This window comes from Halorhodospira halophila, assembly GCF_016653405.1.
Lineage (GTDB): Bacteria > Pseudomonadota > Gammaproteobacteria > Nitrococcales > Halorhodospiraceae > Halorhodospira > Halorhodospira halophila_A.
Genome location: NZ_NHSN01000016.1, coordinates 55,590 through 167,500 on the forward strand (window position 1 = coordinate 55,590; position 111,911 = coordinate 167,500).

The 111,911-nt window shown below is 68.3% G+C and carries 113 protein-coding genes and 2 tRNA genes (1 of these 115 only partly in view); 49 read left to right on the plus strand and 66 right to left on the minus strand.

Annotation, left to right across the window (positions count from 1 at the left end; genetic code table 11):
- Together CCR79_RS05235 and CCR79_RS05240 are read left to right on the plus strand one after the other, a co-directional pair.
- Window positions 1–582: the 3' portion of an adenosylmethionine--8-amino-7-oxononanoate transaminase gene (locus CCR79_RS05235; protein WP_201169533.1), read on the plus strand. 777 nt of this gene lie to the left of the window's left edge; the window shows 582 of its 1,359 coding nt (coding positions 778–1,359); its start codon lies beyond the left edge, outside the window; the stop codon is at window positions 580–582.
- A gap of 48 nt (window positions 583–630) precedes the next feature.
- A complete protein-coding gene (locus tag CCR79_RS05240; protein ID WP_201169534.1) occupies window positions 631–1,353 on the plus strand; it encodes a 16S rRNA (uracil(1498)-N(3))-methyltransferase in 723 nt (240 codons plus the stop codon).
- On the opposite strand, the gene CCR79_RS05245 is transcribed toward CCR79_RS05240, so the two are convergent.
- On the minus strand, window positions 1,350–3,914 hold the full coding sequence (locus CCR79_RS05245; RefSeq protein WP_201169536.1) for an ATP-binding protein: 2,565 nt from the start codon (window positions 3,912–3,914) through the stop codon (window positions 1,350–1,352). The two genes, CCR79_RS05240 and CCR79_RS05245, sit on opposite strands and share 4 nt — an antisense overlap.
- Window positions 3,915–3,961: 47 nt before the next feature.
- On the opposite strand from CCR79_RS05245, the gene gshB reads away from it, so the two are divergent.
- The 9 genes from gshB to trxA are packed head-to-tail and all read left to right on the plus strand — an operon-like array spanning window position 3,962 to window position 11,522.
- Window positions 3,962–4,906 carry a glutathione synthase gene (gene gshB / locus CCR79_RS05250; protein ID WP_201169538.1) on the plus strand — a complete coding sequence of 315 codons (945 nt, stop codon included), beginning with the start codon at window positions 3,962–3,964 and terminating at the stop codon, window positions 4,904–4,906.
- The gene (locus tag CCR79_RS05255) at window positions 4,903–5,952 is read left to right on the plus strand and encodes an FAD:protein FMN transferase (RefSeq protein WP_201169540.1); all 1,050 of its coding nucleotides are present in this window, start codon (window positions 4,903–4,905) and stop codon (window positions 5,950–5,952) included. The genes gshB and CCR79_RS05255 overlap by 4 nt, the downstream gene beginning before the upstream one ends.
- On the plus strand, window positions 5,949–6,815 hold the full coding sequence (locus CCR79_RS13885; protein ID WP_201169543.1) for a TonB family protein: 867 nt from the start codon (window positions 5,949–5,951) through the stop codon (window positions 6,813–6,815). Before CCR79_RS05255 ends, CCR79_RS13885 begins: the two co-directional genes overlap by 4 nt.
- A gap of 51 nt (window positions 6,816–6,866) precedes the next feature.
- Window positions 6,867–7,445, plus strand: coding sequence for a YqgE/AlgH family protein (locus CCR79_RS05265; RefSeq protein WP_201169546.1), 579 nt, complete (start codon window positions 6,867–6,869; stop codon window positions 7,443–7,445).
- Window positions 7,438–7,866 (plus strand): Holliday junction resolvase RuvX, encoded by a 429-nt coding sequence (gene ruvX / locus CCR79_RS05270; protein ID WP_201169549.1) that lies wholly within the window; start codon window positions 7,438–7,440, stop codon window positions 7,864–7,866. The genes CCR79_RS05265 and ruvX overlap by 8 nt, the downstream gene beginning before the upstream one ends.
- Window positions 7,863–8,375 (plus strand): bifunctional pyr operon transcriptional regulator/uracil phosphoribosyltransferase PyrR, encoded by a 513-nt coding sequence (gene pyrR / locus CCR79_RS05275; protein ID WP_201169552.1) that lies wholly within the window; start codon window positions 7,863–7,865, stop codon window positions 8,373–8,375. Before ruvX ends, pyrR begins: the two co-directional genes overlap by 4 nt.
- Complete coding sequence (locus CCR79_RS05280) at window positions 8,372–9,358, plus strand: aspartate carbamoyltransferase catalytic subunit (RefSeq protein ID WP_201169555.1); 987 nt, start codon at window positions 8,372–8,374, stop codon at window positions 9,356–9,358. The genes pyrR and CCR79_RS05280 overlap by 4 nt, the downstream gene beginning before the upstream one ends.
- Entirely contained in the window at window positions 9,355–10,638 is a 1,284-nt protein-coding gene (locus CCR79_RS05285; RefSeq protein ID WP_201169558.1) for a dihydroorotase, read from the plus strand. The genes CCR79_RS05280 and CCR79_RS05285 overlap by 4 nt, the downstream gene beginning before the upstream one ends.
- A 23-nt stretch (window positions 10,639–10,661) precedes the next feature.
- A complete protein-coding gene (gene trxA, locus CCR79_RS13890; RefSeq protein ID WP_201169561.1) occupies window positions 10,662–11,522 on the plus strand; it encodes a thioredoxin in 861 nt (286 codons plus the stop codon).
- A gap of 36 nt (window positions 11,523–11,558) precedes the next feature.
- Here trxA and CCR79_RS05295 read toward each other — a convergent pair whose 3' ends face one another.
- A complete protein-coding gene (locus CCR79_RS05295; protein ID WP_201169564.1) occupies window positions 11,559–12,332 on the minus strand; it encodes a lytic transglycosylase domain-containing protein in 774 nt (257 codons plus the stop codon).
- A gap of 160 nt (window positions 12,333–12,492) precedes the next feature.
- Between CCR79_RS05295 and CCR79_RS05300 the strand changes: the two genes are divergently transcribed.
- From CCR79_RS05300 to CCR79_RS05355, 12 genes are all read left to right on the plus strand, one after another.
- Window positions 12,493–13,179, plus strand: coding sequence for a YggS family pyridoxal phosphate-dependent enzyme (locus CCR79_RS05300; protein ID WP_201169567.1), 687 nt, complete (start codon window positions 12,493–12,495; stop codon window positions 13,177–13,179).
- A gap of 13 nt (window positions 13,180–13,192) precedes the next feature.
- On the plus strand, window positions 13,193–14,023 hold the full coding sequence (gene proC, locus CCR79_RS05305; protein WP_201169570.1) for a pyrroline-5-carboxylate reductase: 831 nt from the start codon (window positions 13,193–13,195) through the stop codon (window positions 14,021–14,023).
- Complete coding sequence (locus CCR79_RS05310) at window positions 14,023–14,601, plus strand: YggT family protein (RefSeq protein ID WP_201169573.1); 579 nt, start codon at window positions 14,023–14,025, stop codon at window positions 14,599–14,601. Before proC ends, CCR79_RS05310 begins: the two co-directional genes overlap by 1 nt.
- Window positions 14,602–14,689: 88 nt before the next feature.
- Window positions 14,690–14,995 (plus strand): DUF167 domain-containing protein, encoded by a 306-nt coding sequence (locus CCR79_RS05315; protein ID WP_201169575.1) that lies wholly within the window; start codon window positions 14,690–14,692, stop codon window positions 14,993–14,995.
- A 67-nt stretch (window positions 14,996–15,062) separates the two neighbouring features.
- The gene (gene metX / locus CCR79_RS05320) at window positions 15,063–16,211 is read left to right on the plus strand and encodes a homoserine O-succinyltransferase MetX (protein WP_201169577.1); all 1,149 of its coding nucleotides are present in this window, start codon (window positions 15,063–15,065) and stop codon (window positions 16,209–16,211) included.
- The gene (metW, locus tag CCR79_RS05325) at window positions 16,208–16,822 is read left to right on the plus strand and encodes a methionine biosynthesis protein MetW (RefSeq protein WP_425307179.1); all 615 of its coding nucleotides are present in this window, start codon (window positions 16,208–16,210) and stop codon (window positions 16,820–16,822) included. Before metX ends, metW begins: the two co-directional genes overlap by 4 nt.
- Window positions 16,823–16,897: 75 nt before the next feature.
- Complete coding sequence (locus tag CCR79_RS05330) at window positions 16,898–17,584, plus strand: spermidine synthase (protein ID WP_201169579.1); 687 nt, start codon at window positions 16,898–16,900, stop codon at window positions 17,582–17,584.
- Complete coding sequence (locus CCR79_RS05335) at window positions 17,578–18,504, plus strand: histone deacetylase family protein (protein WP_370641497.1); 927 nt, start codon at window positions 17,578–17,580, stop codon at window positions 18,502–18,504. Before CCR79_RS05330 ends, CCR79_RS05335 begins: the two co-directional genes overlap by 7 nt.
- Before the next feature lie 10 nt (window positions 18,505–18,514).
- On the plus strand, window positions 18,515–18,952 hold the full coding sequence (locus CCR79_RS05340; protein ID WP_201169583.1) for a hypothetical protein: 438 nt from the start codon (window positions 18,515–18,517) through the stop codon (window positions 18,950–18,952).
- A gap of 7 nt (window positions 18,953–18,959) precedes the next feature.
- Window positions 18,960–20,042 carry a cell division protein ZapE gene (zapE, locus tag CCR79_RS05345; RefSeq protein WP_201169585.1) on the plus strand — a complete coding sequence of 361 codons (1,083 nt, stop codon included), beginning with the start codon at window positions 18,960–18,962 and terminating at the stop codon, window positions 20,040–20,042.
- Window positions 20,043–20,060: 18 nt separating this feature from the next.
- A complete protein-coding gene (locus CCR79_RS05350) occupies window positions 20,061–20,489 on the plus strand; it encodes a PilZ domain-containing protein (RefSeq protein ID WP_201169587.1) in 429 nt (142 codons plus the stop codon).
- Window positions 20,486–20,656, plus strand: a complete 171-nt coding sequence (locus tag CCR79_RS05355) for a hypothetical protein (RefSeq protein WP_201169588.1) — start codon at window positions 20,486–20,488, stop codon at window positions 20,654–20,656. Before CCR79_RS05350 ends, CCR79_RS05355 begins: the two co-directional genes overlap by 4 nt.
- A gap of 49 nt (window positions 20,657–20,705) precedes the next feature.
- Here the strand turns inward: CCR79_RS05355 and CCR79_RS05360 are convergent, their stop codons facing one another.
- A complete protein-coding gene (locus CCR79_RS05360; protein WP_201169589.1) occupies window positions 20,706–21,335 on the minus strand; it encodes a YbhB/YbcL family Raf kinase inhibitor-like protein in 630 nt (209 codons plus the stop codon).
- A gap of 67 nt (window positions 21,336–21,402) precedes the next feature.
- Here CCR79_RS05360 and CCR79_RS05365 point away from each other — a divergent pair, with 67 nt between their 5' ends.
- On the plus strand, window positions 21,403–21,858 hold the full coding sequence (locus CCR79_RS05365; RefSeq protein ID WP_201241876.1) for a gamma-glutamylcyclotransferase family protein: 456 nt from the start codon (window positions 21,403–21,405) through the stop codon (window positions 21,856–21,858).
- Here CCR79_RS05365 and bioD read toward each other — a convergent pair whose 3' ends face one another.
- Genes bioD through bioB form a run of 5 tightly spaced genes read right to left on the minus strand, consistent with a single transcriptional unit; the run spans window position 21,859 to window position 26,327 of the window.
- Window positions 21,859–22,545: a dethiobiotin synthase gene (bioD, locus tag CCR79_RS05370; RefSeq protein WP_201169591.1), complete on the minus strand. Its 687-nt coding sequence runs from the start codon at window positions 22,543–22,545 to the stop codon at window positions 21,859–21,861.
- Window positions 22,542–23,429 (minus strand): malonyl-ACP O-methyltransferase BioC, encoded by an 888-nt coding sequence (gene bioC, locus CCR79_RS05375; protein WP_201169592.1) that lies wholly within the window; start codon window positions 23,427–23,429, stop codon window positions 22,542–22,544. Before bioC ends, bioD begins: the two co-directional genes overlap by 4 nt.
- The gene (locus tag CCR79_RS05380; protein ID WP_238633337.1) at window positions 23,426–24,145 is read right to left on the minus strand and encodes an alpha/beta fold hydrolase; all 720 of its coding nucleotides are present in this window, start codon (window positions 24,143–24,145) and stop codon (window positions 23,426–23,428) included. Before CCR79_RS05380 ends, bioC begins: the two co-directional genes overlap by 4 nt.
- On the minus strand, window positions 24,142–25,350 hold the full coding sequence (gene bioF / locus CCR79_RS05385) for an 8-amino-7-oxononanoate synthase (RefSeq protein ID WP_201169594.1): 1,209 nt from the start codon (window positions 25,348–25,350) through the stop codon (window positions 24,142–24,144). Before bioF ends, CCR79_RS05380 begins: the two co-directional genes overlap by 4 nt.
- The gene (gene bioB, locus CCR79_RS05390; protein ID WP_201169596.1) at window positions 25,347–26,327 is read right to left on the minus strand and encodes a biotin synthase BioB; all 981 of its coding nucleotides are present in this window, start codon (window positions 26,325–26,327) and stop codon (window positions 25,347–25,349) included. The genes bioF and bioB overlap by 4 nt, the downstream gene beginning before the upstream one ends.
- A gap of 70 nt (window positions 26,328–26,397) precedes the next feature.
- Here bioB and CCR79_RS05395 point away from each other — a divergent pair, with 70 nt between their 5' ends.
- The gene (locus CCR79_RS05395) at window positions 26,398–27,114 is read left to right on the plus strand and encodes a ComF family protein (RefSeq protein ID WP_201169598.1); all 717 of its coding nucleotides are present in this window, start codon (window positions 26,398–26,400) and stop codon (window positions 27,112–27,114) included.
- 21 nt (window positions 27,115–27,135) lie between these two features.
- On the opposite strand, the gene ubiA is transcribed toward CCR79_RS05395, so the two are convergent.
- The 9 genes from ubiA to rph all read right to left on the minus strand — a co-directional run bounded on the left by ubiA (window position 27,136) and on the right by rph (window position 36,296).
- On the minus strand, window positions 27,136–27,990 hold the full coding sequence (gene ubiA / locus CCR79_RS05400; protein ID WP_201169601.1) for a 4-hydroxybenzoate octaprenyltransferase: 855 nt from the start codon (window positions 27,988–27,990) through the stop codon (window positions 27,136–27,138).
- Window positions 27,991–28,015: 25 nt separating this feature from the next.
- The gene (locus tag CCR79_RS05405) at window positions 28,016–28,558 is read right to left on the minus strand and encodes a chorismate lyase (protein ID WP_201169604.1); all 543 of its coding nucleotides are present in this window, start codon (window positions 28,556–28,558) and stop codon (window positions 28,016–28,018) included.
- A 74-nt stretch (window positions 28,559–28,632) separates the two neighbouring features.
- Complete coding sequence (recG, locus tag CCR79_RS05410; protein WP_201169607.1) at window positions 28,633–30,708, minus strand: ATP-dependent DNA helicase RecG; 2,076 nt, start codon at window positions 30,706–30,708, stop codon at window positions 28,633–28,635.
- Window positions 30,709–30,717: 9 nt separating this feature from the next.
- Complete coding sequence (locus tag CCR79_RS05415; RefSeq protein WP_201169608.1) at window positions 30,718–31,110, minus strand: RidA family protein; 393 nt, start codon at window positions 31,108–31,110, stop codon at window positions 30,718–30,720.
- A gap of 15 nt (window positions 31,111–31,125) precedes the next feature.
- Window positions 31,126–33,315 (minus strand): bifunctional GTP diphosphokinase/guanosine-3',5'-bis pyrophosphate 3'-pyrophosphohydrolase, encoded by a 2,190-nt coding sequence (gene spoT / locus CCR79_RS05420; RefSeq protein ID WP_201169609.1) that lies wholly within the window; start codon window positions 33,313–33,315, stop codon window positions 31,126–31,128.
- 20 nt (window positions 33,316–33,335) lie between these two features.
- Complete coding sequence (gene rpoZ / locus CCR79_RS05425) at window positions 33,336–33,707, minus strand: DNA-directed RNA polymerase subunit omega (RefSeq protein WP_201169610.1); 372 nt, start codon at window positions 33,705–33,707, stop codon at window positions 33,336–33,338.
- Window positions 33,708–33,743: 36 nt separating this feature from the next.
- On the minus strand, window positions 33,744–34,970 hold the full coding sequence (hemW, locus tag CCR79_RS05430) for a radical SAM family heme chaperone HemW (protein ID WP_201169611.1): 1,227 nt from the start codon (window positions 34,968–34,970) through the stop codon (window positions 33,744–33,746).
- Between the two features lie 13 nt (window positions 34,971–34,983).
- Window positions 34,984–35,583, minus strand: a complete 600-nt coding sequence (rdgB, locus tag CCR79_RS05435) for an RdgB/HAM1 family non-canonical purine NTP pyrophosphatase (protein ID WP_201169612.1) — start codon at window positions 35,581–35,583, stop codon at window positions 34,984–34,986.
- Window positions 35,580–36,296, minus strand: a complete 717-nt coding sequence (gene rph / locus CCR79_RS05440; RefSeq protein ID WP_201169615.1) for a ribonuclease PH — start codon at window positions 36,294–36,296, stop codon at window positions 35,580–35,582. Before rph ends, rdgB begins: the two co-directional genes overlap by 4 nt.
- A 191-nt stretch (window positions 36,297–36,487) precedes the next feature.
- On the opposite strand from rph, the gene CCR79_RS05445 reads away from it, so the two are divergent.
- The 3 genes from CCR79_RS05445 to gmk all read left to right on the plus strand — a co-directional run bounded on the left by CCR79_RS05445 (window position 36,488) and on the right by gmk (window position 39,672).
- Window positions 36,488–38,086, plus strand: a complete 1,599-nt coding sequence (locus CCR79_RS05445; RefSeq protein WP_201169617.1) for a methyl-accepting chemotaxis protein — start codon at window positions 36,488–36,490, stop codon at window positions 38,084–38,086.
- A 91-nt stretch (window positions 38,087–38,177) separates the two neighbouring features.
- Window positions 38,178–39,047 (plus strand): YicC/YloC family endoribonuclease, encoded by an 870-nt coding sequence (locus CCR79_RS05450; protein ID WP_242510831.1) that lies wholly within the window; start codon window positions 38,178–38,180, stop codon window positions 39,045–39,047.
- The gene (gene gmk / locus CCR79_RS05455; protein WP_201169620.1) at window positions 39,037–39,672 is read left to right on the plus strand and encodes a guanylate kinase; all 636 of its coding nucleotides are present in this window, start codon (window positions 39,037–39,039) and stop codon (window positions 39,670–39,672) included. Before CCR79_RS05450 ends, gmk begins: the two co-directional genes overlap by 11 nt.
- A 47-nt stretch (window positions 39,673–39,719) precedes the next feature.
- Here the strand turns inward: gmk and irrA are convergent, their stop codons facing one another.
- On the minus strand, window positions 39,720–40,163 hold the full coding sequence (irrA, locus tag CCR79_RS05460) for an iron response transcriptional regulator IrrA (protein WP_201169622.1): 444 nt from the start codon (window positions 40,161–40,163) through the stop codon (window positions 39,720–39,722).
- Between the two features lie 126 nt (window positions 40,164–40,289).
- Here irrA and CCR79_RS05465 point away from each other — a divergent pair, with 126 nt between their 5' ends.
- The 4 genes from CCR79_RS05465 to CCR79_RS05480 all read left to right on the plus strand — a co-directional run bounded on the left by CCR79_RS05465 (window position 40,290) and on the right by CCR79_RS05480 (window position 44,389).
- Window positions 40,290–41,708: a phospholipase D-like domain-containing protein gene (locus CCR79_RS05465; protein WP_201169624.1), complete on the plus strand. Its 1,419-nt coding sequence runs from the start codon at window positions 40,290–40,292 to the stop codon at window positions 41,706–41,708.
- Window positions 41,709–41,724: 16 nt separating this feature from the next.
- A complete protein-coding gene (locus tag CCR79_RS05470; protein ID WP_242510832.1) occupies window positions 41,725–43,185 on the plus strand; it encodes an FAD-binding oxidoreductase in 1,461 nt (486 codons plus the stop codon).
- Window positions 43,182–44,045 (plus strand): MlaA family lipoprotein, encoded by an 864-nt coding sequence (locus CCR79_RS05475; protein ID WP_201169627.1) that lies wholly within the window; start codon window positions 43,182–43,184, stop codon window positions 44,043–44,045. Before CCR79_RS05470 ends, CCR79_RS05475 begins: the two co-directional genes overlap by 4 nt.
- A gap of 107 nt (window positions 44,046–44,152) precedes the next feature.
- Complete coding sequence (locus tag CCR79_RS05480; RefSeq protein ID WP_201169629.1) at window positions 44,153–44,389, plus strand: hypothetical protein; 237 nt, start codon at window positions 44,153–44,155, stop codon at window positions 44,387–44,389.
- Here CCR79_RS05480 and CCR79_RS05485 read toward each other — a convergent pair.
- The 4 genes from CCR79_RS05485 to CCR79_RS05500 all read right to left on the minus strand — a co-directional run bounded on the left by CCR79_RS05485 (window position 44,386) and on the right by CCR79_RS05500 (window position 48,641).
- On the minus strand, window positions 44,386–45,489 hold the full coding sequence (locus tag CCR79_RS05485; RefSeq protein ID WP_201169631.1) for an RNA ligase: 1,104 nt from the start codon (window positions 45,487–45,489) through the stop codon (window positions 44,386–44,388). The two genes, CCR79_RS05480 and CCR79_RS05485, sit on opposite strands and share 4 nt — an antisense overlap.
- Window positions 45,490–45,501: 12 nt before the next feature.
- On the minus strand, window positions 45,502–47,370 hold the full coding sequence (gene dxs / locus CCR79_RS05490; RefSeq protein WP_370641495.1) for a 1-deoxy-D-xylulose-5-phosphate synthase: 1,869 nt from the start codon (window positions 47,368–47,370) through the stop codon (window positions 45,502–45,504).
- Window positions 47,371–47,446: 76 nt separating this feature from the next.
- Window positions 47,447–48,352 carry a class I SAM-dependent methyltransferase gene (locus tag CCR79_RS05495; RefSeq protein ID WP_201169633.1) on the minus strand — a complete coding sequence of 302 codons (906 nt, stop codon included), beginning with the start codon at window positions 48,350–48,352 and terminating at the stop codon, window positions 47,447–47,449.
- Between the two features lie 205 nt (window positions 48,353–48,557).
- Window positions 48,558–48,641, minus strand: a tRNA-Ser gene (locus CCR79_RS05500).
- A gap of 146 nt (window positions 48,642–48,787) precedes the next feature.
- Between CCR79_RS05500 and CCR79_RS13810 the strand changes: the two genes are divergently transcribed.
- Window positions 48,788–48,916 (plus strand): hypothetical protein, encoded by a 129-nt coding sequence (locus tag CCR79_RS13810; RefSeq protein ID WP_255772038.1) that lies wholly within the window; start codon window positions 48,788–48,790, stop codon window positions 48,914–48,916.
- Window positions 48,913–49,167, plus strand: a complete 255-nt coding sequence (locus CCR79_RS05505) for a hypothetical protein (RefSeq protein WP_201169634.1) — start codon at window positions 48,913–48,915, stop codon at window positions 49,165–49,167. Before CCR79_RS13810 ends, CCR79_RS05505 begins: the two co-directional genes overlap by 4 nt.
- A 110-nt stretch (window positions 49,168–49,277) precedes the next feature.
- Here the strand turns inward: CCR79_RS05505 and CCR79_RS05510 are convergent, their stop codons facing one another.
- The 42 genes from CCR79_RS05510 to CCR79_RS05715 form a co-directional block, all read right to left on the minus strand.
- The gene (locus tag CCR79_RS05510) at window positions 49,278–50,330 is read right to left on the minus strand and encodes a RelA/SpoT domain-containing protein (protein ID WP_345941481.1); all 1,053 of its coding nucleotides are present in this window, start codon (window positions 50,328–50,330) and stop codon (window positions 49,278–49,280) included.
- A 123-nt stretch (window positions 50,331–50,453) separates the two neighbouring features.
- Entirely contained in the window at window positions 50,454–51,272 is an 819-nt protein-coding gene (locus tag CCR79_RS05515) for a hypothetical protein (RefSeq protein ID WP_201169636.1), read from the minus strand.
- Window positions 51,273–51,353: 81 nt separating this feature from the next.
- Window positions 51,354–52,103 (minus strand): hypothetical protein, encoded by a 750-nt coding sequence (locus tag CCR79_RS05520; RefSeq protein WP_201169638.1) that lies wholly within the window; start codon window positions 52,101–52,103, stop codon window positions 51,354–51,356.
- Between the two features lie 181 nt (window positions 52,104–52,284).
- Entirely contained in the window at window positions 52,285–55,758 is a 3,474-nt protein-coding gene (locus CCR79_RS05525) for a class I SAM-dependent DNA methyltransferase (RefSeq protein ID WP_201169640.1), read from the minus strand.
- A 341-nt stretch (window positions 55,759–56,099) separates the two neighbouring features.
- On the minus strand, window positions 56,100–56,960 hold the full coding sequence (locus CCR79_RS05530) for an HNH endonuclease (protein ID WP_201169644.1): 861 nt from the start codon (window positions 56,958–56,960) through the stop codon (window positions 56,100–56,102).
- A 220-nt stretch (window positions 56,961–57,180) separates the two neighbouring features.
- Window positions 57,181–73,017 carry an LAGLIDADG family homing endonuclease gene (locus tag CCR79_RS05535; RefSeq protein ID WP_201169647.1) on the minus strand — a complete coding sequence of 5,279 codons (15,837 nt, stop codon included), beginning with the start codon at window positions 73,015–73,017 and terminating at the stop codon, window positions 57,181–57,183.
- A 2-nt stretch (window positions 73,018–73,019) separates the two neighbouring features.
- The gene (locus CCR79_RS05540) at window positions 73,020–74,762 is read right to left on the minus strand and encodes a hypothetical protein (protein ID WP_201169651.1); all 1,743 of its coding nucleotides are present in this window, start codon (window positions 74,760–74,762) and stop codon (window positions 73,020–73,022) included.
- 12 nt (window positions 74,763–74,774) lie between these two features.
- On the minus strand, window positions 74,775–75,629 hold the full coding sequence (locus CCR79_RS05545) for a hypothetical protein (RefSeq protein WP_201169654.1): 855 nt from the start codon (window positions 75,627–75,629) through the stop codon (window positions 74,775–74,777).
- Window positions 75,626–76,252 (minus strand): hypothetical protein, encoded by a 627-nt coding sequence (locus CCR79_RS05550; protein WP_201169656.1) that lies wholly within the window; start codon window positions 76,250–76,252, stop codon window positions 75,626–75,628. Before CCR79_RS05550 ends, CCR79_RS05545 begins: the two co-directional genes overlap by 4 nt.
- A 78-nt stretch (window positions 76,253–76,330) precedes the next feature.
- Window positions 76,331–78,439 (minus strand): phage tail tip fiber protein, encoded by a 2,109-nt coding sequence (locus tag CCR79_RS05555; RefSeq protein ID WP_201169658.1) that lies wholly within the window; start codon window positions 78,437–78,439, stop codon window positions 76,331–76,333.
- The gene (locus CCR79_RS05560; RefSeq protein ID WP_201169660.1) at window positions 78,436–80,331 is read right to left on the minus strand and encodes a hypothetical protein; all 1,896 of its coding nucleotides are present in this window, start codon (window positions 80,329–80,331) and stop codon (window positions 78,436–78,438) included. The genes CCR79_RS05555 and CCR79_RS05560 overlap by 4 nt, the downstream gene beginning before the upstream one ends.
- A gap of 11 nt (window positions 80,332–80,342) precedes the next feature.
- Window positions 80,343–80,888 (minus strand): hypothetical protein, encoded by a 546-nt coding sequence (locus CCR79_RS05565; RefSeq protein WP_201169662.1) that lies wholly within the window; start codon window positions 80,886–80,888, stop codon window positions 80,343–80,345.
- Between the two features lie 12 nt (window positions 80,889–80,900).
- Window positions 80,901–83,117 (minus strand): fibronectin type III domain-containing protein, encoded by a 2,217-nt coding sequence (locus tag CCR79_RS05570; protein ID WP_201169664.1) that lies wholly within the window; start codon window positions 83,115–83,117, stop codon window positions 80,901–80,903.
- Window positions 83,114–83,827: a hypothetical protein gene (locus tag CCR79_RS05575; protein WP_201169665.1), complete on the minus strand. Its 714-nt coding sequence runs from the start codon at window positions 83,825–83,827 to the stop codon at window positions 83,114–83,116. Before CCR79_RS05575 ends, CCR79_RS05570 begins: the two co-directional genes overlap by 4 nt.
- Window positions 83,828–83,867: 40 nt before the next feature.
- Entirely contained in the window at window positions 83,868–84,200 is a 333-nt protein-coding gene (locus CCR79_RS05580; RefSeq protein WP_201169666.1) for a phage tail fiber protein, read from the minus strand.
- A 53-nt stretch (window positions 84,201–84,253) separates the two neighbouring features.
- Window positions 84,254–84,913, minus strand: a complete 660-nt coding sequence (locus tag CCR79_RS05585; RefSeq protein ID WP_201169668.1) for a DUF6682 family protein — start codon at window positions 84,911–84,913, stop codon at window positions 84,254–84,256.
- Window positions 84,906–85,583, minus strand: coding sequence for a DUF6682 family protein (locus CCR79_RS05590; RefSeq protein WP_201169670.1), 678 nt, complete (start codon window positions 85,581–85,583; stop codon window positions 84,906–84,908). Before CCR79_RS05590 ends, CCR79_RS05585 begins: the two co-directional genes overlap by 8 nt.
- Before the next feature lie 4 nt (window positions 85,584–85,587).
- Window positions 85,588–85,986, minus strand: a complete 399-nt coding sequence (locus CCR79_RS05595; protein ID WP_201169672.1) for a hypothetical protein — start codon at window positions 85,984–85,986, stop codon at window positions 85,588–85,590.
- Between the two features lie 48 nt (window positions 85,987–86,034).
- Window positions 86,035–86,436, minus strand: coding sequence for a hypothetical protein (locus CCR79_RS05600; RefSeq protein ID WP_201169674.1), 402 nt, complete (start codon window positions 86,434–86,436; stop codon window positions 86,035–86,037).
- A 60-nt stretch (window positions 86,437–86,496) separates the two neighbouring features.
- Window positions 86,497–87,741 carry a N4-gp56 family major capsid protein gene (locus tag CCR79_RS05605; protein ID WP_201169677.1) on the minus strand — a complete coding sequence of 415 codons (1,245 nt, stop codon included), beginning with the start codon at window positions 87,739–87,741 and terminating at the stop codon, window positions 86,497–86,499.
- A gap of 18 nt (window positions 87,742–87,759) precedes the next feature.
- A complete protein-coding gene (locus CCR79_RS05610) occupies window positions 87,760–88,848 on the minus strand; it encodes a hypothetical protein (RefSeq protein ID WP_201169679.1) in 1,089 nt (362 codons plus the stop codon).
- Window positions 88,849–88,920: 72 nt separating this feature from the next.
- Window positions 88,921–91,104 carry a hypothetical protein gene (locus CCR79_RS05615; RefSeq protein WP_201169681.1) on the minus strand — a complete coding sequence of 728 codons (2,184 nt, stop codon included), beginning with the start codon at window positions 91,102–91,104 and terminating at the stop codon, window positions 88,921–88,923.
- A 5-nt stretch (window positions 91,105–91,109) separates the two neighbouring features.
- Window positions 91,110–92,552, minus strand: coding sequence for a terminase large subunit domain-containing protein (locus CCR79_RS05620; RefSeq protein ID WP_201169683.1), 1,443 nt, complete (start codon window positions 92,550–92,552; stop codon window positions 91,110–91,112).
- Window positions 92,524–93,114: a terminase small subunit gene (locus tag CCR79_RS05625; protein WP_201169685.1), complete on the minus strand. Its 591-nt coding sequence runs from the start codon at window positions 93,112–93,114 to the stop codon at window positions 92,524–92,526. Before CCR79_RS05625 ends, CCR79_RS05620 begins: the two co-directional genes overlap by 29 nt.
- A 54-nt stretch (window positions 93,115–93,168) precedes the next feature.
- Entirely contained in the window at window positions 93,169–93,531 is a 363-nt protein-coding gene (locus CCR79_RS05630) for a hypothetical protein (RefSeq protein WP_201169687.1), read from the minus strand.
- Window positions 93,528–94,115, minus strand: coding sequence for a hypothetical protein (locus CCR79_RS05635; RefSeq protein ID WP_201169688.1), 588 nt, complete (start codon window positions 94,113–94,115; stop codon window positions 93,528–93,530). The genes CCR79_RS05630 and CCR79_RS05635 overlap by 4 nt, the downstream gene beginning before the upstream one ends.
- Window positions 94,108–94,359, minus strand: a complete 252-nt coding sequence (locus tag CCR79_RS05640) for a hypothetical protein (RefSeq protein WP_201169689.1) — start codon at window positions 94,357–94,359, stop codon at window positions 94,108–94,110. Before CCR79_RS05640 ends, CCR79_RS05635 begins: the two co-directional genes overlap by 8 nt.
- Window positions 94,356–94,850, minus strand: coding sequence for a lytic transglycosylase domain-containing protein (locus CCR79_RS05645; RefSeq protein WP_201169690.1), 495 nt, complete (start codon window positions 94,848–94,850; stop codon window positions 94,356–94,358). Before CCR79_RS05645 ends, CCR79_RS05640 begins: the two co-directional genes overlap by 4 nt.
- A gap of 101 nt (window positions 94,851–94,951) precedes the next feature.
- The gene (locus CCR79_RS05650; RefSeq protein WP_201169691.1) at window positions 94,952–95,521 is read right to left on the minus strand and encodes a hypothetical protein; all 570 of its coding nucleotides are present in this window, start codon (window positions 95,519–95,521) and stop codon (window positions 94,952–94,954) included.
- The gene (locus tag CCR79_RS05655) at window positions 95,518–95,907 is read right to left on the minus strand and encodes a hypothetical protein (protein WP_201169692.1); all 390 of its coding nucleotides are present in this window, start codon (window positions 95,905–95,907) and stop codon (window positions 95,518–95,520) included. The genes CCR79_RS05650 and CCR79_RS05655 overlap by 4 nt, the downstream gene beginning before the upstream one ends.
- Window positions 95,904–96,119 (minus strand): hypothetical protein, encoded by a 216-nt coding sequence (locus CCR79_RS05660; protein WP_201169693.1) that lies wholly within the window; start codon window positions 96,117–96,119, stop codon window positions 95,904–95,906. Before CCR79_RS05660 ends, CCR79_RS05655 begins: the two co-directional genes overlap by 4 nt.
- Window positions 96,119–96,481, minus strand: coding sequence for a nuclease domain-containing protein (locus CCR79_RS05665; RefSeq protein WP_201169694.1), 363 nt, complete (start codon window positions 96,479–96,481; stop codon window positions 96,119–96,121). Before CCR79_RS05665 ends, CCR79_RS05660 begins: the two co-directional genes overlap by 1 nt.
- Window positions 96,481–96,927 carry a hypothetical protein gene (locus tag CCR79_RS05670; protein ID WP_201169697.1) on the minus strand — a complete coding sequence of 149 codons (447 nt, stop codon included), beginning with the start codon at window positions 96,925–96,927 and terminating at the stop codon, window positions 96,481–96,483. Before CCR79_RS05670 ends, CCR79_RS05665 begins: the two co-directional genes overlap by 1 nt.
- A 193-nt stretch (window positions 96,928–97,120) precedes the next feature.
- Window positions 97,121–97,582, minus strand: coding sequence for a hypothetical protein (locus CCR79_RS05675; RefSeq protein WP_201169700.1), 462 nt, complete (start codon window positions 97,580–97,582; stop codon window positions 97,121–97,123).
- Between the two features lie 105 nt (window positions 97,583–97,687).
- Window positions 97,688–98,188: a hypothetical protein gene (locus CCR79_RS05680; protein WP_201169703.1), complete on the minus strand. Its 501-nt coding sequence runs from the start codon at window positions 98,186–98,188 to the stop codon at window positions 97,688–97,690.
- On the minus strand, window positions 98,185–98,484 hold the full coding sequence (locus CCR79_RS05685) for a hypothetical protein (RefSeq protein WP_201169706.1): 300 nt from the start codon (window positions 98,482–98,484) through the stop codon (window positions 98,185–98,187). The genes CCR79_RS05680 and CCR79_RS05685 overlap by 4 nt, the downstream gene beginning before the upstream one ends.
- The gene (locus CCR79_RS05690) at window positions 98,481–98,861 is read right to left on the minus strand and encodes a hypothetical protein (RefSeq protein ID WP_201169709.1); all 381 of its coding nucleotides are present in this window, start codon (window positions 98,859–98,861) and stop codon (window positions 98,481–98,483) included. The genes CCR79_RS05685 and CCR79_RS05690 overlap by 4 nt, the downstream gene beginning before the upstream one ends.
- The gene (locus CCR79_RS05695) at window positions 98,858–99,172 is read right to left on the minus strand and encodes a hypothetical protein (protein ID WP_201169710.1); all 315 of its coding nucleotides are present in this window, start codon (window positions 99,170–99,172) and stop codon (window positions 98,858–98,860) included. The genes CCR79_RS05690 and CCR79_RS05695 overlap by 4 nt, the downstream gene beginning before the upstream one ends.
- Entirely contained in the window at window positions 99,169–100,074 is a 906-nt protein-coding gene (locus CCR79_RS05700) for a toprim domain-containing protein (protein ID WP_201169711.1), read from the minus strand. Before CCR79_RS05700 ends, CCR79_RS05695 begins: the two co-directional genes overlap by 4 nt.
- The gene (locus tag CCR79_RS05705; protein ID WP_201169712.1) at window positions 100,071–101,606 is read right to left on the minus strand and encodes a DEAD/DEAH box helicase; all 1,536 of its coding nucleotides are present in this window, start codon (window positions 101,604–101,606) and stop codon (window positions 100,071–100,073) included. Before CCR79_RS05705 ends, CCR79_RS05700 begins: the two co-directional genes overlap by 4 nt.
- Entirely contained in the window at window positions 101,600–102,139 is a 540-nt protein-coding gene (locus CCR79_RS05710) for a hypothetical protein (RefSeq protein WP_201169713.1), read from the minus strand. Before CCR79_RS05710 ends, CCR79_RS05705 begins: the two co-directional genes overlap by 7 nt.
- Window positions 102,140–102,324: 185 nt before the next feature.
- Window positions 102,325–102,543, minus strand: coding sequence for a YdaS family helix-turn-helix protein (locus tag CCR79_RS05715; protein WP_238634728.1), 219 nt, complete (start codon window positions 102,541–102,543; stop codon window positions 102,325–102,327).
- A gap of 301 nt (window positions 102,544–102,844) precedes the next feature.
- Between CCR79_RS05715 and CCR79_RS05720 the strand changes: the two genes are divergently transcribed.
- The 15 genes from CCR79_RS05720 (at window position 102,845) to CCR79_RS05790 (ending at window position 110,729) form a co-directional block, all read left to right on the plus strand.
- Window positions 102,845–103,411 carry a LexA family protein gene (locus CCR79_RS05720; RefSeq protein ID WP_201169717.1) on the plus strand — a complete coding sequence of 189 codons (567 nt, stop codon included), beginning with the start codon at window positions 102,845–102,847 and terminating at the stop codon, window positions 103,409–103,411.
- Window positions 103,412–103,612: 201 nt separating this feature from the next.
- Window positions 103,613–103,924 (plus strand): hypothetical protein, encoded by a 312-nt coding sequence (locus CCR79_RS05725; protein ID WP_201169720.1) that lies wholly within the window; start codon window positions 103,613–103,615, stop codon window positions 103,922–103,924.
- 78 nt (window positions 103,925–104,002) lie between these two features.
- The gene (locus tag CCR79_RS05730) at window positions 104,003–104,227 is read left to right on the plus strand and encodes a hypothetical protein (RefSeq protein ID WP_201169723.1); all 225 of its coding nucleotides are present in this window, start codon (window positions 104,003–104,005) and stop codon (window positions 104,225–104,227) included.
- Window positions 104,224–104,361 carry a hypothetical protein gene (locus CCR79_RS05735; RefSeq protein ID WP_201169726.1) on the plus strand — a complete coding sequence of 46 codons (138 nt, stop codon included), beginning with the start codon at window positions 104,224–104,226 and terminating at the stop codon, window positions 104,359–104,361. Before CCR79_RS05730 ends, CCR79_RS05735 begins: the two co-directional genes overlap by 4 nt.
- Window positions 104,358–104,660 (plus strand): hypothetical protein, encoded by a 303-nt coding sequence (locus CCR79_RS05740; protein ID WP_201169728.1) that lies wholly within the window; start codon window positions 104,358–104,360, stop codon window positions 104,658–104,660. The genes CCR79_RS05735 and CCR79_RS05740 overlap by 4 nt, the downstream gene beginning before the upstream one ends.
- Window positions 104,657–105,457: an ERF family protein gene (locus CCR79_RS05745; RefSeq protein ID WP_201169730.1), complete on the plus strand. Its 801-nt coding sequence runs from the start codon at window positions 104,657–104,659 to the stop codon at window positions 105,455–105,457. Before CCR79_RS05740 ends, CCR79_RS05745 begins: the two co-directional genes overlap by 4 nt.
- A complete protein-coding gene (locus CCR79_RS05750) occupies window positions 105,454–106,164 on the plus strand; it encodes a YqaJ viral recombinase family protein (protein WP_201169732.1) in 711 nt (236 codons plus the stop codon). Before CCR79_RS05745 ends, CCR79_RS05750 begins: the two co-directional genes overlap by 4 nt.
- Window positions 106,164–106,886, plus strand: a complete 723-nt coding sequence (locus CCR79_RS05755) for a putative quorum-sensing-regulated virulence factor (protein WP_201169734.1) — start codon at window positions 106,164–106,166, stop codon at window positions 106,884–106,886. The genes CCR79_RS05750 and CCR79_RS05755 overlap by 1 nt, the downstream gene beginning before the upstream one ends.
- Before the next feature lie 13 nt (window positions 106,887–106,899).
- Window positions 106,900–107,958, plus strand: coding sequence for a DUF1351 domain-containing protein (locus CCR79_RS05760; RefSeq protein ID WP_201169736.1), 1,059 nt, complete (start codon window positions 106,900–106,902; stop codon window positions 107,956–107,958).
- Complete coding sequence (locus tag CCR79_RS05765; RefSeq protein ID WP_201169739.1) at window positions 107,955–108,287, plus strand: hypothetical protein; 333 nt, start codon at window positions 107,955–107,957, stop codon at window positions 108,285–108,287. The genes CCR79_RS05760 and CCR79_RS05765 overlap by 4 nt, the downstream gene beginning before the upstream one ends.
- 14 nt (window positions 108,288–108,301) lie before the next feature.
- Window positions 108,302–108,781 (plus strand): single-stranded DNA-binding protein, encoded by a 480-nt coding sequence (gene ssb, locus CCR79_RS05770; RefSeq protein ID WP_201169741.1) that lies wholly within the window; start codon window positions 108,302–108,304, stop codon window positions 108,779–108,781.
- Window positions 108,781–109,260, plus strand: coding sequence for a dUTP diphosphatase (dut, locus tag CCR79_RS05775; protein WP_238641941.1), 480 nt, complete (start codon window positions 108,781–108,783; stop codon window positions 109,258–109,260). Before ssb ends, dut begins: the two co-directional genes overlap by 1 nt.
- Before the next feature lie 238 nt (window positions 109,261–109,498).
- On the plus strand, window positions 109,499–110,317 hold the full coding sequence (thyA, locus tag CCR79_RS05780) for a thymidylate synthase (RefSeq protein WP_201169744.1): 819 nt from the start codon (window positions 109,499–109,501) through the stop codon (window positions 110,315–110,317).
- Window positions 110,314–110,547 carry a hypothetical protein gene (locus CCR79_RS05785; protein WP_201169747.1) on the plus strand — a complete coding sequence of 78 codons (234 nt, stop codon included), beginning with the start codon at window positions 110,314–110,316 and terminating at the stop codon, window positions 110,545–110,547. Before thyA ends, CCR79_RS05785 begins: the two co-directional genes overlap by 4 nt.
- Window positions 110,544–110,729, plus strand: coding sequence for a helix-turn-helix transcriptional regulator (locus tag CCR79_RS05790; RefSeq protein WP_201169749.1), 186 nt, complete (start codon window positions 110,544–110,546; stop codon window positions 110,727–110,729). The genes CCR79_RS05785 and CCR79_RS05790 overlap by 4 nt, the downstream gene beginning before the upstream one ends.
- On the opposite strand, the gene CCR79_RS05795 is transcribed toward CCR79_RS05790, so the two are convergent.
- Both CCR79_RS05795 and CCR79_RS05800 read right to left on the minus strand, forming a co-directional pair.
- Window positions 110,726–111,697, minus strand: a complete 972-nt coding sequence (locus CCR79_RS05795; RefSeq protein WP_201169751.1) for an integrase — start codon at window positions 111,695–111,697, stop codon at window positions 110,726–110,728. The genes CCR79_RS05790 and CCR79_RS05795 overlap by 4 nt on opposite strands.
- A gap of 112 nt (window positions 111,698–111,809) precedes the next feature.
- Window positions 111,810–111,886, minus strand: a tRNA-Met gene (locus CCR79_RS05800).
- Window positions 111,887–111,911: the final 25 nt, after the last annotated feature.

A 111,911-nucleotide genomic window follows, 5' to 3' on the forward strand; every position in this document is an offset into this window, starting at 1 on the left:
GCCACCGGCTTCGGCCGCACCGGGACCCTGTTCGCCTGCGAGCAGGCGGGCATCGCGCCGGATTTCATGTGCGTCTCCAAGGGCATCACCGGGGGTTACCTGCCCCTGGCCGCGGTCCTGCTCACCGAGCCGGTCTACCAGGCGTTCTTCGACGACTTCACCCGGCTCACCGGCTTCCTGCACTCGCACAGCTACACCGGCAACCCGCTGGCCTGCGCCGCGGCCCTGGCCACGCTGGGGATCTTCGACAGCGACGATGTCCTCGCCCGCAACCGCGAGACGGCACAGCGCATGGCCGAGGCCGCCGCGCCCCTGGCCGGGCACCCGCACGTCGGCGAGGTGCGCCAGCAGGGCATGATCCTGGCCATGGAGATGGTCCGGGATCCGGGCCTGAAGACCCCCTTCCCTTGGCAGGAGCGCCGGGGCCTGATCGCCTACCGCCATGCGCTGGAGCGCGGCGTGCTGATGCGCCCGATCGGCAACGTCCTCTACTGGATGCCGCCCTACGTGATCGAGCCCGACGAGATCGCACTGCTTGGCGAAGTGGCCGCCGAGGCCATCGACCGGGCCACCCGCGACTAGCCGCCTGCTGCCCGGTCACCGGGCAGCCCCGAGCACGGAGACCCCGTCATGCCGCGCCTCTACATCGCCCAGCCCTTGGCGGCCGACAGCGTCATCGAGCTGACCGCCGACGCCGCCGCCCACGCCCGGGCGCTACGCTTGCGCCCTGGCGATACCGTGACCCTGTTCAACGGCAACGGCGGGGAGCACGCGAGCGAGGTGGTGGCCGTGGAGCGCCGGCGGGTGACGGTGCACGTCGGCGCCCACCAGCCCACCGAACGCGAGCTGCCGGCACCGGTGCAGCTCCTGCAGGCCGTGGGCAAAGGCGAGCGCATGGACACCGCGGTGGAGAAGGCAACCGAACTGGGCGCGAGCGAGATCGTGCCAGTCATGACCGAGCGCACCGTGGTGCGCCTGAACGATCCGCAGCGGGCGTCCAAGCGCCGGCGGCACTGGGAGGCGGTGGCCCGCGCGGCCTGCGAGCAGTGCGGCCGCAACACCCCACCGCGGGTGACCGAACCGGTCCCGCTGGGCCGGGCCTGGGCGCAGTGCGACGGCTATCCGCTGCGCCTGACCCTGGACCCGCTGGCGGAGCCGCGCCTCAGCGAGTTGACCGGGACGGCGGCGACCTCGCTGCTCATCGGCCCCGAGGGCGGGTTGAGCCCGGCAGAGCTCCAGGCGGCCGAGGCCCACGGGTACCGGCGCGGTCGGGCGGGCCCGCGGGTGCTGCGCACGGAGACCGCTGCGGTGGTCGCCCTCGCCGCGGTAGGCCTGGCCCTCGGCGAGCTCTAGCCGACGCCCGCCGAGGCGGCGCACGCCTGGGCCAGGGCGTCGGCGAGCTGCCCCTCGTCGTAGGGCTTGAGCAGCACTCGGGCGGCACCCAGCCCTGCGGCAGCGAGCCGCTCCTGATCCACGGCCCGCGTGCTCACGGCCACCAGCGTGCCGGCGTCAATGCCGGCCTCGGCCACCAGTCGCTGCAGCACGCCGAGGCCTTCCTCGTGCTGGAGCATCTCCATCTCCAGATCGACGAGCAGCGCCCGAGGCGTACCCGCCGCCACTGCGCGGTGGGCCTCCTCGAGCCCGGCGGCCCCTTCCGGGTCGAAGCCCTGGCGGGCCAGGCGATGCCCGGTGATCCGGCGCATGGTGCGCGAATCGTCGAGAACCAAGACGCGGGGCCGCGCGGAGGCCTCGCCGGCGGGCTGCTCCGGGGCCGACGCACCGGGCATCGGCAGGCGCAGGGTAAAACGGGTGCCGGCGCCCGGTGCGCTCTGCATCTCCAGCGTGCCGCCGAGTTCGTGGACCACGCCGGCCACCTCGTCCATGCCCATGCCGGCGCCCGGCTCACCCTCGGGGTCGAGGGTGGAGACGCCCGGCAGACAGATCAGGCTCAGCGCCTCGTCGTCACTGAGCGCCGCCGTGGGTTCGTTGGGGTCGTAGTCGGAGACCTGGCGCTGCAGCGCCTCGGTATCCAGGCCGGCGCCGTCGTCGCTGACCACCAGCAGCGCCTCGTCCTGGCCGTGGTGCAGGCTCAGGGCGACCCGGCCGACCTCGGGCTTGCCGGCGGCGGCGCGTGCCTCGGGGGGCTCGATGCCGTGGCGCACGGCATTGCGCAGCAGGTGCTCCAGTGCCGGTCCGAGGGCCACCAGGTGACCCTCGGGCAAAGTGCACGACGCCCCCTCGACCATCAGCTCGACGCGGCGCCCGCACTCGCCGGCAGTGGCGTGCACCAGGCGATCGAAGGCGTCGACATGCGGCTCTAGGGTCGCCCTTGCCGGCGCCGGGTCAGGCTCCGGGCTCGAGCCATAGGGCCGGTCGGCGCCCGGGGCCGGATCGTAATCCGGCTGCGGTGCTTGTGGCGCCGCGGGGTCCAACCCCGGCTCGGCCGCTGCCTCGCCGGCAGGACCGGTGGAGGCGTCACCGCCCGCGTCCTTGGCGGGTTCGGCCAACTCAGTGGCCAGCGCATCGCCGAGGACCTCCGCGCCGGTACCGCTCTGCAGGCCCCAGGCGTCGGCGGTACTGGCCTGTGCGCCGCCGTCTTCGCCGGCCCAAAGCTCGCTGTAGTCGTAAGCCTGCGCTCCAGCGCTCGCCTCCGCGCCACCGCCTAGGACCTCGCGGCGCAGCACGCCGACGCTGTCGGCCAGCTGCTCAAGGCCGTGGCGCAGGCGCTGCCCGGTCTCAGCCGTGGCGCCGTCGGCCAGGGCGGTGGCCACCTCGCCCTCCAGCTCGTGGCAGCGGCTGAAGAACTCGGTGAGCCCGGCGAAGCGCGCCCCGCCCTTGAGGGTGTGCAGGATGCGCTGGATGGCCAGCCCGGCCTCCGGGTCGCCGGCGCGCCAGCGCTGCAGGGCGGCGCCGATCTGTGACAGCGCCGGCCCCACCTCGGCGTAAAACAGCGCCTGCAGATCGACGTCGCTGCGCACCAGTGCCCGCGCGGCCGACCCCGCCTCGTCCTCGACGGGCGCCGGCATGGCCAGGGTGGCCCCGGGCAGACGCCGGGCGGCGGCCTGGACCTGCGCGACCCGGCCGCTGCCCGGAGCCTCGGTCAGCGGCTGAAGCAACGCCTCGGCCATGCTCGGCTCTGGCAGCCCACCATCGGCGCCCTGCTCGACCAAACGACGCAGCTCGCGGTCGTAAGCGGCGATAGCCCGCTTCTGCACCGGGTCCAGGGTGTCGCCCTGGTCGAGCAGATCGAGCACGGCCAGCGCGCTCCAGCAGACACTGCCGGCGGCGCTGTCGCCCAGGGTGGCCTCCAGCGGCTCAAGGACACCACGCAGCTGCCCCAGCGCCTGGCGCTCATCACCGCGGATCAGCTCCAGGAGCCCGCGCTGGTAGGCCAGGCGACTGGTGCGGGCGGCCTCCCCGCCGGCCCCGCCCGAGGCCTCGGGTGCGCCCGGATCGAGGCACTGGCGCAACAGCGCCAGGCTGTCGTAGCGCGGCCCGCCGCGGGCGCGGCGCAGGCCGTCGATGAGGCTGGCCAGTTCCGCAACCGGATCTTCGGCGCGGACGGCGATGCGTTCGATGGCCCGCGGCAGCCGCAGGACGGCGTCCATCAGCGCGGCGCGCAGCGGTTGGGCCTCCACCGCGGCCGTCTCCGGCGCCTGGTAGGCCCGCTCAAGATCGCCGGCGGCGGCACGCAGCTCGGCGCTGAGGTGTTCAAGCTCGCGCACGCCGACGAACAAAAATCCGCCATGCAGGCGCTGGAGCTCACCGTGGAGCGCGGTCAGCGCGCCGGGCTCGTCGCCGACTTCCTGCAGACGCACGGCCGCGGCGCTGACGCTGTCGCGCAGCTCGGGCAGCAGCCGGGTCAGCTCGCGCCGGGGGTCGACGCCGAGGGCCTTGGTTCGTCGCTCATCCATGGGTTGGTTACAATGCCACAAACCACTCAGCTGCCGTGAATCTGCCCATGAGCGCTCGACTCGGCGTCGTGATGGACCCCATCGCCGCCATCCACCCCCGCAAGGACTCCACCCTCGCCCTGATGCTCGAGGCCCAGCGCCGCGGCTACGAGCTCTGGTACTTCCTGGCCACGGACCTCTACGCCGACGGCGGAGCCGCCTGCGGGCGCGGCCGGCCGGCAAAGGTCCGCGACGACGAGCGGGACTGGTACACGCTGGGCGAACCGCGGCCGATGCCCCTGGCCGAACTCGACACCATCCTCATGCGCGAGGATCCGCCGGTGGATGCCGGCTATATCAGCGCCACGCAGCTGCTGTCACTGGCCGAGGCGCAGGGGGTGCGGGTGGTGAATCGACCGGCGGCGCTGCGCGATGCCAACGAGAAGCTCTTCGCCCTGCACTGGCCCCACCTGTGCCCGGCCACCCGTGTGGCCGCCGACCCGACGCAGCTGCGTGCGTTCATCGCCGAGCAGGGCAAAGCGGTGCTCAAACCGCTGGATGCCATGGGGGGGGCCTCGATCTTCGTCCTCGAGGCGGGCGATCCGAACACCAGCGTGGTCCTGGAGACCCTCACCGACGGCGGCCGGCGCTACGCCCTGGCCCAGGAGTACCTGCCCCGCATCGAGGAGGGCGATAAACGGGTACTGGTCTTTGGCGGCGAGCCCTTCCCCCATGCCCTGGCGCGGATCCCGGCGCGGGGCGAGACGCGGGGCAACCTGGCCGCCGGCGGCCGCGGCGAGGCAGCACCGGTCACCGAGCGCGAGCGCGCCGTCTGCGCCGAGCTGGCCCCCACCCTGCGCGAACGCGGCCTGGAACTGGTGGGGCTGGACTTCATCGGCGAGCGGCTGACCGAGATCAACGTCACCAGCCCCACCTGCTTTCGCGAGATCGACGCCCTGTGCGGCGTCAACACCGCCGGCGCCTTCTTCGATCACCTGGAGGGCTCGGCATGACACGCCTGGTTTCCGCGGGCCGCGCCCTGGCGCTGGCGGCCCTGGCCGCCGCCATGGGGCTGGCCGGCTGCGCCGATGAGCCGGATTCGACCCGACTGCAGTTCATCTCCCTGGGCACGGAGGTGGAGATCCATATCCTCGATGCCGGCGACAGCGACGCCGAGGCGGCCGCCAAGGCGGCCCGGGCGGAGATCGACGCCATCAGCGAGGCCTGGGAACCGACTCGCGGCTCGGAGCTCGGGCCGCTCAACGAGCGGCTCGCTGCCGGCGAGGGCATGACCGTCAGCAAGGAGCTGATCGCCATCCTCGAGCGCGCCCGCGAGATGGAGGAGCGCACCGGCGGGCGCTTCAGCCCGGCCATCGGCGGACTCACCGAGCTGTGGGGCTTTTCCGCCCAGGACGGCCCGCTGGCCGAGCCGCCACCGGCCGAGGAGATCGAGGCCTGGGTGGAGCAGGCGCCGCGCATCGCCGACCTGAGCTGGGATGCCGATCGCTACGTGACCAGCAGCAACGACGCGGTGCGCATCGACCTCGGCGGTATCGGTAAGGGGTTTGCCGGCGAGCGCGCCATGGCCGCCCTGCGCGAGCAAGGGGTGCGCACGGCGCTGATCAGCCTCGGCGGCGATCTGATCGCCCTGGGGGCGCCGGCGGATCGGCCTTGGCGGATGGGCGTCCGCGACCCCCGGGCCGGCACGGTGCTCGCCGCCGTCGAGGCGCACGCCGATGAGAGCGTGTTCACCTCCGGCGACTACGAGCGCACCTTCACCCACGAGGACCGCCGCTACCACCATATCCTCGACCCGACCACCGGTTACCCGGCCATGGGCAGCCGCTCGATGACGGTGATCCACGAAGACCCGGTCCACGCCGACGCCGCGGCCACGGCGCTGTTCATCGCCGGCCCCGAGGACTGGCGGGCCCTGGCCGAGGCGCTGGAGATCCGCTATGCGCTGCTCATCGACCGCGAGGGCGTGGTCCGGATGAGCGAGGCCATGGCCGAGCGGGTTGAGTTGCGGGGCGAACCGGAGACGGTCCACGTCGAGTGAGCGAGGCACCAGCCGTGAACGACCCCGCGGTGCAACCGGATGACCGTCTGGGCATGGCGCTGTTCCTCGCCGTGGTGGCCCACGCCCTGGTGATCCTGGGCGTGGGGCTGACCTGGGAGGGCGACGAGCGCCCCCAGGATGCCTCGATGATGGAGGTCACACTGGCCTACGACGAGGCCGAGACCCCCCCGGAGGACGCCGACTACCTGGCCGATCTGGACCAGGACGGCGGGGGCGTGGCTGAGCAGGCGCAGATCCCCTCACCGGTGGCCGGCGAACCGATCCCCGCCGTGGAAGCCCCCGAGCCGGGCGAACCGGCGGCCGCCCCTGAGGCGCGGGCCGAGTCCCTGATCGACAGCGAGCAGGCCGAGACGCCAACACCGCCCGCCGATGAGCAACCCCGGGCCGAGGAGCGGCCTTCGCTCCAGGATCTGCTCGACAGCCGGCGCCAGGCGGCCGCCGCCGAGGCGGCGGCGCTGCAGCAGCGGCTGAGCCAGCCCCGGGAGCCGACCAAGCGCTTTCTCAACGCCCGCACGCGCTCCCACGAGGCCGCCGCCTACATGGAGGCTTGGACGCGCAAGGTGGAGGCCGTGGGTAATCTCAACTACCCGAGCGAAGCCCGCGAGCGGGGGCTATCCGGGCAACTGATCCTCGAGGTAACGCTGATGCCGGACGGGTCGCTAGAGGACGTGCGCATCATCCAGCCGTCGCGCCACCGGCTGCTCGACGAGGCGGCGGTGCGCATCGTCCGGCTCGGTGCCCCGTACCCGGATGTACCCGAGGAGGTCCTCGAGGGGCAGGACCGCCTGGTGATCACCCGGACCTGGGCATTCATCGAGGGCCGGCGCGTGCGCGCTCAATAACTGCCTTGCCACCCTTGTCCCGGCTGCGCGCGGTGGCCGATACTGGAGCGCATGAGCGAGCAAACCGGACAAGGCGGGGACCAGCTGGGCAGTCAGTTCCTGATCGCTATGCCGGCCCTGGACGACCCGAACTTCGCACAGACCGTGACGCTGCTCTGCGAGCACAGCGAGGACGGGGCGATGGGCATCGTGGTGAACCGACCCACCGAAGTCACCCTCGGCGATCTGTTCCGCCACCTGGAGCTGGAGATCAGCGACGGCTGCCCGCAGGATCAGGTCGTCTACGCCGGTGGACCCGTGCAGCGCGAGCGCGGCTTCGTGCTCCACCCGGCCGGACAGGAGTGGAACGCCACCGCGCCGGTCTGCGAGGGCGTGGCCCTGACCACGTCGCGGGACATCCTCGCCGCCCTGGCGCGGGGCGAGGGCCCGGAGCGCTTCCTGGTGGCGCTGGGTTACGCCGGCTGGGGCGCCGGCCAACTGGAGGAGGAGCTGGCCCAGAACGCCTGGCTCTCCGGCCCCGCCGATGCCCGGGTCATCTTCGACACCGATACCAGCCAGCGCTGGCGCGCCGCGGCCGCGCACCTGGGTGTGGACATCGCCCTGCTCTCCTCGGAAAGCGGGCATGCCTGAGCCGCCCGGCGGCATGCTGATGGGCTTCGACCCCGGTGAGCGGCACATCGGCGTGGCCGTCGGCGAGGCCCTGTTGGGCACCGCCCGCGGCGTGACCACCCTCAGCGCACGCCACGGACAGCCGGACTGGGCGGCAGTCGCCGGGCTGCTTGAGCACTGGGCGCCGGCGGCGCTGGTGGTGGGGCTGCCCAGCCACGCCGACGGCAGCGATGCCGACAGCACCGCCCTGGCCCGGCGCCTGGCCGGCCGCCTGCACGGGCGCTTCGGGCTACCGGTGCACACCATCGACGAGCGCCTCTCCTCGCGTGCCGCGGAGGAGCGGCTCGACCCGCGGCAGCGCCAGCGCGACCCGCAGGCCGTGCACGCCGAGGCTGCCGCGGTCATCCTCGAGACCTTCTTTGCCCAGCAAGGGGTGGCATGACTGACGCCGAGATCGACGTCCCGCAGTTGCTCGACACCGTCGCCGCGGAGATCAACACCGAGCTGGAGCGCCGCGGCATCCGCTCGCCGATCCTGGTGGGCATCCACACCGGCGGCGTGTGGGTGGCCCGCGGGCTGCACGACCGGCTCCTCGCCCGCCCGCCAGTGGGCACCCTGGAGGTCGCCTTCCACCGCGACGACTACGCGACCTCCGGGCTCAAGGCGGCGGTGCAGACCTCCGAGGTTCCAGTGACCCTGGACGGACGTGCTGTGCTGCTGGTCGATGACGTGATCCACACCGGCCGCACCACGCGGGCGGCGCTCAACGCCCTGTTCGACTACGGCCGCCCACAGCAGGTGCTCCTGGCCGTGCTGGTCGACCGCGGTGGACGGGAGCTGCCGGTCCAGCCGGATGTCACCGGGACCCGGCTCGAACTCCCCGGTGGGCAGCGGCTCAAGCTGCGCGGCCCCGAGCCGCTGCGCTTCATGCTGGAAGGAGAGACGCCGTGAGCGTGCAACTCGACCCGCAGGGGCAGCTGCGCCACTTGGTCACCACCGAGGGGCTGCCCCGCGAGCTGCTCGCCCGCATTCTGGATACCGCCGAGTCGTTCTCCGGGGTTCTCGGCAAGTCGGTCAAGAAGGTTCCGCTGTTGCGCGGGCGGACCATCATCAACCTCTTCTTCGAGCCGAGCACGCGCACCCGCACGACCTTCGAGCTGGCTGCCCAGCGGCTCTCGGCCGATGTGCTCAACATCGACGTGGCCACCTCCTCCACCAGCAAGGGCGAGAGCCTGCTGGATATGCTGCGCAACCTCGAGGCGATGCAGTGCGACGCCTTTGTGGTCCGCCACGCCGACAGCGGCGCCGCCGAGTTCATCGCGCGCCATGTGGCCCCCGGGGTGGCGGTGATCAACGCCGGCGACGGGCGTCACGCCCACCCTACCCAGGCCCTGCTCGACGCTTTCACCATCCGCCGCGAAAAGGGCCCACTGGAGCCGCTGACCATCGCCATCGTTGGCGATATCCTCCACTCGCGGGTGGCCCGCTCGCAGATCCACGCCCTGCTCGGCCTCGGCGCTGGCGAGGTGCGGGTGATCGGGCCGCGCACGCTGCTCCCGCGGGATATCGGGCGGCTGGGGGTGCGGGTCCACGAGGACATGGATGCCGGGCTCGACGGCGCCGACGTGGTGATGATGCTGCGCCTGCAGCGCGAGCGGATGCGTGGCGCCCTGCTGCCGAGCGAGAGCGAGTTCTTCGCCCGCTACGGGCTGACCGAGCGGCGCCTGGAGCGCACCCACCCGGAGGCCATCGTCATGCACCCCGGCCCGGTCAACCGCGGCGTCGAGCTCGACCCCCAGGTGGCCGACGGGCCGCGCTCGGTGATCCTGCGCCAGGTCACAAACGGCATCGCGGTGCGCATGGCGGTCATGTCCATGGTCCTCGGCGGGCAGGGCGAGATCCCCACCGAACCGATCGAGGAGGCGTCGAGTTGAGCCGCATCCACATCCACGGCGGGCACGTCATCGACCCGGCCAGCGGCCTGGACGAGCCGCGCGATGTATTCATCGCCGACGGGCGGATCCTCGCCGTGGGCACGGCGCCGGACGGGTTCGCCGCCGACCGGGCCATCGACGCCACCGGGCAGCTGGTCCTCCCCGGCCTGGTGGACCTGGCCGCGCGGCTGCGCGAGCCCGGCGCCACGCGCAAGGGCGGCATCGTCCCGGAGAGCCGGGCGGCGGCGGCCGGCGGGATCACCACCCTGCTCCTGCCCCCGGACACCCGGCCAGCCATGGACACGCCGTCGGTGGTGGAGCTGGTGCACAGCCGCGCGCAGGTGGCCGATGCCGCCCGCGTGCGGCCGCTCGGGGCGCTGACCCGCGAGCTCGATGGCGAGTACCTGGCCGAGATGGCCGCCCTGCGCGACGCCGGCTGCCCGGCGGTCTGCGACGGCGGCCGCCCCGTCGCCAACACCCTGGTGTTGCGGCGCGCACTGGACTATGCAGCCACCTTCTCGCTGCCGGTCGTCCTCACCCCGGAGGATCCGAGCCTGGCCGACAGCGGCCGCGTCCACGAGGGCGAGACCGCCACCCGGCTGGGGCTGCCCGGGCAGCCGGCGGCGACCGAGACCGCCGCCGTCGGGCGGATCCTGGCCCTCGTCGAGGAGAGCGGCAACCCGGTCCACCTGGGCCGGCTGTCCACGGCGCGCGCCGCCGCCATGGTCGCCGAGGCGCGCCGGGCACAGCTGCCGGTGACCGCCGACGTGGCCATCCACCAGCTGCTGTTCACCGAACAGGACTGCGACGCCTACAACACCGCCGCCCACGTCCGCCCGCCGCTGCGCACCGCGCAGGACCGCGACGGGCTGCGCCGGGCGGTGGCCGAGGGGGCGATCACCGCCATCTGCTCGGACCACCAGCCCCACGACCCTGACGCCAAGATCTGCCCCTTCGCCGACAGCGAACCCGGTGTCAGCGGCGTCGACACCCTGCTCGGGCTGACCCTGCGCCTGGTCGACGAGGGGCTGCTGTCGATCGCCGAGGCGGTCGACCGGGTCACCCTGGGCCCGGCCCGGGCGCTCGGCCTGGAGGCCGGCACCCTGACGCCCGGCGCCGCCGCCGATGTGGCGGTCGTCGATCCGCGACAGACCTGGCGGGTGACCCCCGAGAGCCTGCACAGCCGCGGCCGCAACTCCCTGGTCCTGGGCCAGGAGCTGGCCGGCCGCGCCACCGCCACCCTGGTCGCCGGGCGCATCGTCTATCCCCGCACCCCGTGAACCGAACCGATTCGGAGGCAACCGTGAGCGCTTCGCCCAACGTCGTCGATGTCACCATCGAGAATTTCAAGGAACAGGCCATCGATGCCTCGATGCAGCAGCCTGTGCTGATCTACTTCTGGGCGCAGTGGTGTGAGCCCTGCAAGACCCTCAGCCCGCTGCTGGAAAAGCTGGCCGATGAGTATCAGGGCGGCTTCCGCCTGGCCAAGGTGGACTGCGACCAGCAACAGCAGCTGGCCACGCAGGTGGGGGTGCAGAGCCTACCCACCGCCCTGCTGGTCAAGGAAGGACAACCGGTGGACCAGTTCATGGGCGCCGTCCCCGAGGGGGAGCTGCGCCAGTGGCTGGGCCAGTACGTGGAGGCCCCCGAGACGGACCCCTATGAACAGGCCCGGGAGCTGATGAGCGAAGGCCGCTCCACCGAGGCGGTCCCGTACCTGCGCGCTGCCCGGGAACAGCGTCCCGATGAGGCCGGGGTCACCATCGACCTGGCCCGCGCGCTGCTGCAAAGCGGTGACGCCGACGAGGCCTTCACGCTGGTTGAGGGGCTGTCTGCCAACGATCAGCAGGACCCGCGGGCGCAGGGGATCCTCGCGCGCAAGGAGTTCGCCGAACGGGTGCGCGACCTGCCCGCGCTCGAGGCGCTGGAGCAGCGTGTGGAGGCCGACGCCGGCGACGGCCAGGCCCGCCTGGAACTGGCCTTGCGCCTGGTGGTAGCCGGCGGCGAGCTGGAGGCCCTGGACCACCTGCTCCACCTCGTCCAGCGCGACCCGGAGCGTCGTGACGAGGCCCACCAGGTGGCGCTCCAGGTCCTCGGCATGCTCGGCCCCGAGCACCCGGAGGCGCGCCGCTACCGCCAGCGGCTGTTCCAGCTGCTGCACTGAGCGGGGGCGTGGAGGCGTGCGGCCGGCGGGCCGATGTCAGATGGCCTCGCCGGCCTCCTCGGCCCGCTTGCCGCTGCGCTCGAGCACGCGGTCGATGAACGCCCGGGTCTCGTACGGGGCCCGGCGGTGGAGCAACCAGCGCAGATCCTCGAGGTTCTGCAGGTTCGGGTTGGAGAGCAAGTTGCGGTAGACGTTGCCCGGCCCCCAGTTGTAGGCGGCCAGGGCCAGCCATGTGGCCATCGGCTCGCCGTAGCTGGCGTAGCGCTCGTGGAGGTGGGCCAAGTAATGGCTGCCGAGGAGGATGTTCAGCCGCGGGTCGGCCAGATCCTCGGCCTCGATCTCCAGGCCCTCGCGCTCGCCGAAGCGCTCGAGCCACTCCGTTACGCGCTCGCCAACGTCCACCGCTGCCATCGGGCGGACCTGCATCAGGCCCACCGCCCCGGCACTGCTCACCACCCCCGGGCGGTAGTCGCTCTCGGTGCGCACCACGGCACGGATCAGATCGGCGCTCAGGCCGGTGACCTCAGCCGCCTCGTCGATCAGCTCGTCAAGGTGCTCGCGCGGGATCGCCCGGTTGGAGCCCACCGGCTGGTCGCGCTCGGCCTGCCGGTCCTCGACGATGGTCTCGACCACCGCCCGGGACACCTCGGGCATCCCGGCCGAGGCGCGCAGGCGCTCGAGCTGTTCGGAGCAGTCGGCGCCAGCCGCACCCCGCTCGGCCGCCCACGGCGAGTGGTGCAGGTGATACGCCCCGAGCGAGGCGAACACCAGACCACAGCCGCCGATGAGCCAGTTGGCGTGCATGCGCATGACGCACCCCCTTGCATGAAGCCCTGCCAATTTCCTCACTTTAACACGGGTATCAGGCGGCCGACGGCCTCGCCCCTGGCGCGGTTCGACGCGGCACGCAGCGCCCCGTATCATTCCGGGGTCGGTTCTTCCCAATAGCCTAGACGGGATCCGAGAGATCATGAGCGAAATCGCCAGCCGCCTGGCCGCGGTGCAGGAGCGCGTCCGCGCCGCCGAGGCCAGCCACGGCCGCCCGGCCGGCAGCGTGCAGATCCTGGCGGTCAGCAAACGCCACCCGGGGGCCGCCATCCGTGCCGCCCACGCCGCCGGGCAGCCCGCCTTCGGCGAGAACTACTTGCAGGAGGCCGCCGAGAAGCAGGCGGAACTGGCCGATCTGGACATCCAGTGGCACTTTATCGGCGGGGTACAGTCGAACAAAACCCGCGAGGTGGCCGAGCGCTTTGACTGGATTCACACCGTCGACCGGGCCAAGATCGCCCGCCGGCTCAGTGAGCAGCGCCCGAGCGATCGAGAAGCGCTTAACGTCTGCCTGCAGGTGAACATCAGCGAGGAGCCGCAGAAGGCCGGCTGCCCGCCGGACGACGTCTTCGAGCTCGCCGCCGCCGTGGACGGCCTGCCGAGGCTGCGCCTGCGCGGGCTGATGGCCCTGCCGGCACCGGCCGAGGCGTTCGCCGAGCAGCGCCAGCCGCTGGCCCGGCTGCGCAAGCTGCGCGAGGAGCTCCACGAGCGCGGCCACCGCGAGCTGGACACGCTGTCGATGGGGATGTCGGCGGACCTCGAGGCGGCCATCGCCGAGGGCGCCACCATCATACGGATCGGTACCGCGATCTTCGGGCCGCGGATGTAGAGGAGGAATCACTATGGCCCAGCACGCGCGCATCGCCTTCATCGGAGGCGGCAACATGGCCCGCTCGCTTATCGGCGGGCTGATCGCCGACGGCTACCCGGCCACGCACATCGTCGCCAGCGAGCCCGAGACCGAGCGCCGCGAACGCCTGGCCGGCGAACTGGGCATCGAGACCTGCGCCGACAACGCGGCGGCGGCGGAGGCCGCAGATGCCGTCATCCTGGCCGTCAAACCGCAGGTCATGCGCGGCGTGGCCGAGGCGCTCGGGCCGATCATCGCCCGGCGCGGCGCGGTGGCGATCTCCATCGCCGCCGGCATCCGCCTGGGCGATCTGCAGCGCTGGCTCGGCGCCGGAACGGCCATCGTGCGCACCATGCCCAACACCCCCTCGCTGGTACAGAGCGGTGCTACGGCGCTCTATGCCAACGAGCAGGCCAGTGAAGCGCAGCGCGAGCTGGCCGAGACCCTGCTGCGCGCCGTGGGGCAGACCCGGTGGCTGGAGAACGAGCAGCAGATGGACGCAGTGACCGCCATCTCCGGCAGCGGTCCGGCGTACTTCTTCCTGGTCATGGAGGCGTTGGAGGAGGCTGGCGTGGAGCTCGGCCTGGACCGCGAAACGGCCCGTCTGCTGACCCTGGAGACGGCCACCGGGGCGGCCCGCATGGCCCTGGAATCCGACGATCCGCCGGCGCAGCTGCGCCAGCGGGTGACCTCACCGGGGGGCACCACCGAGCGCGCCCTCGAAGTCCTGGAAGCGTCCGATCTGCGCGGTGCCTTGCAGCGGGCGGCCGAAGCCGCCGCGACCCGCGCCGATGAGCTTGGCAACCTGCTAGGGGAGCAGTAATGGAATCCAACCACTTCGCCGACGCCCTGATCTTCCTGATCGCCACCGCCTTCTCGCTCTACATCCTGGCGGTCCTGCTGCGCTTCTTGCTGCAGACGGTGCGTGCCGACTTCTTCAACCCGATCTCGCAGTTCCTGGTGCGCGCCACCTCACCGGTGCTCAACCCCCTGCGCCGGGTCATCCCCGGGGTCGGCGGCATCGATCTGGCGGCGATCGTACTGATGTTCGTCCTGCAACTGGCGGCGCTCTACATCATCTTCCTGCTCGCCTACGGGCAGCAGCCGCCGCTCGGGCCGCTGGCGATCGAGGCGGTGGGACGCCTGCTGGGCCTGGTACTGAACCTCTATACGGTGCTGATCCTGATCGGCGTGATCATCAGCTGGGTCAACCCCACCGCTAGCCACCCGGGGCTGCACCTGCTCCAGCAGCTGGTCAACCCGATCCTGCGCCCGATCCGCTCCTTCATGCCGGATATGGGCGGACTGGACCTCTCGCCGCTGGTCGCCTTGGTGCTGATCCACGTGGTGCGGATGCTCACCGTCTACCCGCTGCGTGGCCAGGTACCACTGCCCATGTAGCCGCCGCGGCCCCGCGGCGTCGCCGGGGTGTCCGGCGGCGCCGTGATCCGTCCCGCACCCCCCATCGACCGCTACGGTTGCCGACGCCATGCCCTGGATCACCCCGGACCCGGAACACGACGCCTGGCTGGTGCACGTCCGCGTCACCCCACGGGCCAAGCGGGAGGCGCTGGACGTGCAGGGCGAGCGACTGCGCGTGCGCCTGAACACCCCACCGGTTGAGGGCAAGGCCAACGCCGCCCTGTGCAAGCTGCTGGCCCGGCAGTTCGGCGTGGCCAAGTCGGCCGTGACGCTGCTGCGCGGTGAGCGCAGCCGGGACAAGACCCTGCGCATCACGGCTCCCAAGCAGTGGCCGGAGGGGCTGCCGCGCCCGGAAGCCCCCCCGCCAACCTGAGGCGGCTTGTCCCGGCCATAGCCGGCTCGCTAGACTGCACGGCTATTGCTCAGCGAGCGGAAGTGTCATGGTGAGAAGCCCGCCGACCGACTCCGTCGGACTGGTGACCCAGCACAAGGCAACCTTCGAGGAGCCCCTGCCGCTCGTCTGCGGTCGGGAGCTGCCCCGGTACGAGCTGGTCTACGAGACCTACGGCGAGCTCAACCGCGAGGGCACCAACGCCATCCTGGTCTGCCACGCGCTCTCCGGCAATCACCATGCCGCCGGCTACCACTCCGAGCACGACCGCAAGCCGGGCTGGTGGGAGACGTGCATCGGTCCGGGCAAACCGCTGGACACCAACCGCTTCTTCGTTGTCTGCAGCAACAACCTGGGTGGCTGCCACGGCTCCACCGGGCCGGCCAGCATCAACCCGGAGACGGGTAAGCCCTACGGCGACCAGTTCCCCATCGTCACGGTGCGCGACTGGGTACGAAGCCAGGCACGCCTGGCCGATGAGCTGGGCATCCGCCAGTGGGCGGCGGTGGCCGGCGGCAGCTTGGGCGGCATGCAGGCGATGCAGTGGGCCATCGACTACCCCGACCGCCTGCGCCACGCCATTGTCATCGCCGCCGCGCCGCGGCTGTCGGCACAGAACATTGGCTTCAACGAGGTCGCCCGCCAGGCGATCATGAGCGACCCCGAGTTCCACGGCGGGCGTTACTACGATTACGGCGTCTCGCCCCGTCGTGGGCTGGCGGTGGCGCGCATGCTCGGACACATCACCTACCTCTCGGACGACGCCATGCGCGCGAAGTTCGGGCGCGATCTGCGCGGCGACATGAGCTTCGACTTCGAGCAGGTGGACTTCGAGGTCGAGAGCTACCTGCGCTACCAGGGACAGCGCTTCGTGCAGGACTTCGACGCCAACACCTACCTGCTGATGACCAAGGCGCTCGACTACTTCGATCCGGCCGCCGACCACGACGACGACTTCTCCGCGGCGCTCGCGCACATCCAGTGCTCGACCCTGCTGCTCTCCTTCTCCAGCGACTGGCGCTTCGCCCCGGCACGCTCGCGCGAGATCCTCCGCGCGCTGCTGGAACACAACAAGCCGGTCAGCTACATGGAGATCGAGGCCACCCAGGGCCACGACGCCTTCCTGATGCCCATCCAGCGCTACCTGGAGGCCTTCTCCGCCTACATGGGCAACGTCGCCCGGGAGGTGGGGGCGTGAATCCGCTGCGCCGCGAACTGGAGATCGTCGCCGACTGGATCGAGCCGGGCTCCCGGGTTCTGGACCTGGGCTGCGGCGACGGCACACTGCTCCACTATCTGGTCCAGCGTAAGGGCGTAACCGCCTACGGCCTGGAGATCGACCCGCGCAAGGTCACCCGATGCATGGACCGCGGCGTCAATGTGGTCCGTGCCGACCTGGACGAGGGGCTGGACGACTTCCATCGCGACAGCTTCGACCACGTCATCATGAGCCAGACCGTCCAGGCGGTGCGCTACCCGGACAAACTCCTTGAGGACATGCTGCGTGTGGGCCGCCACGGCATCGTCACCTTCCCCAACATCGGCTACTGGCGGCTGCGCATGCAGTTGCTGCTCAAGGGGCGCATGCCACGCAGCCCGGCCCTACCCAACGCTTGGTACAACTCGCCGAACATCCACCTGTGCACGGTGCGCGACTTCGAGCGCCTGTGCGCCACCATGGGCGTGCAGATCCGCGAGCGGCGCCTGCTCGACCGCGCCCACCGCTCGACACCGTTCATCGACCTGGCCCCGAACCTGCTCGGCGAGGTGGCCATCTACCGTTTCGTACGCGGCAGCGACTCCCTGTAGAATCCGGTCAAGGACGGGCGGTCGCCGCTCCGGGGTGCCGCCCGCGATCTCACCTGGCAGGAAACCGGGAAGTCTATGCAGCCCGAGTACGTGCGGTACAACCAGACCATCGTCGAGCGGCGGCGCTCCGCCTACCAGGACATCGTCATCGCCCACGATCCGGCGGTGGGGCACCTGCTCTACCTCGATGACGACCTGCAGATCGCCAACGCCGACGAGCCCTACAACCAGGCAATCACCCGGCCGCTGCGCGAGGCCAACGCACTGGGCGATGTGCTCATCCTCGGCGGCGGCGACGGCGGCGTCCTGCGCGCGCTGCTCGATGCCGGCGCGCGCCGGGCGGTGCTGGTGGATATCGACGGCGACGTCATCGAGCTCTCACGCCAGTACCTGCCGGATCTCTGCGGCGACGCCTTCGACCGGCCCGGCGCCGAGGTGGTGGTCGGCGACGCCTTCGCCTACCTCGACGCCGAGGAGCGCTGGGACGGCATCATCTATGACCTGACCATGGATCCGGTCCGAGAAGACCAGCCGCGAACCGAGTATATCCGCGAGATCCTCGCCAAGGTCTCGGACCGACTGAACCCCGGCGGGGTCATGGCCATGCAGTGCTGCGGCGCCGACGAACCCGGCCTGCGCGAGGAGATCCGCGCCGGACTGGCCCACACCTTCGCTGACTGGGGCGACTGGGAGGCCGAGGTACCGTCCTTTGACGTACCCTGGGTCTTTGCCTGGGCGCGCGCCCCGCGGGAGGCATCGTGACAACCTGGCTGATCACCCACCCCCAGTGCCTGGAGCATGACGCCGGCACCGGCCACCCGGAGAGCGCCGCGCGGCTGCAGGCCATCCTTCAGGCGCTCCAGCACGCCACCTTCGAGTACGTCCTGCGCGAGGAGGCGCCGCTGGCCACCACCGCGCAGCTCGAGCTGGCCCACGACCCGACCTACGTGCGCTCGCTGCTCGACAGCGTCCCCGCGGAGGGGGCCCGGCACATCGATCCGGACACCCGCCTCTGCCCGGCCACCGGCGAGGCCGCGCGGCGGGCCGCCGGAGCCGTCTGCCACGGGGTCGACGGCGTGCTCTCCGGGAAGGCGCAGCGCGTCTTCTGTGCGGTCCGCCCGCCGGGCCACCACGCCGAGTCCGATCGGGCCATGGGATTCTGCTTCTTCAACAACATCGCCGTCGGCGCCGGCCACGCAGTGGCCAACTACGGCCTGCAGCGGGTGGCGATGGTCGATTTCGATGTTCACCACGGCAACGGCACCGAGGAGATCAGCCGCGGCCGGCCGGGGTTCCACTACTTCTCGACCCACCAGCACCCCCTGTTCCCGGGCACCGGCACACCGGGCAGCGACAACCCGGCGAACATCGTCAACGTCACCCTGGCTGACGGCGATGGCTCTGAGGCGTTTCGCGAGGCCTTTACGCAGACCATCCTCCCCGCCCTCGACGCGCTGCAGCCGGAACTGATCCTGATTTCGGCAGGCTTCGACGCCCACCGCTCGGACCCGCTGGCTACCCTGCAGCTGGACGAGACCGACTTCGCCTGGGCCACCCGGGAGTTGGTGGACGTGGCCAAGCGCCACTGCCAGGGGCGCGTGGTTTCGGTGCTCGAGGGTGGCTACAACACCTCCGTGGTCGGCCGCTGCGCCGCGGCCCACCTCGAGGCACTGATGATGTAGGCTAAAGGCCATGCACGTGGAGGCGAACCGGAGCCCTTACCTCAACCCCGCCGAGCGTGTGCGCGGGGCCCAACGCACCCAGCAGCCCCAGGCTGCCGGGCAGACCGACTTTGCCCGCCACGCGGAGGCCGCTCGCCCCGCCTCACCCGTCCGCCCCACACCGCTGGCCGCCGAGGGGTTGGCCAGTGGCGGCGTGGGCCAGCCGCCAACCCCCCGACTCGGCGACGCCGGGGGGTTCCGGCCGCCGGAGCTCATCGCCGCCCGCTACGAGGGCCAGGATCGCAGCCTGACGCCGGAGGGCGGGCTGCGCAGCGGCGGAGCCGGCAGCCACGGCCTCCGGCCGGATACCGAGGATCTGCCCCGGGGGCTGCGGCAACTGGTCGAGGTTCAGGCCATGTCGCAGCCCGATGTCCTCGGCCGCGGCGGCCGCCTGGATCTGACCATCTAAGCCCCCCATGCCGGTTCAGACTCGCTACCAGGACGATCTGGCCCGGGGCGTTATCCACCCCGATCCAGCCCAGCAGCGCGCCGTGCAGGCCCTGCAGACACTCCACGACGACCTGCTCGCGCAGCCGGCCGGCGCCGGGTGGCTGGGCTGGCTGCGCCGGCGCCCGGGCACCGCCGCCCCCGGACTCTACCTCCACGGCCCGGTCGGGCGCGGCAAGACCTATCTGGTGGACGCCTTCTTCGATGCCCTGCCCTTCGCGGCCAAGCAGCGCCTGCACTTCCACCACTTTATGCGGCGTACCCACGACGCGCTGCACCGGCTGCGCGATCACCGCGATCCGCTCGGCCACCTGGCCCGCGACTTCGCCGCCGAGCATCGGGTGCTCTGCTTCGACGAGTTCCACGTCAGCGACATCGCCGACGCCATGATCCTTGGCCGCTTGCTCGAGCAGCTCATCGGCGAGGGGGTTACTCTGGTGGCCACCTCCAACGTGCACCCGGACGATCTCTACCGCGACGGCCTGCAGCGGGCCCGCTTCTTGCCGGCCATCGATGCGCTCAAGCGCCACTGCCGCGTGGTGAACCTGGACGGTGAGCGGGATTACCGGCTCGAGCGCCTGGAGCAGGCGCCGGTCTACCTGATCGGCGCGGCCGGCGAACACGACGCGCGACTGCAGGAGCGGTTCGTGCAGCTCGCCCCGGAGCCCGGGCAGAGCGACGGCACCCTGGACATCGAGGACCGGCCGATCCGCGCGCGCCGCTGGGCCGATGGCGTCGCTTGGTTCGATTTCACCGAGCTGTGCAGCGGGCCGCGCAGCGCCTCCGATTACATCGAGCTGGCAAGACTGTTCCACACTGTGCTGGTCGCCGACGTGCCCCGCTTCGAGGCCAACCGCGAGGACGAGGCACGCCGGTGGATGGCGCTCGTCGACGAACTCTACGAGCGGCGGGTCAACCTGATCTGCTCGGCGACCGCGGCGCCGGAGGCCCTCTACGCCGGCCGGCGGCTGGCCTTTGAGTTCCAGCGCACCGCCAGCCGGCTCCACGAGATGCAGAGCCACGAGTACCTGGCCGAGCCCCATCGCCCCTGAAGCCAAGGAGAGATCGCCATGAACCAGCGCGGCGGCAAGACCGGCTACCGGCCGCAAATTCAGCGTCTGCGGCGAGGCGAAAAGCGCTCGCACCTGCTCTACTATCTACCGGTACACGACGGCAACGACGGGACGCGGCTCGGTGTCCTCGGCGATCTCTCGCCGGACGGGCTGCTGCTCATCGGGGACCGCGCTTTCACCCCCGGGCAGCGCCTGCAGCTGCAGATCCGTGGTGAGCCGGGCAGCGAGATCGCTGGCGATGTACGCATCGACGTCACCGCCGAGGCGCGCTGGTCGGCACCGGACGTGAACCCGGCCTATACGGCCACCGGGTTCCGCCTCGCCAACCCGGACGAGCGGACCCGACACGCCATTGAGACCCTGCTCCACGACCTCGGCCTGCTGGCCGGGGCGGACGACGAGGACGAGACAGGAGGACAGCCATGAGCGCCGACGCCGACAAGCACCCCCAGGACGACGACCCGCGTTCGCTATCCGATCACCGCATCCGCGAGAAGCACTCCCGCGAGGAGGTCCGGCGCTGGCGCGAGCAGGCGGCCGAGCACCATCGGCGCTGGTTCGACGTCATGAACAACCCCTACGGGCAGGACTGACGCTCCCCCCCGGGGGCACGACGGCCACCGGGGGAGAGACGCCCCGCGCTTACGCCGGGACGCGGGGGTTGAGGCTGTAGGTGGTGGTCATGCTGGCCTGATCGAGGATGTGCGGGCGAATGGCCTCGAGCAGGTCGGGCCCGCGGAAACCCGCCGCCACCGGCGCACGCTCCACGTCGAGGGCGTAGAGGGTGAAGATATAGCGGTGCGGGATGGAGTCGTTCCACGGCGGGCACGGCCCGTCGTAGCCGTAGTAGGTACCGCGCATCTCGTCACTGCCGGCGAGGAAGTCGGTGTAGTCGTTGACCCCCTGCCGGGTGCCGTGGGGCCCCTCGGGTGCATCCTTGCCCCCGGGCACCACGCCCTCGGCGAAGGCGCCCTCGGCCACCTCGCCCAGCCCCGGATCAAGGTCGACCAGCAACCAGTGGTAGAAGTCCACCCGCGGCAGGTCCGAGGGGATCTCCCGGTCCTCGCGATTCACGTCGCCGGCGTGGCTCGGGGCGTCCGGGTCGTGGCAGACCAGGACCAGCGAGCGCGTGCCCGCCGGCAGATCCGACCAGGCGAAGTGGGGGCTGAGATTCCGGCCCAGGGCCATGTGGTTTTCGGCATCCGGGATCCCGAAGGCGTACGGCTCCGGGACCGGTCGACCGTCGGTCAGGCTCTGACTCGTCAGGCGCATAGCTTGCCCCTCCTGCTGTTTGGGTTACCCTCGTGGGGATTGTAAAGCCGGCAGGCGCAGCGTGACGATGCAACAGCGACTGTTCGCGTACGGGACCATCCTCGCGGGGGCCGACGATCCGCAAGTGCAGGCAGCCATCCAGCGCTACACCGAACGCATCGACGAAGGCTGGATCCGTGGGCGCCTTTACGACCTGGGCCCCTTCCCGGGCGCGGTCCCCCGCCTGCCACAGGATTCCCGCGAGACCTGGGTGCGCGGGGTACTCCTCACGGTGCTCGATCCTCGCCGGGTCTTCCGCGTCCTCGACCCCTACGAGGACTGCGATCCGCAGCGACCGCGGGCCGGGCTGTACCGCCGGGAACAGGTCGCCGCGCACCCCGCCTCGGCCCCGGAGGCGCCGCTGACCTGCCAGATCTACTGGATCAACCGGGTCCCGCCTTACGCCCGCTTGATCGACAGCGGCGACTGGCACCACCACGTACAGAGCCGGCCGCCCTACGCCCCGCGTGGCGGCGCCTCGTAGCTAACGCGGCAGCACCAGGTGGTCGGCCACCCGCTGCGGGTCGGGCGTGGCCAGCGGGGGGATGCGCCCGAGCCGCGGCGCCGGCAGGCGGGCATCGAGGCTGGCGATCTGCGCCTCGCGGCGCGGGTCGTCGGCCTCCAGCTCGCTGGCCACCCAGCCGGCCAGAGTGAGGCCGTCGGCACGGATCGCCTCGGCGCTGAGCAGGGCGTGGTTCAGACAGCCCAGGCGGACGCCGACGACCAGCACCACGGGCAGGCCGATCTGCCGGGCCAGACCGGCCACGTCCTGCGTCGGCCCCAGGGGCACCCGCCAGCCGCCGGCCCCCTCGACGACGGTGAACCGCTCCTGCGCCAGCGCCCGGGCCGCCGCGACCAACCCCGCAACATCGATGGATCGCCCCTCCTCCGCGGCCACCAGGTGCGGGGCGGCCGCCGCCTCCAGGGCGCACGGATTGACGGTGGCGTAGGGCGGAGCCGGATCGAACAGGGCCTGCAGCTGCTCGGCGTCGTCGTTGCGCAGTCCGGCGGCGGTGCGTCGGCAACCGGCGGCCACTGGCTTCATGGCCGCCACCGGGACCCCGCTGCGCTGCAGGAGACGGATCAGCCCCCCGGCGTAGACCGTCTTGCCGACTCCGGTGTCGGTGCCGGTGATGAACACCCCGGAGAGACCGTCCCGGTGCGCGCTCACCGCCGCCTCCGCCGGATACCGTGGACATCGAGCCGGACCTCGCCGGTCTCGTCGGCGCGCTGCGGGGTTCCGGCCATACCCCAGGCGTGGCCGTAGACCACCTCGTAGGTGGCCGGCACGCGGCCGTCGGGCTGACGCCAGGCGAGGCTATAGGCGGCCTCCACCCGGGCCAGGCGGTGGGGTGAGAGCAGACCGCGGGGGCGACCGGGGGCGGCGTTGGAGGCACCCAGGGCCTTGAGGTCGCGCATAACGGCACGCGGGTGGGCATAGGTGAGATTAAAGGGCTCGCCATCGAGCACCGGGTCGACGAACCCCGCCTCGAGCATCCGGTCGCCGACGTCGTGCTTGTCGGGAAAGCGGTGCACGCGGGCGTGATCGTCCACCTCGGCCCAAGCCCCGCGCAGCTCGTGCAGTGTATCCGGGCCGAAGGTGGCGAACATCACCGCCCCCTCCGGGGCGGTCACCCGCTGCAGCTCGCGCAGGGCCGCCGGCAGGTCCTCCGCCCACTGCAGGGCCAGGCTGGAGAAGACCAGTTCAAAGGTGTCGTCCGGGTACGGCAGGGCGTGAAGATCGGCGCAGACGCAGCGCGGACGTCGCAGCCACGGCGCCCGCCGCCGGGCCCGCTGCAGCATGGCCGGAGCGATGTCCAGGGCGTGGACCTCGGCTTTGCGGTAGCGCCGGATCAGCGCACGTGTCGCGTAGCCGGTCCCGGCACCGAGGTCGAGGACACGGCGCGGGGCCACCCGGACCGGATCGAGCCGCTCAAGCAGGCGGTCGGCGACCTCGCGCTGGAGTACGGCGACCTCGTCGTAGCGCTCCGCCGAGTCGTCGAAACTGCGTCGCACGCGACGGCGATCGATCCGCTGGGCATCGCCTGGGTTCACGATCGGACCTCCTCGAGGAAGCAGTGGATGGCCTGTGCCACTTCGGTGGCGTGGGTGCAGTGGGGCAGATGGCCAGCGTCATCGAGGATCTCCACCCGGCCGCCACAGGCCGCGGCGCCCCGCTGCAGCGCCGCCGTGGGCACCAGAGGATCACGCCCCCCCCCGAGCCATAGCGTCGGCGGCGGCTGCACCGCCCCGGCAAGCGCCCCGCGCAGGTCAGCCTCGGCGAGGGCCGCCAGCCCGGCCGCCAGCCCGTCGTTGGAGGCCTGACTGGGGTCGGCGACGGCAGCGGCATCGTCCGCCGAGACCCGCCCGAGCTGCCGGCGAAAACGCCGCACGGTCGCCGCCGGGCTCCGCCCGAGGCCAGCCTGCATGGCAGTCAGCTCTGCCGCCGGAGTCGCGCACGGCCAGTCGGCCTCCATGGTAAACCGGGGCGTGGCAGCAATCAGGACCACACCGCGCAAGGGCTTGCCTCGGCGCAGGGCCTCCAGGGCAACGGTGCCGCCCAGCGACCAGCCCACCCAAACCGCATCGTCCGGCGCGGCATCGATGACCGGCGCAGCCACCCCGGCGAGTTCCACCGTGCCGGGGTCGGCGCAGCCGCCATGGCCCGGCAGCTCAAGCACGTCAGCCGGCACCTCCAGAGCGGCCCGCAAGGGGGCGAAGACGCGCGCATCGAAGGACCAGCCCGGGACCAGGAGCAGCGGCGCTGTCACGACACCGCCTCCGGGGTGGCGGGGTGGCGACGAGCGGCCGCATCCAGGGCCTCAAGCAGCCGGTCGATGTCCGCCTCGCCGTGGCAGGCGGTCAGGCTGACGCGCAGTCGGGCGGTTCCCGCCGGCACGGTCGGCGGCCGGATCGCCGCGACGCGCAGGCCGCGGCGATCGAGCTCGGCACTCCAGGCGCTGGCAGTGGCGCTTTGGCCGACGAGCACCGGGAGGATCGGCGTCTGCGGCCCCGGCGGTTGCGCCACCGGCAGGCCCAGCTCCCGGGCGCCGGCGCGGAAGCGGCTGATCAGCGCCTGCAGCCGCTCACGCCGCCACTGCTCGGCACGGGCGATGCGCACCGCCTCCAGGGCAGCCGCCGCCTGCGCCGCCGGCGGTGCCGTGGTGTAGATGTACGGGCGGGCCCACTGGCGCAGGGCGTCAATCAGGGTCCGGCTGCCGGCGACAAAGGCACCGAAGGTACCGAACGCCTTGCCCAGGGTACCCACCAGCACCGGGACCCGCTCCGGCGCGCAGCCGGTGGCCGGCACGCTGCCCTGCCCCCCGGGCCCGATCACCCCGAGGCCGTGGGCGTCGTCGACCACCAGCACCGCACCGGCGGCCTCGGCGACGGCGGCCAGCTCAGGCAGCGGGGCAACGTCGCCGTCCATGCTGAAGACACCGTCGGTGACCACCAGCGCAGCGCGCTCGCCCACCTGCTCCGCCAGATGCGCGGGGTCGGCGTGGCGGTAGCGCCGCGGGCGCGCCCCAGCAAGGCGTACGGCATCGATCAGCGAGGCGTGATTCAAACGGTCCTCGGCCACCGCCTGCCCCCGCCGGACCAGAGCGGTGATCACGCCCAGATTGGCCATGTAGCCGGTGGAGAAGAGAAGCGCGGCCTCCCGGCCGGTGAACGCCGCCAGCTCCGCCTCGAGCGCCTCGTGCTCGGGGCGGTGGCCGGTGACCAGGTGCGCAGCCCCGGCGCCGCTGCCCGAGCGCTGCGCGTGCTCGGCGAGAACCCGGGCCGGGCGCGGGTCGGCAGCCAGGCCGAGGTAATCATTGCCGCAGAAGACGGTGCACCGCTGACCATCGCGACGGACGGCGGTGGCCCCGTCGTAGCCGTCGAGGACCTCGGCGTGGCGGTACAGCCCCGCCTCGCGGCGCTCGGCGAGCCGCGGCGCCAGCCGCGCATCGAGCCGGGCCGCCGGATCGCTCACGGCTCCAGCTCGGCGCAACGGTGGGGGTGCGGCTCGAGGGTCATCCCCAGGCTGTGGAGCAGCTGCCGGTCTGCGTCCGTCTCCGGGTTGCCGGTGGTCAGCAGCCGCTCGCCAAGGAAGAGGCTATTGGCCCCGGCGCTCAGGCACAACGCCTGGAGCTCGTCGCTCATCTGCTCGCGCCCGGCGGCCAGACGGACGTAGGAGCCGGGCATGACGATGCGCGCCGCTGCGATGGTGCGCACGACCTCGAACGGGTCCACCGCCTCGGTCTCCTCCAGCGGGGTACCGGGAATGGGGATCAGTCGGTTGACCGGCACGCTCTGCGGCTGCACCGGTAGGTTGGCCAGGGTGGCCAGCATCTCGACGCGGTCGGCGCGCGACTCGCCCAGGCCCACGATGCCACCGCAGCAGACGCGCATCCCGGCGGCGCGGATGCGCTCGAGCGTCTCCAGTCGCTGCTCGTAACTACGGGTGGTAACCACCTGATCGTAGTACGAAGCGGAGGTGTCGAGGTTGTGGTTGAAGTAGTCGAGCCCGGCCTCGGCCAGCCGCTCAGCCTGCCCCTCGGCGAGCAGGCCGGCGGAGAGGCAGCTCTCCAGCCCCTCTTCCTTCACCGCCCGGATCATGGCTTCCAGGGTCCCCAGGTCGCGGTCCCTGGGACCACGCCAGGCTGCGCCCATGCACAGCCGGGTGGCACCGCTGGCGCGGGCCCGGCGGGCTGCCTCGCGGACGGCCTCGACGTCGATCAGCCCCTCGCGCTCCAGGCCGGTGTCGTAGCGGGCGCTCTGCGAGCAGTAGGTGCAATCCTCGGCGCAGGCCCCGGTCTTGATCGAGACCAGGGTGCAGGCCTGGACCTGGCCCGGGTTAAAGTGGCGGCGGTGCACCTCCTGGGCACGGAAGAGCAACTCCGGGAGGGGCAGCTCGAACAGGGTATGGATCTGCGACGGATCCCAGCTCAGGGCGTCGGTCTCGGTCATGATCGGCTCACTGCTGATTGGCCGCGGGCCGTGCCGCGCAGGAAGCGCTCATGGTAGCAAGGAGGCCGCCATGGTCAACTACAGGCTTGCACGATCAGTCAACAAGTGGCTGGATATTATCCCGCCAGCCCTCTACCCACCGCGCTGCCGGTTGTGCGATGACCCGGGCGCCGACGGCCTCGACCTGTGCCGCGGCTGCCGGGCCGACCTGCCGTGGAACACCCCCTGCTGCCCGCACTGCGCCCTGCCGGGGGACGGCGCCCTGCCGTGCCCTTGCCGGCAGAGCCCGCTGCCCTTCCGGGCAGCGGTGGTACCGCTGCGCTACGAGGGACCGGCCGAGCGCCTGATCACCGCCTTCAAGTTCCACGGCCGGCTGGCCGACGGGCAGCTGCTCGGCGCGCTGCTCGCCGACGCCGTCCGCCGGGACGCGGCGCCACTGCCCGCGGCCGTCGTCCCGGTCCCGCTCCACGCTCGGCGGCTGCGCCAGCGTGGCTTCGATCAGACGGCGGAACTGGCCCGGGCGGTGCGCCGCCGGCTCCCTCCCCTGCCCCTGTGCCGGGCACTGCGCCGGCGCGACGCCGATGCCCGCCAGGCCACCCGCAGCGCCCGGGCACGGCGCAGCGCCATCCGCGGCGCGTTCAGTGCCCGCCCCGGGCGGGTGCCGGGACACGTGGCCCTGCTCGACGATGTGGTCACCACCGGGGCGACGGCCGCCGAGGCGGCGCGCACCCTGCGCGCCGCTGGAGTGCAGCGGGTCGATCTGTGGGCGCTGGCGCGGACGCCGTAGGCATCGCGCCCGGTGCAGGGGCTAGAGGTGCAGGTCGGCCACCAGGCCGGCAAAGACTACGCCGCCGAGCCAGGCGTTGTTGAGGAAGGCGCGAAAGCAGTCCTGGCGCTCACGCCGGCGGATCAGGTACTGCTGATAGGCGAACAGCCCGGCCGCCCCGGCCAGCCCCAGGTAATAGGCCACACCGGCCTCCAGGTGCAGGCCGACCTGCAGCAGCGCCAGCAGCATCAGCGCCTGCAGGATGGCAATCATCAGTCGGTCCAGGTCGCCGAAGAGGATGGCCGTGGACTTGACGCCGATCTTCACATCGTCATCCCGGTCGACCATGGCGTACATGGTGTCGTAGACGGTGGCCCAGAGCACGGTGGCGATCAGCAGCAGCCAGGCCACCACGGGCACCGCCCCGGTCTGCGCGGCGAAGACCATGGGCACGGCCCACCCGAAGGCCAGCCCCAGATGGATCTGGGGCAGGTGGGTGTAGCGCTTGGTGAAGGGGTAGGTCGCCGCCAGCACCACCGCTACCAGCGACATCAGGATGGTCAGCGGATTGGTCAGCAGCACCAGCCCGAAGGCGAGCAGGCAGAGCACGACAAACAGGGCCAGCGCCTCGCGCTCGGAGACGCGCCCGGTGGCGAAGGGCCGCTGCCGGGTCCGCTTGACGTGCCCGTCGATGTGGCGATCGGCGAAGTCGTTGATGACGCACCCGGCGGCCCGCATGATCACTACACCGAGGGTGAAGATGACCAGCAGATCGAGATCCGGCACCCCGGCAGCCGCGATCCAAAGCGCCCAGAGCACCGGCCAGAGCAGCAGGAAGTTGCCGATGGGCCGATCGAGCCGCGTCAGCTGCGCATAGGTCCGCAGGCGCGCGTTCACGCCCCCTGGGCCGGATGGCTCCCCGCTATGCACCTCGCCGCTCACCCTCAACACCCTCCGGGAAAAAGACCTCGGTTACCAACAGACGCCGGCCGGCAACGGACAGCGTCGAGCGTCGCGCCCAGCCCCCGGCCGGCGACGGCAGACCGTGAGCGCGCAGCCAGTCGGCCAGCGGCTCGCGTCCACGCAGCCGGGCCACCGCCAGCGGACCGCGCTGCACATCGGCCGCCGAGAAGAGCAGTCGGCCCAGGGGGCGCTCGCCCAAGCGCGGCAGCCTCGCCAGCGGCCCGAGCAAACGATCCGGCACGATACTTCGGGCGTAGATAGTCGGGCCACCCTCGCAATCGAGCACGACCTCGCGCAACCAGGCGTGTCGTCCCACCGGCAACCCGAGGGCGACGCCCTCATCCGGGGCCGGCCGCTGCCAGGCCTGGCGCAGAACGTGAACGTGAACCGGACCGAAGCGCTCGAGCTGCGCCGTCAGGGAGCCGCGCTCGGTGAGCAGCCGGTGCACTGCCGGTTTCGGCCGCCCCGGGACCGCGGCCACCCCCGGCCGCCAGGCTGCCACCCGGGGATGCCAGACAGCGCGTTCCCTCACCCCGTTTGCCACTGCGAATCCACCACCCGTCATTGCGGAGCCGATCACACCTGCCCGTAGCGCTCGGCTTCGCCGACCCAACGGCGGATGAGCTGCTCGGCGGTCCCGGGAGCCCGCTCCAGGAGCTCGGCCCCCACCTGCTGGACGGCCTCGAGCAGATCCGCGTCACGGCGCAGGTCGGCCACGCGCAGCCTCAGCGCACCGGTCTGCCGGGTACCCAGCAACTCTCCGGGGCCGCGGATGTCCAGATCCCGCCGGGCGATGGCGAATCCGTCATCGGTCTCCCGCAACACGGCGAGCCGCTGCCGGGCGCTCTCAGACAGCGGACCATGATACATGAGCACACAAGTCGACGCCGCGCGGCCGCGCCCGACCCGTCCACGCAACTGATGGAGCTGCGCCAGGCCAAGCCGCTCGGCGTTGTCGATGACCATCAGGCTGGCGTTGGGCACGTCGACCCCGACCTCGATCACCGTCGTGGCCACCAGCAGCGCCACCTCGCCCCGGGCGAACGCCCCCATGGTGCGTTCCTTCTCGGTCGGGGTCATGCGGCCGTGGACCAGCGCCACGCGGTGGGCATCGCCCACGGCCCGCTCGAGTTCGGCAGCGGTGTCCTCAGCGGCCTGCGCCTCCAGTTCGTCCGAGGCCTCGATGAGGGTGCAGACCCAATACGCCTGGCGCCCCGCGTCGAGGGCAGCGCGGATGCGCTCGATGACTTCTCCGCGACGCCGCTCGGCGACCACCACCGTCTGCACCGGCGTGCGTCCCGGCGGGCGCTCGTCCAGCGAAGAGACGTCGAGATCGGCGTAGGCGGTCATGGCCAGGGTCCGGGGGATCGGGGTGGCGGTCATGGTCAGCTGGTGGGGCTCGGCGCCACCGCCCTTGTCTTTAAGCGCCAGGCGCTGGTGCACACCGAAGCGGTGCTGCTCGTCCACCACGACCAACCCCAGACGGCGGAACTGCACCTCCTCCTGGAACAGCGCATGGGTCCCCACGGCGATGCCGGCACGGCCCTCGGCCAGGCGCTGGCGCGCCGCACGACGCTCGCTCGCCGACGCGCCGCCGGATAGCCAGGCCACTTCCACACCCAGCGGCTGGAACCAGCCCTGCAGACTGCGGCAGTGCTGCTCGGCGAGCAGCTCGGTGGGCGCCATCAGCGCCGCCTGGTAGCCACTGCCCACGGCCCGGGCGCAAGCCAGGGCGGCGACGACGGTCTTGCCCGAGCCGACATCCCCCTGCAGCAGGCGCAGCATCGGCACCGTATCCGCCATGTCCGCGGCCAGCTCGGCGTCCACCCGCTGCTGCGCGCCGGTCAGCGGGAAAGGCAGGCTCGCCTGCAGCTGCCCGGCCAGCGCCTCGCCCTGGTCCAGCGGCGGGGCGCCGGCCTCCGAGCGCAGCGCCTGGCGCCGGCGACGCAGGGTGAGGTGGTGGGCGAGCAGCTCCTCGCAGGCCACCCGGCGCACCGCCGGATGGGTGCCGGCGAGCAGCGCCTCGGTGTCGGTCTCCGGCGGCGGGCGGTGAATGGTGCGCAGGGCCTCGGCGAGGGTCGGCCACTGCCCGTCCACCCACGCGGCCTCGGGCAAGCACTCCGGGGCAGCCTCGGGGAGCAGCCCCAGAGCGGCGTCGACCAGCTTGCGCAGCTGCCCCTGATGCAGGCCGTCGGTGCTGGCATAGACCGGGGTGAGGGCGTCCTCACCGGGACCGTCGGCATCGCCGGGGGCCACCCGCTGGTGCTCCGGATGGGCCATCTGCAGGCCGCCGTAACCGGCCCGCACCTCACCGAAGCAGCGCAGGAGTACGCCGCGGGTCAGGCGCTCGGCCTGGCGCGGATGGAAATGGAAGAAAACCAGATCGAGCTGCCCGGTGCCGTCACTGAGCCGGCACAGCAGGCGCTTGCGCCGCCCCCGGGCCACCTCGGACCACTCCACCCGCCCCTCGATCAGCACCCGCTCGCCGGGCTGCAGGCCACCGATGGGGCGCAGGCGGGTGCGGTCCTCGTAGCGGATGGGGCGGTGCAGCAGCAGATCGCCCACCGTGTGCAGCCCCAGCCGTGCCAGGCGTTCGGCCAGGCGCGGGCCGACACCCGGCAGGCTGGTCAGCCGCCGCTGTGCCCCTTCCACGGCCGGGCTTCAGCCCTCCCGGGGCAGGTAGAGCACGGCGTCCATCTCCACCGCCGCCCCCTTGGGCAGGGCGGCCACGCCGAGGGCGGCCCGCGACGGGTAGGGCTCGGAGAGGTATTGGGTCATCACCTCGTTGACCAGGGCGAAGTGGCTCAGGTCGGTGAGGTAGATGGCGATGCGCACGGCGTCGGCCAGAGTGCCGCCGGCGGCCTCGGCGACGGCACCGAGGTTCTCGAAGACGCGGGCCACCTGGCTGTGCATGTCGGCGCCGACGAGCTCACCGGTCTGCGGATCCAGCGGGATCTGCCCGGAGATATAGACGAAATCCCCGGCCCGCACCGCCTGGCTGTAGGGGCCGATGGCGGCCGGCGCGGCCTCGGTGTGGATGGTTTCTCGGGACATGGGCGCTCTCTCTCCTTAACCGTCTTTCTTGCGCACGATGCGCTGCACCGGCGGCATGGCCCGCAGATGGCGCACCACGGCCGCCAGGTGGCGGCGGTCACGCACCAGGATCAGGAAGCGGACGGTGGCGATCATACCGTCGCGCTCCTCGATGGTGACGTTCTCGATGCTCGCCCCCTGCTCCGAGATGCCGTGGGCGAGCTGGGCCAGCGCGCCGCGCTCGTTGACCACGTCGATGCCGATCAGGGTGGGGAACTCGGCGTCGACATCAGCCTCCCAGTCCACATCCACCCAGCTCTCCGAACGTTTGCGCTGGCTGGCCACGTTCTTGCAGTCGCGGTGGTGGATGACCACGCCCCGGCCGGTGCTGACGAAGCCGACGATCGGGTCGCCGGGGATCGGCCGGCAGCAGCGCGCGAAGGAGACCACGGTGCCCTCGTTGCCGCGGATGGTCAGGGTGCCGTGGGGCTCGGGCTCATCGGGGCGCTCTTCGAGCTCGACCTCGCCCTGCTCCAGGCCGCTGAGCTGCTGCGCCACCAGCCACGGGACCCGGTTGCCCAGGCCGACATCGCGGAATAGGTCGTCGAGGCTGGCCAAGCCGGTGCCGGCCAGGGCCTCGTCGACACGCCCGGGATCGAGGGCGTCGAGGTCCACCGACAGCGCCGAGAGGGCGCGCTCGACCATGCGCCGGCCGAGTTCGATGGCCTCGTCATCGCGCAGCCGCTTGAGCGCGTGGCGGATGGCGGTGCGCGCTTTGGCGGTGACCACGAAATCGAGCCACACCGGATTGGGGCGCCCCACCGGGGCGGTGATGATCTCGACCATCTGCCCGCTCTGCAGCGGAGTGCGCAGCGGCGTAAGGCGGTGGTCGACCTTGGCGGCGATGCAGGAGTTGCCCACGTCGGAGTGGATCGCGTAGGCCAGGTCCACGGGCGTGGCGTTGCTCGGCAGTTCGAGGATGTCGCCCTTGGGGGTGAAGACGTAGATCTCGTCGGGGACCAGGTCGATCTTGACGCTCTCGATGAACTCCTCGGAGGTCCCGACGCTGCGCTGCATCTCGAGCAGGTCCTTGACCCACTGCCGGGCCCGCACCTGGGCCGTGTTGCCGCTCTCGCCAGCGTCCTTGTAGAACCAGTGCGCGGCGATGCCCGACTCGGCCACGGCGTGCATGTCGCGGGTGCGGATCTGCGCCTCGAGGCGGATGCGGTGCGGGCCGACCAGGGTGGTGTGCAGCGACTGGTAGCCGTTGGCCTTGGGGATAGCGATGTAGTCCTTGATCCGACCCGGCCGAGGTTTGTAGAGCCCGTGGAGGATGCCGAGCACGCGATAACACTCGTCGACGGTGTCGACGACCACCCGGAAGCCGTAGACGTCGAAGACGTCGCGGAAATTGAGCTGCTTGTGGACCATCTTGCAGTAGATAGACCACAGGTGCTTCTCGCGGCCGGCCACGTCGGCGTGGATCCCGGCCTGCTCTAGGCGCGTACGCACTTGATCGCAAACGGTGTCGAGGATCACGCCGCGCCGCCCGCGCTGCCGGGCGAGCTTCTCCTTGAGCGCCCGGTAGCGCAGCGGGTAGTGGGCGGCAAAGCCCAGGTCCTCGAGCTCGGTGCGCAGGCTGTTGATACCCAGGCGCTGGGCGATGGGGGCGTAGATGTCGAGGGTCTCGCGGGCGATGCGGCGGCGCTTCTCCGGACGCATGATCCAGATCGTGCGCATGTTGTGGAGGCGGTCGGCAAGCTTGATCAGGATGACGCGGATGTCCTGGGCCATGGCCAGGATCATCTTGCGAAAGCTCTCCGCCTGCGCCTCCTCCTTGCTCTGGAAGTCGATGGCGCCTAGCTTGGAGACCCCGTCGACGAGCTCGGCCACCTGTTCGCCAAAGCGCTCGGCGATCCCCTCCTTAGCGGTGGGGGTGTCCTCGATGACGTCGTGGAGCAGTGCGGCCACGACCGCCTCGGCATCGAGGCGCATCTCGGCGAGGATGCGGGCGACGGCGATCGGGTGCGTGATGTAGGGCTCGCCGGAGCGGCGCCGCTGCCCCTCGTGGGCGGCGGCGCTGAACCGGTAGGCCTCGCGGACCTGTTCGATCTGGTGGGGCTCGAGGTAGCGCTCGAGCAGGGCACAGACTTCCTGGATGCGCCGCTCCGGGTCGGAAGCCGACGCCGATTCACCGGCGTTGATGACACTCGCGGCGCGCGCCATACATTTCCCGGACCGGTCTCTCAGGTGGTCGGATCGGAATCACCGGACCCCGTCCCGGCGTCCTCCGCCGACTCGTCGAAGGAGCGCTCTTGGCTGGCGCCCGGATCCGGCTGCACGGGGCCGCCGCCGACCTCGGCCTCGACGTCGGCGGCGCTGAAGCCACCCAGGCTCAGGCTCTCCGCCGCGTTATCCTCGGCGCCGGTCAGGATCTCGGAGGTGACGTGGCCGGCGGCGATCTCGCGCAGCGCCACCACTGTCGGCTTGTCGTTCTCCCAGTCGACCAACGGCTCGATGCCCTTGGCCAGCTGCCGGGCCCGCTTGGCGCCGGCGAGCACGAGCTCGAAGCGGTTGTCCACGTTGTCCAGGCAATCCTCTACGGTGACGCGAGCCATCGCGCTCCTCCAGACACAATTCAGCAGATTGACATGTTATTTTAGCGCGTTGCCGCCCTGCGAGGAAGGTCTCTCGCTGGCGCGGTGCGCATCCGGCGGGCCGGGCAGCAGTTCCAAAAGCAGGGTATCGAGCATCTCGTAGCCGGTTTCGCTGGCGCGGATCCGGCCCTCGCTCCACGTCAGCCAGCCGCGGCTGCATAGCGGCGCCAGCCAGGCGCGCAGTGCCGCGCGGGTGCAGCCACTGCGCGCCACGGCCAAACGCTCTGGGAGCCCCTGCCGCAGGCGTAGACCGTTGAGCAGGACCTCGAAGGCCTGTTCCGACGGCGTCAGCTTGATGCACTCGGCATCGGCCCGCTCGCTGCCGGCGGCGGCCATCCAGGCCCGCGGCGAGTGGCGCTGGCGCGTGCGCCGCACGCGGCCGTCAGGGTCGGTGAGCTTGCCGGCCGCCCCGGCCCCCACCCCTAGGTAGTCGCCGAACGTCCAGTAACCGAGGTTGTGGACACTACGCTGACCCGAACGGGCGAAGGCCGAGACCTCGTAGCGCTCCAGCCCCGCCTCCGCCAGCCGCCGGCGGCACGCCACCTCCATCGCCAGCAACGTGTCCTCCCCGGGCAGCCCCGGCGGTGGGCGGCGCCCGAAGGGCGTATCCGGCTCGATGGTCAGCTGGTAATGACTGAGGTGATCCACCCCCAGCTCGATGGCCGCGGCCACGTCGGCCTCGGCCCCGGCGACTTCCTGCCCGGGCAGGCCGTACATGAGATCGACGTTGACGCCGTTAAAACCGGCGCTGCGCGCCTCGGCCACTGCCTCGCGCGCGGCGGCGGCGTCGTGGATCCGCCCCAGACGGGCCAGCAGCGTGTCATCCAGGGTCTGCACCCCGAGCGACAGGCGGGTCACGCCGGCCTGGCGGAAGCCCCGCAGCCGGGCCGTCTCGTTGGCGCCGGGGTTTGCCTCCAGGGTGATCTCGGCCCCCGGCTCGAAGCCGAGGAGCGCATCGAGGTCGCCCAGCAGTTCGCTGATCACCGCCGGCGGGAAGAGGCTCGGCGTGCCCCCGCCGATGAACACACTGGCCACCCGGCGGCCGAGCGCCGCCGGCGCCTGGCGGCGCAGCTCCCGGCCCAGAGCGGCCCGATAGGCGCCGGCCGGGAGTTCACCGCGCAGGGCGTGGGCATTGAAATCGCAGTAGCCGCAGCGCTGCAGGCACCAGGGCAGGTGGATGTAGACCGCCAGCGGCGGCAGCCGCACCCCGGCGCCGGTGGTCATGGCCGTGACCAGTTCACCCGGCCACCTCCGCAGCGATGCCCTGGATCAGCCCGCGCAGCGCCTGGCCGCGGTGGCTACGGGCGTCCTTCTCGGGGGCATCCAGCTCGGCGGCGGTCCGGCCGAGCTCCGGATCCTCGAAGACCGGGTCGTAACCGAAACCGTGCTGACCGCGCGGGGTCTCGACGATCCGCCCCGTCCAGCTGCCGTGAGCGACCAGCGGCGCGGGGTCGGCGGCGTGGCGCAGATAGACCATGACGCAGTGGAAGGTACCACGCCGGCTGCCATCGCCGCGCTCACGCAGCTCGGCGAGCAGCCGCTCGATGTTGGCGGCGTCACCGGCATCGCTGCCGGCGTAGCGCGCCGAATAGATGCCGGGCTCGCCACCGAGGGACGGAACGGCGAGCCCGGAGTCGTCGGCGACCGCGGGCAGGCCGCTGCGCTCGGCGCAGTGGCGCGCCTTGATCAATGCATTCTCGACGAAGGTCAGCCCGGTCTCGGCCGGGGAGTCGATACCCAGGTGCCCCTGGCTGACCACCTCGGCGTCGTAGCCCTGGAGCATGCGGGTCATCTCGGCAATCTTGCCGGCATTGCCGGTGGCCAGCACGATCTTCATGTCGCCAGTGCCTCCTGCTGATGCTGCAACAGCTCGCCGACGCCCTTCTCGGCCAGGGTGAGCATGCGCTCGAGTTCGTCACGCCGGAAGGCGTGCCCCTCGGCGGTGCCCTGCAGCTCGATGAAAGCGCCGGCATCGTTCATCACCACGTTCATGTCCGTCTCGGCCTCACCGTCCTCGGCGTAGTCCAGATCGAGCACCGGCTCGCCGCGATAGACCCCCACCGAGACCGACGCCACCTGCCCGTGGAGCGGAGAAGCCGAAAGGGCGCGCTGGCGAACCAACCCGTCGAGGGCGTCGGTCAGGGCCACGAAGGCGCCCGTGATCGCCGCCGTCCGCGTGCCACCATCGGCCTGCAGCACGTCGCAGTCGACCACCACACTGCGTTCGCCCAGCCCCTGCAGATCAACAGCGGCCCGCAGCGAGCGGCCGATCAAGCGCTGGATCTCGACGGTCCGTCCCTGCTGCTTGCCCCGGGCGGCCTCACGATCCGAGCGGGTGTGGGTCGAGCGCGGCAGCATGCCGTACTCGGCGGTGACCCAGCCGCGCCCCTGCCCGCGCAGCCAGGGCGGCACACGCGCCTCGACGCTGGCCGTGCACAGCACACGTGTGTCCCCGAAACCGATGAGCACCGACCCCTCGGCGTGCTTGGTGAACTGTCGCTGGATGGAGATCGGGCGAAGCTCGTCGGCCCGTCGACCGCTTGGGCGCATAGTGCCTCCTGCTGATGGGGGGCAGCGTGGTCGCAGCCCCAGGTGGAGAGTATGGACGTGGTTGCCCGGGTAATGGATTATACGGGCTGGGGTTTCTACGGCGCTGCGCTCCCGGTGCCAGGGCGGCGCACCGCACCGGCGCAAGAGAGCCGGCGGAGGCGCGCGCCTGCACCTGTTCCCAAGGAGCGTCCATGCGCATCAACGAGCCCGTCACGCAGCGCAGGGTGGCCATCCCCCGAGGCGCCACCATCCTCTCGACCACCGACCCGAAGGGGCGGATCACCTACGTCAACGAGACATTCGAGCAGATCAGCGGCTACCGCCGCGATGAACTGATCGGCCAGCCGCACAACATGATCCGCCACCCGGACATGCCGCGCACGGCATTCTACGAGATGTGGGCGACGCTGCAATCCGGGCGCTCGTGGATGGGGCTGGTCAAGAACCGCTGCAAGAACGGGGATCACTACTGGGTCCACGCCTATGCGACCCCGGTGCTCGATGCCCGGGGGGAGATCGTCGAGATCCAGTCGGTGCGCACCGCCCCACCCTCCGAGGCGGCGGTGGAGCGGGCCACCGCCGTCTATGCGCAGGTTCGCGCCGCCGAACCGGACAAGGGCGAGGTCGCCCCGGTGCCGCGGCCGGCGCATCGTTTCGGACTCCGCGAGCGGCTACTCGCCCTGCTCCTGCCGGCCCCCGCAGCCGCCGTGGCGGCCAGCGCGGCCGGCCTGGGCACCGCCGCCCTGGCCGCGGTCACGCTGACCGCTACGGCCCTGGCCGCCGGCGGCGCCGCCTACCTCTGGCGGCCATTGAACCAGGCGGTCGAGGCAGCCCGGCACCTGGTCGACGATCCGCTGGCCGAGCGACTCTACACCAATCGCCGGGATGAGGTTGGTCGCCTGCGGCTGGCCATGCTCCAGCTGCAGACCGAGATGACCGCCGTGCCCAGGCGCCTGGCCAGCGTGACCGATCACCTGCAGACGGTGCGCAACGAGGCCGGCGAGGCCATCGGCGAGGCACGCAGCCAGGCCCAGCGGCAGACGGCAGAGACCCAGCAGGTGGCCACGGCCATGGAGGAGATGTCGCAGAGCGTCCAAGAGGTGGCCCGTAACGCCTCCATGGGGGCGGAGACCAGCGAGCAGGCGCAGAGCCAGACCCACCACGGCATGCAGACGGTGCAGCAGAGCGCCGATGCGGTCCGCGAGCTGGTCGAGCGGGTGCGCGGCTCCTCGGAGATCACCCATCAACTGGCCCAGGAGACCGATCGTATCGGCACCGCCCTGGACCTGATCCAGCAGATCACCGAGCAGACCAACCTACTGGCGCTCAACGCCGCCATCGAGGCGGCGCGGGCCGGCGAGGTCGGCCGCGGCTTCTCGGTGGTCGCCGAGGAAGTGCGGGTCCTGGCCGACCGCACCTCGTCCTCGACCCAGGAGATCAAGGGCATCATCGACTCCCTGCAGGAGGGCACCGGGCGGGCCGTGGCCGCGATGAACGAGAGCAGCGAGCGCGCCGAGCACACCCTGGCCCTCTCCGACGAAGCCCGCGGAGCGCTGGAGGCGATCAATCAGGCGGTCTCTTCCATGCAGGAGATGAGCATGCAGATCGCCAGTGCCACCGAAGAGCAGAGCGCCACGGCCGAGGAGGTCAACCGCAACATCAGCAACATCGACCAGCTGGCGCAGCAGGTACAGCAGTGCACCGACCGCGCCGGCGAGCGGATGGAGATCCTCACCGGCGAGATCGACCACGCCGCGCGGCTCGTGCACCGTTTCGCGGATCAGCAGTAACACCGCGGCCGTGCCCTGGCATGGACACCACCGAAGCGATTAGCATTTGCGTCCTACCCGCCGGCCGGAGGTCGCACCGTTGATCCACAGCATGACCGCCTTCGAACGACGCGAGGCGCAGGGGGACTGGGGGGGGCGCTCCGGCCGCCTGACCTGGGAGCTGCGCTCGGTCAACCACCGGTATCTGGAGCTCCACCCGCGCCTGCCGGATGAGCTGCGCGCCATCGAGCCGCAGGTGCGTGAGCGTGCACGCCAGCGGCTCGGCCGCGGCAAGCTGGAGTGCACCCTGCGCTTCAGCCTCGAGGCCACCGGCCAGGGCGGGCTGGACGTGGACTGGCAGCGGGTGGACGAGCTATCACGGATCGCCGCGGAGATCGGCCGGCGTTTCGGGAACTCGGCCCAGCCGGCGTCCACCGCGGAGATCCTGCGCTTTCCGGGCGTGCTCGGCGAGCCGGCGGTGGACCTGGAGCCGGTGCGCGAGGCCGCTGTCGCCCTGCTTGACGACGCCCTGGAAGGGCTGCGCGACACCCGGCGACGCGAAGGGGAGCAGCTGGCCGAGCACATTCGCGCCCGCGCTGAGAGCGCTCGCGACATCGTCGCGGAACTGGCCGAGCAGCGCGGCACGATCAACCAGCGCATCCGCGAGCGGCTCACCGCGCGCCTGGACGAACTCCCGGCGCCCGCCGACCCGGGCCGCCTGGAGCAGGAGCTGGCCTACATCGCCCAGCGACAGGATATCGACGAGGAGCTGGAGCGCCTCGGCACGCACCTCCAGGAGGTTCTGCGCCTGCTGGAGGCCGCCGAGCCGGTGGGCCGGCGTCTCGACTTCCTGATGCAGGAGCTCAACCGCGAGGCCAACACCATCGCCTCGAAATCGGGCCATGTGGCCAGCAGCAGCGCCGCCCTGGACCTTAAGGTCCTGATCGAACAGATGCGTGAGCAGGTGCAGAATGTCGAGTAAGCCCACGCCCCCACGCGGCAACCTGTTCATCGTCTCGGCGCCTTCCGGCGCCGGGAAGACCAGCCTGGTCCGGGCCCTGCTCGAGCAGGTTCCCGGTCTGGAGCTATCAGTCTCCAGCACCACGCGCGCACCGCGCCCGGGCGAGCGCGACGGCGTGGACTACCACTTCTTCGACGAGGCGCAGTTCTTGGAGCGGGTCGAGGCGGGCCGGTTCCTAGAGTACGCGCGGGTCTTCGAAAACCTCTACGGCACGTCGCAGGACGCCGTCGAGGCGCGCCTGGACGCCGGCGCGGATGTGATTCTGGAGATCGACTGGCAGGGGGCGCAGCAAGTGCGCGCGGTGCTGCCCGAGGCAGTGTCGGTGTTCATCCTGCCGCCTTCCCGGACGGAGCTGCGCCGCCGGCTGAGCGAACGCGGCCAGGACAGTGCAGAAGTGATCGAGCGCCGCCTGGCCGAAGCGGTGGACGAGATCGCCCACTACGCCGAGTACGACTACCTGGTGATCAACGACACCTTCGGCCAGGCGCTGGGGGAGCTACGCACGCTGGTCGAGGCGCAGCGGCTGACCTGCCGACGCCAGCAGCGCCTCCAGGCCGAGCGCCTGGCGGAACTCTTGGCGCGCTGAGCCCGGCGGCACGGGCCCGGCAGGCCACAACGGCAACGGCGGCCGGGCTAACCGCGGTCCGTACGCAGGCGCACGACGATATCCACGCCAGAGATCTGCTTGCCCTCGGGGACCTGGACCTTACGCCGGACCTCCTGCTCATCCACCTGCAGGTGGACGTCCTCGATCTCGCCGCTGTCCTCGTCGTAGAGGTGATGGTGGGCCTCGGTCTTGGTGTCGAAGTACGACTTGCCAGAGTGAACGATGACCTCGCGCAGGAGGCCGGCGTCCTTGAACTGGTTCAGGGTGTTGTACACGGTGGCCAGCGAGACCTTGACACCCTGGGCCGTGGCCTCTTCGTAGAGGGATTCGGCGGTCACGTGGCGATCCTCGCCGGAGAACAGGAGACCGGCGAGGGCCAACCGCTGCTGGGTCGGGCGCAGCCCCACCGCACGCAGATAGCCGGCACCCTGCTCCTCGCTGAGGATCGAATTGTCTCGGGTTTGGGTCATTTCGGGTCCTTGTCCGCGGGCGGAAGTGCGGAAGAATACAGAATTAGTCTAATCCAAAGCAGACGGCCCACTCAACCGCGCAGCCCGTCTTCCCAACCGCGGCGAAAAGGTCGAGACTAGGCGCCCATGGACGCCGCAGCCTGGATACTCGCCGCCGCCAGCGTAATCGCCGCGGTCGTCGGCCCGGCGGCCGCCGTACACGCCCTGCTGACCAAACGCGAGCCCCAGGTGGCCGCGTCCTGGATGGCGGTGTGCATCATCTTCCCCGTCGGTGGAGCCCTCCTCTACTACGTCTTCGGCATCAACCGCGTCGAGACCCGAGCCCGCAAGCTGGTGGCTGAGGAGCGCATCCCGCCCAGCCCCGGGCCGTCCATGGAGACCCACAGCCCCTCGTTGGGCCCTGAGTACGCCGAGCAGATCCGCATCTCCGATGCCGTCACCGGGCGGCCGCTGGAGTACGGCAACCGGGTCCAGGCCCTGCGCAACGGTGAGCAGGCCTATCCGACCATGCTCGAGGCGATCGACGCGGCGCAGCGGACGATCTTCCTGAGCACCTACATCTTCGAGAGCAACACCAGCGGGCGGCAGTTCATCCGTGCCCTCACCGCTGCGCACCGCCGTGGGGTCGACGTGCGGGTGCTCATCGACGGTGTCGGCGAACTCTATTCCTGGCCCCGCGCCAGCCGGCTGCTCCGTCGCACCGGGGTGCCGGTGGCCCGCTTCCTGCCCCCGCGGCTGCTGCCGCCGCAACTGTCGATCAACCTGCGCAACCACCGCAAGATTCTGGTGGTCGACAGCCAGACCGGCTTTACCGGCGGCATGAACCTGGGCGACCGCCACCTGCTGCAGTCCGACCGCGAGCACCGCGTAGCGGACATCCACTTCTTAGTCGACGGCCCCGTGGTCAGCCAGATGGAGCAGGTCTTTCTGGAGGACTGGGCGTTCACCACCGGCGAGGAGCGAGGGACCACACACCGCGGCAGACCCCACGTGGACGGCGCCCTGAGCCGGATCATCACCGACGGACCCAACGAGGACCTGGACCGGCTAGTCATGACGCTGATCGGCGCCCTGTCGGCGGCCCGCGAGGAGATCTGGGTGGTCACGCCCTACTTCCTGCCCATGCGCTCACTGATGACCGCCCTGGAGGCGGCGGCACTGCGCGGCGTGGAGGTCAACGTCCTGCTGCCCGAGCAGAACAATCTGCCCTTCGTCCACTGGGCCACACGGCACATGCTCGGCGAGTTGATCCACTGGGGGGTGAACATCTACTACCAGCCACCGCCGTTCGCCCACACCAAGCTGTTCATCGTGGACCGGCGCTACGCCCAGGTCGGATCTTCGAACATGGATCCGCGCAGCCTGCGGCTGAACTTCGAGCTCAACGCCGAGTTCTACGACCGCACCATCGCCGGCGAGATGGCCGCCGACTGCCAACGCATCCGAGCCCGCTCGCGCCGCATCAGCGAGGAGGAGCTGCGCCAGCGCCCGCCCCTGGAGCGGGTCCGCGACGCCGCCTGCTGGCTCGCGTCCCCCTATCTCTAGCGGCATAATGCCGGTCATGGTCGAGACCGCAGAACACCCGCTGGCCGAGGCACTGCGCGCACGCCTGGGCCCCGATGCCGTCCTCAGCGAGCCCACGCGCACTGCCCCCTACATGGCCGAGCAGCGCGGCCAGTTTCCAGGCCGCGGGCGACTGGTGGTCCGCCCCTCCGACGCCGAGTCCGCGGCCGCCGCCGTCACCCTGTGCCGAACGCACGGCGCCGCGGTGGTGGCGCAGTCGGGCAACACCGGCACCGTCGGCGGCGGCTCTCCCCGGCACGAGACCGAGGTGGTGGTGAGCCTGGAGCGGCTGCAGCGCATCCGCAGCCTGGACGCCGACGACGGACTGTTGGTCGCCGAGGCCGGCTGCACCCTGGCCCACCTGCAGGAGGCCGCCGCCGACGCGCAGCGCTTCTTCCCGCTGAGCCTCGCCTCCGAGGCGCAGTGCCGGATCGGCGGCAACCTGGCGACCAACGCCGGCGGGCTGAACGTGCTGCGCTACGGCAACGCCCGCAACCTGGCCCTGGGCCTGGAGGTCGTGCTGGCCGACGGCCGCATCTGGAGCGATCTGCGCGGGCTGCGCAAGGATAACAGCGGCTACGACCTGCGCGATCTGTTCATCGGCTCCGAGGGGACGCTGGGCATCATCACCGCCGCGGCCCTGCGCCTGCTCCCGCCGCCGCGCAGCCGCCGCGTGGCGCTGCTCGCCCTGCCGCGGCTGGAGCCGGCCCTGCCCCTGGTGCGGGCCGCCCAGTCCGAGAGCGGCGAGGCGGTGGTCGGCGCCGAGTTGATGAGCGCCGAGGCCCTGGGGATGGGCCAGCTGCTCGACGATACCCCGGAGAACCCACTGCCCGGTTCCCCCTGGTACCTGCTGCTGGAACTCGCCACGGCCGACCCGCGGGCGGACCTGGACGAGGCGCTGGCAGCAGCTCTGGAACCGGCCGAGACCGCCGGCGACCTGGACGACGCCCTGCTCGCCCCCACCGAGGCCGCCGCCGCACGGCTGTGGCGGCTGCGCACGGCCATCCCTGATGGTCAGAAACGCGCCGGGGCGAGCATCAAGCACGACATCTCGGTGCGCCCCGGCACTCTCGCCGCGTTCGTTCCCGAGGCCCTGGCCGCCGTGACCGAGCTGGACCCCGGCGTCCGCCCCTGCATCTTCGGCCACGTGGGCGACGGCAACCTGCACTTCAACCTCAGCCAGCCGCCGGACGCCAAGCCCGAGGCTTTCCGCGCACGCGCCGAAGCCTTCCATCGGGCGGTGCACGATGTGGTCTGCCGCCATGGCGGCTCGGTCGCCGCCGAGCACGGCGTCGGCCAGGCGAAGCGCGACGAGGTCGCCCGCTGCGCCGACCCCCTGGGCCTGGAGTTGATGCAGCGGATCAAGGGCGCCCTGGATCCCGACAACCTGCTCAACCCGGGCAAGGGGGCCGCGGCGGCCCAAGCGCCGGCCCCACCGGATTGCGGAGACCCTTCATGAGACGAGGCTTGCTGCACGGGGCCCTGCTGCTGGCCCTGCTACCGCTGTTGGGCGCCTGCGCCAGCTCCGGGGATTCGGGCAATCCCAACGGAGAGGACGAGTGGGCCACCGAGGATGAGGCCTGGGATGACGACGATTGGGGCGCCTACGACGACTGGGATCAGGGCACCTGGGATCCGCTGGAGGGTTTCAATCGCCGGGTGCACGCCTTCAATGAGGTCGCCGACCGCTACGCCATCCGCCCGGTGGCCGTTGCCTACCGTGACACTGTGCCCAGCGGAGTGCGCCGCCCGATCAGCAATTTCCTCAACAACCTGCGCGAGCCGTTTCACGCCGGCAACCAGCTGCTGCAAGGCCGTGCCAGCGCCGGGACACGCAGCGTCACCCGCTTCGCCATCAATTCAACCATCGGCGTGCTGGGCCTATTCGACGTGGCTGGCGCCACCGGCCTGGAGCGGGAGCGCAGCGACCTTGGGCTGACCCTGGGCCATTGGGGCGCCCCCGAGGGCCCCTACCTGGTCCTGCCGCTGCTCGGCCCGAGCACGGCACGCGACAGCAGCGGCCTGGCGGCCCAGTATTTCAGTCGTGAATACCACAGCCCCACACACTGGGCGGACATCCCCTCTCCGGAGCGTTACACCGTGCCGATCATCGCCGGCATCGATACCCGGGTAGCCCTGCTCTCGCTGGACGAACTCATGGCCGAGACCGGCACCGACTCCTACATCTTCATGCGCGAGTCGTACCTGCAGAACCGTCGCGAGCGCCTCGGCGAAGACGACTGGGGTGACTGGGACGATGACGACTGGGAAAACGGCGACTGGGATGACGAGGACTGGGACGAAGAGGAGGACTGGTAGCGGACGCCGTGACCGCTCGCCACCGGTGTGACTCAAGTCAACAGACGCAGGCGCCGCTACACTGGTTAGGAAGTAACCAGCCCGGCCCCAGGCCGAAGGAGGGTGCCGTGTTCCATGTCCCCCCGATCCGGGATACGCAGCGCTATATCCGCCTCCGACAACTGGAGGGGATCGCTGAGATCCAGCCGGTGGCCCCGTACCCGCGTATCGAGCCGATCGGCCACTCCGGCGACGAGACCGGGCGGCCGGACGCGGTGGATGAGCGGCTGCGCCGCGGCCAGCGTGCCCGCGCGCGACGGTCCAGCAGCGGCGATAGCGACCATCAGGTGGACGAGTACGCCTAGTCGTAGACCTGCCCGCCGCTGAGGAAGTTGCCCAGCAGCCCGCTGATGCGCGGGAAAACCCTGTCGAAGCGCAGCTCCCAGTAGCCGTCGGCGGCCTGCTCCAGGCTGCGCACGGTGGCGTGGATCTGGCTCTGCGGCACCCGGCGCAAGTGCTCGGCGAAGCGCTCGGCGTTGGCGCGGTGGCGAAACCGGCTGCAGAAGTGGTGGGCCACCTTGTGGGTCTCACGGTGTTCGCGGGCGGCATCGAGCAGCGGGTCGACCAGCGCCCCGCCGAGTTCGGTGCGCAGGGTCTCACGGTCGAGTTCCGGGGACTCCTCAAGGATCAGAACCAGGCGCATCAACCGGTTGGTAAAGTACTCGGGGGGCAGGTCGAGCAGCGCATCCCCCATGGCGCTGAGATCCTGCACCACCGAGGCCGGGGTGACGTATTTGGCCCGTTTGCGCCGGTCGCCCTCCTCCTTGAGCACCACGCCCTCGACCCCGCGGGCATCGAGCCCCGCGATCACCTGGCGCAGCTCGCCGGCCTGATCGGCGGTGAAGCGGCCGTGATACGGCACCGCCGGCAACCCATGCGCGCGGAGCAGATCGCGGCGCTCCTCGACCTCCATGAACTCGACGCGGTCCCAGCGCATCAGGTCGAAGACCAGCAGCGCCACGTCCTCGTCGATCTCCGGGGGGTGCCCCTCCAGGTAGGGGTTGCCCGGCCCGGCCACCTCGGCGCAGATGACCAGATCCGGCTCGGCGTCGAAGACGGCGGAGTCGATCAGATCGGGCAGACGGTCGGTGGTGAACGGGCAGACGAAGCCACCCCGGGAGAAGGCCAGCTCCTGGCCCCGGTAACGGATCAGGCGAACGTTGAAGCCATCGATCTTCTCCTCGGCGTGAAACGGGGCCCGGAAGTGCTGCGCCAGTCCCTGCTCGAGGTTCAGCACCCGACCGATGGAGGGGTAGCCGGGTACGGCACGATCGCCGAGGAACACGGTGCCCCGCGGCCAGCCGGAGAAGCCGTCGGTCAGGCGGATGTAGTCCAATCCGGCGTAGTGCTCATGCCGGGCCTTGTTGCGCGTCAGCGCCTGGTCGACCAGCGAAGCCTCGGGCATGGCGCCTCCTTGCTACGATTGCTGGAGTAGCCCCTGCACCGTCCTGCGGACACCGTCGCGATCCAGACCGTGCTCGGCCAGGATGTCACCGCGCGCCCCATGATGCACGGGAGCGTCCGGCAGCCCCAGGTGGGTGACCGGGGTGTGCACGCCGGCACTCGACAGGCACTCGGCCACGCCACTGCCGGCCCCGCCGGCGATGACGTTCTCCTCCAGCGTCACCAGGTGCCGATGTTCGCCGGCGAGCCGGCGCAGCAGCGCCTCGTCCAGCGGCTTGACGAAGCGCATGTTCACCACCGTGACGTCGAGCTCCTCGCCCACCGCCTCGGCCACCGGCAGCAGGGCGCCGAAAGCGAGCAGGGCGACACCGCTGCCCCCCTCGCGGCGCACCTCGGCCCGGCCCACCGGCACTGGTTCCATGTCGTCGGGCAGTGCCACGCCGGGGCCGGTGCCGCGCGGGTAGCGCACCGCCGCGGCCCCGTCGAGGGTCAGCCCGGTGGCCAGCATCCGCCAACACTCGGCCTCATCGGCCGGCGCCATGACGGTGAGATCCGGGATGCAGCGCAGGTAGCTGAGGTCGTAGGTGCCCTGGTGGGTGGCGCCGTCGGCACCGACGATCCCGGCCCGATCCACGGCAAAGAGCACCGGCAGACGCTGCAGGGCGACGTCATGGATGACCTGATCGTAGGCGCGCTGCAGGAAAGTGGAATAGATGGCCACCACCGGCCGCGCGCCCTCGCAAGCCAATCCGGCGGCCAGGGTGACGGCGTGCTGCTCGGCGATGCCAACGTCGAAGTAGCGTTCAGGGAAACGCCGCGCGTACTCGACCAGACCGGAGCCCTCGCGCATCGCCGGGGTGATCGCCACCACGCGCTCGTCGGTGCAGGCGGCGCGACAGACCCAACGGCTGAACACATCGGTGTAATTGAGCTTGCTCGCCGCCCCCTTGGTCAGCCCGCGGGCCGGGTCGAAGCAGCTCACGCCGTGGTAGGAGATGGGGTCCTCTTCGGCCGGGGCGTAGCCCTTGCCCTTGCGGGTGACCACGTGCAGCAGCCGCGGTCCGGGCTGATCGCGCAGGTTGCGCAGCACGCGGACCAGCCCCTCGACGTTGTGCCCGTCCACCGGACCGAAGTAGTGGAAGCCCAGTTCCTCGAAGAGCGTAGCCGGCGCCAGCAGCCCCTTGACGTGACCCTCGGTGCGCCGCGCCAGCTCGTGGATCGGCGGAAGGTAGCGGAGCATGTCCCGCGCACCCCGGCGCAACTGCCCGGCCAGCGGCTCGGAGAGCAGCCGCGTGAGGTAGTTGGACAGGGCGCCGACGTTCTCCGAGATCGACATCTCGTTGTCGTTGAGCACGACCAGCAAATCGGCCTTCACGTCGCCGGCGTGGTTAAGCGCCTCGAGCGCCTCGCCGGCACTGAGGCCACCATCGCCGATGATCGCGGCGCAACGCCGGTGCTCGCCGCCAGCACGCTCGGCCAGCGCCATGCCGAGGGCAGCGCTGATGCTCGTCGAGGAGTGGCCCACCCCGAAGGCGTCGTAGGGGCTCTCGTCGCGGACGGGGAATCCGGCGGGACCGCCGGCCTGGCGGATGCGGGGCAACTGGCTGCGCCGGCCGGTGAGCACCTTGTGGGCGTAGCACTGGTGGCCCACGTCCCAGACCAGTCGGTCGCGGGGGGTGTCCAGGGCGTAGTGAAGCGCGAGGGTCAGCTCCACGGCCCCGAGCCCGGCAGCGAGGTGCCCCCCGCTCTGCGAGACGCTCTCGACCAGATAGTCGCGCATCTCCTGGGCCACGGCCGGCAATCGCTCCAGCGGCAGGCGCCGCAGATCCTCCGGATCATCGATGGCCGACAGCAATACCTTGTCCTCGTCGTGCGTTCCCATGGTCATCGGGGCATGATAGCCGATTCAGGCGTGGCCTGGACCAGGGTCGGCGTCGAAGTGCCTCGCCCCCCACCCACTAGGGCCGGACGGCGCTGGCCAGGATGTAGTCCAACCCGGCGTAAAGCCGGTCCGCATCCATCCGCCGCGCCCAGCGCGCCGGCAGACGGGCCACCGGATGAATCCGCTCGAGAGTCTCCGGGTGCGCCCGCAGCCACGCGTGCAGCGGCGCGTACACCTGCTCGCGAATCGAGCGCACGTGCACGTCCACGAAGCCGGCCGCGGTCAGATACCCGGGATAAGCGAGCCGTGTGTAGCGGTTGGCCTCGGGGATGGCGAAACGGCTCGCCACCAGCCACCAGGACAGGCGCTGACGCAGCCGATCCACGGCACGCTTGGCCGGCGGCAGCGGGATGATGTCGGCGGTCACCAGACGTCCGCCGGGGCGCAGGACCCGATACGCCTCGGCAAAGAAATCCGCCCGGGTCTGGAAGTGGAAGGCCGACTCCAGGGCCACCACACAGTCCACCGACGCATCGGCCAGCGGCATGGCCGTGGCCGAGCCCTCGCAGAGCTCGATGCGTTCCTCTAGGCCGGCCTCGACCACCCGCTGCCGGGCCACGGCCACCTGGGAGGCGGTGATGTTCAGCCCGATGATCCGGGCCGGCTCGTGACTACGCACCCAGAGCAGGTCCTGATCGGCGAACCCGAAACCGACATCGAGGACGGTGTCCTCCGGACCGAAGCCGGCGGTATCGGCCACCAGCCGCGCCAGCGCAGCGCTGGCCGCATCCAGGTCGTCCTCCTCGGCCCAGTAGCCCAGGTTCAGATAGAGTCCCTCGGCGGTGATCGCACCGGTGCCGAGCAGGTCGTAGACGGCCTGGGCATCGCGGCGCTGAAAGGGGTTGAATAGCCAGTCCAGATAGCCGAGCGCGCTCCCGGCGGGACCGCGGCGTTCGTCGGATGGGGCGGGGTGTGGGGACATACCAGGCTCACGGACGCGTGTATACCAGGATCATACTACGGAGCCTGGTAGCCGTTGGCGCCTCACTCCAGACAGGGAGATTCAGCGGTGGAAAGCGCAGATGGCCCTAATCCTCGCACGCCTCACCGCCGTCCCCGCGGTTTTGGCCATTTGCCGCTCGGGCCATTACTTGGGGATAAAACGGGGAGGACTCAGGTAAGGTATCTGGTGGCTATGGGTGGAGTCGAACCACCGACCTTCGCATTATGAGTGCGTTTCGGGCCCTTTTTTAATCAATTTTTTACGCGCCAGGTTCCTGTTTTTCAACGTTTTTGACAAACCCCGACCAGTCCCGACCAGTCGAACTGCTGCACTCTGCTGCAGCACCAGTGCAGCAGTGCAGCGACCCTCGCATCTGCCATACTTCCACGGCCGCCCCCTCGCACGGAGAGCGCCGTGGAGTTCCTCGTCGTACTCGGGTTCATCATCTGGAATATGTGGGCCAACGAGAATCACCCCGGCCGGATGGCCGTCTGCAATATCATCACCCTGGCCTTGGTCTTCGGCCTGATGCTCGGCCTATGACCGGGCTCGACTGCATCCTCGACGACGGCCTGGCCTGGGCGCTGACCGCCGCCACCGTGATCCCCGCCTTTGTCGCGGGGCTCGCCACCTTCATGAGCCTCGATGCCCTGGGCAAGCGACGCCACGCCCTTACCCACCGGCACTATCTCTACCAGCTTGCCGGCATCGGTCTAGGCGTGTTCGTCGTCTTCCCCGTCACTGGCTCGATTATCGGCACCGCGCTGCGCGAGTGGGCTTGCTCGACGCTCTAGCGGCGCGCTAGCCCCTAGCCGCGCACCTTGAGCTACAACTCTCTTGACGGTACCCCGCGGCGTGCTCAGTGGCCACGCCAGCTCCAGGGCTTTGCGCCTTGTTCAGCGAATCACGGTTGCCGCACGGGCTGGCTCGCCAACGCGGGCTTATGCAGCTTTTTGCCTGAGAGCCGTTCGCAACCGTCCTCAACTAGGTTTATGAAGTCCTGAGCGTCTGAGAAGTAGTTCTTAAACGCAAACCGTACTTCCTCAGAGGTATCAGCTTTGACCAAGACGATGTCATGCTCCGGCATTTCCTCCTCTAAAACGAATAACTCCCTGAGCGCATCCGTCGAATCCTTATACGTGCGAACCTGTAATTCTCCAGATTCTGAGAATATCAGGATAGTGTTGCGCTTCTTAGAGACATTAGTGCTCGCGGAATTCAGTCCCCGAAGCATATTCAGAAGACTTACCTCCTCATTCCCATCAAGAAATTGCCGCACAACCTCTTGGTCGCTCAACTGAGCGAACGGACCCGTTCGGTTCTCAAACGCCCTTGCAAGAACTTCACTCGCAAGTGCCATCACATGCTGATACCTCTGATCACCTTCCTGGAACTTGGGCTGGCTTTCCGTTATAAAACCTATAACCTCGACAGCGGTAGCCCATGCGTGCTGCACGTTAGTGCGATACTGGATTTCGACCATTAAACCGCGGAGAGAACGGCCAGTCGTCGAGTTAACATCGTAATTGTAGACGTCGTGTACACCACGGTAGCCCGTTTCCTTGGGGTTCTTTATGTAGTCATACTTGTCGAGCGCGTTCCGTCGCCTATGCCTAAACCGTGCTCGGTGAAACCTTTCCCTGAAAGCGTATAGATCCTCTACAGACTGAAATATCAACCGGCACCCGGCAACATCGTCCATGCGAGCAAGCTGCATGTCGGGTAGGCGGTTCAACTTTCCGAAAATCGTAGCCTTTCGTTTATGTCGCTGTCCAACGACAATACGTGTGCCTTGGGTCCGCGTACGTAAAATTGCTTGAAATGTATTGAGCACGCGACGGTGAGCCGCGCGCCACTCATCGATGACACTTAGGTCCTCAAACGTCGCTTGCCCCTTGCGTACGTTGTCACCGGCACGGTTCACGCGACTCTTGGAGCCGCCGGGAAAATGGCTCACTACTCCCTCCTACTAAATGCGAAACGGCGGTGCTCAGCAGCAGAAGAGACACACAGCAACGACGGGGGGGGGGAACGGCGTCTTTCCTTTCGCGCTGGAGCACTTTTCTAAAAAAATCATCCACTAAAACCAAACAGTAACAGGAGAGCGAACCTCAAAGAATTTTTCGATGTCCTGTAAATCTTGTTCCGTTCGATTTGGTAGAAGCTGCCCTTTGGCCTTGGCATGCAACCGCTCCGTTGATCTTTTTACAATTGGATGTAGCTTGCGAGCGGTCTCGAATATGAAGTTGTTTTCAAATGCTATCCGCGTTTCCCCAAATCTTTCCAGAGACGTTACCTTTTGAGCGTCAGCGAGAGTTAAAGTCCCGCCTGTATGAACTATGGAATGCCGCAGCTGCCAAAGAACTCTAAGGCGTTCTATGTCATGGTTCCCGAATAAATTGAAACGCTTAAAGAATGCCTGAAAATGATCATTAACCTTTCTCGGATCATGCCACCCGCCTAGGCTATCCGCTACTAACATGCCAACCGATCCCACCCCGGTATTCCTATGGGCGGCCAGTCTGACAACATTAACCGTCACTTCCCTGTTTCCATTCAGCTTACGAAAGAACTGTTCGGAAGAGAAATCTCGGAGATGAACGGAGCGATCAAATAGGCCTGCGAAAAGGTGCCTCTGAAACGTTTCGAAGTGACCCATCAAAGCTGGTAACATTGAAGCAACCAAGTTTTGCATGGCATTTAGCGATGCTTTCGTATATCGCCCGCTACTATACGTTGGAAGGTTGCGTGCACACAGGTCCACCGTTTTTTTCGCTTGCACTGCGTAATAGAGAAAAGCCGTTGCAGGAGATTCAATATATACATCATGCCCTACGTGAGCATTAGTGGGCTCCGTAAGATACTGGTGGAACTCTTTTTGGGGCCTACCAGCCGGCATCACTACTCCTTCTCTTTAATGATTGCGTAACCGGTTGCTTGTGAAGTGGCCGCCGAAAAGCAAATTGCTTCGACGCCCTTTTTAAATTGTGCTCCCAAGCACTTTCCTGCTGTACTCACTACACACCCCTGACACCTTTGATAATAGCTCTGGATGGTACTGTCCGTAGAGGACCCCATGCGGGTGGAGCCTTTTCTTCAAGGCGCGAGGGTATAGTAGCGACTCATAAAATAGCCGACCGAGAATCCAGATGGTTCGGACCCGCAGGCGGCCAACAGCGTCTAGACTTTTAACATTGGAAAATAATAAGCACGCTTGATGCTCTTTGAATATTTCTTCGATAGGAGTGATATTAGATATGGGAGCCTGTTCAGCATACCCTGATAGCGACTCATGATCCCATGAGTGGGAAATTTTGTTCCTGATCTTTCTCAGTGAATCTATATCCTGGAGTATGTCTTCGCTGAGCCAGCCAAAGGCGCAGGCAACCTGTATTCTTTTTGAGAGACTTGAGAATGGTCCGTAGCCGGCAAAGAGGCTGTCCCTGCCTCCTGGGATCCCTTTGGGTATTTCACGCTTGTACATCTCATGGAGAGCTTCATCGGAGAAAGCACAAGCTATCACCGGAAGAAACCTTTCATCATCAGACGCGATTGCGTCACAGACCCCGTCCAAGCCCGAAATATTGTAAGACTCCGCGTTGACCTCTTCAGAAAACTCTTTGGCGCGCCTTTTCTCGAATGCGGTTGTGTAGTTCCTATATACCTGCAACCCATTTTTTTCAGGGTCACTCAAATCTAACGCCGCTATATCTTTATCCCATTCGGACATCCTACGAACCTCAAGGAGATTTAACGGTGGCACATGTGGGGCCGGAAACATCCAGCAAAACGCTTAATGTGTATAGCGCAGCGGAGGAAAGGCCGGAGTCACTGCAGAACACTTGGTTGAGGCTTCCCTACCCAGTATAAAGTTGTCCAGCCTTGCGGTGGAAAAGCACGCCATATTTCGTTTAGGTCTCCCACCACAACTCGCCTTCATGGCTCGCCATGCCGATAGCTTCCAGGGCCTCAAGGGCAGCCTGGACGGCCTTGCTAGGCCGATGGGTGTAGCGGGCCGCGATGCTGGCGGTCGTTTGAGGCCCTTCTGAGAGGGCCTGCCGAACCGCCCGGATGCGATCACCCGTATTCTTCGGGAAGGTCGGCTTCTTGCCCGCCGTCTCTGCGGTAGTTGAAACCGCGGCCAACTCGGTCTGCTCCGCCTCGTGCTCGCTGCTCTCACTCGTCTGGTCCCCCGCCTCGTCTGGCGCCTGAAACTCGGGACGCAGCCAGCGCACATGCCCGCGCGCCTCCTCAGCGGCGCGCTCGGCGTTGAGGTCTATTAGGCGCTGCAGCAGATCCTGCTCGGCTTGTTCTTGGTCCTCGGGCTTGTTTTGAAGCGGCGTGGTCGCGCCGGGACGGCCGACGAGCACATCTGCGAGATCCTCCCAGCCATAAGCCTCGAATACGGCCCGGTCGAGTTCATCGTGTAGCTCCGCAAGTACCGAGATCAGCCCCTGCTCGTGGACCGTGCGTTCCTTCTTCGTCAGTTTCTCTCCGGCGCGGATCTTCTCCAAGACGTTGTACATGCCGGTGAGTGTAAGGCCTGGGTCTCGTGCCTGGCGTTCAGCGCGTTGTGCATCTAGCCGTTCGCCGAGCACAGCGATGCGATGCTCCAGAGTATGGTCCGGCGCTGGGAAAGGGAACGTCTCAAAGCATCGGGTTTTGTTGTACCTTGGCCGGTCCTCCAGCGTGCCACCAGCGGCCAGTGCCCACGCAGCATGGACTCGACTTGAAAGCACACCCAGGTAGAAAGCGTCTTCAACCCCGATGTTGACCAGCATGTGATCTGGCACAATTGACTGATCAAGAAATGTAAAAATCCGGTGCTTCACGGTTTCAACCGTAGCAATATAGCGCTCGACCCCACTACTTATTTTGCGCCACTCGGGGCGTGGCCATCCAAAAACCCACCAGTTCTCGCGTATGCTCTTACGGCGGTTCTGATCCCGCTCCGGCTTTACGCGATCCCGAACCCATTGATACAGAGCAGGCACACGATAGCGTGCGTCCTCTTGACTGAGCCCGAAAAGATCGATAACCATCACCCCACGCGGGGTCTGCATAATATCCCGGCCGTTGCGGTATGGGTGGATGCGTTTCGCAATTTCTGGATCACACCCTAAACCCAATTCTTCAGCCTGGTCCGGAGTAACAATAAAGCCCGCACCGTGAAGCGCAAAACCGTTACTGGTTACGCGCCGATTGGATGCCAAGGGAAAAGCAGAACCCACATCAGCTCCTACAGTGAGGTTTGAGTTCAATAACCCTTGGCTGCTGCTGACCTCGACTCTCGGAATGCCTCCGTCTGGGTGCGATTCCTTGGTGACCATTTGCAGCGCACCCTGCGACTTCCCACTCTGAGCGACTGTCAGAGAGATTCTCACCGCGGCCCCATCCGCGCTATCGACCCATGGATGATCAGGAATCGCAAAAACCAAAGAAAGAGGCGGATCCGAACTTACGTGATTCGCAATCACATGGCGATTGAACGTCTGCCGTAATGAATTGGTAGCCACAAACCCAAAGCGAAAAACCTGCCCGGATTTAACGTATTTGGCCGCTATGTGCCACCAGTACATAACAAGGTCTGCTGAGTCGGGAACCTCCCCGCCCCAGGCCGACCGAATTGCATCGACATATCCATCACCAAGTGCTGCACGCATTCTTTTCGAGCCGATAAAGGGCGGATTACCAACCACAAAATCTGCCTGAGGCCATTCGGCCCGACGGGGATTAATGTAATGGTAAACCTGCGCGCGATAAGCCTCGTCCGGGATCGGCTCACCCGTGACCGGCGAGGGCTTGGTGGTACCATCCCAAATAGTGACCGGCTCTCCATGCTCATTCAGCAGCGGCTCCACATCGTCGTACTCGATCAGCGCATCCCGGTGCTCGATGTTGTGGAACCGGCGCAGGATGGGCTCCGGGAGATTGTCCACCCGGCCGTGGATTCGGTAGTGCCACTGCACGTAACCGATCCACAGCACCATTTCCGCAATATGGGCTGCCCACGGGTTGATCTCCAGACCGAGGAACTGGTGCGGGTCCACGGTCATGCCCTCGGCATCGAACCCCGTTTGCCCACCACGCAGCTCCGAGAGCAGCTCTAGGACCTCACCCTCCAGCCGTTTGAGGTGTTCCATCGCCACATAGAGGAAGTTGCCCGAGCCGCAGGCCGGGTCGAGCACGCGCGTTTCCAGCAGCCGACCGAAGAAGCGTTCTACGGCCTCCCGGGCTTCCTTCTCCTTGCCCTGGGCAAGCAGCATTGCCGCCTGCGCTTGTGCGTCTGCCCACTCCTCGCGCAAGGGCTCCACGACCGTCGGCAGGACCAGGCGTTCAACGTATGGCCGGGGCGTATAATGGGCGCCGAGCTTATGCCGTTCCTTGGGATCCAGGGCCCGCTCCAGCAACGTCCCGAAGATCGCCGGCTCCACCTCGGTCCAGTCGTGGGAGGCTGCGTTGATCAGAAGATCAAGCTGCTCCGTGTTGAGAGGGATGGGGTTGATCTCGTCAAAGAGCCCGCCGTTGAACTGCGGGATGCGCACCAACCAACGAGACTCAAACCCACCATCCCGCATCCGCTCCCAGAGGGCTCGCATCGCATCCGGGAACACCTCGGGGTCCTGGCGTACCTCCCGGAGCATTTCCTGATAGCGGCCGTGGGGGATAAGGCCGATGTCCTCGGCGAACATCGTAAACATGGCCCGCATCAGGAATCGGGAGACGCGCTCAACCTCGTAGCCGCCCTGCTCTAGCGAGCGCGCAAGCTTTGCCAGGTCGTCGCTGATCTGCCGGGTAACACGCGCCGCGCGCTTGGACAGGTCTAGCGCGTCCGGGTCGAGCCATACGAGCCGAAGGCGCTCGCGGACCTCTGAATCCCGAAGATCCTCCAGGCGGATTCTGTGTTGAGCTGGGCTGGGGTATGGGACGTAGTTGCCGCCGCTACGTGAGAACTCCGAGTAGCACTCGATGACCTGCCCCACATCGACCACCAGGATGAACGGTGGCCGACCTTCCCATGCTGGCAGCGCCCGAACGTAGCCCTGGGCTTGCTCAAACGCCCGCTTGAGGGCCTTGTCCCAGCCGGTGGTGTTCTCTCCGGCCCTGATCTTCTTCGATTCCAGAACGAAGCAGCCACGCCGGTAGAGATCCGCCCTCCGGTTGTGGACGGAACCATCTGGGCCGTGCTCATGCAGGCGCCGCTCGAAGACGTACTCGTTCTCCTCAGCCTGGTCCCCGGCAGGATCGGGCTTCGGAAGCTCTAGGGCATCACACAGCTCGGTGAGAAAGAGTTGGGAGTTGGCTTGCTCGGTCCCCGCGACACCGCTCCAACGGCTGATGAACTGCTCGACCGGGTGTTCCGTGTCTACTGCTTGCTCGGCCATCCTTGTCCTCGGGCGCAGAGTGCGAGTACGTTTCCCACGAGGCTTATCAGGGTACCATCTCGCCCCTCGGTAGCCGAGCAGCCCGGCCTTTCACTTGCCTTGATGGGAGTCAATCACGCTCGACATGCCACATAGGTCTATGCCTAACCCGGGCGGCCACGCTCCCCGGTGGATCAAAAACGATTGGACTGGTCAGCAACACCGACCGCCGAGGGGGTTGCCACCTGACGCGCTTGTCGAGGTCGAACTCCGCGACGGCGAACGCGAGACCAATATCGCAACTCGCTTCGTTTGGAGCCACACGGGGAGCGAGGTAGACATCCTACGTTATCGTCACCTCATCACCTGACAGATGAAGCGCTTTCAAATAGTTCCTGTTTCTCAATTTCTTGGATATGAGCTAACAGCCTCTCATTGAATTGCGCGCCATCATCACCATGATGGCATCGCCGGTGGCAATTCGGGCAGAGGGCAGCGACATAACGCGGATCATCCGGCCCCTCATCAGCAAGGCGCAGGATGTGATGTGGCTCCAAGTATGGAGATCCATTTGCGCGTTGAAAAGGGGCGCTGCTGTTACATCCCTCACAGATTCCCTCAGCACGAGCTAAGACATAACTCTTAACCGCGGCACTCCTTCTCCGGTACTCCTCCCGGGTTTTTTTAGAACTGGACGCAGCCGTTTGCTGTGAAGCCTCATAAGCCGCTCTGCGAAGGCTTTCTAGATCATCATAGTCAGCAGCCTCATCACCAACATCCGCGCTGGTCGTCAACTCCTGAGGCACGAGGTGAAAGACAATGATCTGACGATCATTGCCGTCCCGGTCCTTACCCTGTCGCAACTCCCATGACGCACAAGAGAAAGTACCTTGAAAACGAACGGACTTTTCTTTTTCTAGGGTTTCAAAAAGGAGAAGCTCTTTCCCCTTTTGGGCATGGTCTCGCACAGCCTTGTTGCCGCGAACAAAAGCCATGTCGCCTATTTGACCCTCCCCCGTATACATGAAAACGCCGTCGGGAGACCAGCCATCCTCATAGCCATAGGCGGACCCGGTGCTACCGGTGAAAAGAAAAATAAATGGGTGCTCCGCGGGGGTAACGATTCCACTCTGCCGCTGCCCGCCATAGACCTTATGAATATCTCTAGCCCGGTTGTACTCACGCCCCCGAACGAATTGATGAGTTTCGATGGGTTGTGGCACGTTGCCTCCTTTCGCTTGCTACTTCCTGTCCTTGGCCTTCTCTCGTTAAACACTCGACCGACCCTAAAGGTCATGTCAACGTCGATTGACTCAGTGTACCCAACCGATGTTCTCAATCAAGCCGTACAGAATCCTGCTAACGCTTTGTCACACCGGGGACTGCGTGTCGACCAACAGGACTCGTGTCAGCGAGGGGTGTTTTGAGCTCGGGTGGTGCCGATCAGCGCGGGGCAATTGCTGCCGCCGCACTGGACAGATGGTTCGTCTTTGCCTCAACACGCCTCACCGCCCGGTTATATGCCGGATAGCTGATAGCGTTCCGCCGATAGTCGCGTTCCAGCGCTCGACGTTCGGCGTGAAGCGCGCGCCGGCGCTGTTCGATCTCCATGCTTCGGAACCAGTACCCGAGGTCCACATCGTGCCCGCGCGCCTTGATGCCGACCCCGGAGGCGAGAGACTGAGGGATACTCGCCGGGCGGTCGAGAAGGTCGCGCTCGCCGCGCAGTGCGGACATGAGTGAGGCATTGTGCCAGGAGCCTGGGATGTACGCCCCACTCGGCACGTAGGCACGCCACAAGTAGCCCATGCGCGCATTGAGCCGGTCTTGCCAGTCCGAGGCGAGCGGGTCGTAGATTTCCTGCCCGGTGAAGTTCTGCTTGTTCAGGTATAGCTCGAAGCCGATCTGGAGCGGGCCACCCATCTGCAGCCAGGCCGGTACGCCGGTGACGCCCTGCTGGGTGTCGAAGACATCGCCGGCCGGCACCCAACGCATGATGTCGAGGTACATGGGGTTGTCGTACTGGTCGCGCCACGGCAACCGCACCATGCGGTTCCAGCCGATGTCCGTGAACGGGATCGAGGCCCAGGTCATGCCCTGGACCTCGGGGCGCATCGTGCGCCGCTCCTCGTCCTCGTCGCCGGGCTCCAGCTCGAAGGCGAGCAGGTTCGCCAGGTAACCGATGGTGATGTACTTGGCGAGCTTCCAGGGCCGGTGGGCGATGGCCGTGGCAATGGCCGGCGCCGCGCGGTAGGTGTAGCTGATAAACGGCAGCACGCTCTGCCGGGCGGCGTTCACCCAGGGGGCGCGGATGTTGTAGTCGAGGAACTGCACCCGCGCCTGCCGGGCCGCCTCGGGCGCATCCATGCCCATGCCGCGCAGGCGCATGTATGTCCCCATGCGGAAAATCTCATCCTCGACCTGGTAGAAGTCCACCATGCGCCGGTCGGCCTTCTTCACCCCGTCCCACAGCCGGTAACCAAGCTGGGAGAGGAAGCGCACCCGGCCACCCATCGACTCCTCACCGCGCCGGGCCTCGGCCAGCATCTCATCGACGATGGGCGCGAGCACATCGCGCTGGATCTCCTGGTGGACGAAGGTGCCGCCGAAGGCGCCATGCTCACGCGCCTCCTGGTACATGGGCCCCTTGTGCGCGAACTCCCGGATCCCCGCGGCAAGGTCACGCACACGCACGTCGATCAGGTCCATGAGCCCGAGGTTCGACATCACGTTGTTGACGTGGACCACGGGCGAGCGGGCGGTGTTGTGGGTGGGCACCATGCCGTCGCCGGCTAGGTACAGGTGGCTCTCCGACGAGACCGCAATGCACCGCACAGGCACCGAATCGACCGGGGTGATGGATACGATTTGTCGGTTCCCCGAGCGCCGCCGGGAGACCGAGGCCGGCCGGATCCGTTCGGCCTTGCGCCGGATTGTGGCTACGGGGCGATCCGTGTTCGGGCGGAAGTAGATTCTCCAGTGTGTGCCGACGCACTCTCCGTTCAGGCGAGACTCAGACGGACGCAGGGTCGGCTTGTACCCGAGCGAGGTCACAAGCTCTTTGATGCCCCGGGCAAGACGCTCGGAGCTGCTGATGATGATGCACTCCCCCTTGGTTGTGATGCACCCGTCAGAGTCCACGATGCCTTGCAGAAGCTCCAGCCGTTGCTGCTGCGAAGCCCGCAGATACTCGCCGGGGATGTGCTTATCGCCGATCACACCCAGGTCACGCATTCGGTCCCCGAAGTCCGCGTTGACTACCGGAGACATCGGCTCGCCGATGGATTTCTCTCGGCGGGCCTCTCGCTCGCACTCACCGCAGTTTTTCGGGTTGCGGTGACTGTCGTCGTGGCCACGGATACAGCGTCCAGGCTGCTTCTGAATCGTAAACGAATAGACGTTGTTGCGCTTATCCTTTATCGGGGCGGTGCAAACCACCCCGGATGACTCCAGGTTGGAGACAACCTCCTCCAGGTCTTGGCCGCCAACGTATAAGCGGGGGCTTCTCTTGTGGCCGTCTCCAAGCCAAACCCCCAGCGCGTAGGGCGGCAAGGGTAGGTCGGCATCCGGTAGTTCCAGTGCGCCGGCCACCGGGATCGAATGGGCCGCTTCGCCCCGATGGTTGATCGTGAGCGTGTTGCGGATTTCCTCAGTGGTACGAACGGCGCCCCCATCGTTACGGTGGTTCGTGAACCACCAGTGCTCATCGTCGGCCACGATGCTGGTCCCATCCGAGAACTCTACCCGGTAACAGGGTCGGCCGTGCTGAACGTCCTTCACCTCCAAGACCGTGCAGGGCTTTCCGTTCTCATCGAACAGTGTGTCGCCCTCCTGGATTTCCCTCATCGTGGTCCATCCGTCCGCAGTCGGGATCGGCGTATCGAGGGCCAGGGCCTTGTTCAGCTTCCAGTGGGTCAGCAGCTTTCGCCACGTCCCCGGCGTCTGCATGATGTCCAGCTCGTTGAGGTCGCGCCAGATTTCCGGGCGCACGTACATGCCGGCCAGATCACCCCACTTGAATGCCTTGGCGCCCTTGGCCACCCGGGTCTCGGGCACCCGCACCCAATCGACGCCCACGAACGTCGAGAGCCGCCGCGCCTCCTCGGCGTTGACGATCTCCGGCGCCTCGCCGGTCTCGGTGGTCGGCTCGTGCTTGGCCCAATCCGGGTTCTTGGCGATGTCGGAGAAGAACCGGGCGCTGGAAATGTCGTGCGCGAGAAGCTGGAAGCTCTTGATGAGGTTGTAGCGCACGTCGAGAACCTGGCCCATGTCCTCCCGCTCGGCCCGGGTGTAGTCACGGCGGAGGATCAGCTTCTCGCCCCGGGTACCGGCCACCTCGAAGGTGCCGCGGCTCTCCCAGGTGTCAAAGCGCGCCGGAAGCTCCCGGTCGGCGGGCCAGAACACGCGCTCGCGCACGCGGCGCTGGGCCGGCTGCGCCGGGTCCATGCCGGTGAGCGGGTCCATGCCCTCGGGCGTGTACTCCAGGCGGTCGAGCATGACCCACTCGGTGCCGACCAGGTGGGTGTCGGCCTGGCCGGGGCGCAGCTTCCGGCCCCACCAGTCGCGGGGCACGTTGCGAAGCAGCCGCTCGGTGGTGACCTCCTCCTTGAGCCCGCGCATCCGCAGCGAGTCGCCGCCGATCTTCTTGCGGTGCTTGCGCTGCGCCTGGTGCATCCACTTCGGAAGTCCCGAGAGTTCCGCCTCGTGCTTCTGGTAGCTGCGGTGCAGCCAGTCGGTGATCGCGCTATCGGCCTTTATCAGCCCAAGCTCGATCATCTGCCCGGTCAGGTCATCTAGGGCGGCGCGGATCGGCACCGAGAGCGATTCCAGCGCCTCGGTCGGCACCTCGCCCTCATCGAGCACGCGCTGGAGCACCAGGCGCTCCTCGCGGCTGAGGTTGGCCTTCTGAATCTGCTCGACCAACCCCTCCATCTGCCCGAGGATCCGCCGGCTCTCCGACTCTCGGGCGGCATCGCGTTGGATGAATGACTCGGGCACGCCGTAGCGGTCGATGAGCCCGGCCCGGGCCCGCTCAACCAGCGGGTGCAGCCAGCGCCCGAACATTCCCTCCGGGTCCACCGTGCGCTCGTGGAGCGTCTTGCGGATCTGCTCGGTCAGTTGCACACCCGGGCGGAAGCGGCCGTACTCATCCGTGCTGCCGGTCAGGTCGAACACCGCGCTGAACAGCCGATCCACCGGGGCGCCCTTGCGGATGGCCTCGCTGACCTGGCGCTGCCGGTCCAACGCCTCGGTGCCCTGCTGGCCGCGGCGGGCAAAGGCCGCCTCGCCGGCCATCTGATCCGGCGTCTGCGCCTCCAGGGAGCGGTGAGCCCGGCGCAACAGGGCCCGCAGGTCGGCGTCGTTGAGTCGGATGGTCAGCCCGAGCCCGCGCAGCCACTCGCGCAGTACCGCCACCGCTCGCTCGATGATGCTGGCATGGGTGCCATCCTCGGCCATCTGCGCCAGGCGCTCCTCGGCGATGATCGCCCGGTGCGTGGCGTTCTGCGGGTCGAAGGTGCCCGGCTCGAAGTAGCTGTCGATGATCGCCTGATTGCCCCGCGCCCCGCCGGTGGCCGCCCACACCTGATTGAGCACCGGGCGGATCCGGGTGCCGAGGAGATTGCGCAGCCCGTAGTGGCCGACCGCCTCGTGCAGCAGGGTCCGCTCCAGGGCTTGGGCGCTGTCGTGGCGATCCGCCACCAGGTAGATCACCCCGCGGTAGTAGACCCCGCGCATATCCTCCAGGGCCCCGGCCTGCTCGGCCAGCGCGTGGATGTCGGCGGGCAGGTCGCGCACGCTCTGCACCGTCTCCAGGCGCGGGCCGTCCCAGCCGGCACTGACCTTGGCAACGTGGCGCCGGGCCTGCTCAACCGGGAGCCCTTGCCCCAGGGTCGAGGACCGCTTGAGGCTCGGCCCCTCGGCCCAATCGCGCAGCGCACCAAGGTCCACGCCTTCCATCTCGTGCCCGAGCGCCATGTCATCGACGCGCAGGCGAACATCGCCCGGTGTGCCGCGCTCGACCATCTCGGTGGCCATGCGCCGGATCTGCGCCCGCCCACGGCCATAGGGCGCCAGGGCCGGCGAGCCGCTGATCCGCACCTCGTGCGCATCGCCGTAGCGGACGTAGCGCAGGGTGCTGTCGGCGTCGTAGGCGTCCATGTCCACCACGATGTTGCTGTGGTGCCAGTCCACCGCGTCGCCCTGGCGCTGCGTGTAGTGCTCCGACGGGCCCTGCCGCGGGACCATGCCGAGCCAGGGGTCGTGGTACAGGCCGCGGGCATACCGCTCCTCGCTGCCGCCGGCCTCGCCGCCTTCCTGGCTCTCGCGGGCAAGTTCCGCCTCGATGGCCCGCACCTGGGTTTGCAGGTCTTCCAGGCGCTCGGCGCCGTCGTACTCCTGGCCCAGCCGGCTCTCGTACTCCCGAACCTCCTGCTCGGCCTCGGCGATGCGCTTGCGGTGGTGCTCGATCTCCGACTCGAACCCGCGAAGCTGGTGCTCAAGCGACTGGATCAGACCCCGGGCCGAGCCACTCACGCGCACGTCGGCCGAGTAGTCGCCGGCACGCTTGAGCCCCACGTCGGCGAACCGCTCGTGGGTGCCCCACACCGTCGCCATAATGTCGAAGCCGCCGATCTCGCCGATCTTCTTCGGCGGCGCCATGCCCTGCCCCTGCTTCAACTCCTCGATGCGCTGGAGCATCGCCTGGCCGGCCTCCAAGCGGTCGGTGAACGCCTGATCGCCGACCTTGGCGATGAACGCCTCGCCGCTGGTGTCCTGGCGCTGGGCGATGTCCTCCTCGATGCGCGGGATCCGGTTGACCGAGGTTTGGCGGCTCATCTGTGCGCGGTTGATCCGCTGACGGATCACCGACTGCTCGCGCTGGTGCGCCGCCTTGCGCCGCTGCTCACGCTCAAGGTTCTGGCGCAGTTCGGTGAGCTGCATGATCCGCGGGTCGGCCGTCGAGAGCGCCTTGGCCTGCTCGTACTGGCTGGCTTCGCCCAGGTCATCCATATCGCGCAGCGTCGGGTCGCCGCGGAAGAAGCCTTCGATGAAGCGCGCCTTGCGCTCCATCATCTGCCACATGGTCGAGTCGTAGGTGCCCTTGGTCGAGTAGTCGTGAATCTCGATCTCGGGGTTCATGTTGCCCTGGCGCAGAATCCGGCCGTTGCGCTGCTCGTCGTCGGCCGGGTACCAAAGCGGGTCGAGGTTATGGACCGCGTAGAGCCGGCGCTGGGCGTTGACGCCGGTGCTCATCTTGGCCGTCGAGCCGATGAGCACGCGGACCTTGCCCTCGTTCACGTCGTTGAACAGCCGTTGCCGTGCGGCGTGGGTCTTGTAGTCGCGGATGTCGGCAATCTCTGAGCGCGGCACCCCGCGGCGGGCCAGTTCGGCGCGGATGTAGTTCGGCACCGAGAAGCCCCGTGTGCCCGAGAGCCCGAGGTTGGCAAAGATCATCTGCGTGGCCGGGCCAGCGTCCACCGGGGTCTCGCTGTAGCCATCGGCACGCGGCTCGTAGAACGGCTGCGCGCTCGTGCGCCGGTGGATCTCGGCCACGTTGTCGATGAGCATGTTGAGCTTGCTGCCCGGGTCTTCGCTCACCTCGCGGTCGGCCAAACGCATGTCGATGGCGGCATGGCGCCCATCGTTGATGACCGAGAGCATGATGTCGTCGCCAGGCTCCGGCGGGCCCTTGCGCCGCTCGATGGCCTCCATCCGCGCGGCCAGCTTCGCCTGATACTCGACCAGCGCCTCCGAGCGTTCGGCCAGGTTCATCTGCCGCTTGCCCCCGCGCAACCGGGGCCGGGTGACGTACTCGCCAAGCTGCTGGCTGGTCACCACGTCCATGTTCTGGCGAACCATGTTCGACAGTTCCGGGACGTTGACGAACTTGGCAAAGCGCGTCACCGACTTGTAGTTGCCGGCGGCGTCTTGCTCGAGGTCCGTGACCGTATCGCCAAAGGCGCCGGCCCAGGCGTCGAAGTGCGACAGCCCGCGCGCCTCCAACTCCTGCGGCTGGAGGTAGCGGCTGATTGTGTAGAGCTCGGCCATGGTGTTGGTCACGGCCGTCCCCGAGGCCAGCACGAGGTTCTGCCCCGGGTTCACCCGCTCCAGGTGGCGGCTCTTGGCGTACAGATCCCACGACGCCTTCGAGCCCTCGGGGCTGACCCCCTTCACGCCGGACATCTTCGTGGCGAAGTCCAGCTTGCGGAAGTAGTGGGCCTCGTCCACGAACAGAAAATCCACCCCCATCTCCTCGAAGGTGAATACCTGGTCCGTGGCCTTCTCCGCCTTGCCGGTAAGCCGCTGCTCCAGGCGCTCGATCTGCTTCTGCAACCGGGAGCGCGTGATGCGGTTCTCGGCATCCTTGTCCATCTGCTCAAGCAGTTCGCGGTAGTCGTCGATCTGCTGCTGGATCAGACCGTCCTGGAACTCGTTGCTGACCGGGATCATCCCGAACGCCGAGTGGGTGATGATGATGGCGTCCAGGTCCTCGCTCGCCACGTTGGCGATGAACTGCTTGCGCCGGCTGGTGTGAAAGCGCCGCTCATCTGCCACGGCAATGCGTGCCGTGGGGTACTGCTCATAGAACTCCTTGGTGAACTGCGCGAGCATGTGATTCGGGACCACGTACATGGGCTTGTTCACCAGCCCGAGCCGGCGCATTTCCATGCCCGAGCCGATCATCGCCGAGGTCTTTCCGGCGCCAACGCCGTGCGCCATGTAGGTGTTGCCCGACTGGATGATCCGCGCGATCACCCGCTTCTGATGCGGGCGCCACTGCCAAGCGGACGAGACGCCGGGCGTGGTCAGGTAGGAGCCGTCGTACTCGCGCACGACCGTCGAGTTGAACTGCTCGTTGTAGATTTCGGCCAGTTCCGCGGCCCGGCCCTCGTCCTCCCAGGCCCAGGTCGAGAACTTCTCCTTGATCGTCTTGAGCTTGTCCTGTGCCGCCTGTGTGGCCTCGGTATCGACCCAGGTGGTCCGGGTGCCGTCAGCGAGCTTTTCCGAGCGGGTGACCTGTGGCGTGCGCCGGTTCAGCGCGTGCTCGATCAGTTCGGTGGCCGACAGGTCCGCCGTTCCCCACTCGGCGGTGGACGCCGCCGATCCCTTATCCCCACTGACCTCCCAATAGGCGAGCTTCGGCGTATAGCGCGCGGTGAGCGTGCGAAGCCCTAACCCATCGGTGGCGAACCGCTCAACGATTGCCTCGGGGATCCACGGGGCGCCCAGGGTGGCGCTGATCTCCGAAGGCGTTAGATCGACCGGCTGCACCGCCTCCAGGGCGGCGACGTTGCGCTCGAACTCGGGGTTCTTCTCCGCCGCCGCCTCGGCGCGGCGCAACTTCTCGCGCACGTTGCCCGAGAGGTACGCATCGCGCAGGACGTAGGTGTCTTCGGTGCCGGGGAGCTTGAAGATGCTCTCGCCTAGCTCCTCGATGGCCTGCGTCTGCGACTTACCCGAGAGCGCGGCGATCTCTGGGATGTCGAGCCGGCCCTTGCGGTTGAGTACATGGAGCATCGCGTCGTTGACCGAGCGGATCTCGGGCGCGCGCTCGCGCGTGATGATGTTCTCGAAGAAAACATCGCTCTTGCCCGACTCTCCGGTTTCCTCGCTGTAGACCTCGATGGCGCGCAGGCGGTAGCTCTCGGGGTCATCCATGAACGGGTCGATGTTCTCCCGCTTCTCGATGACCAGATCCTCCATGGCGGCCGGGTCGAAGCTCCCCTCGTCGAAGCTGCGCCCCTCCCGCTCGGCCTGCTCGCGGGCGGCCTTGCGCGCGGCGGCGATCTTGGTCAGGGAGGCCCCCTCGGCAATCATCCCCGAGGCGTCGAAGTCGCCCTCGCGCCAGACCTCCCCGGCATACCGGGCTTCTTCGCGTGCCTCCGCGCGGGCGGCCTCCTGCTGAACGATGGTCGGGCGCCGGTGTTGGCGTTCGAGCTTGTTGATCGGCCCGAACCGCTCCACGAAGGCGTCGTAGGCTTCGTGGAGCCGCGCCCGGGCGACCTTGGCGTTATCCGGCTGCCCGGCCAGATCCGCGGCGTAGACCGCGCGCAGGGCATCACGGATGGGGACCAGGCCACGGATGCGCTCGATATGCCCCTTGGGAATGCCCGCCTGCCCCTTGCCGCGGGCCTGCACCGGCACGCCGACACCATCGCGCACCTGCATCAGCCGCTCGCCGTCGAAGTAGAACGAGCCGTCCTTCTTCTGATCGGTGCCGAAGTCGATCTCCGCCCGCTCGTCCTGGGTCACCCCCTCGGCCATGACGTTCTCGGGGAACTGCTCGATGGCCCGCGCCAGGGCCTTGTCGAGCGGCTGGCCCTTGACCCCGCGCACGGCGTAGCGATTCTCGTAGAGCGGGTCAAAGAAGCCCTGCTCGCCGAGCACCATGTCCGGGTTCTCGGCGAAGTAGCGGCTCATCCGCCCGGTGATCGACTGCCCCTGTTTGTTCGGGAGCGTGACCTCAACCGTCTCCGTCCAGCTACGATCCCCAGCCGGCTCCCCCTCCAGGCGCTTGCGCAGCACCACGATGTCGGTGGTGACCGAGGTGTGGGCGGTCTTCTCGAAAGCGGCACCCGGCAGACGGATCGCGCCCACCAGATCGGCCCGATCAGCCAGGTACTCGCGGGCGCTGGCGTCGGCCTTGTTCATGGTCCCGGCCGACGTGACGAAGGCCAGGAGCCCACCGGGGCGCACCGCATCGAGGGACTTGGCAAAGAAGTAATCGTGCAGGAGGAACCCTTGCGGGTATCGGGAATCGCTGCGGATGGGGATGTCGGCAAACGGCGGGTTGCCGATCACCAGATCGAAGGTATCCCGCGGCAAGGGGGCCCGGGTGAAGTCGTCCTGGCGCACGCCCCAGCGCGGGTAGAGCGCCCGGGCGATGCGCGCGGTGATGTGATCGAGTTCCAGGCCGGCGTAGTGCGTGCGCGCCGCCACGTCGGCGGGCATGGTGGCCGGGAAGTTGCCGACACCCATGCCCGGCTCGAACACCTGGCCGCCGTCGAACCCGAGCCGACGGACCAGATCCCACATGCCCCGGGTGACCGTCTCCGAGGTGTAGTGGGCGTACTGCAAGCTGCGCTCGGCGGTGCGGTACTCGGTATCGCTCAGTAGCTCGCGCAGTCGGGTGCCGATGTCCCGATAGCCCTTGGCGTACTCGCCCTGGGCGTCCGGGAACGCACCCTTGAGCCCACCCCAGCCGATGTAGCGGGCAAGCTGCGCCTGCTCCTCCGGGGTGGCCGGCCGACCCTCGGCCTCAAGGGCCTGGATCAGTTCGATGGCGCGCAGGTTATCCCGCGCCTTCTGCTTCGGACCGCGGGTTTCCTGGAGCCCGCCGGGCTCTACGGTAAAGTTCTGTGGATCTCGTCCGGGTCGCTCTCGAAGTCGATGAACGTCTCGCGCACGATCTCCTCGGCCTCCCGCCTGTGGGGCTGTTTCACCACCCCGTTCGGGAGCTTCGGCGCGTTGGCGGTCAGTTCCCGGTACATTTGGTACGCCTGCTTGGTCAATTCCTGGAGGTGTTCCTCCATCTTCCCGGAGCGCATCAGCTCGCGGTACATCTGCGGCGCCCGCTCCTGCATGGCCCGCAGATACGGCATCTGAAACTCCATGGCCCTGCCCCTCTTGCAGATCCCGCGCAAAGCGCAGGACGTAAGGCTTGATTCCCGTCCCGAAATTATCGAGTACCGCGCGGATGAACGCACGCAGATCCTTCCCGGCGGCCTGGAAGTCGCGGAGCATCGCCTGAAAGTGCGGCTTGGCCTGCTGGTAGGTGTTCTCATCGAAGGACAGCCCCGAACTCAGCCGCCCGGCCTTGGTGCCGAACAGCGCGGCAAGCCCCGCCACCGCCTCCTGCCCGGCGCTGGAGAGGTTCCCGCCCATGCTCTTGGCGATCTCCGCGGCCGTGCGCTCGACCGACTCCTGCTGCTCGGCGCGAGCCTGCTGCTTGCGCGGGCGCTTCTTACCATCGGGCTTTTCGGCCGTCTTGGCCCGGGCCCCCTGGGGGCGCTCGGTCTGCGCGGCACCGGACTCCGCGGCCACCTCATCGAACAGCGCCGACAGTTCGGCCTCGTCCATTGCCGCAAGCTGACCGGCCAGGGAGTCGGCGGGCTCGGCAGCCGGATCGCTTGGCACCGCAGCATCAGGCTGCGCCTCGCTCGGGGCGGTCTCGGTTTCGGCGGCCGCCTGACCGACCCGCGAAGGCGACTCCTGCTCCAGTTGCCGGGCAAGCGCCTCCACGTCGCTCTCACGTAGGACATGGGGGGCGGCCAGCCCCTTGCGCGCCTCCAGGCCCGCGCGCCGGGCGAGTTGGACGCGCTCGCTCGGGCGCATCTGCTCCAGGCGCGTGCGCGGGGAGTCCTCGCTGTGATCGCGCTCGATGAGCGGGCGCAGTCGCTCCAGGGTGGATGCGCTGATCTGCTCATGCCCTTGGCGACTGGTCCACTCCGGGTCCGCCTCCCCGGCCTCCTCCGCGATGCGCTGGCGCTGGTAATTCTCCATGCGCCGCCACCGCGCACGCAGCCAGCCCCCCTCGGCCTCCTGTGTTTCGCGCTCCAGGGACTCGGTATCCCGGCCCTGGGTGTCGCGGCGCACCTCCTCGATGATCTGCTGCTTGAGTTCCCGGGCCTGCTCTTGGGCACGGGGGCTCATGTTGGAGAGGAGTTTGCGCCCATGCTCGTCCGTAAAGCTCCCGCGGTCGGCGACGTACAGCGCCAACTCAAGCTCGCGGCGCACCTGCGGATCGCCGGCACGCTCCATCTGCTCACGCAAACGGCGCGCGGCCTCCCGCCTGATCGCCTTTTTGCGCCGACCGGATTCGTGGCCCCGGTCGTATTCCATCAGGCGCTCGGCATCGAGGGCCTGCTCCTCCTGTTGCCGCTGACGCTCCTGCTCGCGCTCGGAGGGCTGTCCCTGGCGGCTCTCTCGCTCGGCGCGGACATCGGAGAGGTCTTCGTAGGCCGCCCACGCCTTGGCGGGAACGTCGAGCCCGAACTCACGGGCAGCGAGCACCCGGCGCAAGTGGGTCGGGATCTCGCCAATCTCGCCGCCGTCGAAGTAGCCGGCGGCGACCTCACGGTTCAGGTTATAGCTGTCCTGGACGTTCTGATCGCCGCGGGCTTCCAGGAACTCCTCCAGGCCCTTCTGCCAGTCGTAGGCCCCGGTGTTGCCGGTGTCGTGAAGCAGGGAGCGGACCTTCTTCGGGAAAGCGCCGGGATGCTGCCGGATTAGACCCTGCTCCCGGGCGTCCGCCACGCTCAGTTCGCCGGCATCGTAGCGCCGGGCGATCTCTGCGCGCTCGGTGAGGGCCGAGTCCGGGTTCTCGCGGCGCCACTGCTTCACGCGCTCGCGGATCTCGGCCACCCGGCCGTTCTTGGCCAGGCCCAGGGGCGCGAGGATCTGCTCCTTGATCGTCTTGCCGGTGAGCCGGTCCACCCCCTCGTCGATCCGACGCGCCGCCTCCAGGGCCTTCTCTGCGCGCTTGCGGGCATCCCCCTTCGACTCGTTCGAGCGCGGCAGCGGGGCGCCGAGTGCGCGAAGGATATGCCGGGGCTGCTGCTCATCAATGGCCGCGGCCTGCGCCTCATCCCGGGTCCGGGTGAACGCATCCTCGTTGAGCACGATCAGGGTGCGCGGGAGTCCTTCGGAACGGATCAGGTTGTAGACATCCAGCGAGCCCTCCACCGTCTCGAAACCGCGTTCGGGGAAGGCGATGGCGTCGCAGCCCTGCTCCTGCGCCTGGTCGATCACCTGCTGCGCACGGTCCCGGCCACGGGGCATCCGCTCGACCTGCATCACGCGGGCATCCGGGGCCAGGCGGAAGGTCAGCACCGAGCCGCGTGCGTCATCGGGCGGCATCCGCGAGGCTTGCAACTCCCGCTTGTTCTCGGCCCACTGGCCGAACAGTTCGGCGGCCCGGCGGCTCTCGGTCAGGTAGAAGTGATCGCCCTGGTCAAAGGCGTTCATGCCGACGCCGGAACCGGAGCGCTCGGCGTCGAAGCGGTCGAAGTCGATGCCGGCGGCGGTGCCGTGGTACAGGTCACCATCGAGGCCCAGGGCGCTCGCCGTGTCCTCGGCGCCCTGCGCTGCCGCGGGCTCGGCGGCCGTCTGCTCGGCTGCCGGCTGCTCGGCGGCCTCCACCGGCTGCTGGCGCTCGGCGGGGAGCGGGCGCGCATCGGAGTCGATGATCTCCTCACCGGCCTGGTTGACGTACACCCCGTCCTCGTCCTCCAGGGCGCGGACCAGTTCGCCGTCGGATGCCTCGTGCGTCGGCGTGAAGGGCTCGCTCGGGGTGGTCGCGGCCGGCTCCGCGACGGGCTGGGGCTCCGGCGTCGGCTCGGCCACGGCCTCCGGGGACGGCTCGGGGTTGGCCTCGGCCGGGGCGGCGGTCTGCGCGCTCGGCTCGGCCTCCGTCTGCGGGGGGCGAAGCGCCCAGGCGCCCTCGCCCACTTGCTCCGGGGTGTGGTCGGGGAGTTTGCGGCTGCGCGCGGCGGCACGGGCGGCGGCCTGCGTCGGGTACGGGCTGCCATCGGCCTTGTAGACCAGTCCCGGGGCGGCTTGGGCGTCGGCGATGTCGGTCTGCGCCTGCGAGCCATCGAACAGCGCCCCCTCGCCGGCGCCGGCCGGGACGTGGCCGGCCTCTCCGCCGGATAGGCGCTCATCGACGGCGCGCTGCTCATCGTGAAGGCGCTGCTGCTCCGGCGTGGCGCCACCGATCATGTCGCCCTGCGTCGGGGTGGGAGTCTCGGCCGGGGCCTCGCGCTGCTCGGGCACGGCCTGGCCCAACAGGTCGGTCTGCCCCTCGGCAACCGGCCCCGGGGGCTGCTGCTCCTGCGCCGGTTCCTGCGCTGGCGCCTCGCCCTGCGTTTGCTGGAGAAGCGAGCGGCGAAGCTCGGGGTCGGTGTGCCAGCGCTGCCACCGCTCGCGCTCGGCCTCCAGGGAGCGCAGCCGCTCGCGGGCCCCGGTTTCATCCTGCACGTCGATCCCCAGCTCGCGGGCGCGCTGCGGGTTCTTCGACGGGTTGCGCAGAAGCCGGATGTCCTCGCTGATCTCCCGCTGCCGCGCGGCGGCCTTCTTCGCCAGTTCCTCGGCCTGACGCATGGCCGAGTCGTCGAGCCCGAACAGATCCACCTGCTCGGGCCCGCGGCCCTCGGCGCCCATCGCCTGCACCGCCTGCATCATGGCGGTGGCCGTCTCGATGCTCTCCCCGCGCTGGATGCGCTCGATGCCGAGCGCCTGCAGCCGCTCGTCCTTGGGTGCTGCCCGGGCTACCGCTGCCGCTTGCCGGTCCCCGATCTGCTCACTCTGGTGTAGTTGATAAAGGGTTTCCGATCCTTGGGACGCGATGGCGAATCCATCTCGGCCCTTAGCGCGTTCGAGTAAGCCTCGGCGTTGCGCTTGCGCCTCATCCGTTCCGCGTTGCTTGAAGTACGCCGCATAGTCGGCAACCTCCCCTTGTCCGTCGCGGATGTTCATTTCCGCATCCGCGACCATGGCATCCTCGCGCGTGAAGCCGTCGGCCTCGCGCACGACCTGTGCCGGAATGGTCTGCTCACCGGTGCGCCGAGCCAGATCCAGCCGGTGCCGCCCGGTAATCACCTCCTGGCGGCCGTCCTCACGCTCCCATACCAGGATTGGCGCCGTGCCCAGGCGCTCGTACTGACCGCCCAGGGGCTCGACCACCCCCGATTCATCCGCCCCGCGCTTGAACTGTGGCACGTCGTGCGAAAGCTGGAGTTGCGCGACCGGCACCTCCTGCATCGGGAACTCCACCCCGATCTCATCGGCGGCCATCGACGGCTCGGCGTGCGGCGCCTGCTGCGCGGGCTCCTCGCCCTCGGCAACCGGATCCGCGTAGGTGCCCGGTCGGGCCACCCAGCCCGCCTCGTACTCGGTCGGCTGCTCTTGCTCCAGCGGCGTGTCCGCCTGGCTGTACGCATCATCCTCCGGCTGCACACGCTCGAATCGCTCGGACGCGGCCGTGGGCGACTGCTCCTCCTGGCCGTAGAGCGAATCGAGCGGGGCATCCTGCTCGGTGTCACGGGTGGCCGACGGGCCGCGCGCACCGCGGCGCTGGAGCGGGAACAGGAGCGCCTGGAGGGCTGCGGCGCCAACGGCCGCCGTCTCGCCGCGCTCGGGCACCTCGTCCCAAATGGGGTGGTCCTCGTCGTACTCACGGCGCAGAAGGTTCTGCAACAGCGCGCCGGCATTCTCGACGGTGTACTCGGTCACGCCGGCCTCAGCCATGCGGCGCAACAGATAGGCGCTGGCCGACGGGCGCATCGGCTCCGGGATCTGACGCAGGATCGGCCCCAGGGAGAGGATCTGCACGATACCCGGCAGACGGCCCTCCGCGGAAAGCTCCAGGGCGTACTCATCGTCAATGCCCAGCTCGGCCGCCCGCTCCGGGTTCTCCTCCATGAACTGCTTGACGTTCTGATACGCCTCGGACTGACCGGCCGCCTGCGCCGAGAGCGCCGGGGCGACGTACTGCGCCCCACCCCGGGTCATACCCGCACCCCTGCCCGCCACGGCCAGGCCGGCGTAAAACGCCAGCGAGCCGCCACCCTCGGCCGCTTGCTGCACGAAGCTCTGCTCATAGGCCGGGTGCGGCGCCAGGCGCTCCCGCACGCCCTCGGAGAAGAACTCGCCGGCCCGGTACAGCCTGCCTTCCTCCACCGGGCGATCCGGGCCAACCCCCCGGCGATGCTCCATCCGGTCTGCATCAAGCTGAAGGCCCTTGAGCGTCTCGCCCAGGGCGCCCGTAGCGCCACGGGCCACGGCCTTCGGCGCCTCGACCAGATGGCCGGCGACGGTGCGCTCGGCGGCATGGCGCTCGGCCACGGCCTTGCGATGCACCGACTCATCCAGGCCACGCATCAGGTCCGACCAGTCCTCGGGGCCGCTCGGCTGCGCGGTGGGCTCGGGCTGCGGTGACGGCTCCGGGGTGGCTGCCTCGGCGGGAGCCGGCTCCTGGCGGGGTGCTATCGGGGCGCCGGCGGTCACCGGCTGCGGCAGCTTCGCCAGCGTCCCCTCCACCTCGGCGGGATCGACGCCAAGACGGGTGATCTGCTGCCGGATCTGTGTCGGGCTCAGGCCCTCCTCGGCCAAGCGCGTGACCAGGCGGGATTTGCGCTCCGGGGACCAGCGTGGGACTTGAGCACGGATCCGCTCGAACGTGCGCTGGCTATCCTGCGCCGCCATGACAGCTCTGCCGTCCAGGGCACGCTCCTGGTCCGTGAGCCCCTGATTCTTCCACCCGCCCTCGAGCTGCGCCATGCTTACTCGGCCCTCTCCATTGTCCGGCGTGCCAATTCACGCAACCGGCGCATCAGCGCCGCATCGACCTGATCCTCATGCTCCAGCGCCCAGCGGATCGTCTTGCCCAGGGCATCCCGATCCGGGGTCCGCCCCTGAACGACCTCCTCGATGGTCGCCGCCACATCCTCCGGCGGGGCCTCGGCCCGGCGCTGGAACAGCCCGGCGACGTTCTGACGAACGCCCTCGACGGTCTCGTAACCCCGCCACCAGGCATCGCCGGCCTTGCCGATGCCTTCGCGCAGCCCAGCGGTATTCCGCTGGTACATACCGTCGGGGTCGGTGTAGTAGTCCCGGGCCGTTTGCATGGAATCGCCCACCGCATCGAGCGCCCGATTCCGAGCCTGGACGGCGGCGCTGTCGTTGACCCGCACCGGGTTATTGGAGATTGTCTCAGGGCGTTCGAGACCCATCCCCAACTGATCCCGCGGCAAGATGGGCCCGCCGGCCATGCCCTCGCCGAACGACAGCCCCGTGCGCTGATCCCGGTAGGGGAACGCGTCGGCCGCGCCCAGTCCTTGCTCCGCCTGCTGCCCGGCGAACATCTGCTGCCCGCCGGGGGTCATCTGCTGACCGGGGGCCTGCCGGCCCGCGCCCTGGCCGGCGTACATTTGGGCCAGTTCCGCGCGCAGACGCTCGGCCTCCTCGACCTGAATCTGCTGCGCGCGGGCTTGTACCGCTTCTTCATCCACATGGCGCCGGCTCATGCGCCCCTCGCCGGCTTCCTTGCGCTCCTGGTCGATCTGCTCGGCGGCTGCCTCCATCGCGCGTTGCGGGTGCAAAAGTGGATAGTCGCCCGAGAAGGCCAGCCGGGCTGCGGCGTTGCCAACCTCGTGCGGAGGCATCAGGTGCCCGGCCTCGGCCTCCTGGCGGTAGACGTTTAGCGCCGCATCCCGCGCCCAGCTCTCGACGTGGGCCACGTTCGGGTCGCCGATGAACTCCTCGCCTACCTGGCGGCGGACGTAGTTGTTCACCTGCTGACCGAGGGTGTCGTAGATCCGGTTGTAGTCGGTGCTGCCCGGGGTCAGGTCCAGCCCCGCGCCGGCGCCGGTGCCCGAAGCCCCGGGTGCGTCGAGTTGGTAGAGCCGCCCATCCGGGCCACGCTGCACCCAGCCAAGCTCCTCGTGGCGCATCGGCTCGCTGAACTGCGAGCCCTGGCTCATCATTTCCCGGTGATCGGCCACCGGATCCCCGGTGCGCTTATCGAAGTACACCCCGTCGCGGTACTCGAGTTCCGGCTCTAGGGCCTCGATCCCGGCAAAGCGCGCCACGTCCTCGGGCCGAAAGCCCAATACCTGATCCTCGGCCTGCGCCGAGGGCTGCCCGTCCTGCGTCCACAGCCCGGCAGTGCCGGTGTGCTCGGAGCCGATCAGAAGCGACCACTCGCCATCGTCGGACACCTGCGCCGCGCCAATCGGGTGGCGCTTCTCGTCCAGGTGCAACGCCGCGCGGAAGACCTCCGGGTTCTGCTGGACGATCCGCGTAGCCATCGCCTCGTCGCCGGATTGCATCGCGCCGTAGAAGTCCCGAGCGGTGCGCTGCATCTGCGCACGCTGGTGCTCGGCCATCTGCTGATCGTGGACCTGCTGCGCGCGCTCATTCTGCGCCCGTCGCAGACCAGCGATCTCGCGCTGGTTACGAAGCTGCGCGCCGGTGCTCACCCCCTGGGTCAGCCCTTGGGCCATGCCGCCGAAGAATCCAGCCATGATCGCGTTCCTCTATTGGTACTGCTGCTGCCAGGGGGAGAGCCCAAACCCGGTGGAGGGCGTGCCGTGGACGTGGGTGGCGACTTGCATGTTGTTCATCGGGTCGGGGCGCCACAGCCCGGCGGTGTTGCCCGAGGCCGGGGCTGCCGTCGGTGCGGCGCTGGGGGTGTACTGGAAGGTTGGTCCACCGCCGCCACCGCCCATCGCGCCGCCGCCAATCGACGCGCCCGCCATGGCGCCCGCCGGCCCACCGATCATGGCGCCTGCGACACCGCCTACGACCGTGCCGATCATCTGTCCGGTGCCCGCGGCCCGCGCGTCCGCCGCACCGGCCTCCGCCTGGTGCATCGCCGCCGTGTTCTGCATCGCACTCACCCGCCCGGCATGGGCTGCGTCCGTGGCCGAGTGCGCCAGCGAGAAGCGGTGCGAGCCCATGCTCATCGCCCCACCGCGCAGCGCATCGGTACGCGCCTGCGCCCGCTGGTGCTCGGCCCGACGCGCATGGTTGACGGTGCCGGCGGTGGCCGTCGCCTCGGCAAGCCCAGCCTGCCGGTCCATGCCCTGAAAGCGCCCGGAACTCGGGTCGATGCCGAAGGCGGCCATGCGCCGGCGCTCATCCTCGCGCTGGCGCTCGAACTGCTGCGAGACATCGGCCGCGGCCCGATCCGTGACGCCTGCGTAGTCGGCCTGAGCGCCACGCTCGGCCTCGGCGATCATCCGGTTTTCCAGGTCGCCGTAGAGGTCGTTGTACTCGTCCATCTGCCCCTGGGCCCACTTGAGCCGCTGGGCAGCCAGCTTGTTGGCTTGCTCCTGGGCCTCGCGCATCCGCCGCCGCTCACGCCGGGCCGCGCTGCGTCCTCCGCTCATGCTGTCACCTCGATTGGTTCAACCCGGCCGGGCTGGATCAGGTAGAACGCCCCGTCGCAATGGACGATGGCGGAATCGTGCGTGTATCGGTGGACCTGGACCATCGGCGCCTCGTGAACCGCTGCCCACTCGTTGTAGAGCGCCGCCCCGCGCAAGGCGCCCCCGGCATGGGTCAGCCTACACAGCGCACCGAGCATGATCCCCAAGGGTCCGTCGAGCCCCGAGGCCGCTCGCATCCAACGCTCCAGGCGCCAGGGCCAATCCTGGATGTTGAGCGCGGTGTAGACCTCGCCCTCGTGCTCGTAGAGCCGCTGCATCCCGCTCTTGGAGGCCATGTGCAGCGTCGGGCGGTTGTCCGCCTCGACCTTGCCAAGCAGCCGCGAGTAGCCCAGGGCGCCGAAGGCGTGCGCTTGCCCCAGGCGCACCGCCTCGGCCTTGTCCGAGCAGCGGCGGGTGAGCAGGTTGTGAACCTGCGCACTGGAATCGCTGATCCGGTCGATGGCGAAAATGCCGGTAATCTCACCACCATCAAAGACCCCCAGCACCGTGGTCGCCGGGTCGCTCAGGTAGGCGTCCCAAGCACTGCCTTGGCCGCACCGGCCCGCGACCTCGGGGCTGTCCATGATTTTCTGTATGCGCCGTGGGTCCGTTGCTTCATAAACGGATTGGGTCAAGATCGTTTTCCTCAAAAGCCCGTGCGCTTATCGTTTCAGCCCCGTCGCCGTCATCGTGCCGCCCCGATTTTCAAAGGCCATATTCGAGCCCGTGTACCGGGCCTGGACCGTATAGGTATTCGTCCCGGTTCCCGGGCTTTGATCGAGGTACGAAAGGCTCATTGGACCCAACCCCTGCGAGAAGATATACAGGTAGCCAAGGGAGTGGGCCCACGTCACATAACTGCCGACGTTGCCCCAACTATGCACCGTGCTCCCGTTTTTCAAAAGGCGGGCCTGCACGCGGCCTATGCTGGTGCTTCCCTGGCTGAATGAGACATACCATTGGCTGCTATCTACAGGAATGTCCGCGCCGAATAACATGGCCATCACGTCAATACGCGCCGGCTGCCCCTCGGAATTGAGATTCACACTGCCGAGTTCGCGCCAGGAAGTGCTCAGGCTCCTTGCGGTTAGATTGGAACCCCGCGTAATAACGACATTGTTGCCGCCGAGGGTGAGGATATTATCAATATCCGCCGAGGTCGCATGGATATTGCCCCGAAAATACCCATTCATAAACTCGGCGGTACCGTCACGCCGGATCCTGAAACCGGAGTTTCCGGGCGCGAAGTTGTCACTCTGTATGGCGTTCTCAACGCCAAGATCCCATACGTTCAGGTCGCCGATGTACGCCTCGGTCGCCTCCAGGGAATCGGCAGCGATCTGATCGACCGCGGCCTGTTTGATCTGCGCGTAGCTGATCGAGGCATCCTTGATGACGGCCTCGTTCAAATAGACCGTCCCGCCGTCCACGACGAAGGGGTAGACCTTGCCCTCTTGGCTGTAGTCCACCGACGGGTGGCCGAGCCATAGGCGGTCCACGTTGAGTCCGAAGGTCACCGCATCGCCGTCGGCCTCCAGGCCGATGCCACCGACTACCGGCGTCCCGTCGTTGGTGGTCTGGAGCCGAAGGGTCCACTGCGCGTTTACGTCATTGCCGTCTACCGCTACCTTCGCGCGCTGCTCGATGGCAGCGTTCGCCTCATCGACGGAGCCGGAAAGCTGCGAGACTGTCTCCGCGAGTGCGCCATCATCATCCGCAATGGCCGATTCCAGACGGGCAACGTCGGCCTTACGCTCCGATTCCTCGTCATCCACGCGCGCGCTAAGGCTATCGAAGGCACTGACCCGGGCGCTCTGCTCCTCGGCGATGGCCGTATCCAGCCGCGTGACCTCGGACTCGGCATCACCCATGCGGGCCGTCAGGGAGTTAAAGCGCGTGCTGACCGATAGCGCCGAATCCACTTCGGCTATCGTGAACTGGATCGCCTGCGCCGCATCACCACCGAAGGCGGCGACCAACTGCCCGAGTTCGATGGCCGCTGCCGACTCCTCATCGGCGTAGCTCTTTAGCTCCGAACGGGCGTCCGCGATGGCCTGCTCCCGCTCGTTGGCCTCCGCCTGGATAGCCTCCTGGCGCTCGTCGGCCTCCTCGGCAATGCGCGCGGCAACCGAGCCCTCCAGTTCTGGCGGCCCATCGACCAGATCAATGCGTTCGCGCAGCGTGCGGGCAAGCTGCGATTCGCCGATCTCCCCGGTCAGTTGCTCCAGGAAGTAGTCAGCGTCTCGGGCCGTCTCGGCGTAGCGCGACTGCGAGAACGGGCCCCGAACCCCAGCCAGGGAGACGTTGCGCACCCAATAGTAGCCACCCCAGCTACTCCCCACGATGTCGGTGTGGATGCGCGCGAACTGCACCCCGACCATGACCGCCTGGCCGATGTCGGCGACCTGCGCGCGCCAGATTTCGACGTGGGAGTGGTTGCTGTACTGCGGCCGCCCCCAGGTCAGCAGCACCCGGGTAAAAGACGCCTGGGCCTGGAAGTCGGCCACCCGCGGCGGCGTGGTGACGTTCGGCGGCGGCTCGACCGGCTCCAGGGTGCCGCCGGCGCCAACACCCGCGCGCAGCCCCTCCTTGAGTTTGGCGAGCCCGATCTCCACCAGGTCACGCCGGGTCAGCTTGGCATCGAGCGGGTCGCCCCGCTGGCCCTCGCCAAGCTCGATGACCTGCTTCACCGCATCGAGAAACTGGCGCTCGGCTGGGCTGGCGTCGGTGGGCACGCTGGGAAGCTGGGTGGTCCGGGTCGGATTGCTCATTGCACCAGCGCCTCCATGCTATCCCCGAAGGCGACCTCATCCACCGTGTCGGTGCCGGTGACCTCCCACTCGAAGGATCGAGCCAGGTATCCCCCCGGCAAGGGGAAGGGGTCGGGGTCGGTGACCGTATGCTCGTGGACCTGCTCCCCGTCGGCGAACAGGCGGAACGTGGTGCCCTCGTAGCTGCGGGCGATCACCTGGGCGGCGCCGGCGTTGGCCGGCAGCGGTGCCGGGAACAGCGGTGAGCGGTAGTGCATCGGCATCCGCTGCTCGGCGCTGTCCCAGCGCTGGATCATCCCGTCGGTGTCGAGAAGGTAGAGCCGGTCATCGAGCGGGTCGCGGTGCCCGGACAGGGCCTCCAGGTCCAGGTCGATGAAGCCAAGCTCCGGTTGCCGCGGGTCGAAGATGAACCCGCCGCCGTCGTAGAAGCCAACGTACCGCCCGCCCCACTCGAAGGCGCGGATGGTTTCGGGCTTGTACGCCGCCCACTCGCGCTCGGTGATGTGCTGATGGGTCAGCAGTTCGGCGCCACGGGTGCTGATCTGCACCAGGCCGGCCGGGGAGGCGTAGACGCAGGCATAGCCGAACGAGACCATCGACGCCGGCGAGGCGCACGACTCGTTGACCTCCAGGCGCCGGGCCTGGAGTGCGCGCGGGTCGGAGCCGGTGACAAGATACGGTCGCCCGGCCGTGACCACCGCGATAGAGACATCGAAGACGCCAAGCGCGGTGATCGACTCATCCAGGCTCAGGCTGTATAGCTCCGGCCAGGCGTGCGGGCGGTACGGCTCGCTGGCGTAGAGCCGGTTGTCGGTGAACCCGAGCATGAAGCCGCCCGGGTGCGTGTCGAACCCGCGCAGCCCCTTCGGCGGCGGATCCCAGGCCGTGCTCTCCAGCGCCGTACCCAGGACCGTGCTCCGCAGCGTGTCGGTGAAGCTCTGATCGGAGAGTTCCACCTCGGCGACGAAGCGAAACTCCGCCCCCTGGTTGCCCGAGGCCGTGCGGTAGATGCGCCGGCGCTCGATCAGCCGCCCGGCGCCCTCATCGACCGAGAGCGGGGGAAGCTCGACCTCCACCGCCTGCGTCACACCGACCGTGATCTGCACCGGGTCCGGTGTCGGCGGCCCCTCCTCGCCAAGTTCGGTGACCAGGGTGTGCGTGTAAAAGCGCACCTCCTGCCACTGCTCCGGGTAGAAGGGGCGGAACATGCCGGAGACGAACGCGCTGTAGGCCACGTTCTCGGCGTCGGTGTTGTTGAGCGTGAAGGTGGTCTCATCGACGACCCGGATTTGAAAGCCGTCGAGGTGGTTCAGGTACTCGGCCAGGTGGTTCTCGCCCTCCTCCTCATCCGGGCTCTGCGCCTCGATGTCAAAGCGCACCACCTCGCCGTCCTCCAGGCCGTGCTCGCCGTCGGTGACCACCCGGATAGGCCATTCCCGGTGGATCTGCGCAATGGCCACCGTGGGCGGCTCGACCGCGCTGACGCCAAGCTCATTGCTCGGCGCGGGCACGCCCAGCCGGTAGCTCGTCACCGGGTACCGCTCACCGCCCTGGTAGGCGGCCGGCGTGTAGGTGTAACGCGGCTCGTCATAGCGGGGGTCGCCAGCGAAGTAGATCCGCTGCCATACGTCGTCGTTGAGCGGGCCAGGGGCCACGTCCACGCGCCCCGGAAAGCGCAGCCAGTAATCCTCGCCGCCGACGCGCCAGCGGTAGATCGTGCCGACCGTGTGGCCATCCAGGTCCACCGGCTCCACCGGCTCGGGCTCGCGCAGGGGGCGCAGCGCGCCGCTGTCCAGGTCGCAGTTGCGCGCCGCCTGGGCCTGCCCCGCCTCCAGCAAACGAGCCGAGCGCCGCGGCCAGGAGCCCCGGAAGAACCGTGTGCGATGGTGCATGGTGATCCCTCTTAGAACCGGCTCGGCGCCGTGCGGATCGGGTCGGTGGTGAAGTTGCGGGCCCGCTCAAGCTGGAAGCGCGAGAGGTGATCGCGGTAGAGCGCGCGGTAGTGCATCCCAAGCTCCGGTGCGCTCCACTCCACCCCGGGCATGACCAGCAGCCGCGCCTTGGCTCCCGCGGCAATGGCCTCCGCCCCCCTACTCAGCAGCCAGCCGGGCACCTCGTTGGACTGCTCGGCAAGGCCCAGCAGCACGTCGGCGCTGTGCGCCGGCTCGTCGCCCTCGGGCTCGACACGCTTGGGCGGGGAGAAGCGGGCCGGAATGACCTCGCCTTCCGCGTCCCGGGCGTGGACCAGGGCCAGGGCCACCGAGCCCTGCTGGGGCTCGAACTCGTAGCCCCCATCCTCGGCCGGGGTCAGCTTCAGGCGGACCTGCCACCCCCGGCCATCGCGCAGCCACTCATTGAGCGCGTGGCGCACCGCGTTCAACGCCACGACCTTGGGGCAGCCGGGCGCCTCGGGCAGCACGTCCCGCAGCAGCGTGTCGATCTTCTCCATGGGGAACCCCGGTTAGTTGTAGGTGGCCGGGCGATAGAGGGTCTGCGTGCCCTCGGCCGGCCGATAGAGGGTCTGCGTATCGTCGGCCGGGTGGTGGATGGCCCCGTGCAGATAGCCGCCGATGCTGCGCGAGGAGGCGTCGGTGCTCGACGACACCAGGGCCTTCGCCACGACGATGGCCCGTGCGCGGGCCACCATGTCGGTGACGGCCTGGACGTTTGCAGCATCGCCGTCCGCCCACGTCCCCCGGGCAAAGCCGCGGGTAAGGGCCTCGGCCCGTGCGGCCGCCCACCGGCGACGTGAGCCGATGCCGAGGGCGAACGTGCGGCTGGTGCCGAGCGCGCGCGCATTGCTCGTGCGCTGCCCCGAAGCCAAGGCATCGCCTGCCGAGCGGCCATGGGCGCTGACGCTGCGGACCCGGCGCGCACGCTCGCCGCCGGCGGTGCTCTCGGCGCTCGTCTGCGCCGCCACACGGCGGGTCCGGGCGGGGATTGCCCCGGCGCGGGTCTGCGCCTGCACCCACAGCGAAGTGTCCCCGGCCAGCAGCCCGAGGGCTCGCGCCGAGGTTTCGGCGTGAACAGCGGCACGGCCGCGTAGCTCGATCCCGGCCAGCGCCTCGCTGCCGGTTCTCGCCCCGGTCGATGCGGCATCGGAGCGAATCAGCCGCGCCGAGGCGCGCACCTGGGCGTTGGACTCGACCCGGGCAGCCAGCAGGCGCAGCCGGATCGCAGCCGAGGAAAGGCCACTGGTGGCCGCGATGCTGAACGCCCCACGCCGCTCGCGCTTGGGCAGGGCGCGGGCCTCGGTGCTCGACTCGACGCGGGCCGAGGTGATCCGCCTGCGGCTCACCCGCAAGGCATGGGCGGCCGACTGCGCGCAGGCACGGGCCGACGCCGCGACGATCCGACCCGAGCCGGCCCGGGCGGAACTGACCGCCTCGGCCCCAGCCTGCGCCGCCGCCGTGCGAATCCCGCGCGCGCTCACCTGCGTGACGGCGCGGATGTCGGTCGAGGCGTTGGTGAAGACGGTGAAGCCGATCCGTGGCGGGCGAACGCCGTTGATGCCAAGGCTGACGGGGCCGGCAACGAAGTTATGGCCGCCGGAGTGGCGGAAGCCCACCGCGCCGGTGGGGTGGCTGTTGTTCGTCCCGGTTACTGTCCACTCGGTGGGCTCGCGCTCGTTCGCGGGCCAGACCTTCATGCGCAGGGTAGAGCCCGACGCCCGGGCGCGCAGGAGGAAAAGCCCACTCGTCGCGCTGGTAACGCCCTCCTCGGCAATGACCGAGATGCTCGACGGGCTGGTGCCTATGACGGCCGAAAGGCCCGGGATCCCCGTGGTGTTGCGCAGCAGGAAGAAGTACCCGTTGCCGGTCGATTGCAGGCGCAGCGCAACACCGAACCCGTCCGCCCACGACGTGCTGTGCGAGGGGTAATCAATGGCCGCCAGGACTTCCTGCTCGTCCGTGTCATCGGGCGGGGTGTCCCAGCGGACCACCGAGTAGATGCTGCTATTCGGACGCAGCCCGACCCCTTCGGGCATCACCGGGCTCTCGGTGACGGTGTACGCCGACATGTCGCCGACAAGCCGGGTGATATTCTCCGGGGTTTGTCCCAGCGCCACCCCGGTCCACTGCTCCAGGTACTCGTCCGGGACGGCCGGCCGGGACTCGCCGCTTGCACTGACTGCCGTGGTGGCGGTGGCAGCAGCGGACGCCGCCCGGGTCAAGACCGGCTGGGCGCTCGCCGAGGAGGACGCCAGGACGCCGGCACTGGCCCTGCGGACCCGCAGGATCACCACCTCGTTCGCGCTCGCCGCCGTGCTTGCCCCTACGCTGGCGCTGGCCTCCCGAAAGCGCCGACGCCCCGCGGCAACCGCCATCGACGTGACCGCCCCCGCGCTCGCGCTGGCCTGCACAAAACGCCGGCGTCTCGCGGTAGCAGCCATTGAGGTGACCGCCTGCGCGCTGGCCGCGAGGAGACGCTGACGGTTTGCGGAGGCCGCCGTCGAGGTGGACGCCTGCACACCCGCGCTGGCCTCCTTGGCCGCCCGGGTGGTGAACGCCTGCCACTCGGACCAATCACCAGCCTCGTCGCCCTCGACCGCGCGCACGCGCCACTGGTAGTCGGCGCCGGGGGCCAGGCCGGTCAGTTCGTAGTGCGTGTCGGGGATGCCCTCGACCAGCGTGCTTGGCCCGCCGAGTTCGCGCCACTCCAGGTCAAAGGTGGTCATGGCAGTTCCCAACCCAGCCGGGCGGAGCCTGCGGTGATCTGCGTGCTCTGGAGACTGACCGGGATCGGAGGCGGGCCACCCGGAGCGGGCGGCGGATCACCGTCCGTCCCGGCCGCCATCGGCCCAATAAAATAGGGATGGTTCTCCCGGTGAGACAGGCCGACAACGCCGGCGTCCCATTGGCTGTTGGTCGCCTCCAGCGTCCAGGCGGCAGGCTCGGGGGTTTCGTAAGGCCACACCTTGAGGCGCAGGTTCGAGCCCTGGGCCTGGGCGCGCAGGCTCCATAGGCCACCCGTGGACGGGGCAATCACCGTCTCGGTGTAGATATTCAGCCCCGTAGTGCCCTGGCCGATGGCAGCCCGCAGGACGTGATCCTCGCCCCAAACATGCTGCGAGTAGAGCCCGAGGTGATACCCCCCGCCGGAGAGGTTCGAGCGCAGCATCACGCCGATGTAGCACTCCGTCCAGCCTGGGGTAATGCTCGGGTAGTCCACCACGGTCAGGACTTCCTGATCCTCGGAGGGGAAAACGTCTACCCAATGGGCGTGGGTCATCGGACTGGAGGAAGGCGGGCGGGCCCCTACGCCGTCGGGCAGGGAGCCACGCGACTCGACGATCCAGTTCTGGTCGGCGCCGCCGTAGTAGCCAACGATATTCGGCGGGGTAGTGCCGATGGGCACGCCGGTCCAGTCCACTTGGTATTGAGCCATCAGACACCCCCGACGCGCCGCATCGTTAGCCGCTCACCCATCAGTCGATGGACACCTGGACCTCGCCGGCGGGGAACCGGAGGATGTCGCCCTCCAGGATCTCCCGGGCCGTTGCCAGGGGGGCGATAGCCAGGCGCGTGCCGCCGGAACTGGCGTCGTAGACGGCCACCTCATCGACCTCGCCCCAGGTGCCGGTCGCCTCGGAGAACTCCACGTCGGCGTTGGTGAACACGGCCCGGCCACTGCTCGATGCCGCGGTCGGAGCGCCGAAACTCGCCGCCTGGCGGCTGTGGCCGTTGCCGCTCACCTCACTGCCGCCGACACGGGCGGCCAGGTAGACGGTGCCGCTGCGAAAGACATGATCGAGAGCCATGTCGCGTGCTTCATTGGTAAAGCCTGTCATGGTGGCCTAGTCCTCTTGTCGTGCTATGCCCGCTGGTGGGGCTCTTGGGTGCGGGGGTCTGTGCGCTGGGAGACAGGCACCTTCTCGCCAAGCGCGTGGTAGAACCACTCGTAGTGGGCTTGGGCCTTCGGCTCGATGCCCGCTCGGGTGTCCTTGAGCCAGGCGCGGTAGAGCATCCAGTGGCGCAGCGGCTCGCGGTAGTGGCTGGGCATCTGCCCAAGGGTCGGGTAGGCGCCAACCTCGAAGGCCGGAGGCTGCTGGATGTAGACGATCTGAACGCGCGTGCCAGGGCGCACCGCCGGCACGGTGTGAAAGACCCGGGGCTGGCGCTCATCCCACAGGTAATGGTCCACCTGATCGGCCTCGGGGCGGCCGCGCCAGGCCGGGTCGAAGCGGGCCAGGGTCGCCCCATCGACCCGCGTGATCGCCTCCCCGGGAAGGCCCTGGTCCACGTTCGCGGTGACCTCCATCAGCCGCACGCCATCCTCGGGGATGTGGTGGGTCACGCCCCGCTGCAAGGCGACCGAGGCCACCCGCTGGAACGCCTCGGGGCGCACCAGGGCAAGCTGGTCCAGGGCGGCGCGGAGCATGTCGGAGAAGTGCTCATCGGTCCACGCCGGGTAGTCGGGGTGCTCGATCAGGTCAAGCTGGACGCTGCGCACGAGGGCGGCGGTATCAAGCATGGCCGATGCCCTCCTCCACGCGCTGATGCGCCCGGACCTGGTGCATATCCCGCTGCGCCTCGATGCGCCCGGTCACGGCCGTGACGAACTGCTCGTAGTAGAGGGTGGCAAGCTGCGGGCGCGGGGTGCTCGACTTGGCGTGCGCCCGGGACATGACGTAGTAGTAGATCGGGGTCTGGAATACGTCATCGAGCGTGATGGGGCTCTCCAGGCTCTCCACCTCGGCCGGGGATGCGGAGTAGACGATCTCCAGGTGGCCGGCCGGATCCGGTTGCCCCGGGGTGACGTAGAACGTCTTGGGGTCGCGCTCATCGAAGACGAAGTGCTTGACCTCCGCGCTCGGTGGCTCCGTGTGCCAGTCCGGGCGGGTGGCGTCGAGGATGGCCCGGCGCACGGGTCGCACGGCACGGCCGGGGGTGTTGCCGTCACCGCCCATGTTGCGCACCACGTCGATCAGCGTGATGCCCCCCTGCGGCAACCGCTGCCGGGTGCCCGGGGTCAGCGCCACCACGTCGTTGAGGGCGTTGGCCGACGGCTTGAGAATGACGATCTCGCGCTGCGCGTCGGAGACATAGGTAAGCAGGTCGGCCGACCCCCAGCGCACGCCGGCTTCATCGTTGAGCGTGCTCGAAGCCCGGTCGAGGATCATCTTCGCCGTCACCGTCGGCATCGTCTCAGCCCCCCGTCTCCAGTCGGCGGATCTCCGCGGCGAGCGACTGTGCCGAGCGGCGCTTGTCGAGCTTCACGCCGTGGCGCTGCTCGGCGTACTCGGCGAGCACGTCGCGGGAGAGCTTACGCACGGGGTAGAACTCGCCGCGGATCTCGATCACCAGGTCTTCCGCGCCCTCGCCGTCCTCCTCGCCGCTCTCGGGCTGCTCGCCCTCCTGGGCCTGCTTCTGCCCGGTGTCGGTCGCGCCGCTGACCAGCGCGTACTGATCGGGGTGGCGCTTGAGCATCCGCTCGGCGATCTCCTGCCCGACCTCCTGCACGTCGCCAGGGCCGGACCAGAACACGCCGCTGCCGTAGAGCCGATCCCGGTGGGTCGGCTCGCGGCCGATGTACTTCACCTTCATGGGGCTATCCTCCGGCGGGGCGGCGCGTGGCCGCCCCGGATTGCGGGGTTACTTGCCTTGCCAGTCGTAGGTGGCGACGACGGTGATCTCACCGTCCACGCCGGCGCCGAGCGAGGCGATGATGTCGCAGACCTCCTCGACCACCTTGGGGGCGTGGTTCGAGTCGGCGCGGATGCGACCAGCACTGGCCAGCGACTTGGAGCCGGTGAAGTAGGTCGCCTCGGTGTCGTTCTCGGTCATGTAGCCGAACGAGGCGCTGGCCCCGCTGCCGCAGGCACCGTGGACCACCATCAGATCCAGGAGCCGGGTGTGGGCCGGCAGGCGAATGAAGTGGACGGTATCGCCGCTGGAGCCATCGACGTTGAGGGTCGCGGTGGCCGTGGCGGTGTTGCCGTACTCGCCGGCATGGATGATGTCGGTGTGAAGCTGCTCGAAGTTGATGCGAGCCATGATTCAGTCCTCCAGGGATTCAGAGAGAGGGGACGGCGCTGGGCCGCCCCCATGGCCGGCTCAGGCGGTCGGATCCGGCGCGTAGGAGTCCACTGCGATCACGCCGTGGTCGGTCATCAGGCCGGTGTCCTGGCGCTTGAAGCGGACCTTGGCCTTGCCGCCCATGAACGCCATGGAGACCTCCATGCCGTTGTCGTGGTCCACCTTCTCCTCGTGCCAGTTCGCGTGGTAGCCGCTGGTGCCGTGGTTGCCATACGCCTCGGCGAGCGCCTGGGCGCCGAGCAACAGGGCCCGGTCCACCGGCGCAGCCGCCTCGTTCTCGACCACAGCACCGCTGGAGTTGTGGCTCTTGACCGGCGAGCCCTGGTAGAAGCGAACCGCGCGGTTGTGTTTCTTCACGAGGATCCCGTTCCACATGCCGCACTCGCCGAGAAACAGCGGGTGGTTCCAGCCCTGGCTGCGAGCGTGGGCGTTCGAGATGAACGTGCGCCAGTCGTTGCCCGACGTGCTCTGGAGGAACTGGTACCACTGCCGGCTGGAGATCGTGAGCAGGTAGAGCGGGTTGTCGTCGGCCTGCGGGTCCATGTTGCCGCTGGCGTCTTGCAGGCGGATCGGCTGGAGCGGGAACACATCGTCATCGAGGGTCGCCCGGAGCATGTCGATGGTCTCCAGGGTGATGATGTTCGTACTCCCGATCTGGCTCACGTTGTCCGCGCTGCCGGCGCAGAAGTACCGGCCGTAGGACGGCGGCGCCACGTCGTTCACCACGATGTCGGCGAACTCCTCGTGGCTCTCCTTGGGCACGGCCCAATCAATGCCATCGTCGTCACCGCGGGCACCGGCCATGTGGACGTGCGCAAGCTGATCCTCCAACCGTGCGCCGTAACCAGCCAGGTTGGCCTTGGCGATGCCGCGAAGCTGGTGAACAGTGCGCTTTTGCGTCATGCGACCGCCGGTGTCCACGCCAGCGCGGTACTGGTCGATGCGCAGGTCCATGGAACTGAACGTCAGATCCATCATGCGCCCGGCCAGCTTGCGATCACCCATCGTCGGGCGGCCGGTGATGATGTTGAACAGGTCCACGCTCACCTGGTCGCCGGCGCCGGTGCTCAGGTCGCGGATCTGCACGATGGGATAGTCCGGGCTGGTCTGCCCCTTGAGCTTGGACTCCGCCCCGGACTGCTTGGGCGCGGGGCCGGTCAGTCGGCGACGGAACGACGGCCGGCGCTGGGTCTCAGCGAAGGCCGCAACGGAATAGAGCTTCTTGGCCAGCGGAGAGCCGACCGGGATGTTGGTACGAGCCATGATCTTCGTCCTCGGCTACTAGAGCCGGGCCAGAAACTCCTCGCGTTGGGAATCGCTCATCCGCTCGAGCTTCTCGGCAAGCTGGGTTGCCGACATGCGCTCGACTTCCTCGGATTCACTGGCCCCCGCGGCAGCGCCGCCCGGCAGGTCGGATAGAGAGTTGGGTGTGTCGTCGCTGGTCCGCTCCGCCTCTTGCAGCCGGCGGGCGGCAGCGGCGGTCACGTCCTCGGTGTTGCGTTGCGATGCGGTGGAGATGCCGAGCATCTTGACCACCTCGCGGAAGCGATCCTCCAGCGAGTAGTCCTGATACTTGGGGTTCGCGCGAAGCTGCTCATCGAGGGCCACAGCGGCGGCATAGCGCGGGTCGCCGCTTTGCTCCCATTCGATGAGGACCGGCTTGCCGTTGGCGTCGGTGACCGCGGCCTTGGCCTGATCGACCTCGGCCTGGATCCGCTGCTGCTCGGTCTGCTGCACGCGCTCCTCGGCCTGCTGGTGGCGACGCTCGATCTCCTCGCGGAGTTGTTGGTTCTGCCGGTAGAGCACCTCCAGCGGCTTCGCCAGTTCGTCGCCGTAGTCGCGCCGGAACGCCTCCAGGTCCAGTTCCTCGGTACCGCCCTCCTCTCCGCTATCGGGGGAGCCGCCGTCTTGCTGGGGGGCACCCTGGGCGCCCTTTGAAGGGGCCTGGCCCTGGCGCAGTTGCTCCAGCTCTTGCCGGAGCCGTTCAGCCTCGCGCTGGTACTCGCTGGCCTGCTTGCGCGCGCCTTCGAGCACCGAATACGGGATCTCGTGCCGGCCATCCCGCGTCTTGACTACCCGCTCGGGCTCATCGTCCGTGCCGGTGTTCTCGCCCTGGCCCTCCTGCTGCTGGGCCTTCGGGTCGTCGCCCTGCTTGGACTGCTGCCCGCTATCCGCCACCGCGCCCGTTTGGTCCGCGGCCGGTTTGCCGGCATCGCCCCCGCCCTCGGCATCCGAGCCGGCTGCATCAATCGAATCGCTGCCTTGCTCGTCGGATTCGCCTTCGAGTTCAGCCAGGATCCGGTCGATCTCCTGCTCATCGTTCGGGATACCTTCGGGGTTGCTCAGGTAGTCATTGGTATTTCCACTCATCGCGTCGTCTCTCCTATCGCCTGGAGTTGCGTGGTCGGGGACTGTCGTGCCCCTAGAACGAAAAAGCCCGGCTCAGAGGCCGGGCGTTTCGGTGTGCCGCGTCTGCTGCGGCGAGGGGGGTGGGCCGTGTCGTGGCCCCTCCGGTGTCTGTTGCGCTGCCGCCTGTTCATCCCGGCGCAAGCGGGCCCCGCGCTCGAACAGTTCGGCGTGCTGGGCGGCCTCGGCGCGCATGTCCTCGTGGGATCCGCGCTCGATCTCGCTGATGGTCTTGGCGGTCTGCGCGGCCTGGTGTTCGGTATCGACGCCGGCGGTCTTCTGCGCCATGGCGATGGCGCGCTGGGCGTCGGCCATGGCCTTCTCGGCACGAGCCTCCAGGTCGCGGACCCGGGCCTCGCGCTCGCGCAGTTCCAGCTCGGCGGCCTGCTGCTGCATCTCGGCCTGGCGCTGCTCGGCCTCGGCCTGCTGCTGCGCTTGAAGGGCCTCCTCCTCGGTCTGCGGCTGCTTGCTGCCGCCGCCCATGCCGGTGACCGCGCGGATGCGCTCGACGAACTCCTTGCGGTTGGGTAGGTCGGAAGCCTCGATGATGATGTCCATCACGGCCGCCTGCAGTTCTGGGGGGAGCGTCTGCGTCAGCTCCATCATCCGCGCGAGCAAGTGCTGTCGGTACGTCGTGCTGCTCGGGGTCTCGTCGAGGGCGACCTGGGTGCGCAGCTTGAGGATGTCGTTGGTCCGGTACTCGTAGCCGAGCTCATCGTGCTCGGGGTGGTTCAGGAGGACATCCTTGACCTCGCCGGTGACCGACTCGACGCGCACCGGCAGGTCGGTCTTCTGGCCCAGGTCTTCGACGAGCATCGACATGAGCAACTCGGCGGCCAGACGCCGGCCGTCCTGGTAGTTCTCGATGATCTTGCCAAGCACCTGCTGGCCCTGCTCGACCAGGCTTTTGATCGCCTCGCCCGACTGCCCGGATCCGGCGCCGCGACCCATCATCTCGTGGAATAGGCCCGAGGCGTCCTGGATGTTCTGCTTCGCCTCCTGCATCACCTCGAACTGCTGCGGGTTAAGCCGCGCGTCGGTGTCCACGTTGAACCCATTGGCGTTCTGCCGGCTCGGGTTCGTGATGATGTAGGCGTCCGAGCGCGCGACCTCCTGCGCCGCCTGGGCATGGTCGTCCACCGCATCCCGGTCGGCGATCACCCGGCGGGTGGAGAGGTTGTAGAGCATCTTGCTGCGCCGGGCGTTGACCTCCTCCTGCGGGGATTTCATCGCGCGGATCAGCCCGTAGGGGGCGCCGCTGCGATCCTGCCTGTAGCCAACGAACGGCACATAGGGGAAGTAGCCGTGCTTGTACGGCGAGGGGCGGTCGGCGAGCTGGTGCGGGCCAAGATAGTAGGCCACGCGCAGCCGGAAGGAGCGGGCCTTGCGTGGCGTTACGAGACCCGCGGCAACGGCGTTCAGGTGTCGGCGGTCTTCGCGGTTGAGTTCCACCACCCGGCCATCGGGCAGGTCGAGCACCCACATATCGGTGTGGACGCGGTACCACACTTCGTAGAGCGCAAGCCGGTGGCGCTCGGTGTCCAGCCACTCCTCCTCTTGTAGCGAGGTGGTCTGCTCGATCTCCCAGGAGCGGCCAAGTGAGACATCGACACCGTTCGGGTCATCCCACGCCGGGCGCTGGGCGACCGACTGGCGGATCAGCCGCTTGTGCCGCGGGAAGTGGCCCTCCAGGTCGTCGGCGTCGTACCAGCGTTTGCGTACCAGGTACCGGGCGTCCCGGAGCATCGGGTCGCGGGAGCGGTAGTCGAACCAGATTTCGTCGCGGTGGACGGCCTGCACGCGGTACGGGTACTTGAACGGGTCGGACTCGCGGCTGACCTCCAGCCACCCGATGCCGACCTTCACTTGCGATTCGTGGGCCTCCGAGCACCCGGTGTTGAAGCGTGCGAGGCGCACGGCCTCCTGGAGTTTGACGTTCAGGGCCTCGGCCACCTCGGTGGCCTGGTCGTCCTCGCCGCGCACGATGGGGTCGGTGCGGGTACGCGCTTCCAGGCCGAGCACGGTGTCGATAGTTGGGCGAATCAAATTGACGACGATGGGCGCGATGCCCAGCTCACGCATCCGCTGCATCGTCTCGGTATCAAGCTGATTGCCGTCGTAGAAGTCGGCCTCGCGCGCGGCCTCGGCACGCCATGCGGGCTCATAGCGCAGGTCGGTGAGGATCTGCTCGATGCGCTCGCGGGGCAGTGGCTTTGTCATACGGGTCAGACTCTCCAGTCGGGTGCCGGGCGGGCGACGGTGGTGCCGGCGGATGCGGACGGCGGCTCGGCGTGGCGGATCATCATCAGCGCGTACCGGGTAGCGTCGAGCAAATCGTCGCGCTCCTTGACGATCTTCCCGTCCTTGCGGTGGTAGAGCCGGAACTCCTCAAACCAGTCTTTGAGGTGGCCGAATACCTTGAGCCGACCGGTCTGCATTCGGTCGAGCATTTCGGCCAGGCCGGCCTCCACACTCGTGCGCGAGAGCCGGGTGTCGTCTCGAGTTTCTGGGAACGCGGCGTGGGTGGGAAGCATGTTGAGCCCCTGCTCCCGGTACTGCTCGGCAAGCTGCACGCCTGAGCCCTTCTCGGTCTGGTACCCATCGTGCGGCCAGGCCCATGGCAAGCGCGGCCCCCAGGGCTTGAGCGCCGCGGCGTGGATCACGGGCGTCGCCTGGCTCTTTCGGTAGCCGTTGGTGACGTAGATCGTGTCCGAGTCGCGGTCCCATACGATCTTCGCGGCCGCGGTCGGGTGGTCCCAGCCGAAGTCGAGGCCACCGATCACCGGCCAGATGGCAGGCACCGTGAACGGCTCGACGCTGATCTCCTCCTCGGCGATGGGGAAGATCCGCCCGGAGCCGAGGGTCGGGATGCCGTGGGCGCGAGCCTCGCGCTCGTGTGCCGGGAACGAGGCGATGATCCGCTGGCGCTCCTCGGCGTCGATGTGCTCGGCGTCATGGATGGTCATGTTCGTGTCGTGGCGCTGATCGGAGTCTTCCATCAGATACCTCGACACGACCGACGACATGCCCATCAGCGGGGTGAACGAGAGCGCGACGATCCCTCCCGTGGCGATGGTCCGCGCCAGGCCCTCGTCGTAAATGTCCTCGGGCGGTTCTTCGTCATACCAGACGAAATCGACCGGCGGGCCCTGCCACTTGCGCCGGCCCTGGGCGTAATAGCGAAACCGAAGGAAGGAGTAGCCGCCGCTTGCGTGCTTCACACGGATGTAGTCGTAGAGGTGGCTGACGCCGGCGGCCATGCCGTAGTCGCTGGTCAGGCACCGCTTGGGGATCAGCCCTGTGCCCTCCTCGCCCGGATGCCCGAGGAGTACGCGCTGGCCGTTGTCGCGCGTCGTCTCGCCGGTCTCACCACTCGCCCACACCACTACGGGGCGATCCCAGCGCCGGCCGGGCCACCAGTCGGGGTACTCGCCGGTGAGGTGATAGGCGACCTCCGCACCCGTGGCGTAGGTCTTGCCCTGCTGGTTGCCTGCCCGTAATAGCCTTTCGCGGAAGCTCGCCCCGGCGGCGTGGAACTCGCGCTGCTTGGCGTAGGGTCGGTAGTCGGCCAGGCGCTCCTGGGCAAGCTCCTCGTCAATCTGCGCGAGGATCGCGCGCCGCTCCAGGGGCGAGAGCCGCTCAATGAAGCTCGGGTCGAGAACCTGCATCGCTGCCCTTCTTCACTGGCGACTGCTCGGCCCGCTGCTCGGCGGCCTTCACCTGCTCCCGCAGGGCCTTGAGCGTGTCGCGGTCCAGGGTGCCGAACATGCCCCGCTGCTCGTTATCGGCCTTGTACCCACCGACGTGCTTCATCAACTTGTCGAGGGCCTGGTTCTTGTCGATCAGTCGGTACTCGAGCACCTGCGCCTCGCTGCCCGGGATGGCGCGCACCTTCACCCGGGAGAGCGCGGCGGCGGTCTGGTCGTCCAACTCCTGGACCGGCTTCGGCGAACCGTCCTCGCGGAATAGCTTGCGCGGGTCCGCCATTGCCACTCGGGCCAGCTCCTCGATCACCCGCTCGGCGGTGATCTCCAGCTTCTGAGCCCGTTGGCTTTGGCCTTTGTCGATTTCCGCACGCACCCAAGGTTTTCCAAGTAGTTCCGGGCCTATCCGCGATGCGGTCTTCTCGCTGTAGCCGGCGCGGATCGCCGCCTTCGAGGCGTTGGCGTCAATCAGGTATTCCTGCACGAACCGGCGCTGCCGGTCGGTAAGCCCGGAGGTCTTGCCCATGGTTTTGATCCTGCTTCTACGGAGCCCGGTCACGCACACGAACCGCACCGGTGATCAGTGGCCGCGTTGCTCCAACACCTGTTCTGCCGCTTCCTGGGTGTGTTTATATACAGCCCCGGAGATTTGCGCGCGGTGGTACTCCGTCAGCCCCCACATGACGATGCCGAGCATGAGGGCGACGAGGGCGCCGACGACGCTGGCCACCTTCCAACCGCCGGATCCATACCCTCGGCGGTAGGCCAGATCATCCCGCAGCGAGTCGAGTTTCCCGCCCAGCGTCTCGCCCATCCGGTCTACCTTGACCTCGATACGATCCTGGCCTTTCTCCAGGATCACGACGCGGCCCTCGACGTGGCCCAACTCGCGGTGCAGGTTGACGTACAGTTCCGCGTTGGTTTGGTCTGGTGGCTGGGTCATTGGTCTTCGATCAGGTTTACGATCCGTGGTAGCCAGTACCCGGCGTGCTCCTCTCGCCAGGCCGTATGCCCGATAGTGTCGGCCTCGCGCTCGGTGTCGATGCCGCGCACGCGCTGGTCTTCGGTTTGTGGGCCGTAGCGCCCCATCGCGCCCCAGTGGTGGCGCCAGGCCCAACTGACCGGATTGACCCAGGCCCAAAGCCGCGCCATCTGCACTGCGAAATCGCGCCGGTTGTAAAGGACCGTGATGCTCCGGGCGCCGGGGCCGAACTCGGCGTGCTTGGTGAGCGCTGGCTGGATCAGCAACATGCGGTCACACTTCATCCCCGCCTCCAGGGCCTCCCAGCAGACCAAGGCGCCATTGGAGAATGCGACGACGTGATCCTCGGGGCCGATGTCGGTAGCCAGGTCGTGCCCAACTCGACGAGAGCGCCGGCGCGTCGTCAGTGGGCCCACCCAGCCGTAGTCGTGGATCACGGCCTCGCAACCAGCAGCGATCAGTTCGGCGGCCAGGGCGTCCCAACCCGAGGCGTTCTTGTTGAACGCCCCGTGGATGAGGTGAACAACGGATCCGCGCTTACTCATCGCAGTTCACCCGGACGCTGTGCGGGGCCGCGGCGGCGTTGGCGCGCTGGCGAAGCGCCTGCCGGTCTTCCTTGCCGGTTGCCAGGCAGTAGTCATGCACCGCCTGGCCGACGCGCTCGGCGGCCCGGTCGCCGCGCTCGGTGATGGCCGCACAGCCAGCCATCACGGACACCACCAGGCCGATGCCGGCGGCCATGACGAGAAGCAGCCGCCCGTGCCCGAGCCCCTGGTATCGTTCGATCATTCCTCCCACCCCGCCTGGATCAGTCGGTCCACGTATTCCTGGTTGACGTAGCGCCCATCGGTCATGCGCGGACTGCCAGCGTTGTACGCCGCGGCAACGCCCGTCCAGCCATGCTGATTCCCGAAGCGCCGGTATAGGCGCATCAGATACTCGCACCCGTATTGCAGGTTGGTTTCCGGGTCGCAGAGCTCGGAGAGGAAGGTTCCCTTGAATCCGATCTCGCGCGCGGTGGCGCCCATGATCTGCATGAGCCCCCAGCTCGTACGCTGGCCATAGGACTCGGTGGGGCGCGAGGCGCCGGGGGGTGCGTAGAAGGGGCCGCCACGGTGAGGCGCGTTGTGGCGCACGTCCCATAGCCAGCGGTAATTGGCTTCCATCCGCATCGCGTAGGGATTGCCGGCGCTCTCGACCTCGATGATCGCGCGCAGCAGGCGCACAGGGATCCCGTACCGCTCCGAGAACCGGGCGGTAAGCTGGTCGATGTCGTGCATGTGGGGGGCACCGGGGGGCAGGAATAAAAAAACCCGGCGATCCGCGAGGAAGCCGGGCTTGCTTACACCAGTGGCATGGTAGTTATCAAGACATAGTATTGTCAGACCTGCTGCGCGTCAATATCAGGCAGCCGACTATCGAGCACCGCAGCCACCCTTTTGAGTCCTACCGCCTCCCAATCGTCGATCTGGTCGTGCGCCGCCTGCACCACCCGCCGGTAGTTCGGCCAAGACTGTCGCGGGAACCCCACCTTGCGCGCGTAGTCCGCGGGGCGCAGGCGCGGGTTGCCGAGTCCGGTCCACCGCTTATCCCCCATCGCCGCGAGCATCAGCGACTCCAGGCGATCCGCTGCCACCTTGAGCCCGGGAATCCGCTCCCGCACGGCGAGGGTCAGCAGGTCGTGCAACCGGAACACGCCCTCATCGGACACCCATTCCGCGGCCGGCTCAGCGTAGGCGATGTAGAGCCACAGCCGGGAGGGCTCAGGGCAGTCATCCACGGCCGCGAGCACCCGGCCGCAGTCGATCCCATGGGCAACGGCCCCCGCCGTGCTGGTCGCAGGCGAGAAGTCGATCCGGCAGCGGTAGCGCATCTGATCGGATTCCGGCGTCTGCCACCCGTGGAGCGTTGCGATGGTGATGGCCAGCTTGGCGCTGTAGGTCCGTATCACGCCTCTCCCTCCCCCTCTACGGGCACAATCTGAACGCGGGTCCACCCCTTCTTCCTCGGTGCGAACGTCGGCTCGGCGGTGAGTCTCACGATGCACTGCGGGTCGTCGTCTTCGATGATCCCCAGGCCGTGCGGGTTGCGCTTTGTGGGGCGAACGAGGCAGTCGAGCAGCGGCTTGAGCCCGCCGTAGAGCCCGTCCCAATCCGGCAGCCGCTCGCTGTAGCGCTGGATGTGAACCTGGCAGCGTGCGACAGGCTGCGCCGGCGGCGTCACGGCTGCGCGCACCATCCAGGCCACGGCTTCGGTGTGCCGGCGCCGGTCGCGCCAGTGCATCCGCTGCCAGCGGTTGAGCAGGATCGTCGGCTCCGGCAACTCGAAGTCGATCATCCGTCACCCTCCGCGGCCCGGAACCCGCGGCAACGCCGCCCCCGGGCCGGACGCCTGAGCCCCTTCTTGCACTCGGTCACCAGCTCGCCCCATGCGCTGCCGAGGTCTCGGGCGTAGAGGCAGATTTCGCACTGGCGCTCGCGGATCTGCATGGCATGAACGGCCTGCTCGACGGAATCCAGCGCGTCTCGAGGTACATGACGCCGACTCATCAGAATCCCTCCTCATCGACGCGCGGCAGGGCGAATCCCTCGACGCGCAGCAGCCCCATTTGCAGCCAGATCGCCCGGGTCCGGGCCGCGGCCAGGATCCAGGCGCCGAAGATCGCACCCGGGCCCAGGTGATCCGGGCACGGCACCCGGCCGTCGAGCACGTCATGGCAGGCCGAGCAGCAGAACGCGCCTTCGAGGTCCGAGCCTTTAGTCGCCATGCCCCCGTTGCCCAGGGGCGGGTGGGCAAGCACCACGGTCTCGGGATCCCAAGAGCACACGCCGGGCAGGCGAAGCTGGCATTGCTGACCTCGGGCGGAGTCGCGGAGCTTCTTCGAGCGCACCGGCGGCGTTTTCTGGAGCATCACGCAAGTTCCCTCCCCGCCCAATCCGGCTCGGTCAGCCCCATGCCCAACCCCGTGAAGTGCTGGTAAACGTCATCGAGGTACTGACGCTTCTCAGGCACCGTCATCAAGCGGGTCACCGGAAAGTCGATGGGCACCTGCATCAGCAGCAGCTTCATTTCGTACTCAAGCGGGCGCACCACCCGGTCGTACTGCTCGCGGAAGTCCTCGTGAGCGGCCCTGAGAATCGGCACGCCGAAGTGCAGCTTGCAGAACGCCCGGTACTCCTCGGCGCTTTGATCCCCCTGCTCCTCGGCCTCGTTCATCCACAGCCGTTGCAGCCGGTTTTGCTTCAGTGAGCGTGGCGCCCCTTTGCTCAGGCTGGCCGTGAAGGGCGGCTTGCGGCTCTGGATCAGAGCCATGAGCCGCCGGCGGTCGCTTTCGTCGCGGACTGCGATCTGCGTCATCGAACATCCCCCGTCAGCCGGGTTCGGGTGCGGTACCGGATCCAGTCGCACACCGTGAAGTAGTGGTACCCAAGGCGCCGGGCGATCTCGACCGTGCTAAGGCCCTGGTCATGTAGATACCGGGCCCGCTCGACGGTCTCATCCGTTGCCCGCGCCCGAGGGTGTCGCTCGCCGTGCGACATCGGCATAGGGCTCACACCTTGTTCCAGGGGCGCATCGAGGCAGCCCATTCGGGGTTCGGGAACACGCCCATGAAGCGATACCCGCGGTCGTCGATGGTCACCAGCGCCGGCGGCTTGCACAGCGGCCAGCGCACTTGGCGGACCAGCCAGCGCCCAGCCCTGTGCGCCTCCTCGTTCAGCGACTCGGCGCCGAGCTGGTACCCGGCGTCGATCCAGGGTTTGCGATTCGTGGTCAGGAATGCCCCGGCGGCGTGCCGGCGCATCCAGCGCTTCATCGCGCGCCGGCCTCCGAGCCGGTGGCTACGCGAGGAGTGGATCGCCACCTGGTACCCCTCACCGAGCGCCTCGAGGATGAACTCAAACGCCCCGGGCACCGGACCATCCGGGATCACGCGACCCCCCTGCCAGCCGCTTTCATAGCTATGGATGACGCCATCGAAGTCCAGGCAGATGATCGGCTGCATGTCAGTCATCCCCCGTGCCCATCAGCCATACCAGCGCATCCATCACCCCGCGCACCGTGACCACGAATGCCACGACCACGGCCGGAATCATTGCCACCCACATAGCTGCTGTACTCATGCGACCTCCTTGTTCGCTCGCGCGAGGATCTTTCCGGCGCTCACCACCCAGCGAGCGCCGTACCCAAAATCCCGTTGTTCGCCGATCTCGCGGACACGCTCGCTACTGATCGGCGGGTAGACGGTGCAGACATCCGGCCAGGCGATCTGGACCAGGACGTAGTGAACTCCAGGGCGCAGATGCTCGGCGTTGAGCTTGAGCATCGGGTCGGCCCCGGTGTAGGTCGTCGCCTTGACCTCCAACTGCCGCCCGTCGCGGGCGGTCAGGTCGGCGGCGTGCCCATCGCCCTGCGGGCGGACGGTCTGATCGACGCGGGCCCCGTAGACCCGGGCCGCGGCCAGTTCGGAGAGCACGCCGGCAAGATGCATCCCATAGGGACTGACCTTGGCCGCCTGGAATCCGACCGGGCCGGCCTTGGTCGCCAGGCGTTGCGCGGCCAGCGTCGAGGCGAACGCCACCTCGGCCGGGGTCAGGCGCACCGCGGTTGGCGCGATCACCGCGCACCGCGTGCGGCAGACTCCGCCGCCAGGGCGACGTAGCCCACGTCATCGAGATAATCGTCTTCGCGGTACTCGCCCTGGGCGCCGCGGACCTTCTTGAGCACCGACATGAACTCCCAGCCCTCGGTCTCGGCCATGTACCCCCGGGCAAGGATCCGCGCCCCGTAGATCGTCCAGAACGCATCGACGGCGGCGGCCATCGACCGCTCCCCGTTCTCCTGGTCCCGGCTCTTGCCGCGCTGATTCATCACCTCACCAGCCCGGGCCAGGTAGTCAGCGGCGGTATTCGTCATCGCCCCTTCCTCCCCTGCCAGCCCTCGCGTACCGAGCGCTCCAACGCCGCGGCGGCCGGCTCGCCGTAGATCGAACGGAACCGCTCCAGTGCCTTCCGACGCTGCTCCCGTGTTGGTGCGTGGAGAATCTGCGCCGCCTGCTCGCGCAACGGGGCCGCGCACGGCCCGATGACCTGCTCCCGGTACGTCGCCACCCGGGCCGCCCCGCCGGCGGTACCCCCGACCTCTCGCACCTCGACCCGGGTGCCGACCTCGTGCCCGTCCTGCTCGGCGTAGGTCATCCGCCCATCGAATGCCGCTTGGAGTTCGGCCAGAACCGGATCCTCGATCAGTGCCGAGAGAGCCTTGCGGTTGTGTTGCCGGATGTCCTCGATCACGACGCCACCTCCCGCAGCAAGCGCATCCACTTGGCCAGGAACCAGTCACCGCCCTGGCTCGACGGCCTCGGGAAGACCTGGTGGGGCTGGAACTCGCAGAGCAGCCAGACCCGCGGGGCGCGCAGCCGGATATGGGGCGCATCCGGGGCCTGGCAGATATGGAAGAACGGCCGGTGCGCGTAGCCGCGCTTGCGCCCGCCGTCCACCGCCTCCTGCCAATCGCCGAGCTGATAGCGATGGCTGCGGCAGAAGTAGAGCGGCGCGTAGCCGTCCCCCATCCGCCGCATCAGCTTGTAGCCAAGCTGGATCACTCCGCCTCAACCTCCCGACGCGCATGCAGCACGTCGTTCCAATCAGTGCCCGGCACGGGCGGGAAATGGACCTCGACATCGAAGCCCGTGAGAACCAGACGGTGCGCCAGGCCATAAGCCGCGGCGTGACCGGCGTAGTTGTGGTCGTGGTCGGCGTAGATCCGCACCGACCGCGTGCCGGCCGGCGGGGTCCAGGACTTCATCAGGGCGGTGTTGATGAGCGCCCACACCGGGACGCCGTGGAGCATCTTCGCGGCAATGGCCGACTCGATCCCCTCGGCAACACCGAGCACCGGCCCAGGTGGGTAGAGCGGGATCGACGCCCCGGCGAGCGAGCCGGACTTGCTCGGCAGGATCTTCCGCGGCTCCATGCCCGAGAGCTTCTGCCCGCCTTGCAAGTAGGTGACGTGGTAGGTCTCGAAGGCTCCGTCGCGTAGCACGGGCGCGCACATCGCCGGGTAGTGGCCGATCACTCGCTGATGCTCGTCGTAGTAAGCCAGGGAGCGGTGCCACCGCAGCCCAGGGGCCATTTCCAGCCCCCGGCTCTCCAGGTACCGACTGCGCCCGCTGTGCTCCACCTCCCGCTGCAACCGCTCGGCGCGGGTTGGCTTGCGCCGGGCCGGGATCGGCCCGGCGCCGATCACCTGTTCGATACGCTCCGCCGCGGCCTTGAAGTCGAGCCCCAGGCGACACATCACCAACTGCACCCCGTCTCGATCCCCGTTCGAGCAGTGGCAGAAGAAGCTGCCCGAGCCGTGATGATCGGAGAAGCGGTACTTCGGCTTATCGTCCGGGCGGCAGGGGCAGCGTTGGTGCTTGCGGCTCTCGATCCACTGCGGGCCCAGGATCTCGCTGATGATTCGCTCCCACTGCCCGCGGCAACGCTGGCGAAGGTCGCTCATACCGTCACCCCCGCCTGCTTGGCCTTGGCCTTGCCTTTGGCGAATGCGATCTGCCGGCTCTTGACCCAGGAGAGCATCGCCGGGCCCGGCTCACGCGGGGCGACGTTGCGCAGGCTCGGGTGGTTCGGCCAGGTGCCGAACTTTTCCTTGAACTTGTTGGCCGCCCAGCCGTCCTTGTAGCCGCGTTGTTGCGCCACCCCACGCAGTTCGGCGTAGAAGCGGGCTTGCTCGACCAGGCGATCCCCCTGGGCTTGCTGCTTTGTGCGCCCCTGCTCGTCGGTCTCGAGCAGATCACCCTCGACGAACGCGACCTCGCGGCGCTTGCGCGGCGGCTCCCACCCGCACGCAGGACAGTCTCGGCGGTGCTCGTAGACCAGCGAGCACTCGCCGCAGGTGATCGGCTCACTCTCCTTCTTGCGCCGGCTCACGACCCGATCCTGGACCCGCTCGGCGCCCGAGAGCGTCCACTCCACAGGGTCCGATACCCGCCCCAGGGTTCGGCGCACGCCGCCGTGGTCGATCACGATGGCGTCCTCCTTGCCCGGCGCGGGGCGCAGCACCCGGCCTACGGTCTGGTGGTAGCGCACGAGGCTTTTGGTCGGACGGGCGAGGACGACGCAGGAGAGCGCAGGGGCGTCGAAGCCGAAGGTGAGCACGTCCACGTTGACGACCACCTGGCTGGCGCCGCTGTAGACCCGCTCTGTGACCGCATCGCGCTCGGCGCGCTGCATCCCGCCGTGGATGTAGTCGGCCCGGACGCCGACATCACGGAAGCGGTCACGCAGGCTCAGGGCATGGGCCACCGAGTTGGCGAAGACGACCGTCTGCCGATCCGGGGCGATCCGTCCCCACTGCTCCACCACGTCACCGACCATCTTGGGCGTGTTCCACCGCTGCTCGATGCCGGCTGACTCGAAATCGCCGCGGGCCTGCTTGAGCCCGGACAGATCAGCCGGGGTCGGCTCGAAGTAGCGCGCCGGCACCAGGTAACCGTCTTCGGTGAGTTCCTGCACCGTGGCCGCTTGGATGATCTGCTCGTAGAGCATCCCCAACCCCCGGCCGTCACCGCGCGCCGGGGTGGCGGTCAACCCGAGGATGATGGCGTTCGAGTAGTGCTCGCGGAGAATCCGCAGGTAGGTCGGAGCGACGGACAGGTGCGCCTCATCGACGATCACCAGATCGGCGCCTGGGGCCCGGCCGATGCGCCCCTTGTCGAGCCAGGAGCGCAGCGTGTCCCAGGAGCAAATCTGCGCCGGCTCTTGCGGGCACCGCCTCTGACCGGCCATGACGATGCCGTGAGGCACCTGAGCCCGGCCGAACGTGGCGCTGGCCTGTCGGATCAGCTCGCGGCGCGGAGCGAAGAACGCCACACGGCGGCCCTTGGCAACAGCCCCCGCGGCAATGGCCGATGAGATCATCGTCTTGCCGGAACCTGTGGGGCTACTCAGGATCAGCGCGCGAGAGCCGGCACTGATGGCCCGGCGCAAGCGGTCGATGGCCTGGGCCTGGAAGGGACGGAGGCTGCTCACCATGGCACGTCCTCCTCCGAGGCGAAGCCCCCGCGCGCATCCTCTCCCCTATCTACTACCTCTATATCCCCCTTCCTATTGCCGGGGGAGTTCTTTTCTGTGTCTGAGTCTGTATCTGCCTCTGTATCTGGCCCGTTTCGGGAACGTTTCTGTAACGTTTCACCCGTTTCACTCGAAGCCTTCGCCCGCTTGTTCGCCCGGTGCGCCTGGACCCGGGCGGTGCTGTTGTCGCTCTTGTACTGGCGCTTGTGCCAGCCAAGGGGCTGCCAGTTCTGGTCAATCAGCCCGACCTCACGCAGCCGGCGGTTCAACTCGCCCAACTCTCGGACCTGGAGCCCGAGCTTGACGGCCAGCTTGCGCTCCAGGAGTTCCACGTCGGTGTTCTGGTCGAGGATTCCCTTGCCCTTGCAAGCCAGTAACGCGACGTAGTGCCAGCGATCCTCGAACGCGAGTAAGCGCAGCTTCTCGTCGTCCACGATCTCGGTGTAGAGGCGGAACCAGGGCAGGGATTGGTTGCTGTTCTTGTTCTTGGCCATCAGCGTTGCCCCCCGCTGCTGACGGCCGCTTTTACCGGGTTCGACTTCGCTGTCTGCACTAGGTGCTTGCCGATGCTGTCCGTGAGTGTCATGCTCAAATCCTCAACTTAAGGGTTGATCCAGAACCCCGGCTCATGGCCCGTCACAGCCGCCGGGGTTCTTTTTTTGCCCTACTCATTGCCCATTCACCGCTGGGCCACCCCTCCCTCCTTTGCTGCCTCGCTCCGGTGTGGTGATGTGAAAACATCCGGCCTGAGCTCCTCGGCGGTCACTGCCCCGCTGGTCAGGCGCTCGATCACCCGGCACCGCTCGGCGGAGACACGCCGTATCCCGTACATCCAGTGCTTGACGGCGCTAACGCTGACGCCGATTTCGCGCGCCAGGCGTGCGAGCGTCGTTCTCACTGGCTCGTCCTGCCCGTACACCCACGCTCGTAGATCCATACCCTAAAGGTACTCGCAGTAGCGCACCAAGGCAAGAAAGGGGAGCAAATGTCACAAGCGCCAAGCGGGCGCAGACCAGTGGAAAGATCGAGCGGCTTGTCTAAACTTGAGGCGCAAGGGTACATTGAGTACACACACCCCTTGCACGGGCAATCCGCCCAAAAGAAGGGGGGAGGGAAGTGAAAAAATCCGCGCGCGATGAACTAACGAAAAGGTAAGAGCTGTGTCTGAAAACTCTTGGAGGGAGCGAGCACGCGAACGGATGCGTGAGCTGAACCTAACGACGGACGACCTCGCGGCTGCGCTAGGGGTTACCCGCTCGGCGGTCGGCCACGCACTCCGCGGACGCACCCGGATCAACACCGACCAACTGCTCACCCTCTCCACAACCCTGGAGTGCTCCCCGACTTGGCTGCTTATCGGCGACCAACATGGAGCGGAACTAGACCCGGGCATCACCCCCCTCTACCAGTGGGAGGTTGCCCGTCAACTAGGTAAAGGAATGAAGCCTGATAACGACAGCGTTGTGGACTGGTTGCCATCGCCGGAGCCACACCGGACTTACATTGCCTTCAGCGTGCCTCACCTAATCTCGGTGGCCGATCACTTTGCCGAAGGAGACCGAATTTACATCGATGTCGACCTCGAACCCGAGCACATGCGGTTTGTACTTGCCCTGATTGACGGAGAACCGATGATTCGTCGCTACCTCAAAGAAGGGGGGCAAGCCTTCCTCGCGCCCACCAACCCGAACTGGCCTGCCCAGCCAACCCCGGCCGAGCAAGCCGAGATCATCGGCGTTATCACGCAGCGAATCCAAAAGCTTTAGCTCCCCCGCCCCCCCCCTCCGCAAGACCACCGAGCCTCGTGACTGCGACACCCTGACACATATACTTTTGTTCATTCAGCCCTGATGCCCGGCGCGCACCGCCGGGCTTTTTTTGCCTGCCTGTGTGACAAATAGTACTTGCAAGTGGTACCGCACCTGTCTACTCTTTGAGGTACAGAATGTAGCCCAGGAGCGTCCGTCATGTACCGCCTCCCCGGACACACCGACCCGATTGACCTTGCCGAGCGGGTCCATGCGCACCGCGAGGGACTGATCTGCGCCCGTGAGGACGCCATCGACCGCCGGGCCGCCGAGCACATCCAGGACGCCGAGAACGGGCGGCATGACCTGGAACTGATCGAGTACGCCTTCCAGCACGACCTGGAGCACCGGCTGTTCCGTGCCCTGCGCAAGTCCGCCCTGGCCGGGCATGAGCCGGCGCGTACCGCCTACTACGACCTGATGGACCGCTGGGCCCGCGAGCGGGTCGAGGACGAGGACCGCGAGCAATGAAAGACGCCATGGGGGCCGTGCTCGCTGTCACGGCGCTGATTCTTCTGATGGGCCTGGAAACCGCCCTGGGAGGGTGACATGGACGAGAAAACGGCCGACGAGGTTATCGACCGGATCTTCGCGGCACGCATGGCCCTGGCCCGCGCCGAGTTGGACGAGTGGACGCAGGTGCTGGCTTCGGTGATCGGTGGGCTGAAATCGGACCTCGCCACGGTGGCGACAGCGCCCAACGCACAAGGTGCGCTTCTCAGCATCGCGCACCGCCTAGAAGCGCGCGCGGCAGGGCTGGAGGAAGGGCAATGAGCGCCCCGTTCACGGAGGGCGTCCGCGCTCGCCAGCGCGGCGAGGAGAGCGACCCACCGGCCGAGCCCGAGGCGCGGGAGCAGTACGAGGCGGGCTACGTCGCCGCCGAGGACGTAGAGGAGCTAGGGCTGTGAAAGACACCCCTGCACAGACGATGACGCCATCCGTCCGCGCCGCGGTGATCCGGGAAGCGCGCCAGCGCACCCGCGAGTCCTTGCAGGTGGCCCTGGCGAGCCTGGATGAGCACGAGCGCGATGCACTGGCCGACGCCCTCGCAACGTGGATCACCGAGCGCACGTTTTGCGCCACACCCGGCGAGCGGGCGATCAACGGCATGGTCACCGACGCCCTGGAGCGCCGGGGAATCGACATTTGGGAAGGGCCGATTGGCCCGACTGTAGAGCGGGGCGACCCCGCTGAGGAGGAAGCGTGAGCGAGAGCACTGCCATTGAGCACAACCGGGAGTCTGTGCCGGCACGCTCTGAGGCACCCGACAACGGGAGCCTGGTTCAGAAAATCATCCGCGCGGCATCCGACCCGTCAACCGACGTGGAGAAGATGGAACGCCTCTGGTCGATGTACGAGCGGATCGAGGCGCGCAACGCCGAGGCCGAGTTCAACCGCGCGATGTCCCGCTGCCAACGCCAGATGGGGCGGGTCTCGGCTGACGCCAATAACCCGCAGACCCGTAGCCGGTACGCCACCTACGCGCGGATGGATGCCGCCCTGCGCCCGATCTACACCCAGGAGGGCTTCTCGCTGTCGTTCGATACCGAGGCGGTGCAGGACGGCTGGGTGCGCGTGCTCTGCTACGTCTCGCATGAGACCGGCCACACCCGCACCTACCGGGTGGACATGCCCTCCGATGGGATCGGCGCCAAGGGCAACGCCGTGATGACCCGCACCCACGCCAGCGGCTCGGCGATGAGCTACGGGATGCGCTACCTGCTCAAGCTGATCTTCAACGTCGCCATCGGCGAGGACGACGACGACGGCAACGCCGCCGCCAACCCACCCCGCCCTGCTGCCCAGGGCAGCCAGACCGTCAACGCCGAGCAGCTTGCCGCCATCGAAGGGGCGCTGCGCCGCTGCCCCGAGGGCACCCAGGGCCGCGTGCTCAAAAGCATGAAGGTCGAGCGCCTGACCGACATCCCGGCCTCGACTGTGCCCACCGTACTCAAGCGACTGGAACTGACCGCGAAGCATCACAGCCAGGAGGCATCCGAATGATCGTCCACGACGTGGAACAGGGCACCCCCGAGTGGCACCGCGCCCGCGCGGGGGTCATTACCGCAAGCCGCTTCGCCATGCTGCGGGAACGCATGAAGACGGGGGCGAACAAGGGCGACTGGAAACAGGATGCACGCAAGTACGCGATGCGCCTGGCTATCGAGCGGATCACCGGCTGGCCGCTGGACGTGGACGAGTACCAGCCCTGGCAGGCCGAACGTGGTCACCGGCACGAGGAGGAGGCGCGGGAAACCCTGTCGCTGATCCTCGGCGCCGACATCGAGCAGGTCGGCTTCGTCACCACCGATTGCGGCCGCTTCGGATGCAGCCCCGACGGGCTGATCGGCTCGGACGGGGGCGCCGAGTTCAAGGCATTCCTCGACCCGACCAAGATCATGGCCATGTGGCTAGACGACGACTTCTCCGAGGTCCGCGACCAGGTGCAGGGGTGCATGTGGATCTGCGAGCGCGACTGGTGGGCGGTCTTCCCCTACCACCCCGGCCTGAACCCGAAGCTCCACCGCGAGCACGCCGACCCGGACTACATCCAGGCGCTCACCGCCGACCTGACCGCCTTCGACGCCCTGGTGGAGTCCTACCAGATTCGCCTGGCCGATGACGGAACCCGCGCCCCCGAGGAAACGGCCGCCTCGCAGAGCGAGGACGACGAAAGCGTCGTGGGCATTTTTGAGGGAGGCAGCGCGTGATGCAGCACGTCTTCCGCGTCGTGGACCTGGAGACAACCGGGTTGGATCCGGAGCGCGACGGGATCTGCGAGTTCGCCTCGGTCGATGTCGCGGTCGATACCGCGACCGGAGAGAGCGAGGTGATCGCCTACTGCCAACAGATCACCAACCCGGGGCAACCGATCCCCGCCTCGGCCAGCGCCATCCACCACCTGACCGACGAGGACGTGGCCGATGCCCCGTCCCCGATGGACTGGCTAGCGCGAGCCGCGCAGCACCCGGGTCCGCTGGTCGCACACAACGCCGAGTTCGAGCGGGCATTTTTCGAGTGCCACGGCATCAACAACGCCACCTGGCTCTGCACCCAGCGCCTTGCAAAGCATCTGCTGCCGGGCCTGGAAAGCTACTCGAACCAGTTTCTTCGCTACCACCTCGGCCTCATTGCCCCGGGCGCGAAGGGGATGCCGGCGCACCGGGCCCTGGCCGATTGCTACGTCACAGCCGCGCTGCTGGGCAACCTGCTGGCCCGCGATCACGGCTGCCCGAGCATCCGCGCCTTGATCGACTACGCCGATCAGCCGGTGGCCCTGGAGCGAATGATGTTCGGCAGGTACCGCGGCCGCCGGTGGGAGGAGGTACCGACCGATTACCTGCGCTGGATGCAGCGCCAGGCAGACGGATGGGACCGCGACACCGAGCACACCCTGGAACTGGAACTTCAAAACCGCTGCGTCACGGTCTGAGGAGGCCGCCGCCATGCAACAGATGATCGAGATTCAAGCCCAGCCCGGGCTCATCCAGGTCAACTACGAGCAGCTTGAGGCCGCCCTGGCCGAACGCCTGGAGCAGTACCGCCAGGTGGTATCCCCCGACGGTGTGAAGGCCGCCAAGGCCCAGGCCACGGAGATCAACGCGCTCAAGAAGACCCTGGCTGAGCGCCGGAAGAAGGCGGCCGACGAGGCGCGGCAGCCGATCACCGAGTTCGAGCGTCAGATGAAGGCCCTCGAACAACGCTGCGAGGAAGCCCGCCAGGATCTACTGGAGCAGGTGCGCCGGTACGAGGACCAGACCCGCGAGCGGGCCCGCGCCCTACTGGCGAGTCTGCGCGATGAACTCTGGCAGTCCGAGGGCGTGAGCCCCGACTACCGCACCGCCGACTACGAGGATCTGGTCCTCCTGAGCAGCGTCACCCCAAAAGGCGCGCTGACCAAGGCGGCACGGGAGAAGCTGCAGGAGCGGGTCCGCAATGACCGCGACCGCGAGCAGATGGTCACCACCCGGCTCCTGGAACTGGAGGCCCGCAGCTACCGCGAGGGCCTGCACGCCCCGCTGACCCGGGAGCACGTCGAGCACGTCCTGGTCGCCCCCGACGACGAGTACGAGTCGGCGCTGCGCGCCACCCTAGACCGCGAACTGGAGCGCCAGGAGCAAGCCGCCCGACGGCAACGCGAGCAGTGGGAGCGCGAGCAGGCCGAGGCCCGAGCACGCGAGCAGGGTGCGCAGGCCCGGCGCGAACGGGCCGCTGAATTGGAGCGCGCCGGCTGCGAGGAAGGCCGCGCCCTTGAGGCCGCCCAGGGGGGTGAGTCACCGCAGCCTGCCGCCTCCACCCCAGGACCACAACCGCCCCCGGCAACGGCCCAGAACGGGAAGGTCCGCTACTCCGTGCTCGCCACCTTCTACATCGAGGTATCGCCGCGCGTGAAGCGTGCGGCCATCGAGGCCGAGTGCCGCCGGGTCATGGAGCGCGCCGGCGTCACGACCCTACAAAGCGTCCAAGCGCTTCCCATCAACCAAGTCGAGGAATCGTTGACGTGAAGAAGCTGCTCATCGGTATGGCACTGGCGTTTGCGGTGACTGCCACCCAAGCCAGCGAGGACTGCGAAGCGGTCCACGAGTTCGCCTTCCAAGTGATGAAGGAGCGACAGGTCGGGCAGACGATCACCAGCGTCATCGGCCAACTGCCCCGAGCGGTCGATCCGTCGGTGTGGGGGCTGATGACGATGATCGTCTACGAAGCCTACGAAATGCCACGGAACCTGAGCCCGGACTACCAGCGCGCAGCCGCGACCGAGTTCGCAGCCAACTGGTATCTGCACTGTATCCGCGTAACCGAACCCGGCGCCCTGCCGGGGACGACCTACTAATCGAGGGACGAGCAATGGCAGAACGCGGCGTTAACAAGGCGATCCTGATCGGCCGATTGGGGCAAGCCCCGGAGGTGCGCCACACCGGCAGCGGCACCCCGGTCGCCCAGGCATCGCTGGCAACCAGCGAATCCTGGAAGGACAAACAGACCGGCGAAGAGCAGCAACGCACGGAATGGCACCGGCTGGTGTTCTGGCGCGGTCTCGCGGAAGTCGTCGGAAAGCACCTGAACAAAGGGGATCGGATCTACGTCGAGGGGAAAATCCAGACGCGCAAGTGGCAGGACCAGAACGGCCAGGACCGCTACACCACGGAGATCGTGGTCGATCAGATGCAGATGCTCAACACCCAGGGCCAAGGCAGCCAAGGTGGCGGCGGTGGGTATGCCCAGCGGCAACAGCAACCGCCCCAGCAGCCGGCGAACGGCGGCGGCGCTCCCACCGACTTCGATGACGACATCCCGTTCATGCGGGTGGACTGGAGGCTGTTTTGATGCTCGACCCCTACGGAAGCTGCCTGGTGCAGCACATCATCTTGGACCCGCGCCTGCGCGAAGAACGCTACAAGATGCGCCGGGCCAGCGCGCAGGCGGCCGGAATCGACGTGCGCGCCTGCATTGACGAGCCGCTGACCCTTCGCCCGGGCGCCAAGGAGTTGGTGCCGCTGGGCGTTGCGCTCAACATCGACGACGCCTGGGCCTGTGCGCTTCTGATGCCGCGCAGCGGCCTTGCGCACAAGCACGGCCTGACGTTGAGCAATTCCGTCGGCCTGATCGACAGCGACTACCAAGGCCAGGTCTTCGCATCGGTCTACCACACCGGGTGCCCGGATCGGGAATACACCATCGAACCTATGGAGCGGATCGGCCAACTGGTCTTTGCCCCGGTGTTCCGGGTCGATCTGGTCGAGGTCACCGAGTTCGCGCCGAGCGAGCGCGGCGAAGGTGGGTTTGGGTCGTCGGGGGCGGCATGAGCCGGCGGACAACGGTTGACCCGGATCGGAACGGCTGCCACTCCGATTTGGCGCCGCGCAAGCGGCTGCCGGCCTGGAGTGTCACCACACGATGCGGCGCGTATGCCGGCCGCGCATTCATGAACGAGGAGCACATCCTTCGCCGCTGCGATGGTTGCTCCTACCGCTTCCACATTCCGCGCGAGAGTGGGCAATGCCGCGCCCTGATGATTGCTCGTCCAGAGCAGGAGCCGAACCGATGACCGACACCGAGAGCACCAAGGTCGTGAGCGCGCACGACATCACCTACCTGGGGCTGCTGCACCGGGTGCTCCACCAGGGCGAAGACTCCTCGGACCGCACCGGCGTCGGGACACGCTCGATCTTCGGGGAGCAGCTTCGATTCGACCTAGCCGAAGGCTTCCCGCTGCTGACCACAAAGAGTGTGTGGTGGCGCGGGCTGCGCGAGGAACTGTTCTGGATGCTGCGCGGGCAGACCGACCTTCACGATCTCCCCGAGGACGTGCGCAAGCTGTGGTCGCCCTGGGCAAAGGCCGGAATGCTCGGGCCGATCTACGGCGAGCAGTGGCGGCACGCCCAGGGCTTCGATCAGATCCAGTACATCGAGAACATGATCCGCACGGAACCCCACTCCCGCCGGATTATCCTCTCGTCCTGGCGCCCGGAGGCGATTCACTTGATGGCCCTGCCGCCGTGCCATGTGCTGATGCACTTCCGCGTGCTCGGCGGCCGGCTGCACTTGCAGCTCTACCAGCGCAGTTGTGACTACTTCCTCGGCGGCGCTTTTAACCTCGGGGCCTACTCACTGCTGCTGTCGATGATGGCCAAGGTGACCGGGTATCCGGCGGGCGTATTCACCTGGACGCTCGGCGACGTGCATCTGTACCACAACCACCTCGCCCAAGCCCGGCGGCAACTGACTGCCCTCGCCGCACCGGCCCCGCGCGTGGACCTGGAACCGGCCGCCTCGGTGATCGACTACGCCGAGGGGCGCGCGGCGGTAGAACTCCACAACTACACCCCGGCCGAGCCAATCCCGGCGCCGGTGGCGGTGTGAGCATGGACGAGAACATCAAGCTGCACGGTTTATGGGAACAGGCGGAATGGCGCTGCGCCTGGGAATCGGCCCTGCGCTTCATCCACGAGGACGGGCCCGGGCTCTACGGCCGAAGCCAGGCGGTCACCTACGAGTACGACGGCGACGGCGAGGACATCGCCATCTGCGTCTGGCGCAACAAGCACGGGCTCAATGCAACGCGCGTGTCACTACAGGGAGAAGGGGCATGAGGCAGGTTCTTTATATCGACGACGTGGCCGAGCGGATGGGGATGTCCCGAGACGCCTTGCGATCCGCGGTCAAACGCGGCTATGTCCCGCGGCCCGGGCGGATCGGTAGACGCTGGGCCTGGGATCGGCAGGAGTTCGAGGGGTGGCTATCGGAGCATCTGCGGCGGACGCGGTGCGCCTAATCCATCTTGCGCGCCAGGTCGCTCGCCCGGTGGTTCGCGTAGCGCCTCAACGTCTGCATCGACTTGTGTCCGGTGATCGCGGATACCTCGGTGAGCGAAAACCGGCCCGACTCGACCAGCCGCGATGTCGCCTCATGGCGCAGGTCGTGGAAGGTAAAGCCCTCGACCTCGGCCGCCCGGCGCAGACGCTTCCAGGCCGAGCCGATGCCATCGGCGCACCACGGCCAGACCGCACCGTCGATCCGACGCGGGATTGACTCCAGCGCCGCCACCGCCGCCCTGGACAGCGGCACCTCGCGCGGTTCGTTGGTTTTGGAATCCGGCACGCGCACTACCCGGGCGCGCAGATTCACGTCCGCCCAGCGCATCGCGGCGATCTCGCCGCGGCGCATCCCCGTCTCCAGCGCCACGGTCAGTAGGGCGTCGAATTGCGGGGTGGCGTGCTCACGCAGCCGGCGCTCCTCCTCCGGCTGGAGCCTGCGATCCCGGGCTTGCCCCGGGGAGGGCCACCAGATCGACTCGGTGGGATCACGCAGCCCCTCCATGCGCCACTCGCTGCGCGCTACCGTGTAGAGGTGTGAGAGCAAGGCTAGATCGCGGCGCACGGTGCCCGAGGAGACATCCTCCAGGCGATCATCACGCCAGCGCGCCACGTCGGAGCCGCGCAGGTTGATGAGGGCGTAAGGCGCTAGGCCGGATCGCAGCCACAGGCGGATCCTGCCACGCTCCTGGCTTTGGGATTTCTTGCGCGGGATGACCTCGCGCTGGTACCGATCCAGTGCCTCGGCGAGTGTGGTGCGCGCCGCCTCCCGGGTGTCGATCCACTCGCCGCGGTCCATTTCCGATTCCTGGTCACGGACCCAGCGTTGCGCGTCGGCTTTCGTCGGAAAAGACTTGACCAGCGGCGGGTATCCCTGCCGCCGGATTTGTGCTTGCCAGCGTTTGCCGCGCTTGATGATGGTGGCCATGGGTGGATCATGCCACCACCGCCACTGCGATAGCTAGCTCGCTCCGAGTGCAGCAGTAGTGCAGCAGTTGGCGTTTTCGGAGCGGGGCTGGTGCTGTAAGTATCTGATTTTATGGTGGCTATGGGTGGAGTCGAACCACCGACCTTCGCATTATGAGTGCGACGCTCTAACCAGCTGAGCTACATAGCCACGTGGCACCGCGTATTCTCCGAGC

Excerpts from the sequence above, each read along its gene's own strand:
- CCR79_RS05240 (WP_201169534.1), top strand. The coding sequence starts at position 631 with ATGCCGCGCCTCTACATCGCCCAGCCCTTGGCGGCCGACAGCGTCATC.
- CCR79_RS05245 (WP_201169536.1), bottom strand. The coding sequence starts at position 3,914 with ATGGATGAGCGACGAACCAAGGCCCTCGGCGTCGACCCCCGGCGCGAG.
- gshB (WP_201169538.1), top strand. The coding sequence starts at position 3,962 with ATGAGCGCTCGACTCGGCGTCGTGATGGACCCCATCGCCGCCATCCAC.
- CCR79_RS05255 (WP_201169540.1), top strand. The coding sequence starts at position 4,903 with ATGACACGCCTGGTTTCCGCGGGCCGCGCCCTGGCGCTGGCGGCCCTG.
- CCR79_RS05265 (WP_201169546.1), top strand. The coding sequence starts at position 6,867 with ATGAGCGAGCAAACCGGACAAGGCGGGGACCAGCTGGGCAGTCAGTTC.
- ruvX (WP_201169549.1), top strand. The coding sequence starts at position 7,438 with ATGCCTGAGCCGCCCGGCGGCATGCTGATGGGCTTCGACCCCGGTGAG.
- pyrR (WP_201169552.1), top strand. The coding sequence starts at position 7,863 with ATGACTGACGCCGAGATCGACGTCCCGCAGTTGCTCGACACCGTCGCC.
- CCR79_RS05295 (WP_201169564.1), bottom strand. The coding sequence starts at position 12,332 with ATGCGCATGCACGCCAACTGGCTCATCGGCGGCTGTGGTCTGGTGTTC.
- CCR79_RS05300 (WP_201169567.1), top strand. The coding sequence starts at position 12,493 with ATGAGCGAAATCGCCAGCCGCCTGGCCGCGGTGCAGGAGCGCGTCCGC.
- proC (WP_201169570.1), top strand. The coding sequence starts at position 13,193 with ATGGCCCAGCACGCGCGCATCGCCTTCATCGGAGGCGGCAACATGGCC.
- CCR79_RS05310 (WP_201169573.1), top strand. The coding sequence starts at position 14,023 with ATGGAATCCAACCACTTCGCCGACGCCCTGATCTTCCTGATCGCCACC.
- CCR79_RS05315 (WP_201169575.1), top strand. The coding sequence starts at position 14,690 with ATGCCCTGGATCACCCCGGACCCGGAACACGACGCCTGGCTGGTGCAC.
- metX (WP_201169577.1), top strand. The coding sequence starts at position 15,063 with ATGGTGAGAAGCCCGCCGACCGACTCCGTCGGACTGGTGACCCAGCAC.
- CCR79_RS05330 (WP_201169579.1), top strand. The coding sequence starts at position 16,898 with ATGCAGCCCGAGTACGTGCGGTACAACCAGACCATCGTCGAGCGGCGG.
- CCR79_RS05340 (WP_201169583.1), top strand. The coding sequence starts at position 18,515 with ATGCACGTGGAGGCGAACCGGAGCCCTTACCTCAACCCCGCCGAGCGT.
- zapE (WP_201169585.1), top strand. The coding sequence starts at position 18,960 with ATGCCGGTTCAGACTCGCTACCAGGACGATCTGGCCCGGGGCGTTATC.
- CCR79_RS05350 (WP_201169587.1), top strand. The coding sequence starts at position 20,061 with ATGAACCAGCGCGGCGGCAAGACCGGCTACCGGCCGCAAATTCAGCGT.
- CCR79_RS05355 (WP_201169588.1), top strand. The coding sequence starts at position 20,486 with ATGAGCGCCGACGCCGACAAGCACCCCCAGGACGACGACCCGCGTTCG.
- CCR79_RS05360 (WP_201169589.1), bottom strand. The coding sequence starts at position 21,335 with ATGCGCCTGACGAGTCAGAGCCTGACCGACGGTCGACCGGTCCCGGAG.
- CCR79_RS05365 (WP_201241876.1), top strand. The coding sequence starts at position 21,403 with ATGCAACAGCGACTGTTCGCGTACGGGACCATCCTCGCGGGGGCCGAC.
- bioB (WP_201169596.1), bottom strand. The coding sequence starts at position 26,327 with ATGACCGAGACCGACGCCCTGAGCTGGGATCCGTCGCAGATCCATACC.
- CCR79_RS05395 (WP_201169598.1), top strand. The coding sequence starts at position 26,398 with ATGGTCAACTACAGGCTTGCACGATCAGTCAACAAGTGGCTGGATATT.
- CCR79_RS05415 (WP_201169608.1), bottom strand. The coding sequence starts at position 31,110 with ATGTCCCGAGAAACCATCCACACCGAGGCCGCGCCGGCCGCCATCGGC.
- spoT (WP_201169609.1), bottom strand. The coding sequence starts at position 33,315 with ATGGCGCGCGCCGCGAGTGTCATCAACGCCGGTGAATCGGCGTCGGCT.
- rpoZ (WP_201169610.1), bottom strand. The coding sequence starts at position 33,707 with ATGGCTCGCGTCACCGTAGAGGATTGCCTGGACAACGTGGACAACCGC.
- hemW (WP_201169611.1), bottom strand. The coding sequence starts at position 34,970 with ATGACCACCGGCGCCGGGGTGCGGCTGCCGCCGCTGGCGGTCTACATC.
- rdgB (WP_201169612.1), bottom strand. The coding sequence starts at position 35,583 with ATGAAGATCGTGCTGGCCACCGGCAATGCCGGCAAGATTGCCGAGATG.
- rph (WP_201169615.1), bottom strand. The coding sequence starts at position 36,296 with ATGCGCCCAAGCGGTCGACGGGCCGACGAGCTTCGCCCGATCTCCATC.
- CCR79_RS05445 (WP_201169617.1), top strand. The coding sequence starts at position 36,488 with ATGCGCATCAACGAGCCCGTCACGCAGCGCAGGGTGGCCATCCCCCGA.
- CCR79_RS05450 (WP_242510831.1), top strand. The coding sequence starts at position 38,178 with ATGACCGCCTTCGAACGACGCGAGGCGCAGGGGGACTGGGGGGGGCGC.
- gmk (WP_201169620.1), top strand. The coding sequence starts at position 39,037 with ATGTCGAGTAAGCCCACGCCCCCACGCGGCAACCTGTTCATCGTCTCG.
- irrA (WP_201169622.1), bottom strand. The coding sequence starts at position 40,163 with ATGACCCAAACCCGAGACAATTCGATCCTCAGCGAGGAGCAGGGTGCC.
- CCR79_RS05465 (WP_201169624.1), top strand. The coding sequence starts at position 40,290 with ATGGACGCCGCAGCCTGGATACTCGCCGCCGCCAGCGTAATCGCCGCG.
- CCR79_RS05470 (WP_242510832.1), top strand. The coding sequence starts at position 41,725 with ATGGTCGAGACCGCAGAACACCCGCTGGCCGAGGCACTGCGCGCACGC.
- CCR79_RS05475 (WP_201169627.1), top strand. The coding sequence starts at position 43,182 with ATGAGACGAGGCTTGCTGCACGGGGCCCTGCTGCTGGCCCTGCTACCG.
- CCR79_RS05485 (WP_201169631.1), bottom strand. The coding sequence starts at position 45,489 with ATGCCCGAGGCTTCGCTGGTCGACCAGGCGCTGACGCGCAACAAGGCC.
- dxs (WP_370641495.1), bottom strand. The coding sequence starts at position 47,370 with ATGGGAACGCACGACGAGGACAAGGTATTGCTGTCGGCCATCGATGAT.
- CCR79_RS05495 (WP_201169633.1), bottom strand. The coding sequence starts at position 48,352 with ATGTCCCCACACCCCGCCCCATCCGACGAACGCCGCGGTCCCGCCGGG.
- CCR79_RS05505 (WP_201169634.1), top strand. The coding sequence starts at position 48,913 with ATGACCGGGCTCGACTGCATCCTCGACGACGGCCTGGCCTGGGCGCTG.
- CCR79_RS05515 (WP_201169636.1), bottom strand. The coding sequence starts at position 51,272 with ATGCCGGCTGGTAGGCCCCAAAAAGAGTTCCACCAGTATCTTACGGAG.
- CCR79_RS05520 (WP_201169638.1), bottom strand. The coding sequence starts at position 52,103 with ATGTCCGAATGGGATAAAGATATAGCGGCGTTAGATTTGAGTGACCCT.
- CCR79_RS05525 (WP_201169640.1), bottom strand. The coding sequence starts at position 55,758 with ATGGCCGAGCAAGCAGTAGACACGGAACACCCGGTCGAGCAGTTCATC.
- CCR79_RS05535 (WP_201169647.1), bottom strand. The coding sequence starts at position 73,017 with ATGGCGCAGCTCGAGGGCGGGTGGAAGAATCAGGGGCTCACGGACCAG.
- CCR79_RS05540 (WP_201169651.1), bottom strand. The coding sequence starts at position 74,762 with ATGGCTGGATTCTTCGGCGGCATGGCCCAAGGGCTGACCCAGGGGGTG.
- CCR79_RS05545 (WP_201169654.1), bottom strand. The coding sequence starts at position 75,629 with ATGAGCGGAGGACGCAGCGCGGCCCGGCGTGAGCGGCGGCGGATGCGC.
- CCR79_RS05550 (WP_201169656.1), bottom strand. The coding sequence starts at position 76,252 with ATGGACAGCCCCGAGGTCGCGGGCCGGTGCGGCCAAGGCAGTGCTTGG.
- CCR79_RS05555 (WP_201169658.1), bottom strand. The coding sequence starts at position 78,439 with ATGAGCAATCCGACCCGGACCACCCAGCTTCCCAGCGTGCCCACCGAC.
- CCR79_RS05560 (WP_201169660.1), bottom strand. The coding sequence starts at position 80,331 with ATGCACCATCGCACACGGTTCTTCCGGGGCTCCTGGCCGCGGCGCTCG.
- CCR79_RS05565 (WP_201169662.1), bottom strand. The coding sequence starts at position 80,888 with ATGGAGAAGATCGACACGCTGCTGCGGGACGTGCTGCCCGAGGCGCCC.
- CCR79_RS05570 (WP_201169664.1), bottom strand. The coding sequence starts at position 83,117 with ATGACCACCTTTGACCTGGAGTGGCGCGAACTCGGCGGGCCAAGCACG.
- CCR79_RS05575 (WP_201169665.1), bottom strand. The coding sequence starts at position 83,827 with ATGGCTCAATACCAAGTGGACTGGACCGGCGTGCCCATCGGCACTACC.
- CCR79_RS05580 (WP_201169666.1), bottom strand. The coding sequence starts at position 84,200 with ATGGCTCTCGATCATGTCTTTCGCAGCGGCACCGTCTACCTGGCCGCC.
- CCR79_RS05585 (WP_201169668.1), bottom strand. The coding sequence starts at position 84,913 with ATGCTTGATACCGCCGCCCTCGTGCGCAGCGTCCAGCTTGACCTGATC.
- CCR79_RS05590 (WP_201169670.1), bottom strand. The coding sequence starts at position 85,583 with ATGCCGACGGTGACGGCGAAGATGATCCTCGACCGGGCTTCGAGCACG.
- CCR79_RS05595 (WP_201169672.1), bottom strand. The coding sequence starts at position 85,986 with ATGAAGGTGAAGTACATCGGCCGCGAGCCGACCCACCGGGATCGGCTC.
- CCR79_RS05600 (WP_201169674.1), bottom strand. The coding sequence starts at position 86,436 with ATGGCTCGCATCAACTTCGAGCAGCTTCACACCGACATCATCCATGCC.
- CCR79_RS05605 (WP_201169677.1), bottom strand. The coding sequence starts at position 87,741 with ATGGCTCGTACCAACATCCCGGTCGGCTCTCCGCTGGCCAAGAAGCTC.
- CCR79_RS05610 (WP_201169679.1), bottom strand. The coding sequence starts at position 88,848 with ATGAGTGGAAATACCAATGACTACCTGAGCAACCCCGAAGGTATCCCG.
- CCR79_RS05615 (WP_201169681.1), bottom strand. The coding sequence starts at position 91,104 with ATGACAAAGCCACTGCCCCGCGAGCGCATCGAGCAGATCCTCACCGAC.
- CCR79_RS05620 (WP_201169683.1), bottom strand. The coding sequence starts at position 92,552 with ATGCAGGTTCTCGACCCGAGCTTCATTGAGCGGCTCTCGCCCCTGGAG.
- CCR79_RS05625 (WP_201169685.1), bottom strand. The coding sequence starts at position 93,114 with ATGGGCAAGACCTCCGGGCTTACCGACCGGCAGCGCCGGTTCGTGCAG.
- CCR79_RS05630 (WP_201169687.1), bottom strand. The coding sequence starts at position 93,531 with ATGACCCAGCCACCAGACCAAACCAACGCGGAACTGTACGTCAACCTG.
- CCR79_RS05635 (WP_201169688.1), bottom strand. The coding sequence starts at position 94,115 with ATGAGTAAGCGCGGATCCGTTGTTCACCTCATCCACGGGGCGTTCAAC.
- CCR79_RS05640 (WP_201169689.1), bottom strand. The coding sequence starts at position 94,359 with ATGATCGAACGATACCAGGGGCTCGGGCACGGGCGGCTGCTTCTCGTC.
- CCR79_RS05645 (WP_201169690.1), bottom strand. The coding sequence starts at position 94,850 with ATGCACGACATCGACCAGCTTACCGCCCGGTTCTCGGAGCGGTACGGG.
- CCR79_RS05655 (WP_201169692.1), bottom strand. The coding sequence starts at position 95,907 with ATGATCGACTTCGAGTTGCCGGAGCCGACGATCCTGCTCAACCGCTGG.
- CCR79_RS05660 (WP_201169693.1), bottom strand. The coding sequence starts at position 96,119 with ATGAGTCGGCGTCATGTACCTCGAGACGCGCTGGATTCCGTCGAGCAG.
- CCR79_RS05665 (WP_201169694.1), bottom strand. The coding sequence starts at position 96,481 with ATGCTCCAGAAAACGCCGCCGGTGCGCTCGAAGAAGCTCCGCGACTCC.
- CCR79_RS05670 (WP_201169697.1), bottom strand. The coding sequence starts at position 96,927 with ATGACGCAGATCGCAGTCCGCGACGAAAGCGACCGCCGGCGGCTCATG.
- CCR79_RS05675 (WP_201169700.1), bottom strand. The coding sequence starts at position 97,582 with ATGACTGACATGCAGCCGATCATCTGCCTGGACTTCGATGGCGTCATC.
- CCR79_RS05685 (WP_201169706.1), bottom strand. The coding sequence starts at position 98,484 with ATGACGAATACCGCCGCTGACTACCTGGCCCGGGCTGGTGAGGTGATG.
- CCR79_RS05700 (WP_201169711.1), bottom strand. The coding sequence starts at position 100,074 with ATGAGCGACCTTCGCCAGCGTTGCCGCGGGCAGTGGGAGCGAATCATC.
- CCR79_RS05705 (WP_201169712.1), bottom strand. The coding sequence starts at position 101,606 with ATGGTGAGCAGCCTCCGTCCCTTCCAGGCCCAGGCCATCGACCGCTTG.
- CCR79_RS05710 (WP_201169713.1), bottom strand. The coding sequence starts at position 102,139 with ATGGCCAAGAACAAGAACAGCAACCAATCCCTGCCCTGGTTCCGCCTC.
- CCR79_RS05720 (WP_201169717.1), top strand. The coding sequence starts at position 102,845 with ATGCGTGAGCTGAACCTAACGACGGACGACCTCGCGGCTGCGCTAGGG.
- CCR79_RS05725 (WP_201169720.1), top strand. The coding sequence starts at position 103,613 with ATGTACCGCCTCCCCGGACACACCGACCCGATTGACCTTGCCGAGCGG.
- CCR79_RS05730 (WP_201169723.1), top strand. The coding sequence starts at position 104,003 with ATGGACGAGAAAACGGCCGACGAGGTTATCGACCGGATCTTCGCGGCA.
- CCR79_RS05735 (WP_201169726.1), top strand. The coding sequence starts at position 104,224 with ATGAGCGCCCCGTTCACGGAGGGCGTCCGCGCTCGCCAGCGCGGCGAG.
- CCR79_RS05750 (WP_201169732.1), top strand. The coding sequence starts at position 105,454 with ATGATCGTCCACGACGTGGAACAGGGCACCCCCGAGTGGCACCGCGCC.
- CCR79_RS05755 (WP_201169734.1), top strand. The coding sequence starts at position 106,164 with ATGCAGCACGTCTTCCGCGTCGTGGACCTGGAGACAACCGGGTTGGAT.
- CCR79_RS05760 (WP_201169736.1), top strand. The coding sequence starts at position 106,900 with ATGCAACAGATGATCGAGATTCAAGCCCAGCCCGGGCTCATCCAGGTC.
- ssb (WP_201169741.1), top strand. The coding sequence starts at position 108,302 with ATGGCAGAACGCGGCGTTAACAAGGCGATCCTGATCGGCCGATTGGGG.
- dut (WP_238641941.1), top strand. The coding sequence starts at position 108,781 with ATGCTCGACCCCTACGGAAGCTGCCTGGTGCAGCACATCATCTTGGAC.
- thyA (WP_201169744.1), top strand. The coding sequence starts at position 109,499 with ATGACCGACACCGAGAGCACCAAGGTCGTGAGCGCGCACGACATCACC.
- CCR79_RS05790 (WP_201169749.1), top strand. The coding sequence starts at position 110,544 with ATGAGGCAGGTTCTTTATATCGACGACGTGGCCGAGCGGATGGGGATG.
- CCR79_RS05795 (WP_201169751.1), bottom strand. The coding sequence starts at position 111,697 with ATGGCCACCATCATCAAGCGCGGCAAACGCTGGCAAGCACAAATCCGG.